We start from the raw sequence: 111,260 nt of genomic DNA on the forward strand, positions 1-111,260 counted from the left end.
GCCCCGCACCGCCCGCGCCGGCACATAGGCCGCAAGCGGCCGCGTCGCGATATAGCGCAGAATCAGCGTCCCCAGCGCCATCTGCAGATCCGGCAGGGGCAGATCCGGCAGCGCCGTTTCGTGAAAGCGCAGGAAATCCTGCCCCCAATCCGCCAGGACATAGCGCCCCCGCAGATCGGAAAGCTGCGCATCCTCCCAGGGCGAAACAAGGATCAGCTCATCCTCCATCAGCAGGTCGCAGTCGAGCCCCGCCCGCACCGCCGGGCTATAGGTCAAGGCCACCTGCAAGGTGCCCTCCGCCAGCCGCCGCATCAGCGCATCGGGCCCGTCCACCTCGCTGCGCAGGGCGATACGCGGCTCTTCTTCCAGCAACCCGTCCAGCCAGCGAAACCCCAGCCGTGACCACAGCGCGATCTCTGCCCCGATGGCCAGCGACGTGGCCGGGGTCTCTGCCCCGCCCACCTGCATCCGCGCCTGTTCCCAGCTTCGCAGGATCGACGCGGCATGACGGCGGAACTCGCGCCCCGCATGCGTCGGCGTGACACCGGTCTTGCCGCGCTGGAACAGCGGCCGGCCCAGCTGCTGCTCCAGCCGCCCGATCCGCAACGACACCGCCGATTGCGTGACATGCAGCCGGTCCGCCGCCGCGGCAAAGGATCCGGTGTCGATCACTTCCAGAAAACTGCGCAAAAGCTGCAAATCCATCCGGCATATCCCTGCCAAGGCAACCCGCGGCCGCCTGCTTCACCCATGAAAAAGCCCCTCTCCCACCGGGAAAGGGGCATCATGCCCGCCATCGGCCCTCAGTCGGCCCTGCGCCCGGCTCAGCCCCGGCGACGCGCCTTCACCGCCACCCGCGCCTCGGCCCGCACCGGGATCGCCACCAGATGCGCCCGCAGCCCGCCCCGCGGCGGCTCGTCCTCATCGGCAAGGCGCATCACGGCGATGGCGAACTGCGCCCCGGAAAAGATGATCCCGTTGAACACCACCATCATCGCCGCCGCCACGAAGCCGGACGTGGATCCCAGGATCAGATGCTGCAGCCCCGCCACATCCATCCAGACCAGCGCCCCGAGAAAGACAACCGACAGCGCAAAGCCGATCGCGATGCTCTGGATGTAAAGGCGGATCAGTTTCGGCATGTCCCATCTCCATTGCCCACAGGCCTGACGCAAAGCCTAGCCCCTTGCCGCGCCACTTCCAGCCCCAATTTGCCGCAGCCCCCGCGCGCGCCGCCGCTGGGCGGCTTTTCGCCTGAAAAAGCGTCAGAAAGCCGCAGGCTTTTCCTCGCGCGCCATGTGGTCCAGGACGGCATTCACGAATTTCGATTCCTTCCCGTCGGGGAAAAAGGCCTTGGCCACATCGACATATTCGTTGATCACCACCTTGGGCGGGGTGTCCATCTCCACCAATTCGCCCCCCGCGGCGCGGAACAGCGCGCGCAGCACCGGGTCGATCCGGTCGATGGGCCATTTCGCCACCAGCGCGCGGTCGGTCAACTGGTCGATCTTCGCCTGCCAGTTCACCGCCGCATCCACGACAGCGCGGAAATGCTTCGGATCGCCCTCGGCCATCTCGCCCTCGTCCAGTACCTCGCCAAAGCGGTGCGTCTCGAACTCGCGCACGATCCGTTCGACGGTCTGGCCGCTCACCTCCATCTGGAACAGCGCCTGCACGGCATAAAGCCGCGCGGCCGATCTCATCTGCTTCTTGTCAGGCGCGGTCATGCCCGGAATCCGATCCCCTTGGTCTGGCCGGCCCAATTGCGCGAAAGCGCGATCAGATGCAAGGCCGCCGCCGCCGCGCCGCCGCCCTTGTTCTGCCCCGCCGGATCCGCCCGCACCTCGGCCTGCGCGCGGTTCTCCACCGTCAGGATGCCATTGCCGATGCAGGCCCCCTGCAGGCCCAGCAGCGAAATCGCCCGGCTGGAATCGTTGCAGACCGTGTCGTAATGCGTCGTCTCGCCCCGGATCACGCAGCCCAGCGCGACATAGCCATCATATTTCGCCAGCCGCTCCGCCATGGCGATCGCCGTCGGCACTTCCAGCGCACCGGGCACTTCCACCACCTCGACATCCGCCCCGCATTGCGCGGCAACCGCCCGCGCCCCCGCCACCAGATTGTCGGCGATGTCCTTGTAATAGGGCGCCACCACGACCAGCAGCCGCACCGGCCTGTCAAAGACAGGCAGCGGCAGCGTGTAATGCGTCTCGGATCCCGCCATGGCTCAGGCCCCCCGGATCGGGCGCGTGCCCGCGATGGTCAGTCCATAGGCCTCCAGCCCCACCACCCGCGGCGCGGCCGAATTCGTCACCAGCGTGATCGCCGAAAGCCCCAGCGCCGAAAGCATCTGCGCCCCCAGCCCGTATTGCCGCAGCGTCTGGGGCGAATGCTCGCCCCCCTCCACCATCTTCATCGAGGTGTCGCGCAGCAGCACCACCACGCCCCGCCCCTCGGCCGCGATCAGCCGCATCGCCGCGGGCAGGTCGCTGCCATCGCCGATGCCCAGCACATCCTCCAGCGGATTGAGCGAATGCACCCGCACCAGAACCGGCGCCTCCCCTGTCAGGTCGCCCTTGGTCAGCACCACATGCTCGGCACCCTGCGTCTCGTCGGCAAAGATCCGCATCAGCCAGTCGCCGCCATGTTCCGAATGCACGGACCGGACCGCCGTCTCCTTGATCAGGTTGTCATGCCGCCGCCGATAGGCGATCAGGTCCGAAATCGTCCCGATCTTCAGCCCGTGCTTCTGGGCAAAGGTGATCAGGTCCGGCAGACGGGCCATGGTCCCGTCATCGTTCATCACCTCGCAGATCACGCCCGACGGGTTCAGCCCGGCCAGCCGGCTCACATCCACCGCCGCCTCGGTATGGCCCGCGCGCACCAGCACCCCGCCATCCCGCGCCCTCAGCGGGAAGATATGCCCCGGCGAGGCGATATCCGCCGCCCCCTTCGTCGGGTCCGTCGCCACTGCCACCGTCCGCGCGCGGTCCGCCGCGGAAATGCCGGTATCAATGCCCTCCACCGCCTCGATCGACAGCGTGAAGGCCGAGGAATGCCGCGACGAATTCTTCCGGTCCATCAGCTTCAGCCCCAGCTGATCCACCCGGTCCGCCGTCAGCGCCAGGCAGATCAGCCCGCGCCCATGGGTCGCCATGAAGTTGATGGCATTGGGCGTGCACATCTGTGCCGGGATCACCAGATCGCCCTCGTTCTCGCGGTCCTCGTGATCCACCAGGATGAACATGCGCCCGTTGCGGGCATCCTCGATGATCTCCTCGGTCGAGGAAATGGCGTCAGAGTAATCGGTGTCGGTCTTCATCATGCGCGTCAGGCCCTTGCAGCTCTCGCCCGACTCCTACTCCGCGACGCCGCCAAAGGCCAGAGCAGAGCCGCCGCGGAATGCACCGTAGCCGACAGGCGCAGCCCGCCCCCGGGCGGGCCGAATTTTCGCAGAAAATTCGCCCCCGCGCGCCCGCCGCCCCAAAGAGAGCGCCCGATCAGGCCCAGTCGCGCAGCCGCGCGACAGAGCGCGCCATCCTATCCCCCTCGAGGTTCACCCGATCCCCCGCCTTCACCCCGCCCCAGGTCGTGGCCCTCTGCGAATAGGGATGAAGTTGATTCCGATGACAGGCGCAGCCCGCCCCCGGGCGGGCCGAATTTTCGCAGAAAATTCGCCCCCGCGCGCCCGCCGCCCCAAGAAAAGCGCCCGATCAGGCCCAGTCGCGCAGCCGCGCGACATAGCGCGCCATCGTATCCACCTCGAGGTTGACCCGATCCCCCGCCTTCACCCCGCCCCAGGTCGTGGCCTTCTGCGTATGGGGGATGAAGTTGATGCCGAAATCCGTCCCCTCCACCTCGTTCACCGTCAATGAGGTGCCGTTCAGCGCGACCGATCCCTTTGGCGCGATGAATCCGGCCAGCGCATGGGGCGCGCGAAAGGTCACGCGCAGCGAATCCCCCTCGGGCCGCAGCGCCACCACCTCGGCCAGCCCGTCCACATGGCCCGAAACGATATGCCCGCCCAACTCGTCCCCCACCTTCAGCGCGCGCTCCAGGTTGATCCTCTTCCCCGGGGCCCAGTCGCCCAGATTGGTCTTCGACAGGCTTTCGGCCGAAATCTCCACATCGAACCAGTTCCGCGGCGCGCGCCCCAGCGCGATCACCGTCAGGCAGACCCCGTCACAGGCGATCGAGGCCCCGATGTCGATGCCCTCCACATCATAGGCCGTGCCGATTCGGGCCCGCAGGTCGCCGCGCCGCTCGGTTTCCAGCACTTCGCCGATATCGGTCACGATTCCGGTGAACATCCCGCCTCTCCCTTCCTGATCCGCCCCCAGACCTAGCCCCGCCACCGCCGATGGGCAATCCACCCCGCGCGCTGCCGCAATTTTGCCGCGACGATCCGACAGACTGGCCTCTGTAACGAGTAATGCCTATCCTGCTTGCCGGGGCCACTCCGCCTGCGGCGCGCAAGGGGGGCCGTCCATGGGGCGCAAGATGCGAGTATCCGCCGGCGCAAGCCGAAGCTTCCTCTTCCTGCAAGGGCCGCACGGCCCCTTCTTCCATCGCCTCGGCCGCATGCTGCGCGCCGCCGGTGCGCAGGTCCATCGCGTGGGCTTCAACCGCGGCGATCAGGCCTTCTGGCCCGACCGCGCCAGCTACACCCCCTATCACGGCACGCCCGAAGACTGGCCCGCCACGCTGGACAGCCTTCTCGCCCGCCATGCGGTGACCGACATCGTCCTCTATGGCGACACCCGCCCGATCCACGCCACCGCCGTCGCCGCCGCCCGCCAGCGCGGCCTGACGCTGCATGTCTTCGAGGAAGGCTATCTCCGCCCCTACTGGGTCACCTATGAACGCGGCGGCTCCAACGGCCATTCCCGGCTCATGCGGCTCGACGTGGCCGACATGCGCAGCGCGCTTGCGCGCTCGCCCTCCGATCAGCCCGACGCCCCCACCGCCTGGGGCGACATGCGCCAGCACATCTTCTGGGGCGCGCTCTACCATCTCTTCGTCTTCGCGGGCCGCGCCACCTATCCCGGCTTCCGCCCCCACCGCGCGCTCACCGTGGGGCAAGAGGCGAAACTCCATCTCCGCCGCTTCCTGCTGCAACCCGTCCACCGCTGGGAACGCATCCTCAAGACGGCCGCGATCCGCCATTCCGGCCATCCCTTCCATCTCGTGCTGCTGCAACTGGAACATGATGCCAGTTTCCGCACCCATTCCCCCTTCCAGTCCATGACCGAATTCCTCGCCGTGGTGATGGAAGGCTTCGCCGCAGGCGCGCCCGCGCATCACCACCTCGTCTTCAAGGCCCACCCGCTCGAGGATGGCCGCGTCCCCCTCCGGGCCGAAATCGCGCGCCTCGCCGCCCTTCACGGCGTCACCGACCGCGTCCACTATCTCCCCGGCGGCAAGCTCGGCCCCCTGCTCGATCTCGCCCGCTCCGCCATCACCGTGAACTCCACGGCTGGTCAGCAGGTGCTGTGGCGCGGCCTGCCGCTGCGCACCTTCGGCGATGCGGTCTATGCCAAGCCCGACTTCGTCTCGACCCAGCCGCTGCCGGAATTCTTCGCAGCACCCACCCGGCCCGATCTGCGCGCCTATCGCGACTATCGCCGCTATCTGCTTGAAACCTCACAGGTTCCCGGCGGCTTCTATTCCGCCCGCGGGCGCCGCGAACTCCTGCGCCATGTCACCGACATGATGCTTTCGCCCGACGATCCCTATGATGCCCTCCGCCTCGGCAACGCGGCGCATCGGCAACAGTTGCACCTCGCGGACTGATCCGCGAACTCAGTGTTTGTCAAAATCCCCAAAGCTGCTGTAACCTCATGTCAAAACTTGAGGCAAACTCCATCAAGGAGCCCGAGCAGTGAAAATGTCGGTATCTTACGGGGCCAGGGCCGTGGCCCTGGTTGTGCTTATGGGCACGGTCGCGGCTTGCGGCCTGCCGCGCAGCGGCCCGAACAAGAAGGAAATCTTCGCAGGCTCCGTCCTGCGCGAAGGCGATGCCTTCGTCGTCACGGTGAACAGTCGTGTCACCCGGGCGACCGCCGTCACGCCCTCGCTGGGCTTTTCGGGAAGCTTCCTTTCCGCCGGGCGGCTGGGATCGGATGTCATCTCCTCCGGCGACCGGCTGACCGTCACGGTCTATGAAAACGTCAAGGACGATCCGCTTCTGGGCAATTCCGGCCAGCGCCTGTCGCAACTGCAGGAACTGCAGGTGGATGGCGAAGGCTTCATCTTCATCCCCTATGCCGGGCGCATCCGCGCCGCAGGCGCCTCGCCGGAAGAGTTGCGCACCGAAATCGCCAAGAAACTCGATCCGCAGACGCCCGATCCGCAGGTGATCGTGCAGCGCGTCGCGGGCGACGGGGCCACCGTCACCATCTCGGGCGCGGCGGGCGCGCAGGGCGTCTATCCGATCGAACGGCCCACCCGCACGCTCTCTTCCATGGTGGCCCGCGCCGGGGGCGTGACGATCGACCCCGAAACCGCCATCGTCCGCGTCACCCGCCATGGGCAGACCGGCAAGGTCTGGCTGCTCGACCTTTATGAAAACCCGCGCCTCGACATCGCGCTGCGGGCCGGCGACCAGATCGTGATCGAAGAGGATACCCGCGCCTTCGTCGCCCTCGGCGCGACCGGCGCGCAGAACCGCGTGCCCTTCGAAAGCCAGAACCTTTCCGCGATCGAGGCATTGGCCATCGTCGGCGGGCTGAACACCAGCCTTGCCGATCCGACCGGCGTCTTCGTCTTCCGCAACGAACCCGCCGAGATTGCCAATTCGGTGCTGGGCCGCAACGATCTGACCGGCGCGCAGCGCATGATCTACGTGCTGGATCTGACCCAGCCCACCGGCATGTTCGAGGCGCGCGATTTCCTGATCCGCGACGGCGACACCGTCTATGTCACCGAAGCGCCCTATGTTCAGTGGCAAAAGACCATCGGCGCCCTGACCGGCACGGCGCAGGCGGCCGATTCGCTCAGCAGCGCCACCGGGGCGAACTGATCCGCCCATGGGCGGGCCGGACGACATCACCGCCGGGGCGATCCCCCGGCGGCTTCGCTTCCTGAATGGCGGCTTCCTCTCGCCCGGCCTGCGCCGCATCCTGTCTGCCGCCGGGCATGACCTGATCCCCGGCCTGCCGCGCCCGGGCGAAGGCGTCGTGGTCTGGGGCCGCTCGCCCACCGCCCCGCGCGGCGAGGCGGTAGCCGCCCGCCGTCAGGTGCCGCTGATCCGCATCGAGGATGCCTTCCTCCGCTCGCTCCGCCCCGGTCGCATGGGCGATGCGCCGCTGGGCCTTCTGATTGATCCGCTGGGGGTGCATTTCGATCCCGCGCAGCCCTCGCTTCTGGAGCGCCTCCTTGCCACCGCGCCGCTGGATGACACTGTCCTTCTGAACCGCGCGCGGGTGGGGATACAGCGGCTGATCGCGGCGGATCTGTCGAAATACAACCTCCACGATCCGGCCCTCGCCCCGCCACCGCCCGGCTATGTCCTGCTGATCGACCAGACCCGCGGCGATGCCTCTCTGCGCTGCTCGGGGGCCGATGCCGCCACCTTTCAGGACATGCTGGCCCGTGCCCGCGACGATCATCCCGCAGCGCCGATCCTGATCAAGTCCCATCCCGAAACCCGCCTTGGCCTGCGCCCGGGCCATTTCGACCCGGCGCATCTGCCCCCCGGCGTCACCCTTCACGATGCCCCCGTCTCGCCCTGGCGTCTGCTGGAAGGGGCCATCGCCGTCTATACCGTCTCCTCGCAGATGGGGTTCGAGGCGATCCTCGCCGGTCATCGCCCCCGCATCTTCGGCCAGCCCTTCTATGCCGGCTGGGGCCTGACGGCGGATGAGGTGCCCCCGCCCCGCCGCGGGCGCAACCTGACCCGCGTGCAACTCTTCGCCGCCGCCATGATCCTGGCGCCGGTCTGGTTCGATCCCCTGCGCCGCCGCCTCTGCAGCTTCGAAGAGGCCGTCGATCAGCTCGAGTCCGACGCACGCGCCTTCCGGGCCGACAGAACCGGCCATGTGGCGCTGGGGATGCGGCTGTGGAAACGCCGCCACCTGCAGGATTTCTTCGGCCGTCAGCGCCCGCTGGTCTTTGCCGCCAATGCGGACAAGGCCGCCGCCCTGGCCCGCCGCTCGGGGCGCGGGCTGATCGGCTGGGCCGGCCGCCTGCCGCCCGACCTGCCGCCCGACATCCCCCTTCTGCGGGTCGAGGACGGCTTTCTCCGCTCGCGCGGGCTGGGGGCAGATCTGATCCCCCCCCTCTCGCTGGTGACGGATGATCTGGGCATCTATTACGATCCCGGCCAGGAAAGCCGCCTTGAACGGCTGATCCTTGCCCCGCCCCCCCCCGGCGGCCTTGCCCGGGCCGAGGCGCTGATCGCCCGCATCACCGCGCTTGGCCTGACCAAATACAACCTCGCCGCCGCTCCCCTGCCCGATCTGCCGCCCGGTCACCGCATCCTTGTTCCCGGTCAGGTCGAAGACGACGCCTCCATCCGCCTTGGCGCGGGCGATATCCGCAGCAACCGCGCCCTTCTGGAACGGGTCCGCGCCGACAATCCCGATGCCGTCATCCTCTACAAGCCCCACCCCGATGTCGAGGCAGGCCTCCGCCCCGGCGCGATCCCGCCGGACGATCTCGCCCGCCTGGCCGATCTGACGCTGCACAAGGCCGATCCCCTCGCCCTCATCGCCGCCTGCGACGAGGTCTGGACGATCACCTCCACCCTCGGATTCGAGGCGCTTCTGCGCGGCAAGCCCGTCACCACGCTGGGCGCGCCCTTCTATGCCGGCTGGGGGCTGACCCGCGATCTCGGCCCCGTGCCGCAGCGCCGCCTGCGCCGCCCGGATGGCAGCCTGCAGCCACGCCCGGGCCTTGCCGGCCTTGTCCATGCCGCGCTCATCGCCTATCCGCGCTACCTCGATCCGCTGACGCGCCGCCCCTGCCCGCCCGAACTGGCGCTGGAACGCCTGGCCCAGGGCGCGCTGCCCTATCCGGGTGCGGCCAATCGCCTGCTGGCAAAGCTGCAGGGCCTTCTGGCCGGACAGGCGCATCTCTGGCGCTGACATCAATAGATATACCTGATCTGCTCCATCCAGAACCGCTCCGTCCGGCGCAGCCCCTGTGCGATCTGGTCCAACCCGGCCGCATCCAGCGTGCCGCGCCGATGCATCACTCCGGCATGGCGGCCGAACAGATCCGCGATCGTCCCGCGCAACCTGCGCCCCTTTTCCGTCAGCCGCACCCGGACAGACCGGCGGTCCACCTCCGACCGCTGGTGATGCATATAGCCCGCCTCGACCAGCTTCTTCAGGTTGTAGCTGACATTCGACCCCTGATAGAAGCCGCGGCTCTTCAACTCCCCGGCGCTGACCTCGTTCTCGCCGATGTTGAACAGCAGCAAGCCCTGCACCGGGTTCACCTCGACGATCCCCAGCCTTTCGAATTCATCCTTGATCACATCGAGCAGCAGCCTGTGCAGCCGCTCGACCAGCCCCAGCATGTCCAGATACCCGGCCTGAAAGGCCTTGTCAGAGCCGTCCAGCACCGCTTCCTGCACCGTCATCGCAACCCTCCGTCCTTGATCGACGAAGGGCAGAATCAGGGAAAAACCCCAATATCCGGTAAAGGGCGGCTCAGCCGCGCGGCACCAGCCGCGCCCGGGCAAAGGCGGCGATCTCGGCCAGCAGCGGCGCGATCTCCTGGGGCGGCTGCCCTTGCCCCAGGATCCAGGCCATCAGATCCTGGTCATTCTCGGCCAGCAGGCGGTCATAGACCGCCAGCCGCCCCTCATCCAGCCCTGCCAGATGCGCATCCGCCCAGGGGCCCAGCACCAGATCCATTTCCTTGGTCCCGCGCCGCCAGCTGCGCATCGCCATTCGCTTCAGCCGTGCCTCCGCCGATTCCGTCATGTCCGTCCCGCACCTAGATCCGCCCGCAGACGGCTTTCCAATTCGCCCATCCGCCCGACAAGCGCAAGCATCTCCACCCGCATCTGCGCCAGTTCGCCCATCACGCGCCGCGCCTCTTCGGGCAGCGGTCCGCCCACGGGCGGGGCCTCTTCCGCGCCGCCCTCGCCCGTCAGCAGCCAGCGCAGGGAAACGCCCAGCATGCCTGACATCATCTGCAACTGGTTCGCCCGCGGCTCGCGCTGATCTTCCTCCCAGGCCTCCACCAGCGGCCGCCGCACGCCCAGCCGCCGCGCCAGCCCCGCGACGCTCAGCCCCGCCGCCTCGCGCGCATGGGTCAGCCTGTCGCCAAAGGTCGCCACATCATCGGTGAACACCAGCGCCTCCTCGCGCAGCATCGCCGCACCCGTGCCATGTTCCGCCATCTTGCCTCTCCTTCTTCCGATATCGCTTGATTGCAGGGGGGGCCAACCCTAAGACCATGCACCGGAAAAGACAAACCCTTAGCCCGTTCCCGAAAAGGTGCCCGCATCATGGCCTTCCTGTCCGACACGCTCGCCCGTGTGAAACCCTCGCCCACCATCGCCGTCACCAACAAGGCGCGCGAACTGGCGGCGGCAGGGCGCGACATCATCGGCCTTGGCGCGGGCGAACCCGATTTCGACACGCCGCAGAACATCAAGGACGCCGCCAAGCGCGCGATCGACGCAGGCAAGACCAAGTACACCGCCGTCGACGGCATCCCCGAACTCAAGGCCGCGATCTGCACCAAATTCCTGCGCGAGAACGGCCTCACCTACACCCCCGCGCAGGTCACCGTCGGCACGGGCGGCAAGCAGATCCTCTACAACGCCCTCATGGCCACGCTGAACCCGGGTGACGAAGTCATCATCCCCGCCCCCTACTGGGTCAGCTATCCCGACATGGTCCTTCTCGCAGGCGGCACCCCCGTCCCCGTCGTGGCCGGGATCGAGACGCAGTTCAAGCTCACCCCCGAACAGCTCGAAGCCGCGATCACGCCCAAGACCAAATGGTTCATCTTCAACTCCCCCTCCAACCCCACCGGGGCGGGCTATACGCGGGATGAACTGAAGGCGCTGTGCGACGTCCTGATGCGCCACCCGCATGTCTGGGTGATGTCGGACGACATGTACGAACATCTCGTCTTCGACGATTTCAAGTTCTGCACCCCGGCCGAGGTGGAACCGGGCCTCTATGACCGCACCCTCACCTGCAACGGCGTGTCCAAATCCTATGCCATGACCGGCTGGCGCATCGGCTATGCCGCGGGCCCCGTGGCGCTGATCAAGGCAATGGGAACGATCCAGAGCCAGTCCACCTCCAACCCCTGCTCCGTCGCGCAATATGCGGCACTCGAGGCGCTCACCGGCCCGCAGGATTTCCTGGCCGAGAACCGCGCCCTCTTCCAGCGCCGCCGCGATCTGGTGGTCTCCATGCTGAACCAGGCCAAGGGAATCACCTGCCCCACGCCCGAAGGGGCCTTCTACGTCTATCCCGACATTTCGGGCTGCATCGGCAAGGCCACGCCCGGCGGCAAGATCATCACCAATGACGAGGTCTTCGCCGAAGCGCTTCTCGAAGAAACCGGCGTCGCCGTGGTCTTCGGGGCCGCCTTCGGACTATCGCCGAACTTCCGCGTCAGCTACGCTACCGCCGATGCGGTCCTGGCCGAGGCCTGCACCCGCATCCAGAAGTTCTGTGCCGCCCTGGTGTGACAGGGCCGAAGGGGAAAGGGATCATGCCGGACAGGATCACCGCCAACCTTCCCGCCCGCGACATGACGGCGACACAGGCGTTCTACGCCCGACTTGGCTTCGCGCCGTCCTTTCGCGATGACGGCTGGATGATCCTTGAACGCGGCCCCCTGATGCTGGAATTCTTCCCGCATCCCGAACTCGATCCCGCGACAAGCTGGTTCTCGGCCTGTCTCCGCGTCGACGATCCGGATGCCCTTCAGGCCGAATGGGGCAGCCTCGGCCTGCCCACGGACCAAACCGCCATCCCCCGCATCACCGGCTTCTTCCGGCCCGGCGCCGCGCCGCGCATGTTCGCGCTGGTCGATCCCGACGGATCGCTGCTGCGGGTGATCGACAACCGCGATGCAGGGAAGGACGACGATGCCTGCTGACCTGCCCGAATACTACTTCCGCATCCGTGACAACGGCGCTGTCGTGTTCAAGGTGGATACCGAGAACCGCCAGCGCCGCATCGAACTGGACGAGATCGCCACGATCAACATCCGCAACGGCAACATAAAGCCGCATGGCGATCATGAGCTTACCCCCGACGAACGCGCGATGATCCGGGACTGGATGGAGCGTCGCAGCCGCGATCTTGCCCGGCGCGACATCGAAGACATCCACCGCGCGATGGATCACCTGAACCTCACCGCGCAATGGGCGCAGTCACGCGCAACCGATGCCGATCTCGAAGAGGTGACCGACAGCCTGCTGCTGGCCATGCACGACCTGCGCTCCGTCCTTGTCAAACGCAAGGCGGATCGTCTGGCCCGGGCAGCCAAGGCCGCCGAGTGACGCAGGAACCGTAGGGCGGGGTTCACCCCGCCTTGCAGGGGTTCACCCCGCCTCGTAGGGGTTCACCCCGCCTTGTAGGGGTTCACCCCGCCACCTCTTCCCGCGATCCCGCCAGCGCGCTCCGCCGCCCGATACCCGACCAGAACCGCCACATCAGGCTGGCCGCCGCGATCACCAGCCCCACCACCAGCCCCAGCCAGACACCCACAGCGCCCCAGCCCAGCACGAAGGCCAGCACATAGCTGCAGGGTATGCCCACCCCCCAATAGCTCACGGCCGCCAGCCACATGGGCACGCGCGTATCCTGCACGCCGCGCAGCAGGCCCAGCGCGATCACCTGCATCGCATCGGCCAGCTGGAACAAGGCCGCCAGCGCCAGCAGCACCGTGCCGAAGGCCACGATCTGCGCGCTTTCCGGTTTCGCCATGTCCAGAAACAGCGCGATGATGGGCGCCGGAAAGGCCAGGAACAGCCCCACCATCGCCACCCCGAACCCCATCGACAGCGCAATCCCCGCGATCCCGCCCGCACGCATGCCCGGCAGATCGCCCGATCCGTCGGCATGGGCCGTGCGGATCGTCACGGCATTGGAAAGCCCCAGATGCACCATGAAGGCCAGCGCCGCCACCTCCATCGCGATCCCATGCGCCGCCAGTTCCACCGTCCCGATCCAGCCCATCATCAGGGCGCTCGCCTGAAACAGCCCGCTCTCCATCAGCCCCGTCACGCCGATGGGCCAGCCCAGCCGGAACACCCGGCCAAAGGCCACCCAATCGGCCCGCCAGAACCGCTGCCACAGCCGGAACCGGCGCAACTCCGGCAGCCACCCGGCATAAAGACCAAGGGCCAGAACGCTTGCCACCTGCACCGCCAGCGTCGCCAGCGCCGCGCCCACCACGCCCAGCTCGGGCGCGCCCCAATTGCCGAAGATGAACATCCAGTTCATCGCGACATTCAGACCGACCGATCCCAGCGTCACCCAAAGCACCACCTGCGTCCGTCCCAGCGCCGCCAGATAGCTCTTCAACGCCATGACCATCAGCGCAGGCATCATCCCCAGCCCCGCCACCCGCAGGTAATCCTGCGCCAGGGCCGCCACCTCCGGCTTCTGGCCCAGCGCCAGAAGCACCGCCTCCGACCACCAGAACAGCGGATAAGAGGCCATCCCGAACAGGATCGACAGCCACAACCCCATCCGCGCATCCCGGCGCACCTGCGTCTCATCCCCTTCGGCCAAAGCGGCGGCCACCATCGGCATCACCGCCTGTGCAAAGCCGGAGCCGAGGATGAAGATGACGAAAAAGCTCGACGCGCCCAGCACCGTGGCCGCCAGTTCGGTGACGCCATACCAGCCCATCATCACGGTATCGGCCACATGCAGCGCCATCTGCGCCAGATGGCTGCCGATCAGCGGCAGGCCCAGCACCAGAAGCGCCCGCGCATGCTGCATATGGCTCAGCGGTTGTGTCATCCGTCCCGCTTACCCGCCCCGCAGCGCAGGAACAAGCCACCACCCACGCCGCAGCGCAGCGTTTTCTGACACAGAAAACGCGCCGGAAAATGACGCATTTTCCGGGCCCTATCCGATGCACCAACAGCAAAGAGCGTTTTTTGCGTCAAAAAACGCCGCGAAATCTGCGTCAGATTTCGCCCCCCCTACAGCCCGCCGATCATCCCCAGCGCAAAGGCCGCGATCACCGCCCCGCCCGCGATCTCCACCCATGGCAGCGCGCGCCAGACCCGCGCCTCGCCAAGCCCCGCCAGGACCCCCTCGCGCGACCAGACGGCCAGCACGGCCACCGCCACGGTGACGACCGCCACGCCCAGACCCATCGCAAAGGCCCCCGCCACGCCCGCCGCGCCGATCCCCATCTGGAAGGTCAGGATCAACAGGAACAGCGCCCCCGAACAGGGCCTGACCGCCACACCCCCGATCAGCGCCAGCGTATCCCGCCAGCCCCGCGCCTGCTCCACCTGCGCCACAGTCGGCCCGTGCGCATGGCCGCAGCCGCAGTCCGGCCCGTGGTCATGGTCGTGGTGATGGTGGTGGTGATGGTGGTGGTGATGGTGGTGGTCGTGATGGTCATGGTGATGCCCATGCCCAACCCCCTCCCCACCCTGCCGCATCACCCCGCGCGCGCCCCGCCAGACCAGCCACAGCCCCAGCGCCGCAATCGCCCCCCAACTCGCCGCCGCCAGCCAGCCCTCGGCCAGCCCCACCATCCGCTCCCGCCCCCAGCCCAGCAGCAGCACCCCCGCATAGACCAGGGCCACCGCCACCCCCGCCTGCGCCAGAGACGCGGCCAAGGCCACCAAGGACAGCCGCAGCGCCGGCACCCGCCGCGCCACGCCATAACCACCGATCACGAATTTCCCATGCCCCGGCCCCGCTGCATGGACTACGCCATAACCAAAACATATGACCAGCAACCCAGCCCAGGCCGCAGGCTCCCCCGCCTTCACCGCCCGCACGGCCCCCGCAAGCGGCGCCTGCAGCGCCCGCTGCGCCTCGGCCGCCATCCGCCCCAGCGCGTCGATCCCGCCCAGCCCCCAGACCAGCGCCAGCAGAACCGCCACCCCGATCCCCGCCAGCGTCAGGCCCCGCCGCATGTGACCCGCACCTCCTGCGCAAAGACCGCCCCCACCTCGGGAAAGCCCATCTCGATATCCACATCCGCCGGGATCTCGGCCAGCGCCGCCTGCATGGCCCGCTCCGCCTCGGTCAGGTCGGGCGCCACGATCTCGGTCGTGCAGCCCTCGGCCAGCACCTCGCGGATGGTGTATTCGGTGTAATAGGTCGGATCGTAATTCTTCACCACCAGCAGCCCCGCCACCGGCACGTCAAGATCGCGGATATGGGACGAGATGATCTGCCCCCCCTCATAGCGCGCGCGCCCCTCGCGCGGCCCCGACAGACCGAGCGGCACATCGCCCGCAAAGGCATAGGTATCCCCCGGAAATCCGGGCTCCCAATTCATGTCGAACCCCTGCAGCGCCGCCGTCTCGGCCTCGGTCAGGCGTCCATCCCCATCCGGGTCCAGCCCCCGCTCGGTGATCAGCACCAGCGAGAAGAACGGGTCATAGGTCCATGTCACCCGCAGCGAAACGGCCCGCCCCTCGGCATCCCGCAGCACCTCCAGCGCGGTCTCCATGAAGACATGCGGATGCGCGCCCGCAGGCCCTGCAAGCGCCACCATCCCCGCCATCGCCAGACCCAGCCGCATCCCAACCCCAAGGCCCCGTCTCCGCGACCAGAGTTAGGCCCCGCGCCCCCGCCCTGCAACCACCCTCAGCGGCGAACCGCCGGATGCGTCGCCGCCTGCAGGATATGCCCCGCCCCGGTGATCACCTGACTCGCCCGCCCCACGATCAACGGGTCCGGCACCCCGATCACCTCCCAATCCTTCTCGGGGTAATCCACGGTGGACAGGAAATGCCGCATCGCATTCAATCGCGCCCGCTTCTTGTCATCCGACTTGACGATGACCCAGGGCGCATCCGCCGTGTCGGTATAGAAGAACATCGCCTCCTTCGCCTCGGTATAGTCGTCCCACTTGTCCAAGCTGGCCTTGTCGATGGGCGACAGCTTCCACCGCTTCAACGGGTCCGTCTCGCGCGCCTCGAAGCGCTTCCTCTGCTCCTCCCGCGTCACGGAAAACCAGTATTTGTAAAGCCTGATCCCTGACCGGACGAGCATCCGTTCCAGCTCCGGCACCTCGCGCATGAATTCAAGGTATTCGGCCGGCGAACAGAAGCCCATCACCCGCTCCACCCCCGCGCGGTTGTACCAGGACCGGTCATAGAAGACCATTTCCCCCGCCGTCGGCAGATGCGCGATATAGCGTTGAAAGAACCACTGCCCCTTCTCCACATCGCTGGGCTTGGTCAGCGCGCAGACACGCGCATAGCGCGGGTTCAGATGCTCCATGAAGCGCTTGATCGTGCCACCCTTCCCGGCCGCATCGCGCCCCTCCATCAGGATGACGAATTTCTGCCCCGTCTCCTGCGCCCAGATCTGCACCTTCAAAAGCTCGGCCTGCAAGGCTGCCTTCTCGGCCTCATAGGCCTTGCGCCCCAGCGGGCGATGATAGGGGTAGACGCCCCCCTCGAAACTCGCACGGATGCGATCTGCATCGACCCGGGGATAGTGCTGCGGCCCCTGCGAAGGCGCCTCCTCCATGCCCTCCGCCCCGTCCGTCACTGCCCCCTCATCCATTGGCATCAGGGCAACGGCGGCCCCTGCAGCCACAAGTTCCTTCACATTCCGTTCGCCATCCATCCCGAACCTCCCGCGCTGGTCAGGGATCCTGCCTGCCACCGATCCGGACGACCCGCCTTGATCCCCGTCAAGAAAGGCGGAATTTGCCCCTTATGTTGCGGATCATCCCGGTCTAGCCTCTGGGCCACGGACCATCTCTGCTCAAGGATCCCCGCATGATCACGCTCTACGGCGTCTACCGCTCCCGCGCCACGCGCCCGCTCTGGCTTTTGCACGAAACCGGAACCCCCTTCACCCATGTTCCCGTGATCCAGGCCTATCGCCTGCCCGATCCCGCAGCCCCCGGCGCGCCGGTCCACACCGCCTCGCCCGACTTCCTCAAGGTCAACCCCCAGGGCCAGATCCCGGCCATGCAGGACGGCGACCTGATCCTCACCGAAAGCCTCGCCATCGCGCTCTACCTCGCCCGCCGCTATGGCGGCCCGCTCGGGCCGCAGGACGACGCCGAAGCCGCGCTGATGGAACAATGGGCGCTCTTTGCCGCCACCGCCGTGGAAGGCCCGGCGCTGGAGATCCTGCAAGCCCCGGAGGGCGCGATGGGCGAAGGCATCGTCAAGGTGGCGGCCGAGAGGCTCCGCCGCCCCCTCGCCCGGCTGAACGCCCATCTTTCAGGGCGCGACTGGCTGGTGGGCAACCGCTTCACCGTGGCCGACATCAACACCGCCGAATGCCTGCGCTATGCCCAGGGCCATGCCGCGCTGATCGCCGAATTCCCCGATGTGAAACGCTGGATCGAGGCCGCCCAGGCCCGCCCCGCCTTCCGCGCCCTCTGGGCCGCCCGGCAGGCGGAACCGGGCTGATCCCCCCAAGGCAAGGGGGGCGCACCGCGCCCCCCTTGACCCCCCTCGGCACCCCGTTCCCGGCCGGTACCCCGGTTGCCGCCGCCTGCCTGAGCGTTTGCGCCATCGCGAAAGGCTGCCTGACCTCTCCCCTCCCCCGTCCTTCACGGGGGAGGGGCTGGGGGAGGGGGTGCCTTCGGTCAGACATATCTGCGCCAGTCATGCGCCTCGCGGAATCCCAGCACATCCCTTATCTTCCGGTTCGACAGCAGGCTCTCCTGCGGCCCCAGCTCCCGCGACAGCGGGACCTTCGGGAAGAACCGCGCCAGCAACTCCGCATTCTCCTGCGGCACCGAATTGCTGTCATTCACCGCATTGAACACCTGCCAGCCCAGACCGTCCTTCTTCAGGCACAGATCCACGATCTGCCCCAGATCGCGCGCGTCGATATAGGAAAAGGTGATCCGGCGCCGCAGCCCCGGATCATCCTTCAACGGCGGGAACACCGTCGCATATTCATGCGGCTCGATCACATTCCCGATCCGCAGCGCATAGATATCCGCCCCCGACCGCCGCTGGAAACTGCGCGCCGTCACCTCGTTCACCTTCTTGGACATGCCATAGCTGTCCATCGGGTCGATGTCGTAATCCTCCTCCAGCGGCAGAACCTTCGGGTCCACCACCCCTTCGGAGAAACAGACGCCATAGGTCGTCTCGCTCGACGCGATGATGATCTTACGGATCCCCAGCTTCACCGCCGCCTCGATGACGTTGTAGGTCCCCATGACGTTGACGCGATAGGTCTCGGTATCCGCGCACATCATCAGCCGCGGGATGGCGGCAAAATGCACCACCGCGTCAAAGGGCTTCGCCGGACCGTCCTCCAGCTCGTCATAACCCGCATGGCCCGACATCACCGAAAACATCTGCCCCGCATCGGTGATGTCGGCGATGAAATCATGCACCCCCGCATGCCCCAGAGGCACCCGGTCCACATTCACGATCCTGTGCCCCGCCGCCGCAAGGTAAGCCACCACATGCTTCCCCGCCTTCCCCGACCCGCCCGTGAACAGAACCCGCATGATCCGCCTCCATTTACCAGTTTCTTCAGCACGACTTGCCTCAAGGCACAGAACGAGCATCATTCTCTCGGAATGCAAGGGTAGTCGGCAATGTCATCTGCGATTCATACCGCGACAATTTCCGAGATGCGCGCTCCCTGGCGCGTTTTGTCAGAAGCCGACGGTCGTCCCGTCCTGATTACGAAACGGGGGGCAGCCTTCGCGTACATCGTTCCGCCGTCGCTTCTTTCCCATCCAACGGAACCGCCGAATAAGGCAATGCGCCGCTTCTTGTCTGCACAGCACATGAAAACAAAGATGGGGACAAGCAGTCCGTCCGGCCAGTAACCCCCACATCTTGCGCCCGCCCCCCCTGCGATGCTCTAATCCCGCCCCAACCGGCACCCATAAAGAATCGAGCAAGCGCATGGCCAACGACCTCCTCTCCTCCGGGGACCAAAGCTACAACGCCTCCTCCATCGAGGTGCTCGAAGGCCTCGAACCCGTCCGCAAGCGCCCCGGCATGTATATCGGCGGCACCGACGAACGCGCGCTGCACCACCTTGTCGCCGAAATCCTCGACAACTCGATGGACGAAGCCGTGGCAGGCCATGCCACGCGGATCGAGGTCGAACTCCACGCCGATCACGCCATCACCATCCGCGACAACGGCCGCGGCATCCCGATCGACCCGCACCCCAAATTCCCCGGCAAATCCGCGCTGGAAGTGATCCTCTGCACCCTCCATGCGGGCGGCAAATTCGGCGGCGACGCCTATGCCACCTCGGGCGGCCTGCACGGCGTCGGCGCGTCCGTCGTCAACGCGCTGTCCGACCACATGCGGGTCGAAGTGGCGCGCAACCGCGAACTCTTCGCACAGGAATTCTCGCGCGGCATCCCCAAAGGCCCCGTCGAAAAGGTCGGCCCCGCCCCGAACCGCCGCGGCACGTCCGTCACCTTCCACGCCGACCACGAAATCTTCGGCTCCCAAACCTTCAAACCCGCCCGCCTGCTGAAGATGGTCCGCTCCAAGGCCTATCTCTTCTCCGGTGTCGAAATCCGCTGGAAATCCGCCATCAACGATGGCGAAACCCCGCAGGAAGCCACCTTCCACTTCCCCGGCGGCCTTGCCGACTACCTCTCCGACAGCCTCGCCAAAACCTCCACCTATGCCGACCGCCCCTTCGCGGGAAAGGTCAGCTTCACCGAGAAATACAACGTCCCCGGCTCCGTCGAATGGGCGATCAACTGGACCCCGGCCCGCGACGGCTTCATCCAGTCCTATTGCAACACCGTCCCCACCCCCGAAGGCGGCACGCATGAGGGCGGCTTCTGGGCCGCCATCCTGAAAGGCATCCGCGCCTATGGCGACCTCGTGAAGAACCGCAAGGCCGAACTCATCACCCGCGACGACCTCATCGCAGGCGGCTGCGCGCTCGTCTCCTGCTTCATCCGCGAACCGCAATTCGTAGGCCAGACCAAGGACCGCCTCGCCACCGAAGAAGCCGCGAAATGGGTCGAAGGCGCGGTGCGCGACCATTTCGACAACTGGCTCGCCAATGACACGAAATCCGCAGGCGCCATCCTCGATTTCCTCATCCTGCGCGCCGAAGAACGCCTGCGCCGCCGGATGGAAAAGGAAACCGCCCGCAAATCCGCCACCAAGAAACTCCGCCTCCCCGGCAAACTCACCGACTGCACCGCCAAGAACCGCGAAGGGACCGAGCTTTTCATCGTCGAAGGCGACAGCGCCGGCGGCTCTGCCAAGGGCGCGCGCGACCGCGAAACGCAGGCGCTCCTGCCGCTGAAGGGCAAGATCCTCAACGTCCTCGGCGCGGCCTCGAACAAGCTGAACGACAACAGCGAAATCCGCGACATCTGCGAAGCGCTCGGCGTCGGCATGGGAACGAAGTTCAAGGTCGACGACCTGCGCTATGACAAGATCATCATCATGACCGACGCCGATGTCGACGGCGCGCATATCGCCTCGCTCCTGATGACCTTCTTCTTCACCCAGATGCGCCCGCTGATCGACAAGGGCCACCTCTACCTCGCCTGCCCGCCCCTGTATCGCCTCACCCAAGGCGCGCGCCGCATCTATGTGGCCTCGGATGCCGAGAAAGAGGAATGGCTGGCCAAGGGCCTCGGCGGCAAGGGCAAGATCGACGTGCAACGCTTCAAGGGTCTGGGCGAGATGGACGCCAAGGACCTGAAGGACACGACGATGGACCCGAAGTCGCGCAAACTGATCCGCGTGAGCATAGACGAGGACGCCCCGGGCGAAACCGGCGATCTGGTCGAACGCCTGATGGGCAAGAAGCCGGAACTGCGGTTCCAGTACATTCAGGAGAATGCGCGGTTTGTGGAGGAGTTGGATGTGTGAGAAGGAGCGTAGTCTGCGAAGGTATAAAGGATCCCAAAACCACGGAGTTAGTTGACTGCTTTGCTACGGGACTTTGGATTCTGAACCGCGTAAATCTTTGCATGATCCTTGAGTCTGCAAATCCACCAAAATTGTCGCCCTTAACCAAAGACCAGTATCGAGCAATCACAAGTCAGATTGTTCACGGGATTACAGTTGGATCAGCTATAGAAAAGCTCCTCGATCCGGTGTCAGCCCACTCCATTTCCGCGTCTATTCTTGCAAGATCAGTTTTTGAAAGCCTATTGAACGCCGCCTACTTGACCGTTGCCGAGGCAAGTGTGGCACGACGGGTTAACTTGCATAAGGTTTACAAGGATTATCGCGAACAGGTTCAGGTTGGAAAGATGGGCGACTTGCTTATTCGCATCGAAAGGCGCTCGAAGATCAACAAACAACATCCAATTTTAGCATCAGCTATCGAGGAATTTGATCCAGCAGGATCGGGAAAACCCAAAGCCATGCTCGGTCATGATAGACACCGAAAGATTGCCTTCATTCATGCAAATAGCAAAAATGCTGGCCTATGCTTCTTCTGTGCAGAAAAGATGGTGTATGGATTAGCATCGGATTTAGCGCACGCAGAGCAAGCGGCGATAGACTCCGTCGAACAAGACTACGGCGATTTGTGCTTCACCCTGTTATCCGCATCAATGCTATCCATCAGAGGGATCGGTATTTGCCTTGCTGGTTTGACATTGGCACCCGATCTCACCCATCTTGAAACTGCTTGCGACCTCTTCTTCCGCGCGGCTGTTCCAGAACACTTTCAATCGCAAGAATAGCGGGGGTCCCTCCTTGCACTCCAGCCGCGTAGGGCGGGGTTCACCCCGCCGTGAAGCGCCTCACCCCACCACCCCTTAACCCCACCTTAACCCTCCCCACCCCACACTCCCACCCGAACCCATAAGCCATTGACACATACGCCAATGGCGCATATCTCGCGGGGCAGGCATGTTGGTGACGGTGGTGGAGATGCCGGAATTCCTGCGGCAGGCAAAGGCGGTGATGACCGAGGCGGAACGCATCGCCCTCGTGAACACCCTCGCCGCCGATCCCGAAGCGGGCATCCCCCTCGGCGGTGGCCTCCGCAAACTCCGCATCGCGCGGGACGGCGGCGGGAAAAGCGGCGGCTTCCGATCCATCCACTTCTACGCACCCGGACGGGGCCTCCCGGTTTTCCTCCTCACCGTTTTCGCCAAGAACGACAAGGACAACCTGACCCCGACCGAAGCCCAACAGATGCAAACCTATGGCGACCGGATCGCCAAAACCTACGGGAGACTGTCATGAGCGAAGCCTTCGACCGCATCATGCAAGGCCTGAAAGAGGCCGAAGCCTACCTCAACGGCCACACCGAAGGCGCCATCACCCACCATATCGACGTCCCCACCCCCGACGTCCGCGCGATCCGGGCCAGCACCGGCCTCAGCCAGGCCGAATTCGCCCGCTCCATCGGCGTCAGCAAAGGCACGCTCCTGAACTGGGAACAGTACCGCCGCAGACCCGACGGCCCCGCCCGCGTCCTCCTCGCCCTGATCGCGAAAGACCCCGGCATCGTGCAGCGGATGCTCGGCGCTTAACCCCACCTTAACCCACCCCACCCCACACTCCCCCTTGCCGCATCACTTAATGTATGCATATAAATGTGGGACTGGGACGAGGCCAAACGCCAAGCCAACCTGACCAAGCACAGCCTCGACTTCGCCGAGGTCGCGTATTTCGATTGGTCCACGGCAACGCATGAGGCGGATGAAAGATCGGATTATGGCGAACCCCGCATCGTCACGACAGGTTATATTGGCGACAGACTCCACATCCTCGCCTGGACACCCCGCAACGGCACGATCCGCATCATCAGCTTGAGGAAGGCAAATGACCGCGAACAGAAAGCATGGCGCAGCCTCCGCGCCCCTCACTGACCGCGAAGGCGATGTGCGCGAACTCACGGCCGCCGATTTCGCACGGCAGCGTCCGACCACGGACTTCCCCGAACTCGTCAAAATCCTCCAATCCCACGGCAAACTCGGCCGCCCCCCCCTGCCCGAGGATCAGCGGAAAAAGCGTGTCACCCTCCACCTTGACCCCGACGTTCTCGCCGCGCTGAAGGCCCAAGGAAAGGGCTGGCAGACCCGCGCCAATGCCGCGCTGCGCCGTGCCCTCGGCCTCTGACCGAAACGTGATCGCGCCAACCGCCCGCCCTGCCCTACCCTTCTTTCCATGCGGCACTGGCTCCTCCCCCTTGCCTTCCTTGCCCACCCCCTCCAGGCGCAGGAGGTGGATCTGGAGCTTGTCCTTCTCGCCGATGCCTCCGGCTCCATCGACCAGTCCGAGATCGACTTTCAGCGCCAGGGTTATGCCGACGCCATCACGCACCCGGATGTGCTTCATGCCATCTCCTCCACCCTCACCGGCTCCATCGCGGTGACCTATGTGGAATGGGCCGCCAATCAGGCCGTGGTGGTGGACTGGACGATCATCGCCACCCCTGACGATGCCGAGGCCTTCGCCACCGATCTGCTGCTGCCGCCCCGCCTCGCCTCGGGTCGCAATGCCATCGGCGCGGCGCTGCTGGAAGGCAAGCGCCTGATCGAAGGCAACGGCATCACCGGCCTGCGCCGGGTGATCGATTTCTCCGGCGACAGCGCGAACAACTGGTCCGGCCCCTCCATCGCCGAGGCGCGGACCGAAGTCCTCGCCGCGGGCATCACCATCAACGCCCTGCCCATCCTGCGCCCTGACAGCCCCCAGCGCGCCGGGGGCAATCTGGAAGAGATCTATGCCAGCCAGATCATCGGCGGCCCCGGCGCCTTTCTCGTGACCGCCGATACCGGCGACAGCTTCACCGCCGCGGTGCGCCGCAAGCTGATCCTGGAAAGTGCGGGCAGCCAGCCCGGGGTGATCCCCACCTCGGCCCCGTAGCAACTGTCTTTTCAGCGTGTATGTGGCTGGTGGTCTTTGGCGTCTCGGATCATTGCATTGAGGATGTTGAGGAGCTTTCTGGCGCAAGCGGTGATGGCGACCTTGGTGGGTTTTCCTGCGTCTTTCAGGCGTTTTCGGAAGGCCTTGAGGCTGGGCTCGTATCGGCTGCCGATGAAGGCCGCGAGGTAGAGGCTGCGCCGGACATCGGCGCGCCCGCCCCAGATGTGGCGCTTGCCGCGATGCAGACCGGAGTCGCAGGCATGGGGGGCCAGGCCCGCGAGGCTTGCGATGCGCCGGTGATCCAGCTGGCCCAGTTCGGGCAGGCGGGCGATCAGGACGGTGGACAGCGCAGGGCCGATGCCCGGCACCGTGGTGAGGCGGCGCTGATCCTCGGCAAGGGCGGCATGGGCCTCGATCAGGGCGGCGATCTGCCCTTCGACGGCCTTGAGATGCGCCTGCAAGACCCGGAGCAGCCCCGCGATCTCGCGCGCGATCCAGGCGTCCGTTGCGGTGCGGGCGCGGTTCCTCTCGCGCCCGATCCCGGCCACGAGATCATCGCGACGGGCGACAAGGTCGGCCAGGCGCGCCCGCGCAGGGTCAACCGGCGGGGTCGGCGCAGGGGAAAGCGCCCGCCCCATCCGGGCCAGAACCTCGGCATCGACGCGGTCGGTCTTGGCCAGCCGCCCGGTGGCGCGGGCGAACTCACGCGCCTGGCGGGGGTTGACGCGCGCGCAGTCGACCCCGGCCGCGGCCAGCGCCGCGACGAGCGGGCGTTCATGACCGCCCGATGCTTCGCAGACCACAAGGCATCCTGCGGCGCCACGGGCGAACCGCGCCAGCGCTGGTTTCGTCATGGCGATGCGCTCATGCGTGCGGGAAGAAAGGGTGAAGGTGTCGATCCAGCCTTTGGCAATGTCGACGCCGATGACGTCTTGTGGCAAGGTCATGGGGCCTGTCCTTGATCTGCGGGATCGGTCGTTGGCGCGACCTTCAGGGCTGAAAACGGTCCACTGGACCGTTTTCTTGACGCCCTTCACAGGCAACTGTTCAGGTTAAAAGTCGGTCGGCAGGCGAGCCCCACGCTACGGAACGGACTTCCTGTCCAAGGGCGGGTCGGGGTCTCGCCTGCCACCAGCATCCTGACAGATCACAAAGAGACAAGGGCGGGGGTCTCCCCGCCTTCCCCGTAAAGAAATGAACAACCCACAGCCCGCTGCGTGCATACGCCTGTCTGCACCGGCCGTCTGCACCGCGTGTTGCACCTATTTCTGCAGCACTTTCAGGTATTCGGCCAGTTCCACCAGCCGGATCGGCGTCGGCGTCTGGATGCCATCCCCGCCGTCATAGGGCACCAGCGCCCCGTCCAGCAGGGCGCTGAATTGCGGCATCACCCGCCCGCCATCCTTGCCCCCGGTATAGCCCCAGATCTGCGCCATGACCCGCGTCGTGGGAAAGGCCCCGCCATTGCGCGCGGCCAGCCCCGTCAGATCGGCGGGCCTTGTCTCCAGCCCCGCCGCCATCTCGCCATCGCCCGCGCCGCCCGCCCCATGGCAACCCGCGCAATAGGCGGCGTAATCCGCCGCGCCGCTGGTCTGCTCTTCCTTCCCGGCCCCCGGCAGGACGCAGGCCGCCAGTCCGAAAAGCGCAATCATGCCAATGGGATATAGGAATACACGCTGCATCGGGGGTCTCCGTTCGTCTTGGTTGTCCCAACCAAAGCACGAAGCGCCGCGCCCGTCAAAGCCCCTCAGACGACGCGGCCCTGATCCAGCCGCACCACCCGGTCCATCCGCGCGGCAAGCTCCATGTTATGCGTGGCGATCAGGGCGGAAAGCCCGGTCTCGCGCACCAGATCCATCAGCGCGCCAAAGACCTGGTCCGAGGTCGCGGGGTCCAGGTTCCCCGTCGGCTCATCCGCCAGCAGAAGCTTCGGCCCGTTGGCCAGCGCGCGGCAGAAGGCCACCCTCTGCTGCTCCCCCCCCGACAATTGCGCCGGCCGATGATCCGCCCGCCCCGCCACACCGACCCGCGCCAGCAGATCCCGCGCCCGCGCCTCTGCCTCGCGCTGGCCCAGGCCGTTGGCCAGTTGCGGCAAGACGATGTTTTCCAAGGCAGAAAACTCCGGCAGCAGATGGTGGAACTGATAGATGAACCCCACATCCGCCCGCCGCGCCTCGGTCCGGCTGCGGTCGGAAAGGCCCGTCATGTCGCGCCCGCCATGGCGCACCGCGCCGCCATCGGCGGTATCCAAAAGCCCCGCGATATGCAGCAGCGTGGATTTCCCCGCCCCGCTCGGCGCGACCAGGGCCACCACCTCACCCCGCGCAACGGACAGCGTCGCCCCGCGCAGCACGATCACCTCCGAAGGCTTGCCCCGGTTGTAGCCCTTCTCGATCCCCACCAGATCCAGCGCCGCCTCACTCATAGCGCAGCGCCTCCACCGGGTTCATCCGCGCCGCCCGCCGCGCGGGAAACAGCGTCACGACAAAGGACAGGAACAGCGACAACCCCACAGCCGACAGCACATCGCCCAGCTGCAGCTTGGCAGGCAGCGCATAGATCCCCCGGATCGAGGGATCCCAGACCCCACCCCCCGCCATGTAGTTCACAAAGGAAAAGATCGGGTCGATATAGATGGCGAAAAGGCAGCCCAGCACCACGCCCGCCGCCGTGCCCACCAACCCGGTCGAGGCCCCGCAGAGAAAGAACACCCGCAGCACTGCCCCCTCGGTCAGCCCCATGGTGCGCAGGATGCCGATGTCGCGGCCCTTGTTCTTCACCAGCATGATCAGGCCCGAAATGATGTTCATCGAGGCGATCAGGACAAGGATCGACAGGATGACGAACATGATGTTGTCCTCCACATCCAGCGCCCTGAGGAAGGCCCCCGAACTGTCGCGCCAGGTCCAGAGCATCCCCTCCGGCCCCGCCGCCGCCAAGAGGGGCGCGGCCAGATCGTCCACCCGCTCGGGCTCGGCCACCATCACCTCGATCTCGTCGGCGCGGCCTTCCTTGTTGAAATAGGACTGCGCCTCGTCGAACGGCATGTAGATCCGTGTGCGATCAATGTCATAGCGCCCGGCGGTGAAGATATAGACAACCTCATAGGCATTCACCCGCGGGCTGGTGCCAAAGGCCGTCTTCACGCCCGATGGCGCGATCACGCGCAGCCGGTCGCCCAGGCCCAGGCCCAGCTCCCGCGCGATGCCCGACCCGATGGCGATACCCTCGGCAAAGCGGGCGATGTCGCCTTCCGCATTGGCCCCCAGGCCCACGCGCGGGATCGCCTCCAGATCGGCGGGACGGATGCCATAGACCTCGGCCCCGGTCGATCCCTCGCCCGCCGTCACCATGACCTGGCCCTTGATCAGCGGCGCCGCCCGCGTCACGCCCGGCACTTCGGCCAGCCGCGCGGCCAGCGCGTCGTAATCGTCAAAGCCGCGGATCAGCTGCCCGCTCTCCGTCACCCGCCCCGAGGAATAGACCGTGACATGCGCATTCGCCCCAAGGATCGTGTCCACGAATTCCGCCCGGAACCCGGCCCGCACCGAAAGCGTGGCGATCAGCGCAAAGACCGCCAGCGTGATCCCCACAAGGCTGATCCAGGTCATCACGCTGACCCCGCCCTCGGCCCGCCTTGCGCGCAGATAGCGCCAGGCGATCATCCATTCGAAACGCGAAAAGGGGGCAGTCGTCGCCATGTCCAACCTGTCCAGACGCCCCGCAGGGCCGATGCGCGCGGACCTTGTCCGCAACGCCCCGCAACGTCAAGCCACGCCCCCGTGTAGGGCGGGGTTCACCCCGCCTTGAAGGGCTTCACCCCGCCACGGCCACCGCAACGGCCGCGAAATGCAACCCCGCCGCCACGGCGACGAAGAGATGCCAGATGGCATTGTGAAACTTCAGCCCGTGCCAGCGATAGAACCCCACCCCCGCCACATAGGTCAGCCCGCCCAGCACCAGAAGCCACAGCGACACCCCCGGCAGCGCCTCGCGCGCGGGCCCCACGGCGGCCACGCCCACCCAGCCCAGCGCGATATAGGCCAGCACCGAAAGCCGGTCATACCGTCCCGGCAGGGCGATCTTCACCACCGCGCCAAGGATGGCCCCGAACCACACCACCCCCGCCAGCACCGCGGCAAAGCGCCAATCCTCGAAATGCACCACGACGGCGGTGTAGGTGCCTGCGATCATCACATAAATCGCCGAATGGTCGAACCGCCGCAGCACCCATTTCAGCGCCGAATTCGGCACCATGTTATAGGCCAGCGAAAAGCCGAACATCGCGAAATACCCGGCAGCATAAACCGCCAGAGCCGCAAACAACCCCACATCCCCCCGCCCCAGCACATGCCCCAGCAGCACCGCGAAAGCGATCACCCCCGCCAGCAGCGCCACCGCATGCACGATGCCATCGGCCAGCAACTCGCCCGTGGAAAAGGGACGTTTCTTCAGGCGCGGATGATCGGCGGGCAGGGACATGGGGCAGCTCCTGTGGGTCCGGCCGCAGGATGCGGCACGGAGCGGCCCTGTCAATCCGTCCACAGGTCGCATGACGTGGCGTCAGCGCGCCGCAGGGCCGAAGCAAAAGGAAAAGGGGGGGAGGCCCCGCCTCCCCCCCGAATTTTCGCAGAAAATTCGCCCCCCCCTCGGGCCGCTTCACCGCCCGGCGTAGATCTGCGCGATCCGGTCCACCGCCGCCTCCGGCGACATCTCCTCGCTCTCGCCCGTCCGGCGCGAGGTGACTTCCACCACCCCATTGGCCAGCCCGCGCGGGCCGACCGTGATCCGCCAGGGCAACCCGATCAGATCCATCGTGGCGAATTTCGCCCCCGCCCGCTCGTCCCGATCATCATAAAGCGCCTCAAGCCCCCGCGCAGCCAGCGCCTTGTAAAGCCCCTCGCAAGCCGCATCCGCCGCGCCGTCGCCCTGCTTCAAGTTCACGATCCCCACCGGGAAGGGCGTCACCCCCTCCGGCCAGATGATCCCCTTGTCGTCATGGCTGGCCTCGATGATCGCCCCCAACAGGCGCGACACGCCGATCCCGTGCGACCCCATCTCCACCGGAACGCGGCTGCCATCGGCGGTCACCACCGTCGCCCCCATCGCCTCGGAATACTTGGTCCCGAAATAGAAGATCTGCCCGACCTCGATGCCCCGGCCCACCTTCCGATGCGCCTCCGGCACGCCCGCGAACACCGCCTCGTCATGCGTCTCGTCCGTCCGCGCATAAAGCGTCGTGAACTCCTCGCAGACCTTCGCCACCTGCGCGCGGTCGTCATAGTCGATGTCCCGCTGCCCCAGCTTCAGCCCCGTCACGCGGTCGTCATAGAACACCTCCGACTCCCCCGTCTGCGCCAGCACGAGGAATTCATGCGTATTGTCCCCCCCGATCGGGCCGGACGCCGCGCGCATCGGAATGGCCGTCAGCCCCATCCGCTCATAGGTCCGCAGATAGCTGACCATGTGGCGATTATAGGCATGCAGCGCCGCGTCCCGGTCCACGTCGAAATTGTAGCCGTCCTTCATCAGGAACTCGCGCCCCCGCATCACGCCAAAGCGCGGCCGCATCTCGTCGCGGAACTTCCACTGGATATGATACAGCGTCAGCGGCAGGTCCTTGTAGCTGTTCACATGGCTGCGGAAGATGTCGGTGATCATCTCCTCATTCGTCGGCCCATAGAGCATCTCGCGCTTCTGCCGGTCGGTGATGCGCAGCATCTCCTGCCCGTAATCGTCATACCGCCCCGACTCCCGCCACAGGTCGGCGGGTTGCAGCGTCGGCATCAGCAGCGGGATATGCCCCGCCCGCACCTGTTCCTGATGCACGATCTCCTCGATCCGCTTCAGCACACGATAGCCCAGCGGCAGCCACGAATAGATCCCCGCCGCCTGCTGCTTGATCATCCCCGCCCGCAGCATGTAGCGGTGCGACACGATCTGCGCCTCGGCAGGGTTTTCCTTCAGGACAGGCAGGAAGTAGCGGGTCAGACGCATGGGACGGGCCTCGTGTGAAACATTTGGCACGTTCCTAGCCGTATCGCAGGGGTGAGGCAATCACCCCCGCACCTGCCCGCGCTCGGCCCTCCGCTCCGCCCGCAGCACAAGGCCCCGCCAGCGCCGCCCCGGCATTCTCGACCAACGGCGGATCGCCCGCCGCCGCAAATCCCCTCGCCGTTCCGCAACGCCCCCCTCCCGCCTCCGTCGCCCCCCTCTTCGTCTTGGCCACAAATACCCCGGGGTCCGGGGCAGCGCCCCGGCGGCCAGCCACCCCGCGCCGACCCATCCCCCTTGCGCCGCAACGCGGCAATGGTGATATGCTCTCCCCTGAACCGGAGGAATGCCATGGCCCTGCCCGCGCGGAAACAGCTTGCCTATTGGGGGATCGCGGCCGCCGTCTTCCTGATCCTGCTCTGGGCGCTCGGCAATGTCATGCTGCCCTTCCTGGTGGGCGGCGCCATCGCCTATTTCCTCGATCCCGTCGCCGACCGGCTGGAACGTGCGGGCCTCTCGCGCGTGGGTGCCACGGTCACGATCTCGCTCGTGGCGCTGCTGATCGCGGTTCTCCTGATCCTCGCCATCATCCCGACGCTGATCCAGCAATTGACCGGCCTGATCAATGCCGCGCCGGAAATCGCCCAGCGCCTTCAGGGCTTTCTTGTCGAACGCTTTCCCGAACTGTCCGACAGCACCTCGACCATGCGCCAGACGCTGGCGCAGATCGCAGGGGCCATCCAGGCAAAGGGCGGCCAGCTTGCCGAAACCCTGCTCTCCTCGGCCATGTCGCTGGTCTCGGCGGTGATCTTCATCGTCGTGGTGCCGGTCGTGGCCTTCTACATGCTGCTCGACTGGGATCACATGGTCGCCCGGATCGACAGCCTGCTTCCCCGCGACCATGCCCCAACGATCCGCAGGCTGGGGAACGAGATCAACGCCGTCCTCGCGGGTTTCGTGCGCGGGCAGCTGTCGGTCTGCGTGCTGCTGGGCAGCTTCTACGCCATCGCCCTGATGCTTGCGGGCCTGCAATTCGGCCTCGTCGTCGGGGCCATCGCCGGGGCCATCACCTTCATCCCCTATGTCGGCTCGCTGGTGGGGGGCACGCTGGCCATCGGCCTCGCCCTCTTCCAGTTCTGGGGCGACTGGGTCGCCATCGGCATCATCGCCGCCATCTTCGCCGCGGGCCAGTTCATCGAAGGCAACATCCTCACCCCCAAGCTGGTGGGAAATTCCGTGGGCCTGCATCCGGTCTGGCTGCTCTTCGCGCTTTCGGCCTTCGGGTCGGTCTTCGGCTTCGTGGGGATGCTGGTGGCCGTGCCTGTCGCCGCCTCCATCGGCGTGCTGACCCGCTTCCTCATCCAGCAATATCATTCCAGCCTTCTTTATCAGGGCTATTCCGGCCGCCCCGCCGATCCCGCGCCAAAGGACGAGGCGGCCGAGTGATCCGGCAACTCACCTTCGACCTGCCCGCCCGCACGGCCTTCCGGCGCGAGGATTTCTTCGTCTCGCCCGCCAATGCCACCGCGCTGGCCGCGCTGGATGACTGGCGCGCCTGGCCGGGCGGCAAGATGCTGCTGGTCGGGCCGAAAGGCAGCGGCAAGACCCATCTCGCCCGCCTCTGGGCGGCCGAGGCCGGGGCCGCCTGCATCCCCGCCTCCGATCTGGCCACCGCCGACCTGCCCGCGCTGTCCGCCCATGGTGCCGTCGCGGTCGAGGATGCGGAAACCTGCGCCGGTCAGGCGGGGGCCGAGGCGGCCTTCTTCCACCTCCACAACCTCGTCACGCAGGCGGGCCACCTTCTTGTCACCGCGGCACACCCCCCGCGCGACTGGGGCCTGTCCCTGCCCGATCTCGCCAGCCGCCTGCAGGCCGCCCCCGTGGCCCGGCTCGAGGCCCCCGATGACGCGCTTCTCTCGGCCGTGCTGATCAAGCTCTTTGCCGATCGCCAGATCACCGTGCCCCCCACGCTGATCCCCTATCTCGTGCAGCGCATGGAACGCTCCATCGACGCAGCCCGCGCCCTTGTCGCGCGGCTCGATGCCCATGCGCTGGCCGCGGGCCGCCCGATCACGCGCCAGCTTGCCGCCGAACTGCTCGATCCGGGCAACTGATCCCCCCGCCACAGCCTGCATCTGGACAGGGCCGCGCGGCGGTGATCATCTGTCACAAGACCGTTGCAGTCCCCCTTTACCCAGCGTGCCATGACCCAAGCAGATTTCCTGAAATCCTCCTTCCCCGACCCCGCCACCCTGCCCGAGCAGGATCGCACCGGTCCGCGCCGCTTCTTCAACCGCGAACTCTCATGGCTTGCCTTCAACTGGCGCGTCCTGGACGAAGCCTCCAACCCGCTGGTCCCGCTGCTGGAGCGGCTGCGCTTCCTGTCGATCTCGGCCACCAACCTGGATGAATTCTACACCGTCCGCGTCGCGGGCCTGCGTGCGCTGGTGCGCAACGGCAATGCCACCCTGTCCGAAGACGGGCGCAGCCCCGCCGAACAATTGGCCCTCATCCATGCCGATGCGCGCCGCCTGATGCAGACGCAGCAGGCCGCCTACAACAAGCTCCGCAAGGAGATGGAGGCTCAGGGCATCACCCTTCTCACCCGGTCGAAACTGACGGCAGGCGATCTGAAACTGCTCGAAGAGCATTTCCTGAACAAGGTCTTCCCCGTCCTCTCGCCGCTCGCCATCGACCCGGCCCATCCCTTTCCCTTCATCCCCAATACCGGCTTCTCCCTCGCGCTCGAACTGGAACGCGAAAGCGATCACCGCACGCTGCAGGCCCTCCTGCCCATCCCGCAGCAGATCGCGCGCTTCGTGGCCCTTCCCGGCAAGCCGGGCGAACACCGCTTCCTCCCGCTTGAGGAACTGCTTCTCCTCCATCTCAACATGCTCTTCCCCGGCTATACCGACCGGGGCCATTGCATCTTCCGCGTCCTGCGCGACAGCGACCTGGAGGTAGAGGACGAGGCCGAGGATCTGGTCCGCGAATTCGAAGTCGCCCTGAAACGCCGCCGCCGGGGCGAGGTGATCCGGCTGAAGATCTCGGCCGGGGCGCCGCCCGAATTGCGCAGCCTGATCATGGATGAACTGGGCGTCACCGAAGACATGGTGGTCGAGGTGCGCGGCCTTCTCGGCATCGCCGATCTGAAGGAGCTTGTCCTCTCCTCCCGCCCCGATCTGCTCTGGCCGCCCTTCCCCTCGCGCATTCCCGAACGGGTGCAGGATCACGAAGGCGATCTCTTCGCCGCGATCCGGCAGAAGGACATCCTCCTGCACCACCCCTATGAATCCTTCGATCTGGTGATCCGCTTCCTCGAACAGGCCGCGCGCGATCCCAATGTTCTGGCCATCAAGCAGACGCTCTACCGCACCTCATGGGACAGCCCCATCGTCTCCGCCCTGTGCGAGGCGGCCGAGGCCGGCAAATCCGTCACCGCCCTTGTCGAACTCAAGGCCCGCTTCGACGAGGCCGCCAATATCCGCCAGTCGCGCCGTCTGGAAAGGGCGGGCGCGCATGTCGTCTATGGCTTCATCCAGTACAAGACCCACGCCAAGATCAGCACCGTCGTCCGCCGCGAAGGCGAAAACCTCGTCACCTATACCCATTACGGCACGGGCAACTATCACCCGATCACCGCCCGCATCTATACCGACCTGTCCTTCTTCACCTGTGATGCCGCCTTGGGGCGCGACGCGACCAAGGTCTTCAACTACCTGTCGGGCTATGTGCAGCCCGAAGGTCTGGAAAACCTCGCCATCTCGCCCATCACGCTCAAGCCGCGCCTGCTTGAACTGATCCGGGCCGAGGCCGACCACGCCCGCGCCGGCCGCCCGGCCGAGATCTGGGCCAAGATGAACAGCCTGATCGACCCCGAGGTGATCGACGCCCTCTATGCCGCCAGCCAGGCCGGCGTGAAGATCAGCCTTGTCGTGCGTGGCATCTGCGGCGTCCGGCCCGGTGTCAGGGACCTGTCCGAGAATATCCGCGTCAAATCCATCGTCGGCCGCTTCCTCGAACATTCCCGCATCGTCTGCTTCGGCTCGGGCCACGGCCTGCCCTCGCAGAAGGCGCGCGTCTTCCTGTCCTCGGCCGATTGGATGGGCCGCAACCTCACCCGCCGCGTCGAAACCCTGGTCGAGGTGATGAACCCCACCGTCAAGGCCCAGATCGTCAGCCAGATCATGGCCGCCAACCTCGCGGATGAGGCGCAAAGCTGGGTGCTTCGGCCCGACGGCACCTATCACCGCGAATTGCAGCCCGCCGATGGCACCCTGTTCAACTGCCACCGCTTCTTCATGGAAAACCCCTCGCTCTCCGGGCGCGGCACGGCAGGGGCAAAGGATGTGCCCCGCCTCGCCCAGTTGCGCGACGAAGCGGTCAGCCCCTGATCCGGCCGGGCTTCCCTGACGGCAGGCCCCGCATGATCGACCTTGACCAGCGCCCCCCGTCCGGGCCACCTTTCGCGCGCATGACGAAGGACTGCCAAGATGACCGACCACGCCCCCGCCGCCGATCCCGGCAGCGATGATGATTGGGGGCCATTCGGCCGCCCCCTGTTCGACGACCCCTCCGCCCGTGCCCTGTCGCGCGTCGGCGTCGTCGATGTCGGCTCCAACTCCGTGCGGATGGTGGTCTTCGACGGCGCGGCCCGCAGCCCGGCCTATTTCTTCAACGAAAAGATCATGTGCGGCCTTGGCAAGGGCCTGCACGAAACCGGCCGGCTGAACCCCCGGGGCCGCGAAAGGGCGCTTGCCGCGCTGAAACGCTTTGCCCTTCTGGCCGAAGGCATGGGGATCAGCACTCTCACCGTCGTCGCCACCGCCGCCACCCGCGAGGCCGAGGACGGCCCGGATTTCCAGGCCGAGGTGCTGCGCGAGACCGGGCTGAAACTCTGGGTCATCGACGGCGACGAAGAGGCCCGCCTGTCTGCCCAGGGTGTCCTTCTGGGCTGGCCCGGGGCCAAGGGCATGGTCTGCGACATCGGCGGCAACTCCATGGAACTGGCGCGCATCGCCGATGGCAAGGTGGGCAAGCGCGTCTCCACCCCGCTTGGCCCCTTCCGCCTGCAACAGGTCAAGGGCGGCCCCGACAAGCGGCGCAAGCTGATCGACCGTGTGATCACCACCGCCCAGGCCCAGGTGAAATCCACAGGCGAGCGCATCTACCTTGTCGGCGGATCATGGCGCGTCATCGCCCGACTCGACATGGAACGCCGCAACTACCCGCTCACCGTCCTGCACGAATACCGCATGACGCCGGAAAGCCTGCTGGACACGCTCGACTGGATCGCAGGCTCCGATCTGGCGATCCTGCGCGCCAAGACCGGCACCTCCTCGGAACGGATGGAACTCGTTCCGCTGGCCTGCGAGGTGCTGCGCGAACTGATCCGCATCCTGAAGCCGTCCGAAATCGACGTCTCGGCCTATGGCATCCGCGAAGGCCTGCTTTATGAACAGATGCCCCCCCGCCTGCGCCAGCGCGACCCGCTGATCGAGGCCGCGCGCATGGCCGAACTGACCTCTGCCCGCATCCCCGGCTTCGGGAAAAAGCTTTACGATTTCCTGCTGCCCCTCTTCAAGGAGGCCGACAAGGAACGCCTGCGCCTGATCAAGGCCGCCTGCCTGCTGCATGATACCACATGGCGCGCCCATCCCGATTACCGCGCCGAGGTCTGCTTCGACAACGCCACCCGCGCCAACCTCGGCGGGCTGGATCATCCCGGCCGCGTCTTCCTCGGCCTCTCGCTCCTGCACCGCTACAAGAATTCCCGCTCCGGCTCGCGCCTCGAACCGCTCTTCCGCCTGCTGACCGATGCCCAGATCCAGGATGCCGAGGTGCTGGGAAAGGCCATGCGCTTTGGCGCCATGTTCTCCATCGCTGACCCGGCCGAGGCAGGCTCGCTTCGCTGGCAGGCCAAGCGGCGCGTGCTGGAACTCACCCTCACCAAACGCGGCAAGGCCCTTTTCGGCGAAGTGGCGCAGTCGCGCTTTGCCTCCCTCGCGCTGGCCATGAAGGCCACGCCCCGCATCGTGGATGCCTGATGCTGACGCTAGATCACCTCGCCATCTGCTGCACCACGCTGGCCGAAGGCGCCGCCGCCGTCGAAGCCGCCCTCGGCCTGCCGCTCGCCCCCGGCGGGCAGCACCCGCATATGGCCACGCATAACCGCCTCCTGTCGCTCGGCCCGGATCTCTATCTCGAAGTCATCGCCGCCGATCCGTCGCAACCCCGCCCCGCCTGGCCGCGCTGGTTCGATCTGGATCGTTTCGAAGGCCCGCCCCGGCTGACCAACTGGATCTGCCGCACCGAAGACCTTGATGCCGAACTCCTCCACGCACCCGATGGCACCGGCACCCCCGTCGCCCTGCAACGCGGCGATTTCCGCTGGCGCATGGCCGTTCCGGCCACGGGCATCCTGCCCTTCGACAACCGCTTCCCCGCCCTGATCCAGTGGGAGGGCTCCGCCCATCCCGCCCCCCGCCTGCCCGATCATGGCGCGCGGCTGATATCCCTTGATATCACCCACCCGCAGCCCGACGCCCTGCGCAGCGCCCTGTCGCGCCTGACCGATCCCCGCGTGACCGTCGCGAAAGGCGAAGCGGCCCTCCGCGCGACCATCGCCACCCCGCAGGGCGAAAGGCATCTCGCATGATCCGCGACGCCACCCCGGATGACGCCCCCGGCATCGCCGCCATCTGGAACCCGGTGATCCGCGACACCGCCATCACCTTCAACGCCGCCGAAAAGTCCGACATCGAAATCGCCCGCATGATCGCGGATCGCCAGCAGGCAGGCCACGCCTTCCTCGTGGCCGACGAAGGCGGCATCGCGGGCTTTGCCACCTATGCCCAGTTCCGTGGCGGCGTGGGCTACGCCCGCACCATGGAACACACGATCCTCCTCGCGCCCGCCGCCCAGGGCCGCGGCCTTGGCCGCGCCCTCCTCTCCGCCTTGGAAACCCATGCCCGCGCCGCGGGCGCCCTCTCGCTTTTCGCGGGCGTCTCGGCCGAAAACCCCGCCGGACGCGCCTTCCACGCCCGCGCGGGCTTTGCCGAGGTGGCGATCCTGCAACGGGTCGGCTTCAAGTTCGGCCGAACCATGGATCTGGTGCTGATGCAGAAGTTCCTCGCCTGACTTCGCCGCGCAACTGCACTATCATCCCCCCATGTCGATCTGGACCCGCATCGCCGAAGCCCTCTCCGCCCTCGCCCAGGGCGAACCGCTTTCCGTGGTCTTCGACAAGCTTCAGGGCAAGGTCGACAGTCGCCCCGAACTGACCGTGGGCTTCACCATCGCCGTCATCGCGCTGGGCGCCAAGATCGCCAAGGCCGATGGCCAGGTCACCCGGGACGAAGTCACAGCCTTCCGCCGCGTCTTCACCATCGACGAAGCCGAAACCGAAAACGCCGCCCGCGTCTTCAACCTCGCCCGGCAGGATGTGGCGGGCTTCGATGCCTATGCCCGCAAGATCGCCGCCATGTTCGGCACCGATCACCGCGACGTGCTGGAAGACGTGATGGAGGGGCTCTTCCTCATCGCCCTTGCCGATGGCTCCTACCACCCCGGCGAGGATGAATTCCTGCGCGAGGTGGCGCGCATCTTCGGCCTCAGCGACAGCTGCTTCCGCGCGCTGCGGGCCTCCTATGTCGAAGGCGCGCCGCGCGATCCCTATGACGCGCTGGGCATCCCCCCCGGCGCCCCGCTGGACGAGGCGCGCGCCGCCTGGAAGCGCGCGGTCCGCGAACACCATCCCGACCGGATGCTTGCCCGGGGCGTTCCGGAAGAGGCGATCAAGCTCGCCGAACGCCGCCTCATCGCCCTGAATGCCGCATGGGAAGAAATCTCCGCCAAAGAGGCGGCCTGATCCATGGCCGGGCCGGGCCTCCGCCTCGCCACCTACAATGTCGAATGGTTCAACGCGCTCTTCGATGATACCGGACGCCCGCTCGACGATGCCCTACCCTCGGCCCGCTACGGCATCACCCGCGACCGCCAGCTCGCCGCGCTGCGCCGCGTCTTCGCCGCCCTCGACGCCGATGGCATCATGGTGATCGAGGCCCCCGATACCGGCAGCCGCCGCTCCACCACCCGCGCGCTGGAACGCTTCGCCGCCAGCGCAGGGCTGCGCGCCCGCCAGGCCCTGATCGGCTTTCCCTCCGACACGGAACAGGAAATCGCCTTCCTCTACGATCCCGACAGGCTCTCGCCCCGCCACGATCCGCAGGGCGATCCCGCCCCCCGCCATGGCACGGCCGATGCGCCCCGCTTCGACAGCGCCTTCCGCTACGATCTCGATGCCGACGGGATCAGCGAAGTGATCCGCTTCTCGAAACCGCCGCTGGAACTGGCGCTCGATACGCCCATCGGTGCCCTGCGCCTGATCGGCGTGCATGCCAAATCGAAGAACCCGCACGGCGCGCGCAACGGGGCCGAAACCACCCGCATCGCCATCGACAACCGCCGCAAGCAACTGGCCCAGTGCCTCTGGCTGCGCCAGCGCATCGCCGCCCATCTTCAGGCCGGCGACAGCCTGATCGTGCTGGGCGATCTGAACGACGGCCCCGGTCTGGACGAATATGAAAGCCTGTTCGGCCATTCCGGGGTGGAAATCGTCATCGGCCTCGACGGCCCGCCCGGACAGCGCCTTTTCGATCCCCATGCTGCCATGGCCATCAGCCAGCGCATCGGCGTGGCCCCCTCCACCGCCCGCTTCTACATCGCCCCGCAGAAGCGCTGGTTCGATGCCCTGCTCGATTTCATCATGGTCTCGCCCGATCTCTGCCGCCGCAACCCCGCCTGGCGCATCTGGCACCCGCATGACGACCCTGCCCTCGCCGCCGATCCCCTTCTCGGCCCGGCCCTTCTCGATGCCTCGGACCATTTCCCCGTCACTCTCGACCTCGGCCCCGTTGAATAGCGCCAACCCATCCCCATCTAAGGCCCATGAAACACGCAGCCCCGATCCTCGCCCTCTCGCTGTCCCTCGCCTTCGCCCCTCTGCCCGCCGCCGCGCAGGAACCCCCCGCGCCCGAGGTCGGGGATGAGGGGCCAAGCCTGATGGAGCGCGGCCTCTCGCTCTTCTTCGAAGGCTTCACACAAGAGATGGAACCCGCGCTGGACGAAATGGCCAAGGCGCTGGAACAACTCGGCCCCACCATCGCCCCTGCGCTGGAAAGCCTGATGGCCATGGTCGATGACATGACCAATTACGAAATGCCCGAAATGCTGGAAAACGGCGACATCCTCATCCGCCGCAAGGCCGACGCCCCGCCGGTCGAACCGCCCGCCGAAGCCCCGGCGACACCGGGCGTCGATCTCTGACCCGCCTCTGCCGTCCCGGACCCGGGGGCAACGCCCCCCGATCTTTCGCAGAAGACTCGCCACCCCGCGCCTGTCGAACAACCCGCCAACACCTCAGCCGCGCCGGGCGTTGATCTCTGCCCCCTCCGCCGCCCCTGTCCCGGGGGCAAAGCCCCCCGATTTTTCGCAGAAAAATCGCCCCCACGCGCCGACGGGATCAAGGCCGGAACGTCGCGCATCGCGGCAACGGTCGGCCACAAGGCCCCCATCCGCCGCCCAGGCCCCGGGGGCAACGCCCCCCCGATTTTTCGCAGCAAAATCGCCCCCGCGCGCCGGCCGGATCAAGGCCGGAACGTCGCGCATCGCGGCAACGGTCGGCCACAAGGTCCCCATCCGCCGCCCGTGGCGGGGGGCACAGCCCCCCCCGCCCGATCTTTCGCAGAAAGTTCGCTCAGGCCCGCGCCGCGCGGATCAGCTCCAGGATATCCCGCGCCGCCGCCGGAATATTCGTCCCCGGCCCGAAGATCGCCTTCACCCCGGCATCCTGCAGGAACTGGTAATCCTGCTGCGGGATCACGCCCCCGCAGATCACCAGAATATCCTCCGCCCCCGCATCGCGCAGCGCCTGCACCAGCTTCGGCGCCAATGTCTTGTGCCCCGCGGCCTGGCTGGAAATCCCCACCACATGCACATCATTGTCGATGGCATCCTGCGCCGCCTCTTCCGGCGTCTGGAACAGCGGCCCCACATCCACGTCAAAGCCGATATCGGCGAAGGCCGTGGCGATCACCTTCGCCCCCCGGTCATGCCCATCCTGCCCCATCTTCACGACCAGCATCCGCGGCCGCCGCCCTTCCGCCTCGGCAAAGGCCTCCACATCCTTCTGGATCTGGGCAAAGCCCTGATCGCCCTCATAGGCCGCACCATAGACCCCGGCGAGCGTCTTCACCTCGGCCCGATGCCGCCCGAACACCTTTTCCATCGCCATGCTGATCTCTCCGACTGTGGCCCTTGCGCGCGCCGCCACCACGGCCGCCTCCAGCAGATTGCCGCCCTCGCCCGCGCGGCGGGTCAATTCCTCCAGCGCCGCCTGACAGGCGGCCTCGTCCCGCGCGGCGCGGGTGCTGTTCAGCCGCGCGATCTGCGCCTCGCGCACCGCGACATTGTCGATGTCGAGGATGTCGATCGGCTCTTCCTTGTCCTTGCGGTACTTGTTGACGCCGACGATCACCTCCTCACCCCGGTCGATCATCGCCTGCCGCCGCGCGGCCGACTCTTCGATCCGCAGCTTCGGCATGCCAGAGGCCACGGCCTTCGTCATGCCCCCCATCGCCTCGACCTCTTCCATCAAGGCCCAGGCTTCCTCGGCCAGCTGCGCCGTCAAGCTTTCCACGTAATAGGATCCCGCCAGCGGATCGACGACATGGGTGATCCCCGTCTCTTCCTGCAGGATCAGCTGCGTGTTCCGCGCGATCCGCGCGCTGAACTCCGTCGGCAAGGCAATCGCCTCGTCCAGAGCATTGGTGTGCAGCGACTGCGTCCCCCCCAGCACCGCCGCCATCGCCTCATAGGCCGTGCGGATGACGTTGTTATAGGGGTCCTGCTCCTGCAGACTGACGCCCGAGGTCTGGCAATGCGTCCGCAGCATCAGGCTGGAGGCCTTCTTCGCCCCGAACCCTTCCATGATCCGGTGCCACAGCATCCGCGCCGCGCGCAGCTTCGCGGCCTCCATGAAGAAATTCATCCCGATGGCGAAGAAGAACGACAGCCTTCCTGCGAAATCGTCCACATCCATCCCCCGCGCCAGCGCCGCGCGGACATATTCCCGCCCGTCGGCCAGCGTGAAGGCCAGCTCCTGCACGAGGTTCGCCCCCGCCTCCTGCATGTGATAGCCGGAGATGGAGATCGAGTTGAACTTCGGCATCTCCTTCGCGGTATATTCGATGATGTCCGCGATGATCCGCATGCTGGGTTCGGGCGGATAGACATAGGTGTTGCGGACCATGAACTCCTTCAGGATGTCGTTCTGGATGGTCCCCGACAGGTCCGCGCGGGAAACCCCCTGCTCCTCGCCCGTCACAATGAAATTCGCAAGGATCGGGATCACCGCCCCGTTCATCGTCATGGAAACACTGATCTTTTCCAAGGGGATGCCGTCGAACAGCACCTTCATGTCCTCGACGCTGTCGATGGCCACGCCCGCCTTGCCCACATCCCCCACCACGCGCGGATGGTCGCTGTCATAGCCGCGATGGGTGGCAAGGTCGAAGGCGACCGAAACCCCCTGCTGCCCCGCCGCCAGCGCCTTGCGGTAGAAGTTGTTCGACTCTTCCGCCGTCGAAAACCCCGCATACTGCCGGATCGTCCAGGGACGGCCCGCATACATCGTGGCCCTGACCCCCCGCGTGAAGGGTGCCACCCCCGGCAGCTCGCCCATCTGCGGCAGGCCCGCCACATCCGCCGCGGTGTAAAGCGGCTTGATCGCGATTCCTTCCAGCGTGTTCCAGGTCAGGCTTTCGGGCTCTGCCCCCTTCAGTTCCTTGGCCGCCAGCGCGCGCCACTTGGTCAGGTCTTCCGACATCTCTCTTCCTTCCCTCACCCAGCCCCCGATGCAGCATCGGGCGGCTGGCATATCCCTTGGGTTTTCAGGCCCCTGCCCTATATTCAGGGTCAAAGGGGAACCGCATGAAACTGCTTCGAACCGCGCTTGTCGCAGCCCTCCTGCCGCTATCCGCCCTCGCGCAGGAAACACCCGCCCCTGCCGGGGCCTTTGCCCCCGTCGCGGCGGCGGATGTGGTCTGGTCGGACCTCATGTATGTCAGACGCCCCGTCGTGGTCTTCGCCGACAGCCCGAACGACCCGAACTTCATCCGCCAGATGGAACTCATCGCCCGCGATCCCGGCCAGCTTGCCGAACGCGATGTCATCCTCATCACCGACACCGATCCCGCCGCCCGCACCGAGGTGCGCCAGAAACTCCGCCCCCGCGGCTTTTCGCTGGTGCTGCTGGACAAGGACCTTCGCCCCGTGATCCGCAAACCGCTCCCGTGGGAGGTGCGCGAGATCACCCATGCCATCGACAAATTCCCCCTGCGGCGGCAGGAAATCCAGCAAGGCGCAGGCCGCGGCGCGGGGGGCTGACCCCTCTCCCCGACCCTCTCCCCACCGGGGAGAGGGAGGATCGCCCCACCCGATCCGGGGCACCCCGCAGGAAACGGTGCGCCCTTCCCTCTCCCCCCGGGGGAGAGGGTCAGGGTGAGGGGGCGATGCCGCAGCGGCCCGTGCATGGCCTCACTCGAATTCCATGATGATGTCGTCCACCTTCAGGCTGGCCCCGGCGCTTGCGGCGATCTTCTTCACCACGCCGCGCCGTTCGGCCTTCAGGATGTTCTCCATCTTCATGGCCTCCACCGTCGCCAGCGCCTGGCCCTCCTGCACCTCGTCGCCCTCGGCCACGTTGATCTTCACCACCAGCCCCGGCATCGGGCAGAGCAGGAATTTCGACGTATCAGGGGGCAGCTTCTCGGGCATCAGCAGCGAAAGCGCGTGCTGACGCGGGCTGCGCACGAGGCATTTCAGATCCGCCCCGCGCACCCGCAGCCGGAACCCCATCGGCACCTTGCCCACCTTCATCACCAAAGGCGTGCCATCCACCATCAGCCGCGCCAGCGGCTGGCCCGGCGTCCAGTCGCTTTCCACCCGATGCGACGTGCCTTCGGCGAAGGTCACGGTCGATCCGCCCTTGTCGGCGGACACCGTCACCGGAAACGCCTCGCCCTGCACCGACACGACCCAGTCATCGCCCACACGGCGCTGGTGGTTGTCCATCGTTCCGGTGATCTTCGTTCGCCGGATCTCTGCCACGCGGTTCATCGCCGCCGCCGCCGCCGCCACCCGGCGCAGCATCGCCCCGTCCAGCGTCACGCCGTTGAAGCCTTCGGGATATTCCTCGGCAATGAAGGCGGTCGTGATATTGCCGCTGGTAAAGCGCGGATGCTCCATCACCGCCGAACAGAAGGGCAGGTTATGCCCGATCCCTTCCACCTCGAACGTATCCAAGGCCAGCCGCATCTCCTCGATCGCCGCCGCCCGCGTTTCGCCCCAGGTGCAGAGCTTGGCGATCATCGGGTCATAGAACATCGAAATCTCGCCGCCCTCATAGACGCCGGTATCGTTCCGCACGATCCCGCCGCCCGCCGTCTTGCCCTCGACCGGGGGCCGATAGCGCGTCAGCCGCCCGATGGAGGGCAGGAAGTTCCGATAGGGGTCTTCCGCATAAAGCCGGCTTTCCATCGCCCAGCCGTTGATCTTCAGATCACCCTGGGCAAAGGGCAGCGGCTCCCCCGCCGCCACGCGGATCATCTGTTCCACCAGATCGACCCCGGTGATCAGCTCCGTCACCGGATGCTCCACCTGCAGGCGCGTGTTCATCTCAAGGAAATAGAAATTCCGGTTGCCGTCGACGATGAATTCCACCGTCCCGGCACTGGTATAGCCCACCGCCTTGGCCAAGGCGCAGGCCTGCTCGCCCATCGCCTTGCGCGTCGCCTCATCAAGGAAAGGCGACGGCGCCTCTTCGATCACCTTCTGGTTCCGCCGCTGGATGGAACACTCCCGCTCATGCAGGTAGACGCAATTGCCATGCTTGTCGGCCAGCACCTGAATCTCGATATGGCGCGGCTGGGTCACGAATTTCTCGATGAAGATGCGGTCATCGCCAAAAGACGCCGCCGCCTCGTTCTTCGACGACTGGAACCCCTCGGCGGCTTCCTGATCGTTCCACGCGATCCGCATCCCCTTGCCGCCACCGCCCGCGCTGGCCTTGATCATCACCGGATAGCCGATCTCGCGGGAGATCTTCACCGCCTCCTCGCTGTCGGCGATCAGGCCCATATAGCCCGGAACCGTGGAAACCCCCGCCTCCTGCGCCAGCTTCTTCGAGGTGATCTTGTCCCCCATCGCCTCGATCGCCGGGCTGGGCGGGCCGATGAAGACGACGCCTTCCTTCTCCAAGGCGGCGGCGAAATCCATCCGCTCGGACAGGAAGCCATAGCCCGGATGCACCGCCTCGGCCCCCGTGGCGCGGATTGCCTCCATGATCCGGTCGATCACGATATAGGACTGGTTCGCAGGGGGCGGGCCGATATGCACCGCCTCATCCGCCATCTTGACGTGCAGCGCGTTGCGGTCGGCATCGGAATAGACGGCCACCGTCTTGATGCCCATCTTGCGCGCGGTCTTGATGACACGGCAGGCAATCTCGCCCCTATTGGCGATCAGGATCTTCTTGAACATCTCTCTCCCCTTCCACCGCGCCCGGGCCGGGGCGCGGAAATGACAAAGGCCACCGGGGCGACATGCCCCGATGGCCTTCCAACAGTTGCGTCACGCCGTCCGCAGGCGGCGATCAGATCAGTAGCGACGGCAGGGCGGCAGCCCCGGCAGACCGCAGGACGCAGCCCCGGCCAGCGCGCCAAGCGCGGCCCCTGCGACCATGTTTTCATCCATCGCATCGGCGATGGCCGCACCCGCGACAGCACCGCCAAGCCCGCGCTCGGTCGGGGTCTGCATGCAGCCCGCAAGGGTTGTGGTCGCAAGTGCGAGAATGACAAGATATTTACGCATGGCTCTTTGCCTCTTTGGGTTGTGATTGCCGCCAAGTTTACCCTGTTCAGCGCCGCAATAAAGGACAATTCGCAGGCCACGGATCGCGGTTGCGTGATATCGGCAGAAGGGCGCGCATGCCCCTTCCCGTCCGACAAGGCAAAAAAGTCCGGCCTCCCCGCAACGGGGAAAGGCCGGAACTCAAGGGAAGGGGTAGTGTCAAGGCAGAGACGGGGGCCGTAGGACAAGCACCCCGAGGGATCTTCACTCTGTGCCAGCCCATGGCCCAAGGCAAATGCCGTTTCGCCCGCGCGCGGGCGCCTTGCGAAAGCTTGCCGGAATGCGGTCGGGCTCGGCGGATGCATGCCTAGTCGTCCCCGTCCCAGTCGTCGAAATCGTCGTCAAAGCCGAAATCGGGCGCGTCCTTGGCAAAGACTTCGGGAAAGCTCGCCTCGGCCCGCTTCACGTCGATGCGCAGCAGCGCCTCATAGGAACAGGGATCGAACGGATCCTCTGCCGGCACCACCTCGCGCCCGAACAGCCAGGACAGCCGCCCCGCATCCAGATTGCCGCGCTCGAACGGCTCTTCCCCGAACTGCGCCCAGAGCGCCGCCATGAACCCCTGATCGGCCATGCGGTCGGCATGCTTGCGGTCGCGATAGCGTTCCCGCCTCACGATCTTCGCCGGCCCTTCCTTGCGGTTCTCGCGCCGGATGGTGAACTGGAAATCCGTTCCGGGCAACCGCCCCGGAAAGCCGCGATGCTTCAGCATGTCCTGCCCCTTTCGATGCCAAGGGGCGCGTCATGCCGGATCGTGCGGCCAAGGTCAAATCCGGCCGCCCGCAACCTGGCGCCAGACAGAATCGGGGCGGGCCGGGGCGCACAAGCCCCATTGGCCCGCCCGGATTTCTTACTTGTACTTGCCGGTGTAGGTCGGCTCGGTCGACACGGGGGTATCCACGTAGACGACTTCTTCTTCCTTGGCGGCGCAGGCTGCAACAAAGGCGACCATGCACAGCGCCAGAAGGGTTTTCGTGCTCTTCGACATCCTCTACTCCTATTTTCTTGGAGGGATGGCCCGGACGAATAGCCGCCGCGCCCCCCTCGATGCGAGGTATCGGCCGCTTGGGTTCGACCGCACTGCACCTTAGCCGAAATTCCGGCCCATGCACATGCAGACGAAGCCAAGTTCTCGGCCTGTGTCCCTGCTACATCAGCCAGCCCATATCCGGCAAGCCCCCTGCCACCCGCATCGGCGAACATCAGTAGATCTCCCAGATGCAGGCGCCATCCTCGATGCGGAAGGCCTCGAAATACTGCGTGGCCTCCGGGGCGGCCTCGCCAAAGGCCACCGCCACATCCGACATGGAAATGATCACCTGTTCCGGATGCGGCCCCTGCGCGGCGATGCGCGGCAGGGCAAAGCTGTCGCACAGATGCTGCATGTCGGCGCTGGCCGTGTCGAAATCCACCCCGCCCCCCGGCGCGATCCCCGGCGCAAGAAAGCGGAAACGCAGCGTCATCCCCTCCGGCCCCGGCACGTTCCAGATCACGTCCTGCAGGCTGACCGCCTGCCCCGACGGCACCGCGATCCCTGCCCCATCGCCCGGCTCCACCCGCAACACCCCGTCCTCCGCCGCCACGGGCGCGGCGGCCAGAAGGGCCAGGATCGGCATCAGGCGAAGGACAGGGCGCATCGAACGGCCTCACAACGGGATGTTGTCGTGCTTCTTCCAGGGATTGGCCTGCTTCTTCGTCCGCAGGCTGGCAAAGGCGCGCGCAACGCGGCGGCGGGTGGAATGGGGCATGATCACCTCGTCGATGAACCCCTTTTCCGCCGCAACAAAGGGATTGGCGAAGCGGTCCTCGTAATCCTTCACCCGCCCCGCGATCTTGTCCTTGTCACCCAACTCGCTGCGATAGAGGATCTCGACCGCCCCCTTCGCCCCCATCACGGCCACTTCCGCCGTGGGCCAGGCATAGTTGAAATCGCCCCGCAGATGCTTGGACGACATCACGACATAGGCCCCGCCATAGGTCTTGCGCGTCAGCACCGTCACCTTCGGCACCGTCGCCTCGCCATAGGCGAACAGCAGTTTCGCCCCGTGCTTGATGACCCCGCCATATTCCTGGCTCGTCCCCGGCAGGAAGCCCGGCACATCGACCAGCGTCAGGATCGGCACTTCGAAGGCGTCGCAGAACCGCACGAAACGCGCGGCCTTCCGGCTTGCGTCGATATCCAGACAGCCCGCCAGGACCATCGGCTGGTTCGCCACCACGCCCACGGTCTGCCCTTCCAGCCGGATGAAGCCGGTGATGATATTGCCCGCGAAATCCTTCTGGATCTCGAAGAAATCGCCCTCGTCGGCGATCTTCAGGATCAGTTCCTTCATGTCATAGGGCTGGTTCGGATTGTCCGGCACCAGCGTATCAAGGCTCATCTCCACCCGCGCGGGATCATCGAAGAAGGGCCGCACCGGCGCCTTCTCGCGGTTGTTCAGCGGCAGGAAATCGAACAGCCGCCGCGTTTCCGCGATCAGTTCGACATCATTCTCATAGGCCCCGTCCGCGACCGAGGATTTCTTCGTATGCGTCGAAGCCCCGCCCAGTTCCTCGGCGGTGACCTGCTCATTCGTCACGGTCTTCACCACATCCGGCCCGGTGACGAACATGTAGGAGCTGTCCTTCACCATGAAGATGAAGTCCGTCATCGCGGGCGAATAGACCGCACCCCCCGCGCAAGGCCCCATGATCAGCGAAATCTGCGGCACCACGCCCGAGGCAAGGATATTGCGCTGGAACACCTCGCCATAGGCCGCGAGCGAAGACACCCCTTCCTGAATCCGCGCCCCGCCGGAATCGTTCATCCCGATCACCGGCGCGCCGTTCTGGATCGCCATATCCATGATCTTGCAGATCTTCGCCGCGTGGGTTTCGGAAACCGACCCGCCCAGCACGGTGAAGTCCTGCGAAAAGACATAGACCATGCGCCCGTTGATCGTGCCCCATCCGGTCACGACACCGTCGCCGGGATGGCGCGTCTCTTCCATCCCGAAATCCGTGCAGCGGTGCTGCACGAACATGTCGAATTCCTCGAAACTGCCCTCATCCAGCAAAAGCTCGATCCGCTCCCGCGCGGTCAGCTTGCCCTTGGCATGCTGCGCCTCCACCCGGCGCGCGCCCCCGCCCGCGCGGGCCACGGCGCGGCGGTCTTCCAACTCCTGCAGGATATCCTTCATCGGTGCTCTCCCCCCGAATTTTGCCGATACATAGCGGCATGAAGCAGGGGGACCAAAGGGAGTCTCGCATATTTGCAAATTATTGGCAGACTTCCTTGCGCAAAACGCAAATCAGCAAACCCCTCGCCTTCCGCCCGTCGCGGCCCTAAAAGCGCGGTCAGAACGATCCAAGCCCTTTCATCCGTTCCCAAATCTCGCCCGGAGGGTCCGGGAGGGCAGGTCGCCCTCCCGGGGCCACCCACCCCGCGCCACGCCACGGAACCCAGAAAACCGGACCCTTGCCATCATGTCGCAGCTTCCCGTCCCCGTCATCACCATCGGCCTCCTGCTCGCCTCGAACATCTTCATGACCTTCGCCTGGTATGGGCACCTGAAATACAAGTCCGCCTCGCTGGTGCTGGTCATCCTAGCCAGCTGGCTGATCGCCCTGCCCGAATATGCGCTGCAGGTGCCTGCCAATCGCATCGGCCACGGCCATTTCTCGGCGGCCGAACTCAAGACGATCCAGGAGGTGATCACCCTCACCGTCTTCGCCGTCTTCTCGGTGCTCTATCTGAAGGAACCGCTGGGCTGGAACCACGCACTCGGCTTTGCCTTCATCGCGCTCGGGGCCTTCTTCATCTTCCACAAATGGGGCTAGCCCCCTGCCACAGCCCGCCCGCGCCCTCAGGCACACCGACCTGTGCATTCCCGCTTCTGGACAAGCCCCCCCCTGCGGGCGTAGCGCTTCGGCATGACACCCGTCCGCTTCCTTGACCGCCGCACTCCCCCGCATATCGCCACGCTCATCCTGATGGCGGGGATGTCGGCCCTGGCGATGAACATCTTCCTGCCCTCGCTGCCGGGCATGGCGAAGTGGTTCGATGCCCCCTATGCGCTGATGCAGCTTTCCGTGGCGCTCTACCTTGCGCTCTCGGCCGTGCTGCAGATCCTCATCGGCCCGATCTCCGATCGCTTCGGCCGCCGCAAGGTGCTTCTGGGCGCGATGGTCCTGTTCCTGGTCGCCACCGTGGGCACGCTGCTGGCCACCGATGCCACCACCTTCCTGATCTTCCGCATGGCGCAGGCCGTGGTGGCGGCGGGCATGGTCCTGTCGCGGGCCGTCGTGCGCGACATGGTCCCCGATGCCCAGGCCGCCTCGATGATCGGCTATGTCACCATGGGCATGTCGATCGTGCCCATGATCGGCCCCGTCATCGGCGGCGTGCTTGATGAACAATTCGGCTGGCAGGCGAATTTCGCGCTGCTGCTGATCCTCGGCGTGGTCACGCTGGTGCTGATCTGGGCCGATCTGGGCGAAACCGCGACACCCCGCAAGATCTCGCTCATGGACCAGATCCGCACCTATCCGGGCCTGCTGACCTCGCGCCGCTTCTGGGGCTATGTGGGCTGCGCCTCCTTCACCTCGGGTTCCTTCTTCGCCTATCTCGGCGGTGCGCCCTATGTGGGCAACGTGGTCTTCGGCCTCTCCTCCTCCGAAGTGGGCCTTCTCTTCGCCATCACCGCCGTGGGCTATGCGGCAGGCAATTTCGTCGCCGGGCGCTTTTCCGTCCGGATCGGGCTGAACCGCATGATCCTGGGCGGCACCATCGTCTGCGTGATCGGCATGGGTCTCCTCGCCCTCGTCACCCTCGCGGGCCTGCATTCCCCCTATGTCTTCTTCGGCTTCACCCTCGCCCTCGGCCTTGGCAACGGCATGACACTGCCCAATGCCAATGCCGGGATGCTGTCGATCAAGCCCGAACTCGCGGGCACCGCCTCGGGCCTTGGCGGGGCGATCCAGATCGGCGGCGGCGCGGCCCTGGCCGCGCTGGCCGGAACGCTCCTGACCGAAGGCGCAACCGAGATGCCGCTGATCCTGCTGATGCTCGGCTCTGCCATCCTCGCGCTCTTCTCGATCCTCGCCGTGATGCGCCGCGCCCGCCGCCTCGGGCTGGGCTGATCCCGCCGCCCGCCCGCCCCGCGCGCTTCCCCCTTGACGCGCGCGGGATTTCTTCGAAGAACTTTGCAAAATTCCGGTGGGCCACCGCACCCACGCCGCGCCGCTTTGCAAAGGATGCCGACATGGCCACGCAGAAACTCTATGCCGGTGCCAAGCTGCGCGAGATCCGCGCCCGCCTCGCCCTTACCCAGAAATCCTTTGCCGACAAGCTGGGCGTCTCGCTCCCCTATCTCAACCAGATGGAAAACAACCACCGGCCGGTTTCGGCTTCCGTGGTGCTGGCCCTGGCACAGGAATTCGGCCTCGACGTCACCGAACTGACCGTGGGCGAATCCGAACGCCTCGTCTCCGACATGCGCGAGGCGCTGGCCGACCCCGTCTTCGCGGCCACCTCGCCCCCCTTGGCCGACCTCCGCCTCGCCGCCTCCAACGCGCCCGCGCTGGCCCGCGCCTTCCTCGACCTGCACCGCGCCTACCGCCAGACCCATGAACGCCTCGCCTCGCTGGACGAAGCGCTTGGTCGCGAAGACGCCTCCCTCCGCCCCTCGCCATGGGAGGAGGTGCGCGACTTCTTCCACTACTGCGACAACTACATCGACGCCGTCGACCGCGCCGCCGAACATTTCGCCACTCCGGGTGGCGCGCCGCAGGACATCACCCGCACCGCCATCACCGCGCTGGAGCGGCGCGGCATCACCGTCACCTTCACCGACCAGCCCGAAACCCGCCGCTACGACCCCGCCACCAAGCGCCTGACGCTCTCGAACCGCACCGCAGGCCCGACCCAGCGCTTCCAGCTTCTGCTGCAAGTCGCCCTCCTGACCCAGAACGAGTTGATCGAGGCCACGCTCGACCTCGCCCGCTTCGCCACGCCCGAGGCGCGCGACATCGCCAAGATCGGCCTCGCCAACTATTTCGCCGGGGCCGCCCTCCTGCCCTACCGCGCCTTCCAGGCCGCCGCCCTGCAAACCCGGCACGATCTCGAACGGCTGGCCGATCTCTTCGGTGCCTCCATCGAACAGGTTGCCCACCGCCTCTCCACCCTCCAACGCCCAGGCGCGAAAGGCATCCCCTTCTTCTTCGTTCGCGTGGATCAGGCAGGCACCATCACCAAACGCCACTCCGCCACCCGCCTGCAATTCGCCCGCTTCGGCGGCGCCTGCCCGCTCTGGAACGTCCACCGCGCCTTCGAATCCCCCGGCCAGTTCCTCCGCCAACTTGCCGAAACGCCCGACGGGGTGAAATACCTCTGCCTCTCGCGCGACGTGTCCAAACCCGGCGGGGCCTTCCTCGCCCCCGTCAAACGCTACGCCATAGGCCTCGGCTGCGAAGTCCAGCACGCCCCGCAACTCGTCTATGCCGACGGGCTGGACCTGAAGGGCCATTTCGAACCCATCGGCATCTCCTGCCGCATCTGCGAACGCCCCGCCTGCCACCAGCGCTCCGTCCCACCCCTCGAACGCCGCCTGAAGGTCGACCCCGACCGCCGCGGCCTCCTGCCCTACGAGATCGCGGAATGACAGAAGGCCCCGGCGAGTACCGGGGCCTTCCTTCCTCTGCCAACCCTCTCAGGCCGCGATCTGCTTCCAGATCGCATCCTTCAGCTTCATCCGCTTCTGGCGCAACTCCGCCTCATGTTCCGGCGTGGTCGGCTCCACCAGCGTCTCGGCCCGATGCACCGCGCGGTTCACCTCGTGATAGTCCTCGACCATCTTCGCGAAATGCGCATCCGCCGCCTTCAGCGCATGTATCGCCTCGGCCTTCTCGGGGAAATCCTCATACAGGTCATGGGGCGTGTTCGACATGTGCATTCTCCTTCGCGTCGTCATGACCTGACGCTAAAGGGCGCGGTCCAGCCCCGCCTTGACCTCAATCAAACTAACGCGACGCCCGCCGGAAACCCGCCGCCCGCGCCTCCGCCTCGGAACAGAACCACTGCTCCCCCTTGCGCGGATTGATCCGCGTCGCGGCATAATCCGCCTGTCCCGGCAGGTGATAGATGCGCCTGCCGCCCGCCCCGACATTCCCCTTGATCGCGCAATCCGCATCCGGCACCGCCTGTGCCTCTTCCGCCTGTCGATAGTCCTCCGGCGCCACCCAATCCGCCGCCCACAGGCCCACGCCTTCGGCCCGCGCCGCCGCCTCGGCATTCGTATAGCGCGACGAATAGCGCAGATAGGCCACCGCCATCCCCCGCCGCACCATCAATGCGCCGACATCCTCGCCCCCCGCCGCGCAGACGGCGACCGCCCGCCCATAGCGATCCACATCCTGCACCGCGCAAGACAGCCGCTTGCGCCCGACGATCCCGGCCAGTTCTTCCCGCGCCGCACGACCGCATGCCCAGCGCCGCCCGCCCCTCTCGCAGGGCTGGTCCAGTTCCGGCGCATCCACGCCGAAAAGCCGCACCTTCACCCCCGCCACCTCCAGCGTGTCGCCATCCACCGCCCGCGCCCGCCCCTCCACCGTCGCGGCAAGCAAGGGAAGCGGCAAGGCCAGCAGGACAAGAACGAGAAGGGAACGAAGTGTTAACGCCATACCCCGATTTCCCCCGCAGAGGGGGCGAAATCAAGGCAAACATTAATAATTCCTTAACTGGTTAAGAACGCAGCCGGAACATCACCGCTGCGCCACGCGCCAGTTCGGGTTGATCCAGGGCTCGGCATTCGACCGCGGCAGGGGCGTCCGGCCCAGCAGATGATCCGCCGCCTTCTCGCCCACCATGATCGACGGCGCATTCAGGTTGCCGTTCGTCACCTGCGGGAAGATGGAACTGTCGGCCACCCGCAGCCCTTCCACCCCGATCACGCGGCATTCGGGATCGACCACCGCCATCGGATCGTCCCGCCGCCCCATCCGCGCCGTGCCGCAGGGGTGATAGGCGCTTTCCACATGCGCGCGGATGAAATCATCCAGCTGGTCATCCGTCTGCACCCCAGCCCCCGGCTGGATCTCGTGCTTCACATAGCCCGCCATCGCCTCCTGCCCAAAGATCTCGCGCGTCAGACGGATGCAGGTGCGGAAATCCTCCCAGTCGCTGGGATGCGACATGTAGTTGAACAGGATCTTCGGCGCGTCCTTCGGATCGCCCGACCGCAGCGTCACCGCCCCCCGCGATTTTGATCGCATCGGCCCGACATGGGCCTGGAACCCATGCCCTTCGGCCGCCGCCTTTCCGTCATAGCGCACGGCGATGGGCAGGAAATGATACTGGATATCCGGATATTCCACCCCCGGCTTCGACCGGATGAAAGCGCAGGCCTCGAACTGGTTCGAGGCACCCAACCCCTTCTTGGTGAACAGCCACTGCGCCCCGATCACCGCCTTCCCCCAGAGGTTCCAGTATTTATACAGCGTCACGGGCTTCTTCGAGGCAAACTGCAGGTAAAGCTCCAGATGGTCCTGCAGATTGGCCCCCACGCCGGGACGATCCGCCACCACCTCCACCCCATGCGCCCGCAGATGCGCCGCATCCCCGATCCCCGACAGCATCAGGATCTTCGGCGTGTTGATGGACGACGCCGCCACCACCACCTCGCGCGCGGCACGGATCACCTCGATCTGACCGCCCCGCTCCACCTCGACCCCGACCGCGCGGCCATTCTCGATCACCACCCGCCGCGCAAAGGCGCGCACGACCTCCACATTCCCCTTCTTCACCGCAGGCTTGAGGTAAGCATTCGCCGCCGACCAGCGCACGCCATTGTGGATCGTGGCCTCCATCGGCCCGAACCCCTCTTGCTGCTGGCCGTTGTAATCGCGCGTCACGGGATACCCCGCCTGCTCCCCCGCCTTGATGAAGGCATCGAACAAGGGGTTCTCCCGCGGTCCCCGCGACACATGCAAAGGCCCGTTCGCCCCCCGCCACGACGGATCGCCCCCGTCGCGCGCCCCGTGCCAGCTTTCCATCCGCTGGAAATAGGGCAGCACATCCGCATAGGCCCAGCCCTGCGCCCCCATCTCGGCCCAGGTATCGAAATCCCGCGCATGGCCCCGCACATAGACCATCCCGTTGATGCTGGACGACCCGCCGATCACCTTGCCCCTCGGCGTGGCCAGCACGCGGCCGCCCAGATGCGGCTCCGGCTCGGTCTGAAAGCCCCAATCGTACCGCGCCATGTTCATCGGATAGGACAGCGCCGCCGGCATCTGGATGAACGGCCCCGCATCCGTGCCGCCATGTTCGATGACGGTGACCTTCGCCCCGCCCTCGCCCAGCCGCCAGGCCATTGCCGAACCGGCAGAGCCTGCCCCGATGATCACGAAATCCGCCGTCATGTCCCCGACCTTCCTCAATTCTTCCGCGCCGCATGCGCAAGGCATTCGGCAAAGCGGTCAAAGGCGATGTTCCCGCCCGATGCGATGACCAGAACCACCTTGCCCGCCACGGGCACCTGCCCCTCCAGCACCGCCGCCAGCGCCACCGCCCCCGATGGTTCCAGCACCAGTTTCAGCGCCTCGAAGGCGCGCATCATCGCGCGCAAGACCGCGCCATCCTCGACCGCCAGCCCCTCCACCCCCGCCGCCCGGCAGGCGGCAAAGGTCGCCTCGCCCGGCATCGGGGCCTGCAGCGCGTCACAGACCGTCGGCCCCCCCGGGGCGGCGACCCTGTCGCCCGCCCGCAGCGACCGGCCCATGCCGTCATGCCCCCGTGGTTCGGCCCCCCATATTTCCGCATCGGGATGGGCCGCGCGCAGCGCCAGCGACACGCCGCCCATCAGCCCACCCCCGCCCACGGGCGAGACCACCACATCCGGCACCGCCCCGGCCGCGCGCATCTGCGCCAGCGCCTCCAGCCCCGCCGTGCCCTGCCCCGCGATCACCTCGGGATCGTCAAAGGGATGCAGCAGCGTCAGCCCGCGCAATCCCGCCACTTCCCGCGCCAGCGCCGCCGCCGCCACCTCGCGCGGGGCATCCCCATGATACGACAGCACCACCTCTGCCCCCAGCGCCTCGGTCGCGCGCCGCTTCGCCTCGGGCGCGTCCGACGGCATCACGATGGTCACCGGCACCCCCAGATCCTGCCCCGCCGCCGCCAGACCCTGCGCGAAATTGCCCGAGGAGAAGGCCACCACGCCCCGCCCCCGTTCCTCCTCTGTCAGTTGCATCAGCCGCCACATGGCCCCGCGCAGCTTGAACGAACCCGTCCGCTGCAAGCCCTCGGCCTTCACGAAAAGCCGCGCCGCGCCGCACTCGCGCGCCAGCCCCTCCGCCTCCAGCAGCGGCGTCAGCCGCACCCTGTCGCGCAGCGCCGCATGGGCGGCGGCAATCCGTTCCGGCCCGGGCAGATCAATAGGGCGCATCGACCGGCCCCATGCCGACATAGACCGACTTCACTTGCGTGTAATGCTCCACCGCCGCGCGCCCGTTCTCGCGCCCCACACCCGACATCTTGGATCCCCCGAAGGGCCCCTCGACCGGCGTCAGGTTATAGGCATTGATCCAGCACGTCCCCGCCTCCAGCCGCGCGATCACCCGATGCGCCCGCGTCAGGTCCGCCGTGAACACCCCCGCCGCCAGCCCGAATTCGGTATCATTCGCCCGCGCGACAACCTCTTCCTCGGTCTCGAAATCCAGCACGGCCATGACGGGGCCGAACACCTCTTCCCGGGCAATCGTCATGCCATCCGTCACATCGGCGAACACCGTGGGCTGCACATAGAACCCCGTATTCGGCGCCGCCCGCCCGCCGCCGCAGACCAGCCGCGCGCCCTCGGCCTTCGCCGTCGCGATATAGCCCAGCACCTTTTCCAACTGCGCCGCACTCACCAGCGGCCCCATCTGCGTGGCCTCGTCCAGCGGATCGCCCAGAACGATCCCCGCCGTCCGCGCCGCCAGCCGTTCAAGGAACCGCGCCTTGATCCCCTTCTGCACGAAGACCCGCGTCCCGTTGGAACAGACCTGCCCGGCGGAATAGAAATTCCCCAGCATCGCCGCCCCCACCGCATCCTCGACGCTCGCATCGTCAAAGACCACCAGCGGCGACTTCCCCCCCAGTTCCATCGTCACGGCCTTCACGCCATCCGCCGCCGCGGCATAGACCTTGCGCCCCGTCGGCACCGACCCCGTCAGCGACACCTTCGCAACCCGGGGATCCGTGACCAGCGACGCCCCCACCGCCCCCCGCCCCTGCACCACGTTGAACAGCCCCGCCGGAAGCCCCGCCTCGACGAAAATCTCCGCCAGCATCAAGGCGCCCAGAGGCGTCACCTCCGACGGCTTGAACACCATCGCATTGCCAAGGCTCAGCGCGGGGGCCGCCTTCCAGCAGGCGATCTGGCTGGGATAATTCCACGCGCCGATGCCCACACAAACCCCCAAAGGCTCGCGGATCGTATAGACGAAATCCCGCCCCAAGGGCACCGTCTCGCCCGTCACCGTGGGGGCCAGCCCCGCGAACCATTCCAAGCTGTCCGCCCCGCTCGGCCAATCCGCAACGATGGTTTCCTGAATCGGCTTGCCCGTATCCAGCGTCTCCAGCCGCGCCAGCTCATCCCCCCGGTCGCGGATCATATCCGCCGCCCGCCGCAGGATGCGCGACCGCTCCACCGGCTTCATCGCCGCCCACTCCGCCTGCGCCCGTTTGGCCGAGGCAAGCGCCGCCTCCACCACCGCCGCCGTCGCCTCATGCACGACCGCGATCACCTCGCCCGTCGCGGGATAGATCACCTCGATCGGCGCACCCGCCTTGTCCTCGACATAGGCCCCGTCGACGAAATGGCTGGCCTTCGGTTGCGCCTTCATGCGGTCTTTCCCTTCAGTTGAGCGTTCAGATAATCCAGCGCCGTCTGCACCGCCGCCGCCGCATCCGGCGGCCCCGACTTCAACACCTCGCGGATGTAAAGCCCGTCGATCAGCGCCCCCAGCCCCTCGGCCACCTCGCCCGCCCGCGCGCCCGCCAGGGGCCGCAGACAGGCCATCAGGTTCGACCGCAGCCGCCCCTGATAGATCGCCAGCAGCCGCTTCGCCTCGGGTACCGTCTGGGCCAGCACGTAGAAATTCAGCCAGGCCCCCACCACCTCGCGCCGGAAATTCCCCGCGCTGAAGCTTGCCGCCAGAATCGCCCTCAGCCGCGCCTCCGGCCCCTCGGCCACGGCCAGCGCCCCCCGCACCTCGGCCCCATACAGCGTCAGGACATGCCGCATCGCCGCCAGGAAGATCTCTTCCTTCGACCCGAAATAATGGTGCGCCAGAGCGCTCGACATGCCCGCGCGCTTGGCGATCTGGCTTACCGTGACATCCAGCGATCCCACGCGCCCGATCTCGCTGATCGTCGCTTTGACCAGCGCCGCCTTTCGGATAGGCTCCATTCCAAGCTTCGGCATATCGGTGAGGTCCCAAGAAAAAACTTGCCAAACCGAGTAAGCGTGAAGTCTATTGACTCGTCAATCAACAAAAACCGACCGGGAGATCGCAACCATGTTCAAACACCTCCTTCTCGCCACGACGGCAAGCCTCGCGCTGGCCGGGGCCGCCGCCGCCGAAGGCTGCGACAAGATCGTCTTCTCGGATGTGGGCTGGACCGACATCACCGCCACCACCGCCGCCACCACCCTCGTCCTCGAGGCGCTGGGATATGAAACCGAAACCAAGGTCCTCTCGGTTCCCGTCACCTATACCGGCCTTGCCGGCGGCGATATCGACGTCTTCCTCGGCAACTGGATGCCAACGATGGAGGCCGACATCGCCCCCTACCGCGAGGCGGGCACCGTCGAAACCGTGCGCACCAACCTGGAAGGCGCGAAATACACCCTTGCCACGAACGAGGCGGGCGCCGCCCTCGGCATCGCCGATTTCAAGGACATCGCCGCCCACAAGGATGCCCTCGAAGGCCAGATCTACGGCATCGAACCGGGCAATGACGGCAACCGCCTGATCATGGACATGATCGCCTCCGGCCCCTTCGGCCTGGACGGGTTCGAAATCGTGGAAAGCTCCGAACAGGGCATGCTGGCCGAAGTCGCCAAGAAGACCGATGCGGGCGAGCCGATCATCTTCCTCGGCTGGGAACCCCACCCGATGAACGCCAATTTCAAGATGACCTATCTCACCGGCGGCGACGATTTCTTCGGTCCCAACCTCGGCGGGGCGGTGGTCGATACCAATACCCGCGCGGGCTATGTGGCCGAATGCCCCAATACCGGCAAACTGCTGCAGAACCTGTCCTTCTCGCTCGCCATGGAGAACGAGATCATGGGCGCGATCCTGAATGACGGCACCGATCCGCGCGATGCCGCCAAGGCCTGGCTCGCCGCCAACCCCACCGCCTGGGAAGCCTGGCTCGACGGCGTGACGACCAAGGATGGCGGCGATGCCAAGGCTGCCGTCGCGGCCGCGCTGCAATAAGCCACCTGCGCCCTGCGGCACCCCCCGGGGGCTTTGCGCCCCCGGACCCCCGCAGGGTATTTTCACCAAGATGAAGGGGCAGGACCGCGGATGGAGTGGCTGACCGATTACAAGATCCCGGTAGGCCGGGCGGCGAAGACTGTCTTCGACTGGATGAATGCCAATCTGGGGCCGCTTTTCGATCTGATCTCGCGGGTGATGGAAGCGATGATCGACGGGATCCTGTGGATCCTCCAGACGCCGCATCCGCTGATCATCATCGCGGCCTTCCTGGCCCTGACATGGTATCTGCAACGGTCCTGGAAGGTCTGCCTCGGGGCGCTCATCGGCTTTCTCTTCATCCTCAATCAGGGCTATTGGGAAGAAACCACAGGAAGCCTGACCCTGATCCTTGCCGCCTGTGTCGTCTGCATGGGCCTTGGCGTGCCCATCGGCATCGCCGCCGCCCATCGCCCGCGCCTCTATCAGGCCATGGTGCCGGTGCTGGACCTGATGCAGACCCTGCCCACCTTCGTCTATCTGATCCCGGCCATCGTCTTCTTCGGCCTGGGCATGGTGCCCGGCCTGATCGCCACGGTGATCTTCGTCCTGCCCGCGCCCATCCGGCTTACGCATCTGGGCATCTCCACCGCGCCACAGGCTTTGCTCGAGGCCGCCACCGCCTTCGGCGCCACCCCGCGCCAGCGCCTGTGGAAGGTGGAACTGCCCTGGGCGCTGCCGCAGATCATGGCCGGGCTGAACCGGACCATCATGCTGTCGCTGTCCATGGTCGTCATCGCCGCCCTTGTCGGCGCGAACGGCCTTGGCGTGCCGGTGATCCGGGCGCTGAACTCGGTCAACACCGCGCTCGGCTTCGAATCCGGCTTCATCATCGTCGTCGTCGCCATCCTTCTTGACCGCATGCTCCGGGTGACCCGCAAATGACCGCGCGCAACGCTGTTGAATTCGACCGCGTCTCCATCGTCTTCGGCGACAATCCCGACCGCGCCCTTCCCCTCATGGACGAAGGCAAATCCCGCGCCGAGGTTCAAACGGCATGCGGGCAGGTTCTGGGCGTCCACGATTGCACCCTGTCGGTGGCGGAAGGCGAGATCCTCGTCCTCATGGGCCTGTCCGGTTCGGGCAAATCCACGCTCCTGCGCGGGGTCAACGCGCTCAACCCCGTGGTCCGGGGCGAGGTGCGCGTCTGGGATGGCGAGCGCATGACCTCTGTCACCAAGGCCACCCCGGAAACCCTGCGCAAGCTGCGCCTGTCGCGCATCGCCATGGTGTTCCAGCAATTCGGCCTTCTGCCCTGGCGCACGGTGCGGGAAAATGTCGGCCTCGGCCTCGAACTCGCTGGCATCCCGCCCGAAGGCCGCAAGGCCAAGGTGGATGAACAGCTTGCGCTGGTGAACCTCACCCAATGGGCCGACCGCAAGGTGGGCGAACTTTCCGGCGGCATGCAGCAGCGCGTGGGCCTTGCCCGCGCCTTCGTCACCGATGCGCCCATCCTTCTGATGGACGAACCCTTCTCCGCCCTCGATCCGCTGATCCGCGCGCGGCTGCAGGACGAACTCCTCGACCTTCAGGCAAAACTCCAGCGCACCATCATCTTCGTCTCCCACGATCTCGATGAGGCGTTCAAGATCGGCAACCGCATCGCCCTGATGGAGGGGGGCCGCATCGTGCAATGCGGCACCGCACGCGAGATCATCGCCAACCCGGTTTCCGATTACGTCGCCGATTTCGTGGCGCATATGAACCCGCTGGGCGTGCTGACGGCGCGGGATGTCATGGCCCGGGGGGCCAGCGCCACAGGCCAGGCCATCGACGCGGAAACCCCGGTCAAGACGGTGATGGAAATGCTGCGCGACGGCGCGACAGAGCTTTCGGTGATCGAACAGGGCCAGCCCATCGGCGCCATCCGCGCCGCCGATGTCATGGCCCGGCTGATTGATCCGCGCGGGGCCTGATCCCGCGCGGGCTCACTCAAGCACGCGTTCGAAATCCACCAGGCCGAAATCGCCCGACAGATCGCGCAGCGACATCCGCCCGTCGTCGATATAGTCCATCCCCCAGCAGGCATCCGCCGCCGGATCGTCGCCATAGCGATACAGGCTGATCACCATGCCCTGATGGACAGTGCCATCCGCGCAGGACTCCCCTACCGACATCATGAAACGATCCTGCTCTTCCTCCATCAGCATCTCGGTCCAGTCCATCCCGTAGATGCCGATGGTAAAGGGGTTTGCCTCGCCCACCGGATGCCAGTCGCCCTGCATCGCCTGCAGATTGCCCTCATAAAGGTCATCCGCCACCCGCTCTACCGCCTCCAGGCGCAGCGCGGCGGAACTGTCACCGATATCGGACAGGCTGCCCCGCACCGCCACCGCCGCCAGCATCGGCAGATCGGCCAGCAGTTCGGCCCCCTGATCGCTGCCCACGAACAGATCGAACCCCGCCGCGTTCAGGAAACAACCCTCTTCCCCGCAGGCGATGAAATAGCCCCGCCCCTCAAAGGGCTCCTCTGCAAGGGCAGGCAGCGGGGCCAGCCCCGCCAGACCAAGAACAACCATCGAAAGACGCACCACATCCCCCTGCGCGGACCGAAACACGCGCCCTGCCTAGCAGAGCGCGCGCGGCCTGTCGCCTATCCGAAAGTGGTTAGGCCTTCGCCGCCTTGGGCTTGGCCGCGGCTTTCGGTTTGGCGGCGGCTTTCGGCTTGGCCGCGACTTTCGGTTTGGCCGCAGCCTTGGGTTTCGCCGCAGCCTTGGGCTTGGCAGCGGCCTTCGGCTTCGCCGCCTTCTTGCCCCCCGCCTTGCCCGCCTTTTCCACGATCAGCGCCAGCGCCTCTTCCAGCGTCACCGCCTCCGGCTCCATGCCCTTTGGCAGGGTCGCATTCACCTTGGCCCATTTCACGTAAGGCCCGTATTTGCCGGGCATCACCTGAACCTCGCCGCCATCGGGATGCTCGCCCAGCACCCGCAGCGGCCCCGCCGGCGCAGCCGTCCCACGCCCCCGCGTCGCCTTCTGTGCCAGCACCTCCACTGCGCGGTTCATCCCGATGGTGAAAACCTCTTCCACATCGGGGACATTCGCATAGACCGACCCATGCTTCACATAAGGACCAAACCGCCCGATCCCCGCCTCCACCAGCACGCCATCCGCCGGATGCGGCCCGATGGGACGCGGCAGGTTCAAGAGTTGCAGCGCCCGCTCCAGATCCATCGATTCAGGGCTCCAGCCCTTGGGCAGGCTGGCGCGCGGCGGCTTGGGATTGGCCTCGCTCGCCTCGCCCTTCTGCACATAGGGCCCGAACCGCCCCGCCCGCAGGCTGATGGGCTGGCCCTCGGGATCATGGCCCAGCACCTTGCCATCCACCCCGGCCATGCCGCCCTCATCCCCGCCACCGATGGGCCGCGTATAGCGGCATTCGGGATAGTTCCCGCAGCCGATGAAGGCCCCGCCTGACCGCGCCGTCTTCAGATGCAGCCGCCCATCGCCGCAAACCGGGCAGGACCGCGGATCAGACCCATCCGCCCGCGCGGGGTAAAGATGCGGGCCAAGGAATTCGTCGATCTTCTCCAGCACCTCGCCGATGCGCAGATCGGCGGTTTCCGCAATCGCCGCGCTGAAATCCCGCCAGAACCGCGCCAGCACTTCCTTGTAATCCCGCTCCCCGGCCGAGACATCGTCAAGCTGCGTCTCAAGATCGGCGGTGAAGTCGAAATCGACATAGCGGCGGAAATAATTGGTGAGGAACGCCGTCACCAGCCGCCCCTTGTCCTCGGGGATCAGGCGGTTCTTGTCCTTGCGCACATATTCGCGGTCCTGGATCGTGCCGATGATGCTTGCATATGTGGATGGCCGCCCGATCCCCAGCTCTTCCATCCGCTTGACCAGCGTCGCCTCGGTATAGCGCGGCGGGGGCTGGGTGAAATGCTGCTCCGGGCTGACCCCGCGCTTCTCCACGCCCTCGCCCTGCATCACCTGCGGCAGACGGCCCTCATCCTCGCCATCGTCATCCCGGCCCTCGTCATAGACAGCAAGGAAGCCGTCGAACAGCACCACCTGCCCATTGGCCCGCAGCATCACCTCGCCATCGGCGCTGCCCACATCGACCGCCGTCCGCTCCAGCCGCGCCGCGGCCATCTGGCTGGCAATCGTGCGCTTCCAGATCAGCTCATACAGCTTCTTCTGATCCGCCTCGACCAGACGCAGCTTTTCCGGCCCTGCCGACATGTCGGTGGGCCGGATGCATTCATGCGCTTCCTGCGCGTTCTTGGCCTTGTTCTTGTACATGCGCGGGGAGTCCGGCACGTAATTCGCACCAAAGCGCCGCTTGATCTCATCCCGCGCGGCCATCACCGCCTCGGGCGCTATGTCGATGCCGTCGGTCCGCATATAGGTGATGTGGCCTGCCTCATAGAGCCGCTGCGCGGCACTCATGCAGGCCTTGGCGCCCATGCCGTATTTCCGGCTCGCCTCCTGCTGCAGGGTCGATGTCATGAAGGGCGGCCAGGGGTTCCGCGTGGCAGGCTTCGCCTCCACCGCCTTCACCGTCAATGTTCGGGAAGTGACAGCCTTCACCGCCAACTCCGCCGCCTCAGCCGTCGGAATGTCGAATTTTGAAAGCTTCTTGCCGCCCAGAACGGTCAGCTGCGCCTCGAATTCCTGCCCGCGCGGCGTCACCAGAACGGCCTTCACCGTCCAGTATTCCTGCGCGCGGAAGGCCTCGATCTCCATCTCGCGCTCGACGATCAGCCGCAGGCAGACGGATTGCACCCGCCCCGCCGACTTCGCCCCCGGCAGCTTGCGCCACAGCACGGGCGACAGGGTGAAGCCCACCAGATAATCCAGCGCGCGGCGCGCCAGATAGGCCTCCACCAGCGCCTCATCCACCTCGCGCGGTTCCTTCATCGCGCGGGTCACCGCATCCTTGGTGATCGCATTGAACGTCACCCGCGCGACGGTCTTGCCCTTCTTGATGGACGAGGCCAGCGCCTCTTTCAGGTGCCAGGAAATCGCCTCGCCCTCGCGGTCGGGGTCGGTGGCAAGGATCAGCGTGTCATCGGATTTCAACGCCTCGGCAATGGCGCGGACATGCTTTTTCGATTCGCTCGCCACCTCCCATTCCATGCGGAAATCCTGCTCGGGATCGACGGATCCATCCTTGGCGGGCAGGTCGCGCACATGGCCGTAAGAGGCCAGAACCGTGAAATCCGGGCCCAGATACTTGTTGATGGTCTTCGCCTTGGCGGGGCTTTCCACAACGACGACAGCCATCAAAGATCCTTCCAATACGCCCGGGGCAACAGCGCGGCAACATGTGGGCGAACCGCTGCCCTTGTCAATGCAGCCGGATGCCCCGCCCTGCCCCGACCTTCCGCGCGGGCCGCACCACCCCTCCATCGCCCCCGGCAATCTGCCCCGATTCCCGCCTCGATGAACGCCCCCGACCCTCGATGAACGCCCCCGACCAGCACCCCCAACCGTTTGCCGGATAGCGCCCGGAACTGGCCCCGACCAGGTGCCAGGGCCGGGTTCAACGGACCAATCCCCCTCGCAGTCTACCCGGTCAGACCCGGCTCCCGCCCCAAACAGGCCCCAAGGGCAGGTCCGACAGACCGATCCCACCCGCAGCCTCGACGGACGGGCCCCGCCCTCAGGCCCCCATCATTCCCCAAGGAAAGGCCCTTCAGACCCATCCCAGCACAACCTCGACGGACAGTCCCTGCCCTCAGGCCCCTATCATTCCCCCAAGGAAAGGCCCAACAGACCCATCCCCGCACAGCCTCGACAGACAGTCCCCGCCCTCAGGCCCCCATCAAGCCCCGAGGGCAGCCCCAACAGACCCATTCCGCGAACAGCCTCGACCCGCCCCGCATCCTGCCCCTGCCTCGCGTATCCTGCCGCCGCTCCCCGCCCATGGCATCGCGCCCCGATCCAACCCATCCCGCCGACAACGCGCCGCGCCCCGAACGCCCCGCGTCCTTCCATTTGCCACGACTGCGCCGCATCGCCCTCGGCCCAAACCCGCCACGCTCAGAGAGTGGTTGGCAGCACGCCCCCCGGCATCGCGAAGGCCCAAAGGCAGGGCACAGCTGTCGCACGGCCTGCGCCCCGAACCGCCATCCCGACCCTGCCGAGCGCCGCGCGCGCAGCCTTCATCGGCGACCGCAGGCCGGCCCCGCCCGCGCGCCCAGGGCCGATCAGGCCCGCGAGAGCATCCCTCCGGCCTGCCGGAACACCTGCCCCTCCATCTCCAGCGCCACAAGTTCGCGCGCCACCGCCTCGGCCGGCAGGTCCAGATCGCGGATCAACTGGTCCTCCGCCACCGGGCTTGGCCCCAGCCGGGCCAGGATCTGGCCATGCAGCGCCGCCATCTCGACCAAAGGCCGCCGCTCCGGCATCGGTCCCGGCACCACGCCTGCCACCGGCCCCGGCGCAGGGTCTTCCTCCGCGGCGATCGTTCCGGCCGCCACCTGCCGCGGCGCGCCGGGCGATGCCCCCAGCGCCTCCAGCACGTCGTCTGCCCCGCGCACCAGCACCGCACCATCCCGGATCAGCATGTTGCACCCTGCCGCCCGCGCGTCAAAGGGATGGCCCGGCACCGCCAGCACCTCGCGCCCCAGATCCAGCGCATCCCGCGCCGTGATCAGCGACCCCGACCGCGCCGCCGCCTCCACCACCACAACCGCCCGCGACAGCCCCGCGATGATCCGGTTGCGCAGCGGGAAATGCCGCGCCTGCGGCACAAGTCCCATCGGCTGTTCCGACAGCAGGCAACCCCCTTCGGCGATCCGCGCGGCGAGGCTGGCATGTTCCTCGGGATAGATCACATCCACCCCACCCGCCATCACCGCCACCGTTCCCGTGGCCAGCGCCGCGCCATGCGCCTCGGCGTCGATCCCGCGCGCCAGGCCGGAAACAACCACCTGCCCCGCAGCCCCCAGCGCCGCCGACAGGCGCCGCGCCATCCGCACGCCCAGGGACGATGCATTGCGCGCCCCCACCATCGCCACCATCGGCCGCGCCAGCCAGGCCGGATCGCCCCGCAGCCACAGCAGCGGCGGCGCATCCGGCATCTCCATCAGCCCCGCCGGATAGTCCGGCCCGCCCGGCACCAGCATCCGCGCCCCTGCCTTCCGGGCCTGCGCCATCTCGTGCCGCGCCACCTCGGGGGGGCAGGGCACATAGCCCTCCACCCCGGCAGCGCGCGCCACCTCGGGCAGGGCCGCAAGCGCGGCCGCCGCCGATCCATGCTCGGCCACCAGCCGGTGATAGGTCACCGCCCCCACCCGCCGCGACCGGATCAGCCGCAGCCGATCCACCGGATCGTCGTCCTGGAAATCCCGCATCTGGCCAACCTTCTGCCGCCCTGTCCCGCCAGTCTGGCCCTGATTCCTTAAGGCCGGGTGAATCCCCTCTGCCCCTGCGACGGATTCCCGCCGCCCCGCGTCGCCTTCGTCATTGAAGAGCGGCGCGAAGTTTGATCAAATGAGGCGGAAATTCGGGTCCAGGCCGGACCCCGCAGGATGGAGCCCAATCATGCAGAATGCCGAAGTCGCCCGTCGCCGGGATGAAGCCATCTCCCGCGGTGTGGGCATGATGACCCAGATCTACGCCGACCGCGCCAAGAACGCGGAAATCTGGGATATCGAAGGCAACCGCTACATCGACTTCGCCGCGGGCATCGCCGTGGTGAACACGGGCCACTGCCACCCCAAGGTCATGGCCGCCGTGACCGAACAGATGTCGCGCTTCACCCATACCTGCCATCAAGTGCTGCCTTACGAGAACTACATCCGCCTTGCCGAACGCCTGAACGCCGCCGTTCCGGGCGATTTCGCGAAAAAGACGATCTTCGTCACCACCGGGGCCGAGGCCTGCGAGAACGCGATCAAGATCGCCCGCATCGCCACGGGCCGGAACGCCGTCATCGCCTTCGGCGGCGGCTTCCACGGGCGCACCTTCATGGGGATGAGCCTTACCGGCAAGGTCGAACCCTACAAGAAAGGCTTCGGCGCGATGATGCCCGATGTCTTCCACGTTCCCTTCCCGATGGGCCCGCACGGGATTTCGACCGAGGATTCGATGAAGGGCATCGAAAAGCTCTTCAAGGCCGATCTCGACCCCGCCCGCGTCGCCGCCATCATCTTCGAACCCGTGCAGGGCGAAGGCGGCTTCTACGAGGCGCCGACCGATCTTGTGAAAGCCATCCGCGCGCTTTGTGACAAGCACGGCATCGTCATGATCGCGGATGAGGTGCAGACCGGCTTTGCCCGCACCGGCAACCTCTTTGCCATGCAGATGCACGGCGTCGCTGCGGACCTGACGACCATGGCCAAGGGCCTTGCCGGCGGCCTGCCGCTGGCGGCCGTCACGGGCAAGGCGGAACTCATGGACGCCGCCAATCCCGGCGGCCTCGGCGGTACCTATGCGGGCAACCCGCTGGGGATCGCCGCCTCCCACGCCGTGCTGGACGTGATCGAGGAAGAACAGCTCTGCGCCCGCGCCAACGAACTGGGCTCGCGCCTGAAGCAGCGGCTGGAGGCGATCCGCTCCACCACCCCGGAAATCATCGACATCCGCGGCCCCGGCTTCATGGTCGCCGTCGAATTCGCCAATCCGGGCAACAAGGAACCCGATGCAGGCTTCACCGGCCGCGTGCGGACAGAGGCGCTGAAGCGCGGCCTGATCCTGCTCACCTGCGGCGTCTATGGCAACGTGATCCGCTTCCTTGCGCCGATCACCATCCCCGACGCGCATTTCGCCGAGGCGATGGACATCCTCGAAGACGCCGTCGCGGCGGCCCGTCAGGGCTGAGATCGCAACGGGGGGGCATCCGCCCCCCCGCACCCCCCGGGGCCTGCGGCCCCATCCACAGGGGCAAGCATCGGACAAGGGCCGTTTCTTCTGGAACGGCCCTTTCCCTTGCGCTAATCGCTCCGGCATGACCGGGGCATTCGCACAGATGGATCAGGGTATCGTCCTTCGGGGCGCCTCTCTCGTCATCCGTGGCACGCCCATCCTGTCAGACCTGACGCTTGCCCTGACGGAACCCCGCATCGGCATCGTCGGGCAGAACGGATCGGGCAAGACCACCCTCCTGCGGCTGATGGCGGGCCTTGTCGCGCCCTCCTCCGGCAGCGTCATGGTGGATGGCATCGACCCCGCCCGCGACCGCAAGGGGATGCTTTCCCGCCTTGGCATCCTCTTCCAGAACCCCGACCAGCAGATCCTCTTCCCCACCGTGGCCGAGGAACTGGCCTTCGGCCTGCGCCAGCAAGGCCACAGGGATGCCGAAACCCGCGCCCGCGCCGCGCTGGCGGCGGAAGGCCGCGCCGACTGGGCCGACCTCCCCGTCTCCACCCTGTCGCAGGGGCAGCGCCAATGGCTCTGCCTGCAGGCGATCCTCCTGATGGCCCCCCGTACCATCCTGCTCGACGAACCCTTCGCCGCGCTCGACCTGCCCACCGCCGCGCGCCTGACGCGCCGCCTCGCCACCCTGCCCCAGCGCCTCATCACCATCAGCCACAACCCCGCCGCCGTCGCCACCTGCGACCGCATCCTCTGGCTCGACAGTGGCCGCATCCGCGCCGATGGCCCGCCCGGTGCCGTCCTCCCCGCCTTCACCGCCGAAATGGCCCGATTGGGAGAGGCCGATGCTGACCCTCACCTCCCCCGTTGAAACACCCCTCCACCGCTGGCCCGCCGGCCTGAAACTCGCCCTGCTCTGCGCAGCGACCGTCCTCCTCTTCCGGCTGACCACCCCGCTCCCCCTTGCGGCAATCGCCACGGCCCTCGCCGCCCTGCACCTCCTCCTCGGGCGCAGCATCGCGGCCACCGCCCTGCGCCAGTTGCGCCCGCTCTGGCCCTTCCTCGCCCTCCTCGCCCTCTGGCATGGGCTGACCGGAGACCTCGCCCAGGGCGCCACCATCGCGCTCCGCCTGATCACGGCCATGGCCCTTGCCAACCTCGTCACCATGACGACCCGGCTCTCCGACATGCTGGCCGCGCTCGACCGCCTGACCGCCCCCCTCGCCCGCGCGGGCCTTCCCACCCGCCGCTTGACGCTGGCCCTCGCCCTCGCGCTCCGCTTCATCCCCGTGCTTTCAGACCGGATCGACACGATCCGCGCCGCATGGACCGCCCGCAGCCCGCGCCGCCCGGGCTGGCGCATCCTCATCCCCGCCGCCCTGGCAGCCCTCGACGAGGCGGACCATGTCGCCGAATCCTTGCGCGCCAGGGGAGGGGCGGGCTAAACCCCGCCACCCGGAACAGGAGCCCAGGATGGAACGCAACCTCTCCCACATCGCCCTCTTCGCCGCCCTCATCGCGGTGCTGGGCTTCGTCCCCCAGATCATGCTGCCCTTCGGCGTGCCGATCACCGCGCAAAGCCTTGGCATCATGCTCTGCGGCACGGTGCTGGGCGCGAAACGCGGCGCGCTGGCGGTGCTGCTGTTCCTCCTCCTCGTGGCCATCGGCCTGCCGCTTCTGTCGGGCGGGCGCGGCGGCCTCGGCGTCTTCGCCTCTCCGACCGCGGGCTTCCTGATCGGCTTTCCCGTCGCAGCCTTCGTCGCGGGCCTTGTCACCGAAAAGGCCCCGATGGCGGTCGGTTGGGCGGCGGGCCTCGGCTCCTTCCTTGGCGGCGTGATCACGCTCTATGCCTTCGGCATTCCGGGCCTCGCGCTGATGCTCGACAAATCCCTGCCGGAGGCCGCGCTGATGATCACGGCCTTCCTTCCCGGCGACATGATCAAGGTGGCGCTGGCGGGCCTTGTCACCCACAGCCTCGCCCGGATGCGCCCGGGCGCCCTCTTGTCACGCAACTGACCCAAGGCCGACGCGTTTTTTCGCGAAACCACCTCTCCCCAAAACGCAAGCGGCCCCGCAAGCGGGGCCGCCCAACCAGATTTTTCGCAGAAAAATCGTTCCTTTACCGCACCTTCAGCGTTGCCAGCCCGATCAGCGCCAGGATCAGCGAGATGATCCAGAACCGGATCACGATCTGCGGCTCGGCCCAGCCCTTCTTCTCGAAATGGTGGTGGATCGGCGCCATCAGGAACACCCGCTTCCCCGTGCGCTTGAAATAGGCCACCTGGATGATCACGCTCATCGCCTCCACCACGAAAAGCCCGCCCACGATGGCCAGCACGATCTCGTGCTTGGTGCAGACGGCAATCGCCCCCAGGGCCCCGCCCAGCGCCAGTGACCCGGTATCGCCCATGAACACCGCCGCAGGCGGGGCGTTGTACCACAGAAAACCCATGCCCCCCCCGAACAGCGCCGCGCAGAAGATCAGCAACTCCCCCGTGCCGGGCACGAAATGCACCCCCAGATACTCGGTGTAATTCGCATTCCCCACCACATAGGCGATCACGCCGAAAGTCCCCGCCGCGATCATCACCGGCATGATGGCCAGACCGTCCAGCCCGTCCGTCAGGTTCACCGCATTCGCTGCCCCCACGATCACCACCATCCCGAAGGGGATGAAGAACCACCACAGGTTCAGAAGCAGGTCCTTGAAGAAGGGAAAGGCCAGTTGATGCGTCAGGGGCCCGGGATGAAAGCTCGACGCCGCATAAGAGGCCAGCGCCGCGATCACCAGCCCCGCGCCGAACCGCACGCGCCCCGGCACGCCCCGCGTGTTCTGCTTCGTGACCTTGGCATAGTCATCGGCAAAGCCGATCAGGCCAAAGGCCAGCGTCACCAAGAGAACGATCCAGACATAGGGGTTGTCCCAGCGCGCCCAAAGCAGCGTCGACACCATCAGCGCCGACAGGATCAGAAGGCCCCCCATCGTGGGCGTGCCCGCCTTGGCGAAATGGCTCTGCGGCCCGTCATCGCGAATGGGCTGGCCCTTCTTCTGCTTGCGCCGCAGGAAATCGATCAGCGGCCGCCCGAAGACAAAGCCGAAGATCAGCGCCGTCAGGAAAGCCCCCCCCGCCCGCACCGTCTGATAGCGGAACAGGTTGAAGAAATCCCCCCCGTCGGAAAAGGCGGTCAGCCAATAGAACATTACTCATTCCCCTCGGTCTTTGGTGGCACCGCCTGCCCCAGTTTGCGCAGGCCGTCAACGACAAGGCTCACCTTCGAACCTTTGGAGCCCTTCACCAGCACGATATCCCCCGCATCCACGATCGACCGCGCCCGCCCCGCCAGTTCGGCGGCCGTCTCCACCCAGTCGCCGCGCTGGCCGCGCGGCAGCGCCTGCCACAGCGCCCGCATCCGCGGCCCCACGCAATGGATCACCGTCACCGCCTCCAGCCCGGGATGGCGCGCGATGGCTGCGTGCAACTCACCCTCCGTCGGGCCAAGTTCCAGCATGTCGCCCAGCACCGCGATCCGCCGCCCGGCGGCCAGCCGCCCGATCCCGTTCTCCGGCTCTGCCGCGATCAGCACATCCAGCGCCGCCGCCATGCTGGCGGGATTGGCGTTGAAGGCATCGTCGAACAGGTCGAACCCCATCTCTTCCAGCGGGTCCATCAGGATCCGCTCGCGCGTGCCGCGGCCACGCGGCGGCGACCAGCGCCCGATATCGCAGGCCGCAATCGCCGCATCGCAACCCAGCGCCTCGGCCACCGCCAGCGCGCCCAGCGCATTGGCCGCGAAATGCCGCCCCGGCGACAGCACCTTGAAGAGAAGCGGCGCCCCGCCCCGCTCGGCCCGCACCACCGTCGCCCCATCGGTCAGATCGGCCGACAGCATGCGCCACTCCGCGCCCGCCGCCGCCCCGAACATCACCGCCCGCGCGCCCACCGCCGCCGCCTTCGCCCGCAGGATCGGTGTCGTGTCGATATCGGCATTCAGCACCGCCACGCCGCCCTTGCGCAGCCCGTCAAGGATCGAGGCCTTCTCCCGCGCGATCCCCTCCACGCTCTCGAAGGCCTCCAGATGCGCGGGGGCCACCGTGGTGATCATCGCCACATCCAGATCGGCCATCCGCGCCAGAGGCGCGATCTCGCCGGGATGGTTCATCCCGATCTCGATCACCGCGAATTCCGTCTCTTCCGGCATCCGCGCCAGCGTCAGCGGCACGCCCCAGTGGTTGTTGTAACTCGCCTCGGCGGCATGCACCCGCCCCTGCCCGCCCAGCACGGCGCGCAGCATCTCCTTCGTCGATGTCTTGCCCACCGAACCGGTGATCCCCACCACGCGCGCCTTCGTCCGCGCCCGCGCCGCCCGGCCCAGCCCTTCCAGCGCAGCCAGCACATCCGGCACGATCAGCAGTGGCGCATCCGCGGGCACCCCCTCCGGAACGCGGGATACCAAAGCCGCCGCGGCCCCCTTCTCCAAAGCCGCCGCCACGAAATCATGCCCGTCGCGTACATCCTTCAGCGCGACGAACAGATCCCCCGGCCGGATCGTTCGCGTGTCGATGGACACGCCGGATGCCGCCCAGTCCCGCGTCACCCGCCCGCCCGTGGCCGCCGCAGCCGCCGCTGATGTCCACAACACCATCAGATCACCCCATCCAGCGCCGCAACCGCGATGCTTGCCTGTTCCACATCGTCAAAGGGATAGATGTCGCCCTTGATGATCTGCCCCGTCTCATGCCCCTTGCCCGCGATCAGCAGCGCATCCCCCGGCCCCAGCGCATCGACACCGCGCAGGATGGCCTCGGCCCGGTCGCCAACCTCATTCGCCTCGGGGCAGGCTTGCAGTATTTCTGCACGAATGGCCCCCGGCTCCTCGGATCTCGGGTTGTCGTCTGTCACAAAAAGAACATCCGCGAAGTCCCGCGCCGCCGCCCCCATCAGGGGGCGCTTGCTCCGGTCCCGGTCACCGCCCGCGCCAAAGACCACCACGATCCGCCCCATCACATGCGGCCGCAGCGCCTTCAGCGCCGTGGCAATCGCATCCGGCGTATGGGCGTAATCGACAAAGACCGCCGCGCCATTGGCCCGCGTCGCGGCCAGTTGCATCCGCCCCCGCACCCCCGTCAGCCGCCCCAGCACACCCATCACCGCCGCCGGCTCCTCGCCCGCCGCGATCACCAGCCCTGCCGCCAAAGCCACATTCTCCGCCTGAAACCCGCCAATCAGCGCGAGCTTCACCTGATGCGCCTGCACGCCCTGCCAGACGAAACGCACCTCCTGACCCGTGGCCTCCGCCCGTTGCCCCGTGATCCGCAGATCACAGCCCTCGCCATGCCCCACGGTCAGCACCCGCTGCCCCCGCGCCCGCGCCACATCGGCCATCCGCGCGCCATGGGGGTCGTTCAGGTTCACCACCGCCACCCCGTCATCCGGCAGCACCCGCCCGAACAATTCGGCCTTGGCGGCGAAATAGGCCTCCATCGTGCCGTGATAATCCAGATGATCCTGCGTGAAATTGGTGAAGCCCGCCGCCACCAGCCGCACCCCATCCATCCGCCGCTGGTCCAACCCGTGCGACGAGGCCTCCATCGCCGCATGGGTCACCCCGGCCGCCGCCGCCTGCGCCAGCATCGCATGCAGGGTGATCGCATCCGGCGTGGTATGCGAAGACGGCGCGCTCCACGCCCCCTCCACCCCGGTCGTGCCGATATTGATCGCCTCATGGCCCAGCGCGGCCCAGATCTGGCGGGTAAAGGTCGCGACGGATGTCTTCCCGTTCGTCCCCGTCACCGCCACCATCACGTCAGGCTGCGCCCCGAACCACAAAGCCGCCGCCCCGGACAGGGCCGCCCGCGCATCCTCGGCCACCACAAGCACGGCCCCCGATCCCGCCAAAGCCTCCGCCGCGATCCGCGCGCCTTCCGCATCGGTCAGCACCGCCGCCGCCCCCATCCGCAAGGCGGGGCCGATGAATTCAGCCCCATGCACCCGCGCGCCCGGCAGCGCCGCGAACAGGAACCCGTCGCGCACCGCCCGGCTGTCCACCGTGATGCCCGTCAGTTCAGGGTCACCCCCGCCCCGCCCCGTCAGGCCGAGTTCCGACAGTTTCCTTACCCCGGCCATTCCGCACCCTCGCCTCAGTTCGAGACGGCTGTTAGCCCATCCACCGGCGGGGGTTCAACCACCGGCCGCAGCCCCAGGAGCGGCGCCGCCCGGCGGATGATCTCGCCCGCCACCGGCACCGCCGTCCAGCCCGCCGTGCGGCGCGGCTCGCTGCCCGATGTCTCCACCGGCTCGTCCAGCGTCACCACCAGCACATATTTCGGGTCATCCGCCGGGAAGAGGCTGGCGAAGGTGTTCACCACCTTGTCCTCGTCATAGCCCCCCGTGCGGCTGGGCTTCTCTGCCGTGCCGGTCTTGCCCGCCACCTGATAGCCCGGCACATCGCCCAGCGTCGCCGTGCCATGCTCCACCACCCCGCGCAGCATCCGGACCGAGGCCGCCGCCGTTTCCGCCGTCATCACGCGCGGCCCGTTCTGCGCCACGCCCCCATGCAGCAGCGTGGGCGTCACCTTCACCCCGCCATTGGCAATCGCGGCATAGGCCACCGCCAGATGCATCGGGCTTGCCGAAATGCCATGCCCATAGCTCGTGGTGATCGTGGTGATGTCCGGCCAGCGCTTGGGAACGATGGGCTTGGCCCCCGGCGCCTCCACCAGTTCGATCACCGTCGGATCAAAGAACCCAAGCGACTGGAAGAAGGCCGCCTGCCGCTCTGCCCCCACCATCAGCGCGATATTCGCCGTCCCCACATTCGAGGATTTGACGATCACATTCTCAACCGAAAGCAGCGGCCCGTAATTCTTGTTCTGGAATTCCTTGATCGTGAACTTGCCCCAGCGACGCGGCGCATTGGCATCGACCATTGTCTCGGGCGAGACAAGGCCAAGGTTCATCGCATTGGCCACGGTAAAGATCTTGAAGGTGGATCCCAGCTCGTACACCCCCTGCACGGCGCGGTTGAACAGCGGGCTGTCGCCCGGATCGCCCTTCACCAGCGGGTTGGGCCGGTCATTCGGATCGAAGGCAGGCAGGCTCGCCAGCGACAGGATCTCGCCCGTCTTCACATCCATCAGGATCGCCGCCGCGCCCTTGGCATTCAGCATGGTCATGCCGGTGCCAAGGATCTCCTCCACCGCCGCCTGCAGCGTCAGGTCCAGCGACAGTTCCAGCGGCGTCCCCGCCTGCGCCGGGTCGCGCAGCCGCGCATCCAGCGCCTTCTCGATCCCTGCCGTGCCGATCACCTCGGCACTCGAAACCCCCTCGGCCCCGAAGCTCGCCCCGCCCAGCACATGCGCGGCCAGTTGCCCATTGGGATAAAGCCGCATCTCGCGCGGCCCGAACAGCAGGCCGGGATCGCCGATCTCATGCACGCGCTGCATCTGCTCGGGGCTCATCACCCGGCGGATCCACAGGAAGGTGCGCCCGTCCGTCAGCCGCCGCTCCATCGCCACCGGGTCGATCTCGGGGAAGATCTTCGCCAGTTCCCGCGCCACCCGCCCCGGATCGACCATGTCGCGCGGCTGAGCGTAAAGGGCATAGGTCTGCATGTTGGTCGCCAGAATGCGCCCGTTGCGGTCGGTGATATCCGCCCGCGTCGCCAGGATCTGCGCCCCCGCCGCCGCCGAACGCGGCTCCACCGGCTCGGTCGCCGCCAGAAGGCCCATCCGCGCCCCGATGGTGGAAAAGGCCGCAAGGAAGCCCAGGCTCAGGAACAAAAGCCGCACCTCGGCCCGCGCCCGGCCCCGGTCGCGGATCTCCTCATGGCGCAGGCGCAGGTTCTCGCGCTCGATCGTGTCGGGATTCTCGCCCTTCTGGCGGGCCGAAAGAATGCGGGCAAGCGGGCGAAGGGGCGTGCGGATCATGGGAATTGTCCGTCGACAGGGCTCGGGGCCAGTTCGGTTGCGGTTTGTCCGGTCACCTCGACCGGGTCGGTGATGGCCGGAAAGGCCCCGTCGCCCGGCAGGATCATGGGCGCGGGATAGCTGATCTGCGCCGCCGCGCCGAATTGCGTGGGCTCCAGCGGCAACAGACCCAGCCGGTCGAAATTCACCGTCGCCAGTTCACGCAGCCGCTCGGGCCGGTTCAGATAGGCCCATTCCGCCCGCTGCAGCGCCAGCGCCTCGCGCAGGCCCGCGATCTCGTCCTGCAGCCGCCCCATCTCGCGCAGCGCCGCCTGGGTGGCGTAATTCTCGCGATAGGCCCAGAAGGCCAGCCCCATCACGGCAAGGAAGGACAGGACGAAAAATACCGGGCGCATCAGCGGCGTCCTTTCTTCGGCTGGAACTGCGGCAGGCCCAGCGCCGCAGGCGCGATGCGGGCCGCCGGAACGGATGTGCGCCGCGCCACGCGCAGCTTGGCGCTTCGGGAACGGGGATTCTCGGCCAGTTCGGCCGCATCCGGCCCCACCGCCTTTTTCGTGATCATCTCGAACCGCGCCGCCTGATCGGCCCGCGCGGGGGCATAGCGGTTGGCATTGGCCTCGGCCCCGCTGGCGATCTGGAAGAACCGCTTCACGATCCGGTCCTCCAGGCTGTGAAACGTCACCACCGCCAGCCGCCCGCCGGGCTTCAGCGCCCGCTCGGCGGCCTGCAACCCTTCGGCCAACTCGTCGAATTCCGTATTCACCGCGATGCGGATCGCCTGAAAGCTCCGCGTCGCCGGATGGCTCTGCCCCGGCTTCGGGCGCGGCAGGCATTTCGCCACGATCTCGGCCAGCCGCAGCGTGGAGGTGATCGGCTCCACCGCCCGCGCCTCCACGATCGCCCGCGCGATCCGGCGCGAGGCCCGCTCCTCGCCGTAATGGTAAAGGATATCCGCCAGCACGCCCTCATCGGCGCCATTCACCAGATCGGCGGCGCTTTCGCCCTCCTGGCTCATCCGCATGTCCAGCGGCCCGTCCTTCTGGAAGGAAAACCCCCGCTCCGCCCGGTCCAGCTGCATCGAGGACACGCCCAGATCCAGCACCACCCCGTCCAGCGCGCCGCCCGCATGAACATCCAGCTCGGAAAACCGCCCCGCGACCAGCCGCAGCCTGTCGCCATACACCCCCGCCCAGGCCGCCGCCATCTGCAGCGCCAGCGGGTCGCGATCGACGCCCGTCACCCGCGCGGCCCCCGCCTCCAGCAATCCCCGCGCATAGCCGCCCGCGCCGAATGTGCCATCCAGCCAGTCGCCCTCCACCGGGGCGACAGCCGCCAGAAGCGGGCGCAACAGCACCGGCACATGGGGATTGCGACCGATCTCCTGATCGCTGTGGGCCAAGGCTCAGACCTCCGGCACGTCGCCGCCCAGAAGCGACAGGATGTCCATATCGGCGGGCAATGCCGCCAGTTCCTCTTCCGCCGCGCGCCGGATCTCGGCCTCGTAGGTTTCGGATTTCCAGATCTGGAATGTGTCCAGCGCCCCGGCCATCACGGCCTCGGTCGCATCGGCCGATTGCAGGCCGGTCTTCTCGCGCACCTTGGGCGGCAGCACGATCCGGCCATCGTCATCAATCTCGACCGTCACCGAAAGGGTGATCATGTTGCGTTCCAGCACGCGCCGCTGCATCGACCCAAGCGGCAACCGCCGGATCATCGCCTCAAGGCGCTGCGCCCCCGCAACCGTATAGCATTCCGCGTATTTCCGGCGTTCATCCCCGTAGACGATCACGATGCGCTTGCGGGTGCTGTCCGGGTCTCCGGCCTCCAGGACACGGCGAAAGGCCGCCGGGATCGACACCCGCGCCTTACCGTCCACCTTCTGGGTGAACTCGCCTCTGAACGCCTCCGACATGGGCCTTCCGGCCTCCTCACATGCAGCTCTTGCCCTGCTCCGTCAGGCCCCTGCCCGGGGAACCCGGGCCCTGAAACGGAAACGGCGGATCGAGCTGCTGCCACTGCCCGATCCGCCGCCTGTCCCATCGCTGGGCGTCCAGCTACGCGCGCCACCTGGGGGAGATGTCTGCTCGCTCGCGCGCCGGATCTCTGGTTTCGATGAAGGCGGGTGCCTGTATGAAGCCTGCTTTCGCCTGTTCGGGGTCTTGTGCCGCCCCTGCTTTCGTCTTGCCCGCTTTCATCGTCGTGAGGAATGAATGCCATGGGATTTTGCCCCATGCAACGGGAAATTTTGGGATGAACCGGGCACATCTTGTTCCAGCACCCCCCGCAACACAGCATTTTGTGGCACCCTTTACCATGGTTTTCCCACAATTATGCAAGGCAGACTCACACGATCACAAGATGTAGTGATCCCCTGTGAATGGCGCTTTTTCCCACCCTCTCCCAAGTTTTTTTCGGACAGGCCCGGATTGCACCCCGGATCGGGCGCGCAAAGCCCCGCCAGACCGCTTCCGCAGCCCCGGAATGGGGCTCCAACCCCCATTCCCCCACCTTTTCCCATGATCTGATTCGCCGCCGCGGGGCGATCCCGCCCCGTCCCATGCGATCCCGGAACGCCCGCTCCCGCGGGCCTAGCGCCCGAACAGCAGGCGCAGATAGCGCTCCAGATGATCCAGTGCCTCGCGCGCAGGGGCCGCATCCCCCGCCCCCTTGGCCAGGATGATGCCGCCCTGCACCGCCACCTGGAACTGCCGCGCCAGCCCCTCGGCCGTCACCCCCGCCACCGGATGCGCCGCCAGCGCCTCGCGCAGATGGCCCAGCACATGCGCGGCTCCCGATTGCAGGCTCTCCTGCGCCGCCGCCGTGATCGCGGCGCTCTGGGCATAGACCTCCTGCACCGTCGTCCCGGCCACGCAGGTGATCTCGGGCAGCGGCTGGTCCAGCAGATCCCGCCGCAGGTCGATATAGGCGAAGACCCGGTCCAGCGGATCGGGCAGCGCATTATAGGGATGGGCCGCGAACATCGCGCCCGTCATCGCCGACCAGTCCTGCACCAGCGCCACGCCCAGCGCCTCCTTCGAGGCGAAATGGTGAAAGAAGGCCCCCTTCGTCACCCCCGCCTCGGCGCAGATCTCATCCACCGTCGCGGCGGCAAAGCCCTTCAGCCGGACCAGCCGCCGCGCCGCCTCGATCAGCCGCGCCCGCGCCGCACCCCGGGGGGCGCGGCTCATGCAAGGCTCCGGCTGGCAAAGGAAAGGATCATTCCGCCTTGTCCCAGAGCGCCGCATCCGGTGTCAACACCGCCCAGAGCAGGCCGAACGGATCGCGCAACAGCCCCCAGTCATCGCCCCAGAACTGCCGCTCATAGGGCGCCACCACCTCGCAGCCCGCAGCCAGCGCCCGCGCCCACCAGGCCCGCCCGTCCGGCACCACAAGCTGCAGATGCCCCCGCGCAATGGCCGCCCCCGCCCGGACCGATGACATCTCCATATGATCGGTCAGCATCAGCGCCCCGCCATTGATGGCCAGCTGCATATGCATGAACTTCCCCGGATCGTCCGCCATCGGCATCCGCCCGATATCCTCGGCCCCGAAGGCGCGGGCATAGAACTCTGCCGCCTCGCCACAACGTCCGTCCATCGCCAGATAGGGGATCACCCCCTGCATCAGCCGGTCATCGGGCCGATAGCGCGGCCCCGTCTCGTCCTGCGTCCCCTCTTGCATCCTCTCGCCCTCCCTCATGCCGCCGCCGCCAGAACGGCGGCCAGGTCGATCTTGCCCATGCCCATCACCGCCGCCAGCGCGCGCCCGGCCCGCGCCCTGTCGGGATCGGCCATCATCCGCGCCGCCTCGGCCGGGATCACCTGCCAGGACAGCCCGTAGCGATCCTTCAGCCAGCCGCAGGGGCCATGGCTGCCGCCGCCTTCCGCCAGCGCCTCCCACAGCCGGTCCGTCTCGGCCTGATCGGGCGTCTCCACCATCACCGACACGCATTCCGAAAGCGGGAACATCGGCCCCGCATCCAGCAACTGATAGGGCACCCCCGCCAGGCGCAGATCAATCACCGCGAAATGCATGTTGCCCTCCGGTCCGCCCTGATCGCTGGAAAAGACCCCCTCGATCCGGCTGTCGGGGATCAGGCTGCAATAGAAGGCCGCCGCCTCCTCGCCCCGCCCGTTGAACCACAGCACGGTGCGGATCCCGTGCCCTCCCTTTTCCTCTGTCATGCCGATTCCTCCCTGATGGCCCTCAAACATACCAACTGGTCGGTATTTTTTCAAACGCTGAATCGCCCCGCCCACTTCCCCCTGAAACGGGCAAGGGGCGGCGCGCCCCCGCGCGCCCGCCCCTTCCATCCTCTGACAGTCGATTTTACGGCCCGGCGCCGCCGCGTCCGGCTCAGTTCCCCGGCGGCTGGCACAGGGGGTTGCCCTGCTGGTCAAAGGCCACGACGACGCATTCGCGGCCGTCCGAAAGGATCAGCACGGACCCTATGGCGATCGTCGCCGCCCTTCCGCCACGGCTCTTTTTCCGCTCGATCTCCTGCGGCGCGATGAAGGGCGCCAGATCGACGCCGGGGGGAAGGTCCATGCTCATCCTGCTGCCTTTCCGGCCAGGGACGCACCACCGCGCCCCAGATCAATATGGGAAGGCGCAGCCCGCCCCGCCAGTCCCAGCCCCCGCATCAGCGCACCCTTAACCATCAATCAGCCACCTCGCCTGCCGGAATTTGTATGCACAACCTGCTGCACTGCCGTGCTGCACTGCCGCGCTGAACGGCCAATTCCGGCCAAACCCTTCCGCTGATTGGGGATTTACGCCACACCTCCGGCAATCAACCCCGCCGCCAACCGCGCATAAGCCGCCGCCTCGGGGGCCTCTGTCGCGGCAATCGGCACCCCCGAATCCCCCGCCTCGCGCACCGAAAGCGCCAGCGGCAATTCCCCCAGGAAAGGCAGGCCCAGCTTTGCCGCCTCGGCCTTCACCCCGCCATGGCCAAAGATCTGCGTCTCATGCCCGCAATTGGGGCAGCAGAAGGTCGACATGTTCTCGATCAGCCCCAGCACCGGCACCTTCAGCTTGCTGAACATGTCCAGCGCCTTGCGCGCATCCAGAAGCGCCACATCCTGCGGCGTGGACACCACCAGCGCCCCCGTCAACTGCGTCCGCTGCGCCAGCGACAGCTGGATATCCCCCGTCCCCGGCGGCAGGTCGATGATCAGCACATCCAGCTTGCCCCAGGCCACCTGCCCCAGCAATTGCTGCAAGGCCCCCATGATCATCGGCCCCCGCCAGATGACCGCCTCATCCTCCTTCAGCATCAGCCCGATCGACATCATGGTCACGCCATGTGCCTGCAAAGGCTCGATGATCTTGCCATCCGGGCTGGCGGGCCGCTTGTTCACCCCCATCATCCGGGGCTGGCTCGGACCATAGATATCGGCATCCAGAAGCCCCACCCGCCGCCCCTGCCGCGCCAGCGCCACGGCAAGGTTCGACGAGACGGTGGATTTCCCCACGCCCCCCTTTCCGCTCGCCACCGCGATGATCCGGTCCACGCCCGAAACCTTCTGCGGCCCGCCCTGCTGCGGCGTCGGATGCTGCCCGATCTTCAGGCTGGGCGCGGGCGGCTTCGCCGCCGGCCCATGCGCCGTCATCACCACCTGCACCGTCTCAACCCCCGGCAAGGCGCGCAGCGCCGCCTCCGCCGCCGCCTGCACCGGCCCCAGCGCGCGTGCCGCCTCGGGGCTTTCGGCCTCGATGACAAAACGCACCGCGCCGCCCTCCACCGCCAACGCGCGAATCAGGTCGCGCGAGACAAGATCCCCCCCACCGGGCAGGACAACGCCGGAAAGCGCCCGCAGGATTTCATCTTTCGTAACCGCCATCTGTTCTTCTCCTGCACAAGGTTTCGGCAAACCTCATCATCTTTTCGGCACTCGGCAAGGCCATGTTGACCATTTGCTCAGGTTTTCATCGAAACCCATGAAATCAATGACGTTTTCGTGACATTCAGCCATGCATTTGCTGCATGGCAGCATTGCGGACCCCGGCTATTGTGCAGTTGCAGCATTTGCCCCATGTTTCCGGTAACAGCGCGACAGAACGTTGTGACGATAGATGGTGTAACAAACCGAGGCTGATCGAAATGGCTTATGTGAACTCTTCCCGCGCCGCGTCCTTCTCGCTGGCAGACCGCATCTCGGGCTTCCTTGCCCTGACGAAAGCGTCGCTTGCCCGCCGCGCCGTGTTCAACCAGACCGTCCGCGAACTCAACACGCTGACGGAGCGCGAGCTTGCCGATCTCGGCATCGCCCGCGCCGACATCCGTGCCGTGGCCCACGAGGCCGCCTACGGCAAGTAAGTTTCTTGCTGAACCCCACCTCCTCCCGGGGTTCATGGCAAAAGCGGCGGTGCTTCTCCTCCTCCCTGGCACCGCCGCCCTTTGATCCGGAAGCCGCGCTCCTGCGTAGACTTCCCTGACAGATCCGAAGTCCCCCTCCTCCTCCCTGGGGACATGCGGAAAAGCGGCGGCCCCCTCCTCCTCCCTGGGGTCGCCGCACAAGATACGGGGCTCACAAGCCCCGACCGAAGTACGAAGGGCCCCCTCCTCCTCCCTGGGGTCCGTCGGACCAGCGGCGGCCCCCTCCTCCTCCCTGGGGTCGCCGCACCCCGAATTCGCGCCCGGCCTCTCCTCCTCCCTGGCCGGGTCGAAGCGGCGCCTGGCCTTTCCTCCTCCCTGGCCGGGTCCCATGATGACGGCGGCGCCTTCCTCCCTCTGGCGTCGCCGTTTTTCATTTGCGCAAGCCAGCTTGCATCCCGCCGCCACCCCGCCGATAGTCCGCGCCGAACCGTTCCAACCGGCAGGCCCGATGCGCCCTTCCCTCCTCTCCGCCGCCCTGGTGGCCGCCCTCGTGGGCTACGGCTCCACCATCGCCCTCATCCTCGCCGCCGCCGCCGCCCTCGGCGCCACGCCCGACCAGACGGCCAGCTGGATCATGGCCGTCTGCTTCGCCAAGGCCGCAGGCTCCGCCATCCTCTCCACCTGGCACCGCGTCCCGGTGGTGCTGGCCTGGTCCACCCCCGGCGCGGCGCTCATCGCCGCGACCGAAGGCTATGGCATGGCCGAGGGCGTGGCCGCCTTCCTCCTCGCAGCGCTCCTCATCGCGGCGACGGGCCTCGTCAAACCCCTCGGCACCCTCGTGGCCAGGATCCCCGACGGCATCGCCGCCGCCATGCTGGCAGGCGTCCTCCTTCCCTTCGTCCTGAAAGGCGCAGGCGCGGCGCAATCCGCGCCGCTGCTCGTCGCCCCGATGGTGGGCCTCTTCGCCCTCGTCCGGCTCAGGAATCCGGCCATGGCCGTCCTCGCCGCCCTCGCCGCAGGCCTTGCCACCGCCTTCACCACCGGCGCGGCAAGCCTGCCCGACCTGCCCCCGATCCCGCCCAGCCCCACCTTCATCGCGCCCGAATTCCACTGGTCCGCGCTGATCGGCCTCGGCCTGCCGCTCTACCTCGTCACCATGGCCTCCCAGAACCTGCCCGGCTTCGCCACCATGCGCGCCGCAGGCTACGAACCGCCCGTCGCCCCGGCCCTTACCGTGACCGGCGGCATCAGCGCCCTCGCCGCCCTCTTCGGCGCGCATACAGTGAACATGGCCGCCATCACCGCCGCCATCTGCATGGGCGATGACGTGCATCCCGATCGCGACCAGCGCTGGAAGGTCGGTCTCGCCTATGCCGGCTTCTGGGTGATCCTCGGCCTGACAGGCCCCGTCGTCATCGCGGTCCTGAACGCCCTGCCCCCCGCCCTGATGACGGCGCTCGTGGCGCTGGCCCTGCTCGGCCCGCTGATGGGGGCACTGACGGGGGCCTTCGCGGCGCCGGACCAGCGCTTTGCCGCCACCATCACCCTTGCCGTGACGGGCGCGGGCGTGGCCTTCGCAGGCATCGGCGCGGCCTTCTGGGGATTGCTGGCCGGACTGGCCATCTGGGGGCTGGAGCGTCTGGCCCGCAAAAGCGTTTCCTGACACAGGAAACGCGCCGATTTCTGGCGCAGAAATCGGAAACGCACCGGCAGGAACCCGTTTTCTGCGCGCAGAAAACGCCGCGACTTCTGCGTCAGAAATCGCTTCTCAGAACGGCACCTCATCGGCGTCATCCGCGTCCACCACGAAACCCGCCACCACCTTCTTGATCCCGGCCTTCGAGAAATCGATCTCCAGCTTGTCCCCCTCGATGCCGATCACGATCCCATAGCCGAACTTGCGGTGGAACACGCGATCCCCCTCGCTGTGCGAGGAAAGCGCCGTCGCGTCGATCACCATGCCGCGGGCCTCGCGCGGCTGGGCCATGCCGCGGGTCTGGGCCCGGTCCTGCATCCGCCGCCAGCCCGGCGAATTGTAGACATCCGCCTTCGACACCCGCTCTTCCATCGCCGATACCGCCACCGGCGCCGCCGCCCCGAAACCGCCGCCATACAGCCCCGGCGGGGTCAGCACCTCGACATGGGCGGGGGGCAGTTCATCAATGAACCGGCTGGGCATCTGGCTCTGCCATTGGCCATAGACCCGCCGGTTCGACGCGAAGGAGATGGTGCAAAGCTCCTCGGCCCGCGTGATCCCCACATAGGCCAGCCGCCGCTCCTCCTCCAACCCCTTCAGCCCGCTTTCGTCCATGCTGCGCTGGCTGGGGAACAGGCCGTCCTCCCAGCCGGGCAGGAAGACCACCGGAAACTCCAACCCCTTCGCCGCATGCAGCGTCATGATCGAAACCTTCTCGCCCGCCTCCTCGGTCTCGTTGTCCATGATCAGCGCGACATGTTCGAGGAAGCCTTGCAGATTGTCGAACTGCTCCAGGGCCTTGACCAGTTCCTTCAGGTTCTCCAGCCGCCCCGGCGCCTCGGGCGTCTTGTCGTTCTGCCACATCTCCGTATAGCCGGATTCCTCGAGTATCATCTCGGCCAGCCGCACGTGATCCATCGCCGGGGCCACCGCGCCGATGGGCTCCAGCACATCGTCATCCCCCGCCACCCGCACGGCATCCAGCGTCAGCGCATGCCAGCGATCAATCCCCTCGACGAACGCCCGCAACTGCCCCGCACCCTTGCCGCCGATGCCACCGCTGGCCACAAGCTCCCGCGCGCCTTCATGCAAGCTTACCCCCGCCATCCGCGCCGCCCGCTGGATATCGGCCTGCGCCTTGTCGCCAAGGCCCCGCTTGGGGACATTCACCACGCGTTCAAAGGCCAGATCATCCTCGGGGGAAACCGCCAGCCGGAAATAGGCCATCGCATCGCGGATCTCCTGCCGCTCATAGAAGCGTGGCCCCCCGATCACGCGGTAGGGCAGGCCGATGGTCAGGAACCGGTCCTCGAAAGCCCGCATCTGGTGGCTCGCCCGCACAAGGATCGCCTGCCCGTCCAGCCCCACGGGATCCATCCCCCGCGTGCCGCGCTGCAGGGCCTCGATCTCCTCGCCGATCCAGCGCGCCTCATCCTCGCCGTCCCAATGGCCGATCAGGCGGACCTTGTGGCCCTCCTGCACTTCCGTCCACAGCGTCTTGCCCAGCCGCCCCGCATTCCCCGCAATCACCCCACTCGCAGCCGCCAGGATATGCGGGGTAGAGCGGTAATTCTGCTCCAGCCGCACCACATGCGCGCCGGGAAAATCCTTTTCGAACCGCAGGATATTGCCCACCTCGGCACCGCGCCAGCCATAGATCGACTGGTCGTCATCCCCCACGCAGCAGATGTTGCGATGCGCCTGCGCCAGAAGGCGCAACCAGAGATACTGGCAGACATTGGTGTCCTGATACTCATCCACCAGAATATAGCGGAACCACCGCTGATACTGCGCCAGAACATCCGGATGGCTCTGGAAGATCGTCACGCAATGCAGCAGCAGATCGCCGAAATCGCAGGCGTTCAGCGTGCGCAGCCGCTCCTGATACTGGGCGTAAAGCTCTGTCCCGCGATTGGCATAGCCCCCGGCTTCCGATGACGGTACCCGCTCCGGCACCAGCGCGCGGTTCTTCCAGCCGTCGATCATCCCCGCCAGCATCCGCGCGGGCCAGCGCTTTTCGTCGATATTCGCGGCGACGATCAGCTGTTTCAGAAGCCTGACCTGATCATCCGTATCCAGAATGGTGAAGTTCGACTTCAGCCCCACCAGTTCCGCATGCCGCCGCAGGATCTTCACGCTCAAGGAATGGAAGGTGCCCATCCAGGGCATCCCCTCCGCCACCTCACCCAGCATCCGGCCCACGCGCAGCTTCATTTCCCGCGCGGCCTTGTTGGTAAAGGTCACGGCCAGCACCTCATTCGGCCGTGCCTTGCTCATGCGCAACAGATGCACGATCCGCGCCGTCAGCGCCTTGGTCTTCCCCGTCCCCGCCCCCGCCAGCATCAGCACCGGGCCATCCAGCGCCTCCACCGCCGCGCGCTGCGCGGGGTTCAGGTCGTCCAGATAGGGCGCAGGCCGCGCCGCCATCATGGCCCGCTGCGACAGCGGCACCGCCGCCACCCCTGCCCCCTGATCGTCATCCCAAGCGTTCATGCGCGAAACCCTAGCGCCATCGGCGGCAAAGGAAAAGGTTCCGCAAATGTTCCCGCGCACTTTTTCCCCCGCCAGCCACATTCCCCCCGCCACCTGCGCGCTTTGCACCCGCAAAGTCTCGGCTGCATATTTCGCAAAATTTGCAATTCATGCCGCCTATCGCACTTGCGCTGCAATGCAGCGGGCCTAGAGTGACCCGGCACGCACCTGCCGCACGCAGAAAAAAAGCCCGCCTGACCCCGGCCTGACCCGCCGACACCGGAGAGACCGATGCCTGAGTTCCGCAAGATCCTCGTCGCCAATCGCGGCGAGATCGCCATCCGCGTCATGCGCGCCGCCAACGAGATGGGCAAGAAAACCGTCGCCGTCTTCGCCGAGGAAGACAAGCTCTCCCTCCACCGCTTCAAGGCGGATGAGGCCTATCGCATCGGCGAAGGCCTCTCGCCCGTCGGTGCCTATCTGTCGATCCCGGAAATCATCCGCGTGGCCAAGATGGCGGGCGCCGATGCCATCCATCCCGGCTATGGCCTCCTTTCCGAAAACCCCGATTTCGTCGAAGCCTGCGACAATGCGGGCATCACCTTCATCGGCCCCCGCGCCGAAACCATGCGCGCCCTTGGCGACAAGGCCTCTGCCCGCCGCGTGGCGATCGAGGCGGGCGTGCCCGTCATCCCCGCCACCGAAGTGCTGGGCGAGGATATGGCCCTGATCAAGAAACAGGCCAAGGAAATCGGCTATCCCCTGATGCTCAAGGCGTCATGGGGCGGCGGCGGTCGCGGCATGCGCCCGATCCTTGGCGAGGACGAGCTTGAAGCCAAGGTGCGAGAGGGGCGCCGCGAGGCTGAGGCCGCTTTCGGCAATGGCGAAGGCTATCTGGAAAAGATGATCCAGCGCGCCCGCCATGTCGAAGTGCAGATCCTCGGCGACAAGCAGGGGAACGTCTGGCACCTGTGGGAGCGCGACTGCACCGTTCAGCGCCGCAACCAGAAGGTCGTCGAACGCGCCCCCGCCCCCTACCTCACGCAGGCCCAGCGCGAGGAAGTCTGCGAAATGGCGCGCAAGATCACCGCGCATGTGGATTACGAATGCGCGGGCACCGTCGAATTCCTGATGGATATGGACGAGGGCAAGTTCTACTTCATCGAAGTGAACCCCCGCGTGCAGGTCGAACATACCGTGACCGAAGAGGTGACGGGTATCGACATCGTGCAGGCCCAGATCCTGATCGAGGAAGGCAAATCGCTGGCCGAGGCCACGGGCGTCGCCTCTCAGGCCGATGTCAAACTGAACGGGCACGCCCTGCAATGCCGCGTGACGACCGAAGACCCGCTGAACAACTTCATCCCCGATTACGGCCGCCTGACCGCCTACCGCTCGGCCACCGGCAACGGCATCCGCCTTGATGGCGGCACGGCCTATGCGGGCGGGGTGATCACCCGCTATTACGACTCGCTGCTGGTCAAGGTCACGGCCCATGCCCAGACCCCGGAAAAGGCGATCGCCCGCATGGACCGCGCGCTGCGCGAATTCCGCATCCGGGGGGTGGCGACGAATATCGAATTCGTCATCAACCTCTTGAAACACAAGACCTTCCTCGACGACACCTACACGACCAAGTTCATCGACACCACGCCCGAGCTTTTCGCCTTCAAGAAACGCCGCGACCGGGCGACCAAGATCCTCACCTATATCGCCGACATCACGGTGAACGGGCATCCCGAAACCGCAGGCCGCCCCAAACCCCCGGCCGAGGCGAAGATGCCCAAGGCCCCCAGGCTCCTGACCGAAACCCCGGCGACAGGCACCCGCAACCTGCTGGAACAGAAGGGCCCGCAGGCCGTGGCCGATTGGATGAAGGCCCAGACCAAGGTCCTCATCACCGATACCACCATGCGCGACGGGCACCAGTCGCTCCTGGCGACGCGGATGCGCTCCATCGACATGGTCCGCGCCGCGCCCGCCTATGCCGCCAACCTGCCGCAACTGTTCAGCGTCGAATGCTGGGGCGGCGCCACCTTCGACGTGGCCTACCGCTTCCTGCAGGAATGCCCGTGGCAGCGCCTGCGCGACCTGCGCGCCGCCATGCCCAACCTGATGACGCAGATGCTCCTGCGCGCCTCGAACGGCGTGGGCTATACCAACTATCCCGACAACGTCGTCCGCGCCTTCGTCCTGCAGGCGGCAGAGACCGGCGTCGACGTGTTCCGCGTCTTCGACAGCCTCAACTGGGTCGAAAACATGCGCGTCGCGATGGATGCTGTGCTGGAAGCGAACAAGCTCTGCGAAGGCACGATCTGCTATACCGGCGACCTGCTCGACCCCGCGCGATCCAAATATGACCTGAAATACTATCTCGACCGCGCGCGCGAACTGAAATCCGCAGGCGCCCATGTGCTGGGCCTGAAGGACATGGCGGGGCTTCTGAAACCCGCCTCGGCCCGCATCCTCGTCAAGGCGCTGAAACAGGAGGTGGGCCTGCCCGTGCATTTCCACACCCATGATACCTCGGGTGCGGCGGCGGCCACGATCCTTGCCGCCTGCGACGCGGGGGTCGATGCCGTGGATGCGGCGATGGACGCCTTCTCCGGCGGCACCTCGCAGCCCTGCCTCGGCTCCATCGTCGAGGCGCTGCGCCATACCGACCGCGACACCGGCCTCGACATCAAGGCGATCCGCGACATCTCGAACTACTGGGAACATGTCCGCGTGCAATATGCCGCCTTCGAATCCGGCCTGCCCGCCCCGGCATCCGAGGTCTACCTTCACGAAATGCCCGGCGGCCAGTTCACCAACCTCAAGGCGCAGGCCCGCTCGCTGGGGCTTGAGGAGCGGTGGCCCGAAGTGGCCCAGGCCTATGCCGATGCCAACCAGATGTTCGGCGACATCGTCAAGGTCACCCCTTCCTCCAAGGTCGTGGGCGACATGGCGCTGATGATGGTGGCCCAGGGCCTGACCCGCGCGCAGGTCGAAGACCCCGCCCATGACGTGGCCTTCCCCGACTCGGTGGTCGACATGCTGAAAGGCAATCTCGGCCAACCCCATGGCGGCTGGCCTGACGCCATCCTGAAAAAGGTGCTCAAGGGCGAAAAACCCCTGACCGACCGCCCCGGCAAGACCCTGCCGCCGGTCGATCTGGAAGACACCCGCAGGAAGCTGGAAGCCGAACTCGGCGGCAAGGCCGTGGATGACGAGGATCTGAACGGCTACCTCATGTATCCCAAGGTCTTTCTCGATTACATGGGCCGCCACCGCCTCTATGGCCCCGTCCGCACCCTGCCCACCAAGACCTTCTTCTACGGCATGGAACCGGGCGAAGAGATCACGGCTGAGATCGACCCCGGCAAGAACTTGGAAATCCGGCTTCAGGCCGTGGGCGAGACGACCGAGGATGGCGAAGTCCGCGTCTTCTTCGAACTGAACGGCCAGCCCCGCGTGATCCGCGTGCCGAACCGCGCGGTCAAGGCCAAGACGGCTGCGCGCCCCAAGGCCGCCGAGGGCAACCCCGCCCATATCGGCGCGCCGATGCCCGGCTCCATCGCCTCTGTCGCGGTCACCGTCGGCCAGAAGATCCGCGCCGGCGACCTTCTGCTGACGATCGAGGCGATGAAGATGGAAACCGGCCTCCACGCCGACCGCGAGGCCACGGTCAAGGCGCTGCATGTCCATGCAGGCAGCCAGATCGAGGCGAAGGACCTGCTGATCGAACTGGAATGATACCGCCCCGCCCCTCCGGTTCTTTCCGGTGGGGCGGGCCGCGTCTTGCGATCAGAATTCCCCCAGCACCACCGTCGCCCCCCGCATCAGGCCGAACTCGGCCTGCGGCACGACCCCCAACCGCAGGACCTTGCCCCGCAAGCTGCCTTCCCAGGCCGCCGGAACGCCACGATCCGAAAGGTCGATGGGCTTCACGCCGGACAATTCCCCCGCAACGGTCCGCGCAAAGGCGATGGCCGGTTCCGGCTTCAACCGCGAAGCCGCCACGACGCAGCGCGTGGCGATCTGGCTGTTGCCCTGCGTCGCGGCGATGGCCCTGAAACCATTGCGGGAAAAGATCCTCAGGCCCTGCTCATTGCCCTCGTATCGCCAGCCATCCGCCTTCAGCTGCGCCTGGATGGCCTTCACATCGGGGAAATGCGCCATGCAGGCCCCAAAGGCGGATTTGGCCGCCTCCCAATTCTCGTCCGCGCGGGCAGGCCCGGCCTGAACCGCCACAAGCGCAACCACGGCGGCCATTCCGGCGACAGCGCGCAAGACCCGCCGCATCGCTTCCCGCCCCCAAAGTCCCCCCCTGCACGCTTGCGCCTGCATCCTCACCCCTCCAACTCGTTACCCATGTCACCCGTCACCGCGGCCCCGCCCCAACATCCCGGGGCTGTCACGGCATCGCGCTCCGCAACCCTAGGCCGCTACCCCGCCCGTCTCAATGCCGGATCGGACAAAAACGCGCCCCGCCCGAACTTTCCCCTTGAACCCCGCGCGCGGCTTTTATAGATCACCCCTCGTCCAACCGGCGCGGGCGTAGCTCAGGGGTAGAGCATAACCTTGCCAAGGTTAGGGTCGTGAGTTCGAATCTCATCGCCCGCTCCAGTCGGACCTGCCGAATGGCCGCCCCCGGGCGGCCATTTGCTTTTGATCCCCCCGGGCAGAAACGCCCCCCCCTGGTACCCGCGGCCGGACTCGAACCGGCATGGCCTTTCGGCCTAGGGATTTTAAGTCCCCTGTGTCTACCATTCCACCACGCGGGCCGGGGGATGCCCGCCTTGCTAGCAAGCCCGCAGTCCGAGGGAAAGCCCGCCCATCCCGGATTCTCCCTTTGCGTGGCCCGCCATCGGCCCTATCCTTCCCGCAGGTTAAGGAAGGTTTTCAAATGACCCGCCACTTCCCGCTGCTTCTGGGCGCCATGCTCGCCCTTGCCGCCCCGATCCCTGTCCCTGCACAAGAGGCGGCGGCCTCCCCACCGGAACTGCCCCTCACCGCCCGGGGCAATGAACCCTTCTGGTCCATCCTCGCCACGCCCGAAGGGATTTCCCTCACGGAACCCGAAGGCAAGGGCACCGTTCAGACCCTGCCCTTCACCCGGACAACCGAGGGCGGCAGCCTTGTCCTGACAACGACCGACTTCACCCTCCGCATCGCCCCGGCGCTCTGCCATGACGACATGTCGGGGATGCCCTATCCCTTCACCGCCACGCTCACCCGCACAGGCGCCACGCTGAACGGCTGCGCGGGCGATCCCGCCGCACTGCTGGCAGGCGACTGGACCGTGACCCAACTCGACACAGGCCCCCTTCCCGCCGGGGTCAACGTCACCCTGTCCTTCAGCGAAGGGCGCGTGGCGGGCAATTCCGGCTGCAACCGCCTGTCCGGCGGCTATGCCCTGACGGGCGAGGGCCTTTCCTTCACCGCCATCGCCACCACCCGCATGGCCTGCCCCGCCCCGCAGATGGAAACCGAGCAATCGGTGCTTGCCGCCCTTGCCAGCATCACCCGCTTCGACTTCACCGCTGACGGCCACCTGCTGCTGCAATCGGACGAGGGCATCACAGCCCTCACCGCCCGCCGCTGACCCGCCTGCCGCAGCGCGGCAATTGACACCGCCCGTCCCCCGGTTCCATATGACGCCCGAGAGTTTGCGGGGAGAAAACACGCATGAAGAAGGTCTTTCCCAGCGCCCAGGCCGCGCTGGAGGGCGTGCTGTTTGACGGCATGACCATCGCCTCGGGGGGCTTCGGCCTTTGCGGGATTCCGGAACTCCTGATCGCTGCGATCCGGCAGGCAGGCACGAAGAACCTCACCGTCGCCTCGAACAATGCAGGCGTCGATGGTTTCGGACTTGGTGTCCTGCTGGAAAGCCGCCAGGTGAAGAAGATGATCTCCTCCTATGTGGGCGAGAATGCCGAATTCATGCGGCAATATCTTTCGGGCGAACTCGAACTGGAATTCAATCCCCAGGGCACCCTTGCCGAACGCATGCGCGCGGGCGGCGCGGGCATTCCCGGTTTCTACACCCGCACCGGCGTGGGCACCGTCATCGCCGAAGGCAAGGAACACAAGGATTTCGACGGCAAGACCTATATCCTCGAACGCGCCATCGTCGCGGACCTGTCCATCGTGAAGGCCTGGAAGGCCGATCCCTCGGGCAACCTCGTCTTCCGCAAGACGGCGCGCAACTTCAACCCGCCCGCCGCCACCTGCGGCAGGATCTGCGTGGCGGAAGTCGAAGAGATCGTGCCGCTGGGAAGCCTCGACCCCGACGCGATCCACCTGCCCGGCATCTATGTCCACCGCATCGTGAAGGGCGAACATGAAAAGCGCATCGAACAGCGCACCGTCCGCAAGAAGGAGTCCGTCTGATGTGGGACCGCAACCAGATGGCCGCCCGTGCGGCGCAGGAACTTCAGGACGGCTGGTATGTGAACCTCGGCATCGGCATCCCGACGCTGGTGGCGAACTACATTCCCCAGGGCGTGAACGTGACGCTGCAATCGGAAAACGGCATGCTCGGCATGGGCCCCTTCCCCTATGAGGGCGAGGAAGACCCCGACCTGATCAATGCCGGCAAGCAGACCATCACCGAACTGCCGCAGACCGCCTTCTTCGACTCTGCCACCTCCTTCGCGATGATCCGCGGCGGCAAGATCGCCATGGCCATCCTCGGCGCGATGGAAGTGGCCGAAAACGGCGATCTGGCGAACTGGATGATCCCCGGCAAGCTCGTCAAGGGCATGGGCGGCGCGATGGACCTTGTCGCAGGGGTGGGCCGCGTGGTGGTCGTGATGGACCACACCAGCAAGCACGGCGAATCCAAGGTGCTGAAACGCTGCACCCTGCCGCTCACCGGCCAGGGCGTGGTCAACCGCATCATCACCAATCTGGGCGTTCTCGATGTCGTGCCAGGGGGCCTCAGGATCATCGAACTGGCCGATGGCGTGACGGAAGCGGAGCTGCGTTCCGCCACAGAGGCGACACTGGTGAACTGATGTCGGCGGACGGAGAATTTTCACTGAAAATTCTCCGTCCCGCCCTTCACGAAAAATCTTTCTTCAAAGATTTTTCGTGTGCCACCCCAAAATTTTCCATAGAAAATTTTGGGGTTGAGGAGGTCCATCATGGCAGAACATGACATCCGGCGCGAACAGGGGTCTTCCAAAGGCCGCTACGTCATTCGCCAGAATGGCGAAGAGGCGGAACTCACCTATTCCATAACCTCACCCACGCTGATCATCGCCGATCATACTGGCGTGCCTGACAGTTTCCGAGGCACTGGCGCGGGCCTCGCCCTGGTCACCCGCATGGTCGAGGATGCGCGGCGCGAAGGCTTCCGCATCATGCCGCTCTGCCCTTTCGTGAACGCACAGCGCAAGAAGCATCCCGAATGGGCAGACGCCTTCGCGGTCTGACCCATCCACCGTCAGGGCGGGGGCCACCCCGCCTGCGGCTCAGTTGCTGGCCGAAATGATCCGGAAGACACAGGGATCGCTCACCACTTCCGGCGGCGTCATGCACAGGCCCTGCGCCACCTGCCAGGCCGCCAGAACCTTCGGCACATAGTCCCGCGTCTCGGCATAGGGCGGCACACCGCGATTGGCGCGGATCGCGCCTTCGCCTGCGTTATAGGCCGCGATCACCATGATCGGGTCGCGGTCGAAATGCTTCATCAGCCAGTCCAGATAGGCCACGCCGCCCTTGATGTTCTGTTCCGGGTCCAGCGCATCGGCCACGCCGAAACGCTCCGCCGTCGCCGGGATCAGCTGCATCAGCCCCTGCGCCCCGGCTGAACTGACGGCATCGCTGCGCCCCGCGCTTTCCGTGGCCATCACCGCAAGCGCCAGCGCGGGCGACACCTCGGTCCCCACCGTGGCCCGCAGCAACGCCGTGCCATAGGCATCCGCCAGTTCCTGCATGTGCTGCATCCTCGGCGCGCGAACCGCCGCCCCGTCCGGCCCCTGCGTCAGCGCCGCCAGCGCCGCGGGAAAGCGGCCCGAGACGTCGTCGATCCCCACCGGCACCGCGTCCCAGAACCAGCCATAGGTCGCCGCAGGCTGCGGCGCGGGTCCCTGCGCGGGGCGGTCCGGGCCCTCGCCCGCCGTCACCGGCGGCAGCACCGGCACTTCATGCGGGGGCCGCGTCCCCGGCAGCGCTGCGAGAATCCGCGCCTGTTCCGCGGGGTCGATCTGCACCAATCCCGTCACGCCGGGCCGGCCTTCGCCCACCTTGATCCGCTTGAAGGTGAAATCCTGAACGGGTGCCGCCCCCTCGCCCGACACGGGCTGGGGGCTGCCGAACGCGAAAAGCGCGCCAAAAGCGCCGATGATTGCTGCCCGGAATCGCATCTCTGCCGGATGCCTTTCCTGTCTGTGCCTGCCTCTTGCAGGGCGCAGTATCCCTCAAAATCGGCCTTCACGCCACTGCCACCGGCAAGAAACGTGGCAAAAACGCCCAAATCTCCAGCCGAAAGGCCGGAATCCCAGCCGAAAGTATGGGTCGAAAAAATAAGTTCATATCAAATTCAATTGTTTAGCGGGAAACCCGCGAAAAAGTGACATGTTGCCGAAAATGCCCATTCCATACCCAACTGCCGCCACGATTCAGGGGCCATATACACCCATACCGAACGGCAGGCGGAACGAAACACTACGATCCGACAAACCCCGGCGCGGTTGTGAGCAAGACCTGAAACGTAAACATTCCAAGGGAATACCACCATGAAACTGCTGAACATCTTCAAGTCCTTCAAGAACGACGAGTCGGGCGCCGTGACCGTTGACTGGGTCGTGCTGACCGGCGCCGTCGTGGGCCTGGGCATCATCATCGCCAACACCATGGGCTCCTCGATCCAGACCGCTGCCGACAACGTCGGCTCGGACGTGATCACGAACTCGAACAACTGATCATCCGATCAGATGTGACGATCACAGCGCGGCCAGGCCAAAAGCCTGGCCGCAGCTACGAAGGGCGACTGAACGATTACCGGGTTGGCAGCGTGCTTGTGGATCCGCAACCGCCCACCTTTAGGAGCGCGGAAATGACCGAAACCAAGGCAGACCAGACCGCTGAAACCCCCTTCCTTCGCGATGAGGATGGTGCCGTAACCGTGGATTGGGTGGTTCTCGCCGCCGCGGTCATGCTGCTCTCCATCCCCGTCCTGACGACGATCAAGGGCTCGACGGAAACCGCCGCCGGCGATGTGGCGTCGGACATGATCGCCGCGACGGATTGACGATCTCCCGCCAGGGCCCCCTTCCGGGCCCCGGACGCAATCAGGGCCGCCCCCGGTGGCGCGCCATCAGACGAGGCAAGAGACAATGCGCATGATCTTCGGATTGGTCCTGCTCGCCGGCATGGCGCTGGCGGGTTTTGCCGTCTACATGGCCCAGGGCTACATCAACCAGACGGAATCCGCCCTGGTCGAAGAACGCGCCTTCCGCAAGAAGGTTGGCGAACTGGTCGAGGTCTATGTCGTCAGCAAGCCGCTGAAATACGGCGATCCGCTGGCCCCGGAAGACGTGAAGAAGATCTACTGGCAGAAGAGTGCCCTCCCCGAAGGCACCTTCAACGACGAGGCGATCCTCTTCCCTCCGAACGAGGAACGCCCCCGCTACGTGCTGCGTCCGATGGAGACGCATGAACCCATTCTCGCCGTCAAGATCACCGAACCGGGGCAGCCCGCGGGCCTGACCGGCGCACTCGATCCCGGCATGCGCGCCTTCGCGATCAAGGTGGATGCCACCTCCGGCGTGTCGGGCTTCGTCTATCCGGGCAACTATGTCGATGTCTACTGGACAGGCAGCGACGGCAGCCGCGAAATCACCCGCCTGATCGAAAGCAGCGTCAACGTGATCGCCATCGACCAGTCGGCCGCAGGGGCCACCACCGGCGGCGCCGTTGTCGCACAAACGGTGACGGTCCAGGTCTCGCAGGAACAGGTCGCCCGCCTGGCCCAGGCCCAGGCCACCGGTCGCCTTGCCCTCTCGCTTGTCGGCTCTCCCGGCGAAGGCGATATCGGCAAGGTCGAGGTGGACAGCGCCTCGCTCCTCGGGATCACCCCCGAAGAAGTGGTCGAGGTCGAGGCTGAAAAGGTCTGCACGATCCGCAACCGCAAGGGCGGCGAGGTGGTCGAAATCCCGATCCCCTGCACCAACTGATCGTTAACTTATCGTACTGGCGCGACTTCCAACCCGCGGGCGCAACCACCGGATATGGTGTTTGCGCCCGTTCGATTCCGCCACGATTTGCGTCAACTGCATCCCTGTTGCCAGTTATCCACATAAGGAAAGGCACGTAAGGCAATGATTCTTGCAAAAAAACGCCAGCTCGGGCATCTTGGGTGATGGAGCGGGCAGACAAGACCCGCGTTCAGAGGTGTGATCGAAAGGGCAGGTCACCGATGCAGATGCGTTTGCTGATGGCAGCGGGTGCGATGGGCTTTGCCCTCGCCGCGCTTCCCGCGATGCCGGTTTCGGCAGAAGTCTTGAAGGTTGTCCGGGGCACCGCCGCGCAGGCGCTCGAGGTGCCGATGAACCGCGCCGTCGTGCTGGAAAGCGATGTTCCCTTCGCCGAACTTTCGATCGCCAATCCCGGGATCGCCGATATCTCCACCCTGTCGGACCGTTCGATCTATGTGCTGGGCAAGACGCCCGGGCGCACCACGCTGACGCTCTTCACCGCCGAGGGCGAGCTGATCACCAATGTCGAGGTGCAGGTCACCACCGACATCGCCGAATTCAAGGAACGGCTGAACCAGATCCTGCCGGGCGAAAAGATCGAGGTGCGCACCGCCAATGATGGCATCGTGCTGTCGGGCACCGTTTCCTCGGCCCAGAAACTGGCGCGCGCGCTGGATCTGGCCGAACGCTATGCCGCGGGCCGGGTGTCGAACCTGATGTCCGTGGGCGGCACGCAGCAGGTGATGCTCAAGGTGCGCTTCGCGGAAATGCAGCGCTCCGTCACCAAGAACCTCTCTTCCTCGCTGGCCATCTCGGGCACCAATGATGCCGTGGAAACCGGCACCTGGCTGACCGGCTCCAACGGCCTTGGCAACCCCATCACCGTGCGCGAAAACGTCGTCGGCGCGGGGCTTCTGGGCTTTACCACCGGCTCGCTCCAGATCGGCATCCTGCTCGAGGCGCTGGAGTCGAAGGGCGTCGTGCGCACCCTGGCCGAACCCAACCTCACCGCCCTTTCGGGGCAAGAGGCAAAGTTCCTCGCCGGGGGCGAATACCCGATCCCCGTCTCGGATGACGGCACAATCACCGTTGAATACAAGCCCTTCGGCGTCGAGATGAAATTCACCCCCACCGTGGTGGATGGTGACCTGATCAACCTGCAACTGCAGGCGGCCGTCTCCTCCATCGACGGGACCGTGACGCAGGAAAGCGACGGCATCCAGCTTGCCGCCTTCAAGCGCCGCGAAACCTCGACCACCGTGGAAATGCGCGATGGCGAAAGCTTTGCCATCGCGGGCCTTCTGCAGGACGACTTCCGCGATCTGAACGGCCAGGTTCCGTGGCTGGGCGATATCCCGGTTCTGGGCACCCTCTTCCGTTCCGCCGAATACCAGCAGTCGCAAAGCGAACTCGTCATCATCGTGACGCCCCACCTTGTCTCCCCCACTCGGGGCGAGGCGCTGGCTCTGCCCACGGATCGCGTCAAGCTTCCCACCGAACGCGAACTCTTCCTCTTCGGCGAAGTCGGCAAGGCCGCCAGCGGCAGCGCCGCGGGCGAGGTTGCCCGGCAGGATTTCACCGGCTCCTACGGCTATGTGATGGAATAGGGGACTGGCCATGAAAACCGCGACCCTTGCCTTCTCCGCCCTGTCGCTGCTGGCGCTGGCTGCCTGCAGCGATCAGATCATCGGCGCCTCTGTCGATGAAGGCGGCTTTGGCAATCCCACGATGAACAACTATCTGGTCCAGACCGGCCAGATCAATCCGGTGCAGATGCTGGGCGAACGCTTCGCCCGCGAGGTGCCCACCACCATCACCTTCCCCTTCAACAGCGCCCAGCTCACGCCCGAGGCGCGCGCCGCGCTCGACGTGCAGGCCAATTTCATCCGCCAGTTCCCCGAAGTGCGCTTCTCGGTCTATGGCCATACCGATCTGGTCGGCTCCAATGCCTATAACAAGCGGCTGGGTCAGCGCCGGGCCGAGGCGGTCGTTGCCTATTTCGCCGCCCGCGGCATCGCCCGCGCGCGGCTCAAGGCGCTGGTTTCCTTCGGCGAAACGCGCCCCGTCATCGCCACCCCCGGCCCCGAGGAACAGAACCGCCGCACCGTGACCGAGGTGTCGGGCTTCCTCGCCCGCCATCCCACGATCCTCGACGGCAAATATGCCGAGGTGATCTACCGCGAATACATCAAGAGCGCGGTCCCCGCCCCTTCCGTCGTTGCAGCACCACCCGCAGGCGGTGCCCCGGGCGGCGCGGCAGCCCCGGCCCCCTGACAGGCCGCGGCACCGACACGGCTTTTCCGGGGCGGGGTCGCAGCAATGCGCCCCGCCCCAGACCTTTCCAGCCGTCCCGCCAAATGGACCGCTGGCCGCGACACTCTCGGCCTTGCCCGGTTAAAGTCGCCAGATTTCAAACAATCACGCCTTTCTAGCCCAAGAATCGCCACCATTGCCCCCCAGCTTTTGCCGTGACTGGGAACAATCTCACGGCAAGGGTGCCGTGCGGGGATGACCGGTGGCGCGCTGCCCGCTCCTTGTTCGGAACGGGCCAGGGCCGCCATCGCCACTTCCCGACTAGAAGGACGAACAGGCGATGAGCACTGCTGCCAACATGATGCCCGATCCGGCGCCGATTCTGGCCTGCACCATCTCGCGGGATATCCAGAATTTCGATCTGCTGATCGACGACATGGAACTCGAACTCGGCGAAGCCTGGGGCGACCTCACCTTCGAGGATGCCCGCGAATTCCTCGCCCAACCCGATGCCGCCAGCCTCGAATTCGTGGCCATCGCCGTCAATGGCGAGGATGAGGGCGATCTGTCCGGCATCACCGAGGTGATCCGCGCCGCCACCCAGCGCCATATCAAGGTGATCCTCATCGCCGACCAGATCAGCCCCGCCGGGCTGCATCAGCTGCTTCGCCTGGGGGCCGATGATTTCGTGCCCTATCCCCTGCCCGACGGCGCGCTGAAAGAGGCGATCGAACGCATCCGCAAGTCCGGCCAGGCCCAGCCTGCCCCGGCCCAGGCCACCGCTGCCCCGGCGGCCACCGTCACCCATCTGCATCCGGTTCCCGACGCGGCCCCCCCGGCCCCCAGCTTCAAGGCCAAGGGCGATCGCGATGGCGTCGTGCTGCCCGTCCATGGCCTTTCGGGCGGCTCGGGTGCCTCCACCTTCGCGGCCAACCTCGCCTGGGAACTCGCCACCATCGACAAGGCCGAAGCCCCGCGCGTCTGCCTGCTGGATTTCGATTTCCAATATGGCTCGGTCGCCACCTATCTCGACCTGCCGCGCAAGGAAGCCGTGTTCGAACTGCTCTCCGACACGGCCGCCGCCGACAGCGATGCCTTCCTCGATGCCATGCTGACCTATGAGGAAAAGCTCCACGTCCTCACCGCGCCGGCCGACATGCTGCCGCTGGATATCGTGGCGCCCGAGGACATCGCCCGAATCATCGACATGGCGCAGACGAATTTCGATTTCGTCATCATCGACATGCCCAAGACCATCGTCGCCTGGACGGAAACCGTCCTCAGCCGCGCGCATGTCTATTTCGCGATGATGGATCTCGACCTGCGCTCCGCGCAGAACGTGCTGCGCCTTGTCCGGGCGCTGAAGGCGGAAACGCTGCCGCATGAAAAACTCCGCTACGTCCTCAACCGCGCCCCGAAATTCACCGACCTCTCTGCCAAGAGCCGGGTGAAGCGCATGTCCGAAAGCCTCGACATCCGGCTCGAGGTGCAGATCCCGGACGGCGGGCCGCAGGTGACCCAGGCGAATGACCACGGTCATCCCCTGGCCACCAGCGCGCCGAAGAATGCGGTGCGCAAGGAAATCCAGAAACTCGCCAAATCGCTGCACGACCTGAACCGCGCCGTCGAAACCGGCCGCAAGTAAACGTCACCTGATCGGACTGCCTGGCCTGGGGGGCCTCTTCGATGTTTTCTCGTTTCAAGAAACCTGACGGACCGGAATCCAAACCTGCCCTGCGTCCCTTGACGCCGGCCACACCCGCGGCTGCCGCGCCCGCCGCGCCCACCGCTTCGGGCCTTGCCGCCAGCGCCGCCCCGCCCAAGGCGGTGGCCCCGCCGCCCAAGGCCATGCTGGGCGGCCGCGCCTCTTCGGTGCCTGCCACGCCCGAAGCCGCCGCCGCGGAAAAGGAGAAGAAGCGCAAGGAACGGCTGATGGAGCTGAAGGTGGAGCTTCACAAGAAGCTCCTCGAAAGCCTCAAGCTCGGCGCGCTGGAACATGCGACCGAGGCCAACCTCCGCTCGGAAATCGCCGACATCACCTCCGAGGCGCTCTCGGAAATGTCGGTCGCGCTGAACAAGGACGACCGCGCCACCCTCAACCAGGAACTCTATGACGAAGTCATGGGTCTCGGCCCGCTGGAGCCGCTACTGAAGGATGAATCCGTCTCCGACATCCTCGTCAACGGCCCCAACCGCATCTTCGTGGAACGCGGCGGGAAACTTACGCTCACCGACGTCACCTTCAAGGACGAACGCCACCTTCTGCGGATCATCGACAAGATCGTCTCCGCCGTGGGCCGCCGCGTCGATGAATCGAACCCCTATTGCGACGCCCGCCTTGCCGACGGGTCGCGCTTCAACTGCATGGTGCCCCCCGTTGCGGTGGATGGCTCGCTCGTCTCGATCCGGAAATTCAAGAAGGAAAAGCTGGGCGTGGCCGATCTCGTCCGCTTCGGCGCCTTCACCGAGGAAATGGCCGCCTACCTCCAGGCCGCCGTTTCCACCCGGCTCAACATCATCGTCTCGGGCGGGACGGGCTCGGGGAAAACCACCACGCTCAACGCGCTGTCCTCCTTCATCGACAACACCGAACGCGTGCTGACGATCGAAGACACCGCCGAACTCCAGCTCCAGCAGGTCCATGTCGGCCGCATGGAAAGCCGCCCCCCCAACGTCGAAGGCAAGGGCGCCGTCACCCAGCGCGACTGCTTGCGCAACGCGCTGCGGATGCGCCCTGACCGCATCATCGTGGGCGAAACCCGCGGCGAGGAAGTCATCGACATGCTGCAGGCCATGAACACCGGCCATGACGGCTCCATGACCACGATCCACGCCAACAACGCCCGCGACGGCATCTCGCGCCTTGAAAACATGGTGGCCATGGCGGGCATCGAAATGCCGCTCAAGGCGGTGCGCTCGCAGATCGCCTCCGCCGTCAACCTGATCGTGCAGGCCAGCCGCCTGCAGGATGGCTCGCGCCGCATGGTCTCCATCACCGAAATCACCGGGATGGAGGGCGAGGTGATCTCGATGCAGGAAGTCTTCCGTTACGAACGCCTCGGCGTCGAACCCTCGGGCAAGATCATCGGCCGCTTCAACGCGACCGGCGTGCGCTCGCACTATTCCGACCGCTTCCGCCAGTGGGGCTATGACCTGCCCGCCTCCATCTACGAACCCATCATCTGATCAGGCCCGTCCATCATGGAATTCAGTGCAGCCCCCGTCATCTACATCCTGATCTTCGTGGCCGTCGTGGTCCTGGTCGAGGGCCTGTATCTGACCGTCTTCGGCAAGTCGATCAGCCTCAATTCCCGCGTCAGCCGCCGCCTTGCGCTTCTGGAAAAGAACCAGAACCGCGAACAGGTGCTGGAACAGCTCCGCAAGGAAATGTCCCAGCACATGAATGCAAAGGGCATCCCGCTCTACAAGATCCTCGCCTCCAAGGCGCAAAAGGCCAATATCGCCTTCTCGCCCCAGCAACTCATCGGGATCATGGGCCTGCTCGCGGCCTTCGCCTATGTCGGCCTGACCCTCGGCACCGCGGCCGAAACCACCGTGCGCATCGGCCTTTCCGTCGTCATGGGCGTGGGCGGCGTCTATGTCTGGGTTTCGCGCAAGGCGAAAAAGCGCATGTCGCTCCTGGAAGAACAGCTTCCCGACGCGGTGGAACTCATGGTCCGGTCGCTGCGCGTGGGCCATCCCTTCTCGGCCGCCGTCGCCATCGTCTCGAAAGAGGTGGCCGATCCGCTCGGCACCGAATTCGGCCTGATCGCGGACGAGGCCACCTATGGCCGCGACATCTCCGAAAGCCTGCGCGCCTTCGCCAACCGGATGGACAACCAGGATCTCCACTTCCTCGCCGTGGCCGTCTCGATCCAGCAGCAGTCGGGCGGCAACCTTGCCGAAATCCTTGACGGTCTGGCCAAGGTGATCCGCGCCCGGTTCAAGCTCTTCCGCCGCGTCCGCGCCATCACGGCCGAGGCGAAATGGTCCGGCATGTTCCTTTCCGGCTTCCCCATCGCGGCGCTTCTGATGATCCAGATGCTCAAGCCCGACTATTATGACGGGGTCAAGGAAACCGACATGTTCGTTCCCGCCGCCCTCGGCGTCGCGGCCTTCCTCGTCGTCAACGTGATCTTCATGAAGATCATGGTCAACATCAAGGTCTGACCCCCATGCTTACCGCCGTGAACGATTTCATCGTCGCCCGCATGGGTGAGACCGGCCCGCTTCTGGTGATCGGCGGCCTTGGCCTGATGCTGATCCTTGTCACCCTGCCCTTCCTTCTGAAGAAAGAGCCGGAACCCTTCGACAAGCTCAAGCAGCAGACCCGCCCGCAGGCCCGCAGCGCTGCCGCCGACTCGCGCGAAGGCGCCCTGCGCCGCGCCTCCGACCGCAACGACAAGCTCAACAAGTTCGCCCATTTCCTGGAACCCCAGGACAAGGAACAGATGTCCGCCGCGCGGCTCAAGATGATGCGCGCGGGCTATCGCGGCAAGAACTCGGTCCGCATGTTCCATGCGATGCAGTTCCTGCTGGGCTTCGGCCTGCTGCTTGTCGGCATGGTCTACACCTTCTTCGTCAGCCGCACCCAGGCGCTCGACATGCAGGATATCGCGCTGTCGGTCCTGATGCCGGCGGCGGCGGGCTATTACCTGCCCACCTACTGGGTGCAGCGCCGCCTGCAGACCCGCCAGATCGCCATCACCGAAGGCTTTCCCGATGCGCTCGACATGATGCTTGTCTGCGTCGAGGCGGGCCAGTCGCTCGATCAGTCCATCGCCCGCGTGGCCAAGGAAATCGGCGGTGCCTATCCCGAACTGGCCGAGGAATTCGAAATCGTCAGCCAGGAAGTCCGCGCCGGCAAGGAACGCGTCGCCGTCATGCGCGACATGGCCGAACGCGTCGGCCTGCCCGACATCACCTCCTTCGTCACCACGATGATCCAGTCCGCCACCTTCGGCACCTCGATCGCCGAGGCCCTGCGCGTCTATTCGAACGAAATGCGTGACAAGCGCGTGATGCGCGCCGAAGAAAAGGCAAACACCTTGCCCACGAAGCTGACCCTCGGCACAATGCTCTTTACCGTGCCGCCCTTGATGGTGATCCTGATCGGGCCATCCATCCACGGCGTGATGAAGGCATTCGGAGGCTGAGGCCAGGGTGAACCCGAAGTGAGATTGCGCATATCCGGGGCCTGTCTGGCCCTCGCCCTTCTGGCCGCCTGTCAATCAGGCGGCCTTGGCGCATCCGATGGGCGCACCCCGCCCGGCGTGGACAGCCGCGCCGAAGGCGAGGATGGGCTGATCGTCGGCCACCGCCTGATGGAGGCGGGCGAATACGAACTCGCGCTCAAGGCCTATATGCGCGCGGCGGGCGAGGTGGGGGTGAATTCCGATGTCCTCTCCGCCATCGGATCGGCCAACCTGCGGCTGGGCCGTCTGGGCCAGGCCGAACAGATCCTGCGCCAGGCCCTGAAGGAAGATCCCACCTTCGTGCCCGCGCTGAACAATCTGGGCGTCGTCCTTATGGAACAGGGCAAACCGGCCGAGGCGCGGGTGATCTTCCAGCAGGCCTATGCCCTCGACAGTGGCCAATCGGACTCCATCCGCGAAAATCTGCGCCTCGCTATCGCGCAAAGCGCGCCAAGCGTGTATGATGGACCGCAAGAAGAACCGAATTTCTCCCTCGTGCGGCGGGGTCAGGGCCAGTTCGTCCTGCTCTCGCAGCTCTAGGGCCAAGGGATCGAGCAGCAAAAGGACGCAGCAACATGCGCCACCCCGTCTTTGTCGCCCTGTGCCTCACCGGCACGGTGGCACTCTCCGCCTGTCAGAAATCCTCGGATGCCGAGGTGCAGCGCGCCATCCAAAGCGTCAATGTCATCGACGAGACGAACCTCAACGACATCATGCTCACCGTGGGCGACCCGAACGAGGCGGTGGCCTATTTCACCAAGGCCGTCTCGGGCCAGCCCGACCGTGTCGATCTCAAGCGCGGCCTTGGCAAATCGCTGATCCGCGCCAACCGCGCGCCCGAGGCGGTGACCGTCTGGTCCAACATCGCCAATTCCCCCGAAGGCACGCCCGATGATCGCGTGGCCCTTGCCGATGCGCTGATCCGCACCAACGAATGGGACAAGGCCGCCGCCGAACTGAACCGCATTCCCCCCACCCACGAAACCTTCGAACGCTACCGGCTCGAGGCGATGGTCGCCGACAGCCGCAAGGACTGGAAGAAGGCCGACAGCTTCTATGAAATCGCCGCCGGGATGACGACGAAACCCGCGGGCGTCTACAACAACTGGGGCTTCTCCAAGCTCAGCCGTGAGGATTTCTCGGGGGCCGAACGGCTTTTCACCCAGGCGCTGACCTTCGATCCCACCCTCTTCACCGCCAAGAACAACCTCGTCATGGCCCGCGGCGCGCAGCGCAAATACGATCTGCCCGTGGTCCAGATGAACCAGACGGAAAAGGCGGAACTGATCTATACCCTCGCGCTCACCGCCATCAAGAAGGGCGATGTCGCCGTGGGCAAGGCGCTCTTGCAGGATGCCATCTCCACCCATCCCCAGCATTTCGAGGCCGCCGTCCGCAGCCTTGCCGCGCTCGAGGCCTGATCCCCGATGCGCGTGGAAGACCTGCCCTCGCTCTGGTCCGCCCTTTGGTTCATCCTGCCCGTCCTCGCCATCGGCCTCTGGGTCGCCTGGTCGGACATGAAGTTCATGAAGATCCCCAACACCGCCGTTCTGGCGCTGGCGGCGGTCTTCCTCGTCATCGGCCCCATCGCCCTGCCCTTCGACAGCTATCTCTGGGGTCTGGCACTGGGGGCGATCACGCTGGTGGCGGGCTTCATCGCCTCCAGCCTGCGCATTGTCGGGGCGGGGGATGCGAAATTCGCCGCCGCCATGGCCCCCTTCTTCGCGGAATCGAGCCCGGCCCTGATCTTCACCCTCTATGCCGGCTGCCTGCTGGCCGCCTTCGGCGCGCATCGCGGCATGCGCCTTGTCACGCCCTTCCGCAGCGCCACCGCCGACTGGGCCAGCTGGACGCATCGCAAGTTTCCCATGGGGCTGGCGCTGTCGGGCACGATTGTCTTCTATTTTCTGCTGGGCCTCCTCAGATCTGCCTGAATTTCTCCATGAATGACGGCTAATCCGGTCGCCAAGATGGATCCCAGCCCGACCGGAGATTTGCAGGCATGAACGCCCCGTCCGCTTCGCTTTCCGCCCTGCCGACAGAGCCCGCCGCCGGCGTGACCCCGCCGCCGCAGCCCCGCAGCCTTGCCGAAACCGGCCTGTCGCCCGTGCTGCTGCGCGACCTGCTGCTCAAGACCATGTTCCGGATGAACCTGGAATATGTCTCCGACATCTCGCGCGTCATCGCCCTGCCGCTGACCCTCGTTCAGGAAATGATCGACGCCGCCCGCGGCCAGCGCTTCATCGAGGCGACGGGCACGCTCCACGCCACCTCGGGCAGCGAGATGGGCTATCAGCTGACCGATGCCGGCAAGGCCCGCGCGCTGGATGCGCTGTCGCAATCCGAATATTACGGCGCGGCGCCCGTCCCGCTCGACAAATACAAGGATCAGGTGAAACGCCAGTCGGTCCGCAACATCACCCTGACCCGGCAGGAACTGCTCAAGGGCATGGGCCACCTGATCCTGCCGCCCGACCTGATCGACAATCTCGGCCCCGCCGTCTCGTCGGGCCGGTCCATCCTGATGTATGGCCCGCCCGGCAACGGGAAATCCTCCATCTCGAACGGCATCCGCGATGCCTTGGGCGACAAGATCTATGTCCCCCGCGCCATCGAATATTCCGGCCAGATCATCACGGTCTATGACCCGATCGTCCATTCCGCCGCCGAAGAACAGACCGACGACCCGAACTCCCTGCGCCGCGCCGGCAACCGCTTCGACGCCCGCTACGTGCGCTGCGAACGCCCCACCGTGATCACGGGCGGCGAACTCACGCTCGACATGCTCGACCTGAAATACAACCCCACCGCCCGTACCTACAACGCCTCCCTGCAGCTCAAGGCCACCGGCGGCATCTTCATCATCGACGACCTTGGTCGCCAATCCGAACCGCCGCAGAAGATCGTCAACCGCTGGATCGTGCCGCTGGAAGAAAGCCGCGACATCCTTGCCCTGCAATCGGGCGAGAAATTCACGGTGCCCTTCGACACGCTGGTGATCTTTTCCACCAACTTCCACCCGAACGAGATCTTCGACGGCGCGGCCCTGCGGCGGATCTTCTTCAAGATCAAGATCGACGGCCCCAATCAGGAAAACTTCCTGAAGATCTTCGCGCTGGTCGCCCGCAAGAAGAAGATGCCGCTGGACGAAAAGGCGCTCGTCCATCTCCTGAAGGTCAAATACCCCACCATCAACAACAACTACGCCAACTACCAGCCGGTCTTCCTGATCGACCAGATGATCGCCATCTGCGAATTCGAGGGCATCCCCTATCAGATGACCCCCGACCTGATCGACCGCGCCTGGGCCAACATGTTCGTCCGCGACGAGAAGATCGCCAAGTAATCGGACGCCTTGCGCTGGTTGCGGCTGCGGGACCGGGGGTTTCACACCCCCGGACCCCCGTGGGATATTTTCAAACAGATGAAGCAGGCTCAGCCAAAGTGCCGGATGCCCGCCTCCGTCACGATCACATCCAGCCGCTGATCATATTGGTCGATTGGCACCTCGGGCAGTTCCTGTGCGGCAAAGGCAAAGCCCACCGCCAGCACCGGATGGCGCGCGCGCAGGCCCGCCAGCGTGCGGTCATAGAACCCCCCGCCATAGCCCAGCCGATAGCCCCGCGCATCAAAGCCCACAAGCGGCACGATCACCACCTCCGGCTCCACCCAGGCGCCCTCGGCCGGGATCAGCGCCCCGAATTCCCCCGCCACCATGGCACAGCCGGGCGACCATTCGCGGAACTTCAGCGCCTGCCCTGCCCCCAGGATCACCGGCACGCCCACCGGCCCGGGATGCGCCGCCATCGCCGCCGTCGGGTCGATCTCCGTCCGCATCGCCATGTATCCGGCCAGCGCCTTGCCCCGATAGGGCGCCAGCACATCCGCCAGCAGTTCCGCCGCCTGCCCCTGCCCCCGCGCGAAGGCCTCTTTCCGGGCCGCGAAGGCCGCCTTCCGGGCCGCGGCCTTTGCTTCGTCGATCGTCATAGCAACACCAGCGTTGCCAGCCCCAGAAAGGCTAGGAATCCCATCACATCCGTCAGCGTCGTGACGAAGGTGCCCGAGGCCAGCGCCGGATCCAGCCCCATCCGTTCCAGCGTCAGCGGCACCAGCACACCGCCCAGCGCCGCCACGATCTGGTTCACGATCATCGCCATGGCCAGCACCCCGCCGATCCAGGGATCGCCAAAGATCGCCCATCCCGCCAGCCCGAGGATCGCCGCCAGCGCCATACCGTTGATCGCCCCCGCCGCCAGTTCCCGCAGCACCACCCGCCGCGCATTGGCCGCCGTCAGATCCCGCGTCGCCAGGGCCCGCACCGCCACGGCCAGCGATTGCGTCCCCGCGATCCCCCCGGTGGAGGCCACGATGGGCATCAGGGCCGCCAGCGCCACGATGGCCGTGATCGTCGCCTCGAAGCGCGAGATGACAAAGGCCGACAGCGACGCCGTGAAGAGGTTCACCACCAGCCAGGGCAGCCGCTGCCGCACCGTGGCAAAGGGGCCGTCCAGCACGCTCGCTTCCTCGCCCACGCCTGCCAACAGCAGCATGTCCTCCTCATGCCCCTCATCCAGGACATTCATCGCATCGTCGATGGTGATCACCCCCACCAGCCGCCCCCCCGCATCCACCACCGGGCAGGAAATCAGGTGATACTGGTTGAAGATATAGGCGACCTCCTCCTCGTCCTCGTCCGCCTCCACCGTGCGGAAACTCTCCTCCGCCAGATCCTTCAGCGCCGCCTCCCGCCGCGCCGACAGGATCCGCCCCAGCGTGACATAGCCCAGGGGTTTCATCCGCGGATCTACAAGGATCACGTGATAGAACTGGTCCGGCAGCACCTCTTCCCCGCGCAGGAAATCAATCGCCTCTCCCACCGTCCAATGTTCGGGGGCCACCACCACCTCGCGCTGCATCAGGCGGCCCGCCGATCCTTCCGGATAGGCCATCGCCTGTTCCACTGCGACCCGGTCCGCCATATCCAGCGCATCGAGGATCCGCCCCTGCGCCGGGGAATCCAGATCCTCGAGGATGTCCACGACATCATCGGTGTCCAGATCGCGCACCGCCTCGGCCACCACCTCGGCGGGCAGGCTCCCGATCACCTCCTCGCGGATCGTCTCGTCGATCTCGGACAGCAGATCGCCGTCGATCTCGCCGGAATAAAGCGCAAGGAAGGCCAGCCGCTCGCTGGCGTCGATCTGTTCCAGAAAGTCCGCGATGTCGGCGGCATGCAGCGGCTCCACCAGGCCCAGCACCAGCGCCCGGTCGCCTGCCTCCACCGCCGCGCGGATCGCCTCCACGCGGTCATCGTCCAGTTCGATCTCTTCGACCGCTGCCTCGTGATCCGCCATGTCGCTCCCTGCCCGATTACCCCCAGCCTATCGAAAGCTGTTTCTGCGAAACAGGGGGCACGGGGAAATTTACCCATGCGCCAAAAGACCCTAGGCTTGCAAGAGAGGCATGCCGCGCCGGATGCGGCCGAAACCGGGGGCAAGACATGGCCGATCTCCTCTTGGGACAGGTGCTGTCCTTCACCGCCGACCCGTTCGAGACGGGCGCGTCCGCGGCCCATCACGAAGCCCATGGCGCCGTGCTGGTGGATGGGGGCCGCATCATCGCCACCGGCCCCGCCGAAACGCTCCGCGCCCGCCACCCGCAGGCGCGCATCTACGACTACGGGCAATGCCTCATCACCGCCGGCTTCATCGACGCCCATGTCCATTATCCCCAGACCGCCATCATCGCCTCATGGGGCAAGCGGCTGATCGACTGGCTCAACAGCTACACCTTCCCCGAAGAGATGCGCTTTGCCGATCCCGCCTATGCGGAAATCATCGCCAACCGCTACCTCGACCTCGCCACCGCCCATGGCACCACCACCCTCTGCACCTATGCCACCATCCACCCCACGTCGGTGGACGCCATCTTCACCGCCGCACAGGCCCGCGGGATGCGCCTCTATGCCGGCAAGACCTGCATGGATCGCAACGCCCCCGAAGGCCTCCGCGACACCGCCCAATCCGCCTATGACGACAGCAAGGCACTGCTGGAAAAATGGCATGGGGTGGACCGTCTCTCCTATGTCATCACCCCCCGCTTCTCGCCCACCTCCACCCCCGAACAACTCGCGGCCCTGGGCGCGCTCTGGCGCGAATATCCCGATTGCCTGATGCAGACCCACCTTTCGGAACAGACGGATGAGATCGACTGGGTCCGCTCGCTCTTCCCGCAAGCCCGCGACTATCTGGATACCTACGAATCGCAGGGCCTACTCCGCGAAGGGGCCGTCTACGGCCATGCCATCCACCTGACAGACCGCGAACGCGCCCGCCTGACCGAGGCCGGGGCCAGCCTCGTCCATTGCCCCACCTCCAACACCTTCATCGGCTCAGGGCTTTTCGACATGTCCCTCGTCCGCCAGCTCCGCGTGGGCCTCGCCACCGATACCGGCGGTGGCTCCTCCTTCTCCATGCTGCACACCATGGCCGCCGCCTATGAAATCGCCCAATTGCGCGGCCAGGCCCTGCACCCTTCGCAACTGCTCTGGCTCGCAACCGTCGGCTCCGCCCGCGCGCTGCGCGCCGAAGACCGCATCGGCAACATCGCCCCCGGCATGGAGGCCGACCTGACGATCCTCGACCTCGCCTCGACTCCCGCCATCGCGCAGGCCACAACCCGCGCCGAAACCATCTGGGAATCGCTCTTCCCCACCATCATGATGGGCGACGACCGCGCCATCCGCACGGTCTGGATCGGCGGCAAACCCCTGCGCTGACCGCGCCCCTTTCCCTTCATCTTGGCAAAAATACCCTCAGGGGGTGAATTGGCGCGGCACGCGCCAAGAGGGGGCGGAACGCCCCTTTCCCCTGCCACACCCAGCCCGACATCGCAGGCAAGGTCCCGATCTCCCTCCCCCGCCTTCGGGGGAGGGTCGGGGAGGGGGTCACCCGGCAGGGATATCCCAAAGGCCGCGCTACCGCCCCGCCATCGCCGGATAGGCAAGGCGATAGGCCAGTGCCACGCCCCCCGCCCCGCCGATCACATTGCCAAGGCTCACCCAGACCAGGTTCCCCAGCGCCGCCAGAGGCGGAACCGCCCCCCCGGCCAGCCCACCCAGCGGCAGAAGGAACATGTTGGCCACCGAATGTTCCAGCCCAAGCGCAACGAAACCCGTGACCGGCCACAGCACCGCCAGCACCCGATCCGTCACCGACCGCGCCGCGAAACTCAGCCAGACCGCCAGACAGACCAGCGCATTGCACAGCGCCCCGCGCAGCACCGCCTCCAGCGGCGAAAGCGCGGCCTTCCCCTCCGCCGCCCGCGCCGCCACCGCCCCCATCGGCCCCTCGGCCAGCCCCGACAGCCCGAAGACAACTGCCAGACCCGCCGCCCCGATCAGGTTGCCCAGCCAGACGATCCCCCAGTTCCGCAGCAGCGCGCCCATCGTGATGCGCCGGTCCACCGCCGCCATCACCATCAGGGCATTCCCGGTGAACAATTCCGCCCCGCCCACGACCACAAGGATCAGGCCCAGCGCAAAGACCGCGCCGCCCAACACCCTCGCAGGCCCGAAACCGGGGTCCATACCAGCCATCGCCACGCACCAGGCCGCCGCGCCAAAACCGATGAAGCAGCCTGCCAGCACCGCCAGAACCAGCATCCGCCCCGCAGGCAGGGCAGCCTTCGCCACCCCGGCCCCCTCGATCAACGCGGCGATCTCGGCCGGTCTGTAGGCATCACCCTGCATCGCATCCCCCCGCAATCCACAAGGCAGACTGACGCGCCCGCTGCCGCCGCGCCTTGCGTCAGATCAATCGCAGGGAAAGGCCCTATTCGGCCAGTTCCCAGCCATCGGGATAGAAATCATGGGCCAATGCGATCTCGGTCGCCAGGCGCTCCTTGTCCCAGATCGCCTCGGGCGTCACCGGGATCGGGCCGAAGGCCGCGATGAGCGTCTCTCCATCCCCCACCCGACGCGTCCTGAAGCCCCGCGCCTTCAGCGCCTTCTCGAAGGCGGACCAG

At 66.5% G+C, this 111,260-nt stretch carries 110 protein-coding genes and 2 tRNA genes (2 of these 112 cut by a window edge); 56 read left to right on the top strand and 56 right to left on the bottom strand.

Translation table 11 applies throughout. The features are described 5' to 3' along the window. From G5V65_RS08870 to G5V65_RS08895, 6 genes are all read right to left on the bottom strand, one after another. Nucleotides 1–705, bottom strand: the 5' portion of a protein-coding gene (locus G5V65_RS08870; RefSeq protein WP_165049104.1) for a LysR family transcriptional regulator. Its footprint begins 177 nt before the window's first position; 705 of the gene's 882 nt are visible here — the first part of the coding sequence; its start codon is at nt 703–705; the stop codon falls past the left edge of the window. A gap of 119 nt (nt 706–824) precedes the next feature. Continuing rightward, nucleotides 825–1,142, bottom strand: coding sequence for a hypothetical protein (locus tag G5V65_RS08875; RefSeq protein ID WP_165049106.1), 318 nt, complete (start codon nt 1,140–1,142; stop codon nt 825–827). Between the two features lie 123 nt (nt 1,143–1,265). Further along, nucleotides 1,266–1,727, bottom strand: a complete 462-nt coding sequence (nusB, locus tag G5V65_RS08880; RefSeq protein WP_241250505.1) for a transcription antitermination factor NusB — start codon at nt 1,725–1,727, stop codon at nt 1,266–1,268. Next, complete coding sequence (locus G5V65_RS08885; protein WP_165049108.1) at nt 1,724–2,224, bottom strand: 6,7-dimethyl-8-ribityllumazine synthase; 501 nt, start codon at nt 2,222–2,224, stop codon at nt 1,724–1,726. The genes nusB and G5V65_RS08885 overlap by 4 nt, the downstream gene beginning before the upstream one ends. Before the next feature lie 3 nt (nt 2,225–2,227). Further along, entirely contained in the window at nt 2,228–3,325 is a 1,098-nt protein-coding gene (ribB, locus tag G5V65_RS08890) for a 3,4-dihydroxy-2-butanone-4-phosphate synthase (protein WP_165049110.1), read from the bottom strand. Between the two features lie 388 nt (nt 3,326–3,713). Continuing rightward, a complete protein-coding gene (locus G5V65_RS08895; protein ID WP_165049112.1) occupies nt 3,714–4,310 on the bottom strand; it encodes a riboflavin synthase in 597 nt (198 codons plus the stop codon). Nucleotides 4,311–4,500: 190 nt separating this feature from the next. Between G5V65_RS08895 and G5V65_RS08900 the strand changes: the two genes are divergently transcribed. From G5V65_RS08900 to G5V65_RS08910, 3 genes are all read left to right on the top strand, one after another. Further along, entirely contained in the window at nt 4,501–5,793 is a 1,293-nt protein-coding gene (locus G5V65_RS08900) for a capsule biosynthesis protein (protein ID WP_165049115.1), read from the top strand. A gap of 94 nt (nt 5,794–5,887) precedes the next feature. Beyond that, nucleotides 5,888–7,021: a polysaccharide biosynthesis/export family protein gene (locus G5V65_RS08905; RefSeq protein WP_241250506.1), complete on the top strand. Its 1,134-nt coding sequence runs from the start codon at nt 5,888–5,890 to the stop codon at nt 7,019–7,021. 7 nt (nt 7,022–7,028) lie between these two features. After that, entirely contained in the window at nt 7,029–9,086 is a 2,058-nt protein-coding gene (locus G5V65_RS08910) for a capsular polysaccharide biosynthesis protein (protein ID WP_165049117.1), read from the top strand. 2 nt (nt 9,087–9,088) lie between these two features. On the opposite strand, the gene G5V65_RS08915 is transcribed toward G5V65_RS08910, so the two are convergent. The 3 genes from G5V65_RS08915 to G5V65_RS08925 all read right to left on the bottom strand — a co-directional run bounded on the left by G5V65_RS08915 (nt 9,089) and on the right by G5V65_RS08925 (nt 10,354). Further along, on the bottom strand, nt 9,089–9,586 hold the full coding sequence (locus tag G5V65_RS08915; RefSeq protein ID WP_165049119.1) for a MarR family winged helix-turn-helix transcriptional regulator: 498 nt from the start codon (nt 9,584–9,586) through the stop codon (nt 9,089–9,091). A gap of 70 nt (nt 9,587–9,656) precedes the next feature. Beyond that, entirely contained in the window at nt 9,657–9,932 is a 276-nt protein-coding gene (locus tag G5V65_RS08920; protein ID WP_165049121.1) for an FAD assembly factor SdhE, read from the bottom strand. Then, complete coding sequence (locus G5V65_RS08925; protein ID WP_241250507.1) at nt 9,929–10,354, bottom strand: helix-turn-helix domain-containing protein; 426 nt, start codon at nt 10,352–10,354, stop codon at nt 9,929–9,931. Before G5V65_RS08925 ends, G5V65_RS08920 begins: the two co-directional genes overlap by 4 nt. A gap of 108 nt (nt 10,355–10,462) precedes the next feature. Between G5V65_RS08925 and G5V65_RS08930 the strand changes: the two genes are divergently transcribed. Genes G5V65_RS08930 through G5V65_RS08940 form a run of 3 tightly spaced genes read left to right on the top strand, consistent with a single transcriptional unit; the run spans nt 10,463 to nt 12,484 of the window. Next, nucleotides 10,463–11,665 (top strand): pyridoxal phosphate-dependent aminotransferase, encoded by a 1,203-nt coding sequence (locus G5V65_RS08930; RefSeq protein ID WP_165049123.1) that lies wholly within the window; start codon nt 10,463–10,465, stop codon nt 11,663–11,665. A gap of 23 nt (nt 11,666–11,688) precedes the next feature. After that, complete coding sequence (locus G5V65_RS08935) at nt 11,689–12,078, top strand: bleomycin resistance protein (RefSeq protein ID WP_165049125.1); 390 nt, start codon at nt 11,689–11,691, stop codon at nt 12,076–12,078. Next, nucleotides 12,068–12,484 (top strand): hypothetical protein, encoded by a 417-nt coding sequence (locus tag G5V65_RS08940; protein WP_165049127.1) that lies wholly within the window; start codon nt 12,068–12,070, stop codon nt 12,482–12,484. Before G5V65_RS08935 ends, G5V65_RS08940 begins: the two co-directional genes overlap by 11 nt. An 82-nt stretch (nt 12,485–12,566) precedes the next feature. Here the strand turns inward: G5V65_RS08940 and G5V65_RS08945 are convergent, their stop codons facing one another. The 4 genes from G5V65_RS08945 to ppk2 all read right to left on the bottom strand — a co-directional run bounded on the left by G5V65_RS08945 (nt 12,567) and on the right by ppk2 (nt 16,706). Beyond that, on the bottom strand, nt 12,567–13,955 hold the full coding sequence (locus tag G5V65_RS08945) for an MATE family efflux transporter (protein ID WP_165049129.1): 1,389 nt from the start codon (nt 13,953–13,955) through the stop codon (nt 12,567–12,569). A gap of 185 nt (nt 13,956–14,140) precedes the next feature. Then, a complete protein-coding gene (locus tag G5V65_RS08950) occupies nt 14,141–15,094 on the bottom strand; it encodes a nickel/cobalt transporter (protein WP_165049131.1) in 954 nt (317 codons plus the stop codon). Then, nucleotides 15,079–15,708: a DUF1007 family protein gene (locus tag G5V65_RS08955; protein WP_165049133.1), complete on the bottom strand. Its 630-nt coding sequence runs from the start codon at nt 15,706–15,708 to the stop codon at nt 15,079–15,081. The genes G5V65_RS08950 and G5V65_RS08955 overlap by 16 nt, the downstream gene beginning before the upstream one ends. A gap of 65 nt (nt 15,709–15,773) precedes the next feature. Further along, complete coding sequence (ppk2, locus tag G5V65_RS08960; protein WP_206526739.1) at nt 15,774–16,706, bottom strand: polyphosphate kinase 2; 933 nt, start codon at nt 16,704–16,706, stop codon at nt 15,774–15,776. A 212-nt stretch (nt 16,707–16,918) separates the two neighbouring features. On the opposite strand from ppk2, the gene G5V65_RS08965 reads away from it, so the two are divergent. Then, nucleotides 16,919–17,563, top strand: a complete 645-nt coding sequence (locus G5V65_RS08965) for a glutathione S-transferase family protein (protein WP_165049137.1) — start codon at nt 16,919–16,921, stop codon at nt 17,561–17,563. Between the two features lie 179 nt (nt 17,564–17,742). Here G5V65_RS08965 and G5V65_RS08970 read toward each other — a convergent pair whose 3' ends face one another. After that, on the bottom strand, nt 17,743–18,624 hold the full coding sequence (locus G5V65_RS08970; protein ID WP_165049140.1) for an NAD-dependent epimerase/dehydratase family protein: 882 nt from the start codon (nt 18,622–18,624) through the stop codon (nt 17,743–17,745). 406 nt (nt 18,625–19,030) lie between these two features. On the opposite strand from G5V65_RS08970, the gene parE reads away from it, so the two are divergent. The 7 genes from parE to G5V65_RS09005 all read left to right on the top strand — a co-directional run bounded on the left by parE (nt 19,031) and on the right by G5V65_RS09005 (nt 23,947). After that, entirely contained in the window at nt 19,031–20,986 is a 1,956-nt protein-coding gene (gene parE / locus G5V65_RS08975; RefSeq protein WP_165049142.1) for a DNA topoisomerase IV subunit B, read from the top strand. 101 nt (nt 20,987–21,087) lie between these two features. After that, nucleotides 21,088–21,810 carry a DUF5677 domain-containing protein gene (locus G5V65_RS08980; protein ID WP_165049144.1) on the top strand — a complete coding sequence of 241 codons (723 nt, stop codon included), beginning with the start codon at nt 21,088–21,090 and terminating at the stop codon, nt 21,808–21,810. 169 nt (nt 21,811–21,979) lie between these two features. After that, on the top strand, nt 21,980–22,318 hold the full coding sequence (locus tag G5V65_RS08985) for a type II toxin-antitoxin system RelE/ParE family toxin (RefSeq protein WP_165049146.1): 339 nt from the start codon (nt 21,980–21,982) through the stop codon (nt 22,316–22,318). Then, nucleotides 22,315–22,608: a helix-turn-helix domain-containing protein gene (locus G5V65_RS08990; RefSeq protein ID WP_165049148.1), complete on the top strand. Its 294-nt coding sequence runs from the start codon at nt 22,315–22,317 to the stop codon at nt 22,606–22,608. The genes G5V65_RS08985 and G5V65_RS08990 overlap by 4 nt, the downstream gene beginning before the upstream one ends. A gap of 63 nt (nt 22,609–22,671) precedes the next feature. Next, the gene (locus G5V65_RS08995; protein ID WP_165049150.1) at nt 22,672–22,947 is read left to right on the top strand and encodes a BrnT family toxin; all 276 of its coding nucleotides are present in this window, start codon (nt 22,672–22,674) and stop codon (nt 22,945–22,947) included. After that, the gene (locus G5V65_RS09000; protein ID WP_165049152.1) at nt 22,901–23,197 is read left to right on the top strand and encodes a BrnA antitoxin family protein; all 297 of its coding nucleotides are present in this window, start codon (nt 22,901–22,903) and stop codon (nt 23,195–23,197) included. Before G5V65_RS08995 ends, G5V65_RS09000 begins: the two co-directional genes overlap by 47 nt. A gap of 48 nt (nt 23,198–23,245) precedes the next feature. Then, entirely contained in the window at nt 23,246–23,947 is a 702-nt protein-coding gene (locus G5V65_RS09005) for a DUF1194 domain-containing protein (RefSeq protein WP_165049154.1), read from the top strand. Between the two features lie 11 nt (nt 23,948–23,958). Here the strand turns inward: G5V65_RS09005 and G5V65_RS09010 are convergent, their stop codons facing one another. From G5V65_RS09010 to proS, 6 genes are all read right to left on the bottom strand, one after another. Further along, nucleotides 23,959–24,888, bottom strand: a complete 930-nt coding sequence (locus G5V65_RS09010; protein WP_165049345.1) for an IS110 family transposase — start codon at nt 24,886–24,888, stop codon at nt 23,959–23,961. A 321-nt stretch (nt 24,889–25,209) separates the two neighbouring features. Continuing rightward, entirely contained in the window at nt 25,210–25,629 is a 420-nt protein-coding gene (locus G5V65_RS09015) for a c-type cytochrome (protein ID WP_206526732.1), read from the bottom strand. Nucleotides 25,630–25,694: 65 nt separating this feature from the next. Continuing rightward, a complete protein-coding gene (locus tag G5V65_RS09020) occupies nt 25,695–26,372 on the bottom strand; it encodes an ABC transporter ATP-binding protein (protein WP_165049156.1) in 678 nt (225 codons plus the stop codon). Next, complete coding sequence (locus G5V65_RS09025; RefSeq protein ID WP_165049158.1) at nt 26,365–27,648, bottom strand: lipoprotein-releasing ABC transporter permease subunit; 1,284 nt, start codon at nt 27,646–27,648, stop codon at nt 26,365–26,367. Before G5V65_RS09025 ends, G5V65_RS09020 begins: the two co-directional genes overlap by 8 nt. A 115-nt stretch (nt 27,649–27,763) precedes the next feature. Beyond that, a complete protein-coding gene (gene trhA / locus G5V65_RS09030; RefSeq protein WP_165049160.1) occupies nt 27,764–28,429 on the bottom strand; it encodes a PAQR family membrane homeostasis protein TrhA in 666 nt (221 codons plus the stop codon). Between the two features lie 177 nt (nt 28,430–28,606). Then, a complete protein-coding gene (gene proS, locus G5V65_RS09035; protein WP_165049163.1) occupies nt 28,607–29,944 on the bottom strand; it encodes a proline--tRNA ligase in 1,338 nt (445 codons plus the stop codon). 348 nt (nt 29,945–30,292) lie between these two features. On the opposite strand from proS, the gene G5V65_RS09040 reads away from it, so the two are divergent. The 9 genes from G5V65_RS09040 to G5V65_RS09080 all read left to right on the top strand — a co-directional run bounded on the left by G5V65_RS09040 (nt 30,293) and on the right by G5V65_RS09080 (nt 39,268). Continuing rightward, complete coding sequence (locus tag G5V65_RS09040; RefSeq protein WP_165049165.1) at nt 30,293–31,387, top strand: AI-2E family transporter; 1,095 nt, start codon at nt 30,293–30,295, stop codon at nt 31,385–31,387. Next, nucleotides 31,384–32,055: a DnaA ATPase domain-containing protein gene (locus G5V65_RS09045; RefSeq protein WP_165049167.1), complete on the top strand. Its 672-nt coding sequence runs from the start codon at nt 31,384–31,386 to the stop codon at nt 32,053–32,055. The genes G5V65_RS09040 and G5V65_RS09045 overlap by 4 nt, the downstream gene beginning before the upstream one ends. A gap of 90 nt (nt 32,056–32,145) precedes the next feature. Next, nucleotides 32,146–34,335 (top strand): RNA degradosome polyphosphate kinase, encoded by a 2,190-nt coding sequence (locus G5V65_RS09050; RefSeq protein ID WP_165049169.1) that lies wholly within the window; start codon nt 32,146–32,148, stop codon nt 34,333–34,335. A gap of 99 nt (nt 34,336–34,434) precedes the next feature. Further along, the gene (locus G5V65_RS09055; protein ID WP_165049171.1) at nt 34,435–35,988 is read left to right on the top strand and encodes a Ppx/GppA family phosphatase; all 1,554 of its coding nucleotides are present in this window, start codon (nt 34,435–34,437) and stop codon (nt 35,986–35,988) included. Beyond that, a complete protein-coding gene (locus G5V65_RS09060) occupies nt 35,988–36,599 on the top strand; it encodes a VOC family protein (protein ID WP_165049173.1) in 612 nt (203 codons plus the stop codon). Before G5V65_RS09055 ends, G5V65_RS09060 begins: the two co-directional genes overlap by 1 nt. Continuing rightward, nucleotides 36,596–37,081 (top strand): GNAT family N-acetyltransferase, encoded by a 486-nt coding sequence (locus G5V65_RS09065; RefSeq protein ID WP_165049175.1) that lies wholly within the window; start codon nt 36,596–36,598, stop codon nt 37,079–37,081. The genes G5V65_RS09060 and G5V65_RS09065 overlap by 4 nt, the downstream gene beginning before the upstream one ends. A gap of 31 nt (nt 37,082–37,112) precedes the next feature. Beyond that, nucleotides 37,113–37,811: a molecular chaperone DjiA gene (locus tag G5V65_RS09070; protein ID WP_165049177.1), complete on the top strand. Its 699-nt coding sequence runs from the start codon at nt 37,113–37,115 to the stop codon at nt 37,809–37,811. A 3-nt stretch (nt 37,812–37,814) separates the two neighbouring features. After that, nucleotides 37,815–38,864 (top strand): endonuclease/exonuclease/phosphatase family protein, encoded by a 1,050-nt coding sequence (locus tag G5V65_RS09075; protein WP_165049179.1) that lies wholly within the window; start codon nt 37,815–37,817, stop codon nt 38,862–38,864. A gap of 26 nt (nt 38,865–38,890) precedes the next feature. Continuing rightward, nucleotides 38,891–39,268 carry an AAA+ family ATPase gene (locus G5V65_RS09080; RefSeq protein ID WP_165049181.1) on the top strand — a complete coding sequence of 126 codons (378 nt, stop codon included), beginning with the start codon at nt 38,891–38,893 and terminating at the stop codon, nt 39,266–39,268. A 430-nt stretch (nt 39,269–39,698) separates the two neighbouring features. Here the strand turns inward: G5V65_RS09080 and scpA are convergent, their stop codons facing one another. Continuing rightward, nucleotides 39,699–41,828: a methylmalonyl-CoA mutase gene (scpA, locus tag G5V65_RS09085; RefSeq protein ID WP_165049183.1), complete on the bottom strand. Its 2,130-nt coding sequence runs from the start codon at nt 41,826–41,828 to the stop codon at nt 39,699–39,701. 104 nt (nt 41,829–41,932) lie between these two features. On the opposite strand from scpA, the gene G5V65_RS09090 reads away from it, so the two are divergent. Further along, entirely contained in the window at nt 41,933–42,388 is a 456-nt protein-coding gene (locus G5V65_RS09090; protein ID WP_165049185.1) for a DUF4174 domain-containing protein, read from the top strand. 150 nt (nt 42,389–42,538) lie between these two features. Here G5V65_RS09090 and G5V65_RS09095 read toward each other — a convergent pair whose 3' ends face one another. The 6 genes from G5V65_RS09095 to G5V65_RS09120 all read right to left on the bottom strand — a co-directional run bounded on the left by G5V65_RS09095 (nt 42,539) and on the right by G5V65_RS09120 (nt 48,090). After that, complete coding sequence (locus G5V65_RS09095; protein ID WP_165049188.1) at nt 42,539–44,542, bottom strand: acetyl-CoA carboxylase biotin carboxylase subunit; 2,004 nt, start codon at nt 44,540–44,542, stop codon at nt 42,539–42,541. 117 nt (nt 44,543–44,659) lie between these two features. Continuing rightward, complete coding sequence (locus G5V65_RS09100) at nt 44,660–44,872, bottom strand: hypothetical protein (RefSeq protein WP_165049190.1); 213 nt, start codon at nt 44,870–44,872, stop codon at nt 44,660–44,662. Between the two features lie 346 nt (nt 44,873–45,218). Then, entirely contained in the window at nt 45,219–45,623 is a 405-nt protein-coding gene (locus tag G5V65_RS09105) for a hypothetical protein (RefSeq protein ID WP_165049192.1), read from the bottom strand. 138 nt (nt 45,624–45,761) lie between these two features. Further along, nucleotides 45,762–45,899, bottom strand: coding sequence for a hypothetical protein (locus G5V65_RS09110; protein WP_165049195.1), 138 nt, complete (start codon nt 45,897–45,899; stop codon nt 45,762–45,764). A 214-nt stretch (nt 45,900–46,113) separates the two neighbouring features. Beyond that, nucleotides 46,114–46,548 (bottom strand): DUF6497 family protein, encoded by a 435-nt coding sequence (locus G5V65_RS09115; RefSeq protein ID WP_241250508.1) that lies wholly within the window; start codon nt 46,546–46,548, stop codon nt 46,114–46,116. Between the two features lie 9 nt (nt 46,549–46,557). After that, nucleotides 46,558–48,090: an acyl-CoA carboxylase subunit beta gene (locus tag G5V65_RS09120; protein WP_165049197.1), complete on the bottom strand. Its 1,533-nt coding sequence runs from the start codon at nt 48,088–48,090 to the stop codon at nt 46,558–46,560. Between the two features lie 286 nt (nt 48,091–48,376). Between G5V65_RS09120 and G5V65_RS09125 the strand changes: the two genes are divergently transcribed. The 3 genes from G5V65_RS09125 (at nt 48,377) to G5V65_RS09135 (ending at nt 51,552) form a co-directional block, all read left to right on the top strand. Then, on the top strand, nt 48,377–48,730 hold the full coding sequence (locus G5V65_RS09125) for a DMT family protein (RefSeq protein WP_165049199.1): 354 nt from the start codon (nt 48,377–48,379) through the stop codon (nt 48,728–48,730). A 93-nt stretch (nt 48,731–48,823) separates the two neighbouring features. Further along, complete coding sequence (locus tag G5V65_RS09130; RefSeq protein ID WP_165049202.1) at nt 48,824–50,032, top strand: multidrug effflux MFS transporter; 1,209 nt, start codon at nt 48,824–48,826, stop codon at nt 50,030–50,032. A 122-nt stretch (nt 50,033–50,154) separates the two neighbouring features. After that, complete coding sequence (locus tag G5V65_RS09135; RefSeq protein WP_165049204.1) at nt 50,155–51,552, top strand: helix-turn-helix domain-containing protein; 1,398 nt, start codon at nt 50,155–50,157, stop codon at nt 51,550–51,552. A gap of 48 nt (nt 51,553–51,600) precedes the next feature. Here the strand turns inward: G5V65_RS09135 and G5V65_RS09140 are convergent, their stop codons facing one another. The 6 genes from G5V65_RS09140 to betI form a co-directional block, all read right to left on the bottom strand. Continuing rightward, the gene (locus G5V65_RS09140; RefSeq protein WP_165049206.1) at nt 51,601–51,837 is read right to left on the bottom strand and encodes a YdcH family protein; all 237 of its coding nucleotides are present in this window, start codon (nt 51,835–51,837) and stop codon (nt 51,601–51,603) included. Between the two features lie 73 nt (nt 51,838–51,910). Beyond that, nucleotides 51,911–52,570 (bottom strand): thermonuclease family protein, encoded by a 660-nt coding sequence (locus tag G5V65_RS09145; RefSeq protein WP_165049208.1) that lies wholly within the window; start codon nt 52,568–52,570, stop codon nt 51,911–51,913. An 81-nt stretch (nt 52,571–52,651) separates the two neighbouring features. Next, nucleotides 52,652–54,310 carry a choline dehydrogenase gene (gene betA / locus G5V65_RS09150; RefSeq protein ID WP_165049210.1) on the bottom strand — a complete coding sequence of 553 codons (1,659 nt, stop codon included), beginning with the start codon at nt 54,308–54,310 and terminating at the stop codon, nt 52,652–52,654. A gap of 14 nt (nt 54,311–54,324) precedes the next feature. Next, complete coding sequence (locus G5V65_RS09155; protein ID WP_165049211.1) at nt 54,325–55,335, bottom strand: threonine ammonia-lyase; 1,011 nt, start codon at nt 55,333–55,335, stop codon at nt 54,325–54,327. After that, nucleotides 55,322–56,776: a betaine-aldehyde dehydrogenase gene (betB, locus tag G5V65_RS09160; protein ID WP_165049212.1), complete on the bottom strand. Its 1,455-nt coding sequence runs from the start codon at nt 56,774–56,776 to the stop codon at nt 55,322–55,324. The genes G5V65_RS09155 and betB overlap by 14 nt, the downstream gene beginning before the upstream one ends. After that, nucleotides 56,773–57,357, bottom strand: a complete 585-nt coding sequence (gene betI, locus G5V65_RS09165; RefSeq protein WP_206526733.1) for a transcriptional regulator BetI — start codon at nt 57,355–57,357, stop codon at nt 56,773–56,775. The genes betB and betI overlap by 4 nt, the downstream gene beginning before the upstream one ends. A 94-nt stretch (nt 57,358–57,451) precedes the next feature. Here betI and choX point away from each other — a divergent pair, with 94 nt between their 5' ends. From choX to choV, 3 genes are all read left to right on the top strand, one after another. After that, nucleotides 57,452–58,378, top strand: a complete 927-nt coding sequence (gene choX, locus G5V65_RS09170; protein WP_165049216.1) for a choline ABC transporter substrate-binding protein — start codon at nt 57,452–57,454, stop codon at nt 58,376–58,378. Between the two features lie 90 nt (nt 58,379–58,468). Then, nucleotides 58,469–59,302 carry a choline ABC transporter permease subunit gene (choW, locus tag G5V65_RS09175; protein ID WP_165049218.1) on the top strand — a complete coding sequence of 278 codons (834 nt, stop codon included), beginning with the start codon at nt 58,469–58,471 and terminating at the stop codon, nt 59,300–59,302. Next, complete coding sequence (choV, locus tag G5V65_RS09180) at nt 59,299–60,333, top strand: choline ABC transporter ATP-binding protein (RefSeq protein WP_165049220.1); 1,035 nt, start codon at nt 59,299–59,301, stop codon at nt 60,331–60,333. Before choW ends, choV begins: the two co-directional genes overlap by 4 nt. Before the next feature lie 12 nt (nt 60,334–60,345). Here choV and G5V65_RS09185 read toward each other — a convergent pair whose 3' ends face one another. The 3 genes from G5V65_RS09185 to dprA all read right to left on the bottom strand — a co-directional run bounded on the left by G5V65_RS09185 (nt 60,346) and on the right by dprA (nt 65,721). Then, the gene (locus tag G5V65_RS09185; RefSeq protein WP_165049222.1) at nt 60,346–60,948 is read right to left on the bottom strand and encodes a hypothetical protein; all 603 of its coding nucleotides are present in this window, start codon (nt 60,946–60,948) and stop codon (nt 60,346–60,348) included. 76 nt (nt 60,949–61,024) lie between these two features. Further along, complete coding sequence (gene topA / locus G5V65_RS09190; RefSeq protein ID WP_165049224.1) at nt 61,025–63,646, bottom strand: type I DNA topoisomerase; 2,622 nt, start codon at nt 63,644–63,646, stop codon at nt 61,025–61,027. Nucleotides 63,647–64,572: 926 nt separating this feature from the next. Next, a complete protein-coding gene (gene dprA / locus G5V65_RS09195) occupies nt 64,573–65,721 on the bottom strand; it encodes a DNA-processing protein DprA (RefSeq protein ID WP_165049226.1) in 1,149 nt (382 codons plus the stop codon). Nucleotides 65,722–65,911: 190 nt separating this feature from the next. Between dprA and G5V65_RS09200 the strand changes: the two genes are divergently transcribed. The 4 genes from G5V65_RS09200 (at nt 65,912) to G5V65_RS09215 (ending at nt 69,199) form a co-directional block, all read left to right on the top strand. Then, nucleotides 65,912–67,189 carry a 4-aminobutyrate--2-oxoglutarate transaminase gene (locus G5V65_RS09200; RefSeq protein WP_165049229.1) on the top strand — a complete coding sequence of 426 codons (1,278 nt, stop codon included), beginning with the start codon at nt 65,912–65,914 and terminating at the stop codon, nt 67,187–67,189. A gap of 148 nt (nt 67,190–67,337) precedes the next feature. Beyond that, nucleotides 67,338–68,054, top strand: coding sequence for an energy-coupling factor ABC transporter ATP-binding protein (locus tag G5V65_RS09205; RefSeq protein WP_394352235.1), 717 nt, complete (start codon nt 67,338–67,340; stop codon nt 68,052–68,054). Next, nucleotides 68,029–68,628 (top strand): CbiQ family ECF transporter T component, encoded by a 600-nt coding sequence (locus G5V65_RS09210; protein ID WP_165049233.1) that lies wholly within the window; start codon nt 68,029–68,031, stop codon nt 68,626–68,628. The genes G5V65_RS09205 and G5V65_RS09210 overlap by 26 nt, the downstream gene beginning before the upstream one ends. A gap of 28 nt (nt 68,629–68,656) precedes the next feature. Further along, a complete protein-coding gene (locus tag G5V65_RS09215; protein WP_165049235.1) occupies nt 68,657–69,199 on the top strand; it encodes a biotin transporter BioY in 543 nt (180 codons plus the stop codon). Between the two features lie 103 nt (nt 69,200–69,302). Here the strand turns inward: G5V65_RS09215 and mraY are convergent, their stop codons facing one another. The 12 genes from mraY to G5V65_RS09275 all read right to left on the bottom strand — a co-directional run bounded on the left by mraY (nt 69,303) and on the right by G5V65_RS09275 (nt 80,956). Beyond that, nucleotides 69,303–70,385, bottom strand: a complete 1,083-nt coding sequence (gene mraY / locus G5V65_RS09220; RefSeq protein ID WP_165049237.1) for a phospho-N-acetylmuramoyl-pentapeptide-transferase — start codon at nt 70,383–70,385, stop codon at nt 69,303–69,305. Continuing rightward, nucleotides 70,385–71,830 (bottom strand): UDP-N-acetylmuramoyl-tripeptide--D-alanyl-D-alanine ligase, encoded by a 1,446-nt coding sequence (locus G5V65_RS09225; RefSeq protein WP_165049349.1) that lies wholly within the window; start codon nt 71,828–71,830, stop codon nt 70,385–70,387. Before G5V65_RS09225 ends, mraY begins: the two co-directional genes overlap by 1 nt. Further along, nucleotides 71,827–73,308, bottom strand: a complete 1,482-nt coding sequence (locus G5V65_RS09230; RefSeq protein WP_165049240.1) for a UDP-N-acetylmuramoyl-L-alanyl-D-glutamate--2,6-diaminopimelate ligase — start codon at nt 73,306–73,308, stop codon at nt 71,827–71,829. Before G5V65_RS09230 ends, G5V65_RS09225 begins: the two co-directional genes overlap by 4 nt. A 14-nt stretch (nt 73,309–73,322) precedes the next feature. Continuing rightward, complete coding sequence (locus tag G5V65_RS09235; protein WP_165049242.1) at nt 73,323–75,110, bottom strand: peptidoglycan D,D-transpeptidase FtsI family protein; 1,788 nt, start codon at nt 75,108–75,110, stop codon at nt 73,323–73,325. Then, on the bottom strand, nt 75,107–75,505 hold the full coding sequence (ftsL, locus tag G5V65_RS09240) for a cell division protein FtsL (protein ID WP_165049244.1): 399 nt from the start codon (nt 75,503–75,505) through the stop codon (nt 75,107–75,109). The genes G5V65_RS09235 and ftsL overlap by 4 nt, the downstream gene beginning before the upstream one ends. Next, nucleotides 75,505–76,509, bottom strand: coding sequence for a 16S rRNA (cytosine(1402)-N(4))-methyltransferase RsmH (rsmH, locus tag G5V65_RS09245; protein ID WP_165049246.1), 1,005 nt, complete (start codon nt 76,507–76,509; stop codon nt 75,505–75,507). The genes ftsL and rsmH overlap by 1 nt, the downstream gene beginning before the upstream one ends. Before the next feature lie 3 nt (nt 76,510–76,512). Continuing rightward, nucleotides 76,513–77,022 (bottom strand): division/cell wall cluster transcriptional repressor MraZ, encoded by a 510-nt coding sequence (gene mraZ / locus G5V65_RS09250; RefSeq protein WP_165049248.1) that lies wholly within the window; start codon nt 77,020–77,022, stop codon nt 76,513–76,515. A 676-nt stretch (nt 77,023–77,698) separates the two neighbouring features. Then, nucleotides 77,699–78,298 (bottom strand): TetR/AcrR family transcriptional regulator, encoded by a 600-nt coding sequence (locus G5V65_RS09255; protein ID WP_165049251.1) that lies wholly within the window; start codon nt 78,296–78,298, stop codon nt 77,699–77,701. A 28-nt stretch (nt 78,299–78,326) separates the two neighbouring features. Next, the gene (locus tag G5V65_RS09260; RefSeq protein ID WP_206526734.1) at nt 78,327–78,791 is read right to left on the bottom strand and encodes a VOC family protein; all 465 of its coding nucleotides are present in this window, start codon (nt 78,789–78,791) and stop codon (nt 78,327–78,329) included. Nucleotides 78,792–78,805: 14 nt separating this feature from the next. After that, nucleotides 78,806–79,294 carry a VOC family protein gene (locus tag G5V65_RS09265; protein ID WP_165049253.1) on the bottom strand — a complete coding sequence of 163 codons (489 nt, stop codon included), beginning with the start codon at nt 79,292–79,294 and terminating at the stop codon, nt 78,806–78,808. A gap of 172 nt (nt 79,295–79,466) precedes the next feature. After that, complete coding sequence (locus G5V65_RS09270) at nt 79,467–79,658, bottom strand: hypothetical protein (protein ID WP_165049255.1); 192 nt, start codon at nt 79,656–79,658, stop codon at nt 79,467–79,469. A gap of 224 nt (nt 79,659–79,882) precedes the next feature. Continuing rightward, entirely contained in the window at nt 79,883–80,956 is a 1,074-nt protein-coding gene (locus G5V65_RS09275) for an Mrp/NBP35 family ATP-binding protein (RefSeq protein ID WP_165049257.1), read from the bottom strand. A gap of 260 nt (nt 80,957–81,216) precedes the next feature. Here G5V65_RS09275 and G5V65_RS09280 point away from each other — a divergent pair, with 260 nt between their 5' ends. Continuing rightward, nucleotides 81,217–81,432, top strand: coding sequence for a DUF1127 domain-containing protein (locus G5V65_RS09280; RefSeq protein WP_165049259.1), 216 nt, complete (start codon nt 81,217–81,219; stop codon nt 81,430–81,432). Nucleotides 81,433–81,940: 508 nt separating this feature from the next. Further along, nucleotides 81,941–83,095, top strand: a complete 1,155-nt coding sequence (locus tag G5V65_RS09285) for a benzoate/H(+) symporter BenE family transporter (protein ID WP_165049262.1) — start codon at nt 81,941–81,943, stop codon at nt 83,093–83,095. Between the two features lie 105 nt (nt 83,096–83,200). Here the strand turns inward: G5V65_RS09285 and G5V65_RS09290 are convergent, their stop codons facing one another. Next, entirely contained in the window at nt 83,201–85,621 is a 2,421-nt protein-coding gene (locus tag G5V65_RS09290; RefSeq protein WP_165049264.1) for an ATP-dependent helicase, read from the bottom strand. A gap of 270 nt (nt 85,622–85,891) precedes the next feature. On the opposite strand from G5V65_RS09290, the gene G5V65_RS09295 reads away from it, so the two are divergent. After that, the gene (locus G5V65_RS09295) at nt 85,892–89,335 is read left to right on the top strand and encodes a pyruvate carboxylase (RefSeq protein WP_165049266.1); all 3,444 of its coding nucleotides are present in this window, start codon (nt 85,892–85,894) and stop codon (nt 89,333–89,335) included. A 51-nt stretch (nt 89,336–89,386) separates the two neighbouring features. On the opposite strand, the gene G5V65_RS09300 is transcribed toward G5V65_RS09295, so the two are convergent. Further along, nucleotides 89,387–89,854 carry a hypothetical protein gene (locus G5V65_RS09300; protein WP_165049268.1) on the bottom strand — a complete coding sequence of 156 codons (468 nt, stop codon included), beginning with the start codon at nt 89,852–89,854 and terminating at the stop codon, nt 89,387–89,389. Nucleotides 89,855–90,133: 279 nt separating this feature from the next. Here G5V65_RS09300 and G5V65_RS09305 point away from each other — a divergent pair. Further along, nucleotides 90,134–90,208, top strand: a tRNA-Gly gene (locus tag G5V65_RS09305). A 72-nt stretch (nt 90,209–90,280) separates the two neighbouring features. Here G5V65_RS09305 and G5V65_RS09310 read toward each other — a convergent pair. Next, nucleotides 90,281–90,366, bottom strand: a tRNA-Leu gene (locus G5V65_RS09310). Nucleotides 90,367–90,488: 122 nt separating this feature from the next. Between G5V65_RS09310 and G5V65_RS09315 the strand changes: the two genes are divergently transcribed. From G5V65_RS09315 to G5V65_RS09330, 4 genes are all read left to right on the top strand, one after another. Then, the gene (locus G5V65_RS09315) at nt 90,489–91,187 is read left to right on the top strand and encodes an META domain-containing protein (protein WP_165049271.1); all 699 of its coding nucleotides are present in this window, start codon (nt 90,489–90,491) and stop codon (nt 91,185–91,187) included. 83 nt (nt 91,188–91,270) lie between these two features. Beyond that, a complete protein-coding gene (locus G5V65_RS09320) occupies nt 91,271–91,975 on the top strand; it encodes a CoA transferase subunit A (RefSeq protein WP_165049273.1) in 705 nt (234 codons plus the stop codon). Next, nucleotides 91,972–92,601 (top strand): CoA transferase subunit B, encoded by a 630-nt coding sequence (locus tag G5V65_RS09325; RefSeq protein WP_165049351.1) that lies wholly within the window; start codon nt 91,972–91,974, stop codon nt 92,599–92,601. The genes G5V65_RS09320 and G5V65_RS09325 overlap by 4 nt, the downstream gene beginning before the upstream one ends. Before the next feature lie 129 nt (nt 92,602–92,730). After that, a complete protein-coding gene (locus G5V65_RS09330) occupies nt 92,731–93,021 on the top strand; it encodes a GNAT family N-acetyltransferase (protein WP_165049275.1) in 291 nt (96 codons plus the stop codon). Between the two features lie 39 nt (nt 93,022–93,060). Here G5V65_RS09330 and G5V65_RS09335 read toward each other — a convergent pair whose 3' ends face one another. Then, complete coding sequence (locus tag G5V65_RS09335; RefSeq protein ID WP_165049277.1) at nt 93,061–93,954, bottom strand: lytic transglycosylase domain-containing protein; 894 nt, start codon at nt 93,952–93,954, stop codon at nt 93,061–93,063. 372 nt (nt 93,955–94,326) lie between these two features. Between G5V65_RS09335 and G5V65_RS09340 the strand changes: the two genes are divergently transcribed. The 13 genes from G5V65_RS09340 (at nt 94,327) to G5V65_RS09400 (ending at nt 106,581) form a co-directional block, all read left to right on the top strand. Further along, nucleotides 94,327–94,512 (top strand): Flp family type IVb pilin, encoded by a 186-nt coding sequence (locus G5V65_RS09340; protein WP_165049278.1) that lies wholly within the window; start codon nt 94,327–94,329, stop codon nt 94,510–94,512. 134 nt (nt 94,513–94,646) lie between these two features. Beyond that, entirely contained in the window at nt 94,647–94,841 is a 195-nt protein-coding gene (locus G5V65_RS09345; protein WP_165049281.1) for a Flp family type IVb pilin, read from the top strand. Between the two features lie 85 nt (nt 94,842–94,926). Then, on the top strand, nt 94,927–95,766 hold the full coding sequence (gene cpaB / locus G5V65_RS09350; protein WP_165049283.1) for a Flp pilus assembly protein CpaB: 840 nt from the start codon (nt 94,927–94,929) through the stop codon (nt 95,764–95,766). 242 nt (nt 95,767–96,008) lie between these two features. Further along, complete coding sequence (locus G5V65_RS09355; protein ID WP_165049286.1) at nt 96,009–97,394, top strand: type II and III secretion system protein family protein; 1,386 nt, start codon at nt 96,009–96,011, stop codon at nt 97,392–97,394. Nucleotides 97,395–97,404: 10 nt separating this feature from the next. Then, nucleotides 97,405–98,061: an OmpA family protein gene (locus G5V65_RS09360; protein WP_165049288.1), complete on the top strand. Its 657-nt coding sequence runs from the start codon at nt 97,405–97,407 to the stop codon at nt 98,059–98,061. Between the two features lie 319 nt (nt 98,062–98,380). Then, nucleotides 98,381–99,685 carry an AAA family ATPase gene (locus G5V65_RS09365; protein WP_165049290.1) on the top strand — a complete coding sequence of 435 codons (1,305 nt, stop codon included), beginning with the start codon at nt 98,381–98,383 and terminating at the stop codon, nt 99,683–99,685. A gap of 41 nt (nt 99,686–99,726) precedes the next feature. Then, a complete protein-coding gene (locus tag G5V65_RS09370; RefSeq protein WP_165049292.1) occupies nt 99,727–101,226 on the top strand; it encodes a CpaF family protein in 1,500 nt (499 codons plus the stop codon). A 15-nt stretch (nt 101,227–101,241) separates the two neighbouring features. After that, the gene (locus G5V65_RS09375; RefSeq protein ID WP_165049295.1) at nt 101,242–102,210 is read left to right on the top strand and encodes a type II secretion system F family protein; all 969 of its coding nucleotides are present in this window, start codon (nt 101,242–101,244) and stop codon (nt 102,208–102,210) included. Between the two features lie 5 nt (nt 102,211–102,215). Next, nucleotides 102,216–103,196 (top strand): type II secretion system F family protein, encoded by a 981-nt coding sequence (locus G5V65_RS09380; protein WP_165049297.1) that lies wholly within the window; start codon nt 102,216–102,218, stop codon nt 103,194–103,196. Nucleotides 103,197–103,220: 24 nt separating this feature from the next. Next, nucleotides 103,221–103,775 (top strand): tetratricopeptide repeat protein, encoded by a 555-nt coding sequence (locus tag G5V65_RS09385; protein ID WP_241250514.1) that lies wholly within the window; start codon nt 103,221–103,223, stop codon nt 103,773–103,775. Nucleotides 103,776–103,810: 35 nt separating this feature from the next. Continuing rightward, nucleotides 103,811–104,656, top strand: coding sequence for a tetratricopeptide repeat protein (locus G5V65_RS09390; protein ID WP_165049299.1), 846 nt, complete (start codon nt 103,811–103,813; stop codon nt 104,654–104,656). Between the two features lie 6 nt (nt 104,657–104,662). Further along, nucleotides 104,663–105,169, top strand: a complete 507-nt coding sequence (locus tag G5V65_RS09395) for a prepilin peptidase (protein ID WP_165049301.1) — start codon at nt 104,663–104,665, stop codon at nt 105,167–105,169. A gap of 68 nt (nt 105,170–105,237) precedes the next feature. After that, entirely contained in the window at nt 105,238–106,581 is a 1,344-nt protein-coding gene (locus G5V65_RS09400) for an ATPase (protein ID WP_165049302.1), read from the top strand. 89 nt (nt 106,582–106,670) lie between these two features. On the opposite strand, the gene G5V65_RS09405 is transcribed toward G5V65_RS09400, so the two are convergent. Next, the gene (locus G5V65_RS09405; RefSeq protein WP_165049304.1) at nt 106,671–107,222 is read right to left on the bottom strand and encodes a 5-formyltetrahydrofolate cyclo-ligase; all 552 of its coding nucleotides are present in this window, start codon (nt 107,220–107,222) and stop codon (nt 106,671–106,673) included. Further along, a complete protein-coding gene (gene mgtE / locus G5V65_RS09410; RefSeq protein WP_165049306.1) occupies nt 107,219–108,589 on the bottom strand; it encodes a magnesium transporter in 1,371 nt (456 codons plus the stop codon). Before mgtE ends, G5V65_RS09405 begins: the two co-directional genes overlap by 4 nt. Nucleotides 108,590–108,735: 146 nt before the next feature. On the opposite strand from mgtE, the gene guaD reads away from it, so the two are divergent. Further along, complete coding sequence (gene guaD / locus G5V65_RS09415; RefSeq protein ID WP_165049308.1) at nt 108,736–110,013, top strand: guanine deaminase; 1,278 nt, start codon at nt 108,736–108,738, stop codon at nt 110,011–110,013. Nucleotides 110,014–110,211: 198 nt separating this feature from the next. On the opposite strand, the gene G5V65_RS09420 is transcribed toward guaD, so the two are convergent. Together G5V65_RS09420 and G5V65_RS09425 are read right to left on the bottom strand one after the other, a co-directional pair. Further along, nucleotides 110,212–110,985, bottom strand: coding sequence for a formate/nitrite transporter family protein (locus G5V65_RS09420; protein WP_165049311.1), 774 nt, complete (start codon nt 110,983–110,985; stop codon nt 110,212–110,214). A gap of 82 nt (nt 110,986–111,067) precedes the next feature. Next, nucleotides 111,068–111,260 carry the 3' portion of a hypothetical protein gene (locus tag G5V65_RS09425; protein WP_165049313.1) on the bottom strand. 119 nt of this gene lie beyond the right edge of the window, so 193 of the gene's 312 nt are visible here — the last part of the coding sequence; its start codon lies beyond the right edge, outside the window — the gene reads right to left on this strand; the stop codon is at nt 111,068–111,070.

It is taken from the genome of Paragemmobacter kunshanensis (genome assembly GCF_011059185.1).
GTDB classification, from domain to species: domain Bacteria; phylum Pseudomonadota; class Alphaproteobacteria; order Rhodobacterales; family Rhodobacteraceae; genus Paragemmobacter; species Paragemmobacter kunshanensis.

Bases quoted from the DNA above. Each gene is read 5' to 3' on its own strand.
- G5V65_RS08950 (WP_165049131.1), bottom strand. From the start codon at position 15,094: ATGCGGCGGGGCCTGACGCTGGCGGGGATCGGGGTGGCGGTTCTGCTG.
- G5V65_RS09335 (WP_165049277.1), bottom strand. From the start codon at position 93,954: ATGCGATTCCGGGCAGCAATCATCGGCGCTTTTGGCGCGCTTTTCGCG.
- G5V65_RS09375 (WP_165049295.1), top strand. From the start codon at position 101,242: ATGGAATTCAGTGCAGCCCCCGTCATCTACATCCTGATCTTCGTGGCC.
- G5V65_RS09365 (WP_165049290.1), top strand. From the start codon at position 98,381: ATGAGCACTGCTGCCAACATGATGCCCGATCCGGCGCCGATTCTGGCC.
- G5V65_RS09025 (WP_165049158.1), bottom strand. From the start codon at position 27,648: ATGGCGACGACTGCCCCCTTTTCGCGTTTCGAATGGATGATCGCCTGG.
- G5V65_RS08915 (WP_165049119.1), bottom strand. From the start codon at position 9,586: ATGACGGTGCAGGAAGCGGTGCTGGACGGCTCTGACAAGGCCTTTCAG.
- G5V65_RS09065 (WP_165049175.1), top strand. From the start codon at position 36,596: ATGATCCGCGACGCCACCCCGGATGACGCCCCCGGCATCGCCGCCATC.
- ftsL (WP_165049244.1), bottom strand. From the start codon at position 75,505: ATGCGCCCGGTATTTTTCGTCCTGTCCTTCCTTGCCGTGATGGGGCTG.
- G5V65_RS09060 (WP_165049173.1), top strand. From the start codon at position 35,988: ATGCTGACGCTAGATCACCTCGCCATCTGCTGCACCACGCTGGCCGAA.
- ribB (WP_165049110.1), bottom strand. From the start codon at position 3,325: ATGATGAAGACCGACACCGATTACTCTGACGCCATTTCCTCGACCGAG.
- G5V65_RS08905 (WP_241250506.1), top strand. From the start codon at position 5,888: ATGTCGGTATCTTACGGGGCCAGGGCCGTGGCCCTGGTTGTGCTTATG.
- mraY (WP_165049237.1), bottom strand. From the start codon at position 70,385: ATGTTCTATTGGCTGACCGCCTTTTCCGACGGGGGGGATTTCTTCAAC.
- G5V65_RS08955 (WP_165049133.1), bottom strand. From the start codon at position 15,708: ATGCGGCTGGGTCTGGCGATGGCGGGGATGGTGGCGCTTGCAGGGCCT.
- G5V65_RS09090 (WP_165049185.1), top strand. From the start codon at position 41,933: ATGAAACTGCTTCGAACCGCGCTTGTCGCAGCCCTCCTGCCGCTATCC.
- G5V65_RS09075 (WP_165049179.1), top strand. From the start codon at position 37,815: ATGGCCGGGCCGGGCCTCCGCCTCGCCACCTACAATGTCGAATGGTTC.
- G5V65_RS08895 (WP_165049112.1), bottom strand. From the start codon at position 4,310: ATGTTCACCGGAATCGTGACCGATATCGGCGAAGTGCTGGAAACCGAG.
- G5V65_RS08945 (WP_165049129.1), bottom strand. From the start codon at position 13,955: ATGACACAACCGCTGAGCCATATGCAGCATGCGCGGGCGCTTCTGGTG.
- G5V65_RS09260 (WP_206526734.1), bottom strand. From the start codon at position 78,791: ATGCAAGAGGGGACGCAGGACGAGACGGGGCCGCGCTATCGGCCCGAT.
- dprA (WP_165049226.1), bottom strand. From the start codon at position 65,721: ATGCGGGATTTCCAGGACGACGATCCGGTGGATCGGCTGCGGCTGATC.
- G5V65_RS09290 (WP_165049264.1), bottom strand. From the start codon at position 85,621: ATGAACGCTTGGGATGACGATCAGGGGGCAGGGGTGGCGGCGGTGCCG.
- G5V65_RS09200 (WP_165049229.1), top strand. From the start codon at position 65,912: ATGCAGAATGCCGAAGTCGCCCGTCGCCGGGATGAAGCCATCTCCCGC.
- G5V65_RS09080 (WP_165049181.1), top strand. From the start codon at position 38,891: ATGAAACACGCAGCCCCGATCCTCGCCCTCTCGCTGTCCCTCGCCTTC.
- G5V65_RS09070 (WP_165049177.1), top strand. From the start codon at position 37,113: ATGTCGATCTGGACCCGCATCGCCGAAGCCCTCTCCGCCCTCGCCCAG.
- G5V65_RS08920 (WP_165049121.1), bottom strand. From the start codon at position 9,932: ATGACGGAATCGGCGGAGGCACGGCTGAAGCGAATGGCGATGCGCAGC.
- G5V65_RS09275 (WP_165049257.1), bottom strand. From the start codon at position 80,956: ATGGCGGTTACGAAAGATGAAATCCTGCGGGCGCTTTCCGGCGTTGTC.
- G5V65_RS09345 (WP_165049281.1), top strand. From the start codon at position 94,647: ATGACCGAAACCAAGGCAGACCAGACCGCTGAAACCCCCTTCCTTCGC.
- G5V65_RS09300 (WP_165049268.1), bottom strand. From the start codon at position 89,854: ATGGCCGCCGTGGTTGCGCTTGTGGCGGTTCAGGCCGGGCCTGCCCGC.
- ppk2 (WP_206526739.1), bottom strand. From the start codon at position 16,706: ATGCCAATGGATGAGGGGGCAGTGACGGACGGGGCGGAGGGCATGGAG.
- G5V65_RS08930 (WP_165049123.1), top strand. From the start codon at position 10,463: ATGGCCTTCCTGTCCGACACGCTCGCCCGTGTGAAACCCTCGCCCACC.
- cpaB (WP_165049283.1), top strand. From the start codon at position 94,927: ATGCGCATGATCTTCGGATTGGTCCTGCTCGCCGGCATGGCGCTGGCG.
- G5V65_RS09095 (WP_165049188.1), bottom strand. From the start codon at position 44,542: ATGTTCAAGAAGATCCTGATCGCCAATAGGGGCGAGATTGCCTGCCGT.
- mgtE (WP_165049306.1), bottom strand. From the start codon at position 108,589: ATGGCGGATCACGAGGCAGCGGTCGAAGAGATCGAACTGGACGATGAC.
- betI (WP_206526733.1), bottom strand. From the start codon at position 57,357: ATGCCGAAGCTTGGAATGGAGCCTATCCGAAAGGCGGCGCTGGTCAAA.
- G5V65_RS08940 (WP_165049127.1), top strand. From the start codon at position 12,068: ATGCCTGCTGACCTGCCCGAATACTACTTCCGCATCCGTGACAACGGC.
- G5V65_RS09140 (WP_165049206.1), bottom strand. From the start codon at position 51,837: ATGTCGAACACGCCCCATGACCTGTATGAGGATTTCCCCGAGAAGGCC.
- choV (WP_165049220.1), top strand. From the start codon at position 59,299: ATGACCGCGCGCAACGCTGTTGAATTCGACCGCGTCTCCATCGTCTTC.
- nusB (WP_241250505.1), bottom strand. From the start codon at position 1,727: ATGACCGCGCCTGACAAGAAGCAGATGAGATCGGCCGCGCGGCTTTAT.
- G5V65_RS08985 (WP_165049146.1), top strand. From the start codon at position 21,980: ATGTTGGTGACGGTGGTGGAGATGCCGGAATTCCTGCGGCAGGCAAAG.
- G5V65_RS09270 (WP_165049255.1), bottom strand. From the start codon at position 79,658: ATGGACCTTCCCCCCGGCGTCGATCTGGCGCCCTTCATCGCGCCGCAG.
- G5V65_RS09100 (WP_165049190.1), bottom strand. From the start codon at position 44,872: ATGCGTAAATATCTTGTCATTCTCGCACTTGCGACCACAACCCTTGCG.
- G5V65_RS09340 (WP_165049278.1), top strand. From the start codon at position 94,327: ATGAAACTGCTGAACATCTTCAAGTCCTTCAAGAACGACGAGTCGGGC.
- G5V65_RS09280 (WP_165049259.1), top strand. From the start codon at position 81,217: ATGGCTTATGTGAACTCTTCCCGCGCCGCGTCCTTCTCGCTGGCAGAC.
- G5V65_RS09265 (WP_165049253.1), bottom strand. From the start codon at position 79,294: ATGACAGAGGAAAAGGGAGGGCACGGGATCCGCACCGTGCTGTGGTTC.
- G5V65_RS09405 (WP_165049304.1), bottom strand. From the start codon at position 107,222: ATGACGATCGACGAAGCAAAGGCCGCGGCCCGGAAGGCGGCCTTCGCG.
- parE (WP_165049142.1), top strand. From the start codon at position 19,031: ATGGCCAACGACCTCCTCTCCTCCGGGGACCAAAGCTACAACGCCTCC.
- guaD (WP_165049308.1), top strand. From the start codon at position 108,736: ATGGCCGATCTCCTCTTGGGACAGGTGCTGTCCTTCACCGCCGACCCG.
- G5V65_RS09000 (WP_165049152.1), top strand. From the start codon at position 22,901: ATGACCGCGAACAGAAAGCATGGCGCAGCCTCCGCGCCCCTCACTGAC.
- G5V65_RS09295 (WP_165049266.1), top strand. From the start codon at position 85,892: ATGCCTGAGTTCCGCAAGATCCTCGTCGCCAATCGCGGCGAGATCGCC.
- G5V65_RS08990 (WP_165049148.1), top strand. From the start codon at position 22,315: ATGAGCGAAGCCTTCGACCGCATCATGCAAGGCCTGAAAGAGGCCGAA.
- G5V65_RS09125 (WP_165049199.1), top strand. From the start codon at position 48,377: ATGTCGCAGCTTCCCGTCCCCGTCATCACCATCGGCCTCCTGCTCGCC.
- G5V65_RS09400 (WP_165049302.1), top strand. From the start codon at position 105,238: ATGAACGCCCCGTCCGCTTCGCTTTCCGCCCTGCCGACAGAGCCCGCC.
- G5V65_RS09390 (WP_165049299.1), top strand. From the start codon at position 103,811: ATGCGCCACCCCGTCTTTGTCGCCCTGTGCCTCACCGGCACGGTGGCA.
- G5V65_RS09015 (WP_206526732.1), bottom strand. From the start codon at position 25,629: ATGCAGCGTGTATTCCTATATCCCATTGGCATGATTGCGCTTTTCGGA.
- G5V65_RS08900 (WP_165049115.1), top strand. From the start codon at position 4,501: ATGCGAGTATCCGCCGGCGCAAGCCGAAGCTTCCTCTTCCTGCAAGGG.
- trhA (WP_165049160.1), bottom strand. From the start codon at position 28,429: ATGTCCCTGCCCGCCGATCATCCGCGCCTGAAGAAACGTCCCTTTTCC.
- G5V65_RS09395 (WP_165049301.1), top strand. From the start codon at position 104,663: ATGCGCGTGGAAGACCTGCCCTCGCTCTGGTCCGCCCTTTGGTTCATC.
- G5V65_RS08875 (WP_165049106.1), bottom strand. From the start codon at position 1,142: ATGCCGAAACTGATCCGCCTTTACATCCAGAGCATCGCGATCGGCTTT.
- G5V65_RS08885 (WP_165049108.1), bottom strand. From the start codon at position 2,224: ATGGCGGGATCCGAGACGCATTACACGCTGCCGCTGCCTGTCTTTGAC.
- G5V65_RS09420 (WP_165049311.1), bottom strand. From the start codon at position 110,985: ATGCAGGGTGATGCCTACAGACCGGCCGAGATCGCCGCGTTGATCGAG.
- G5V65_RS09155 (WP_165049211.1), bottom strand. From the start codon at position 55,335: ATGCGCCCTATTGATCTGCCCGGGCCGGAACGGATTGCCGCCGCCCAT.
- G5V65_RS09120 (WP_165049197.1), bottom strand. From the start codon at position 48,090: ATGAAGGATATCCTGCAGGAGTTGGAAGACCGCCGCGCCGTGGCCCGC.
- G5V65_RS08980 (WP_165049144.1), top strand. From the start codon at position 21,088: ATGATCCTTGAGTCTGCAAATCCACCAAAATTGTCGCCCTTAACCAAA.
- G5V65_RS09040 (WP_165049165.1), top strand. From the start codon at position 30,293: ATGGCCCTGCCCGCGCGGAAACAGCTTGCCTATTGGGGGATCGCGGCC.
- G5V65_RS09110 (WP_165049195.1), bottom strand. From the start codon at position 45,899: ATGTCGAAGAGCACGAAAACCCTTCTGGCGCTGTGCATGGTCGCCTTT.
- topA (WP_165049224.1), bottom strand. From the start codon at position 63,646: ATGGCTGTCGTCGTTGTGGAAAGCCCCGCCAAGGCGAAGACCATCAAC.
- G5V65_RS09360 (WP_165049288.1), top strand. From the start codon at position 97,405: ATGAAAACCGCGACCCTTGCCTTCTCCGCCCTGTCGCTGCTGGCGCTG.
- choW (WP_165049218.1), top strand. From the start codon at position 58,469: ATGGAGTGGCTGACCGATTACAAGATCCCGGTAGGCCGGGCGGCGAAG.
- G5V65_RS09210 (WP_165049233.1), top strand. From the start codon at position 68,029: ATGCTGACCCTCACCTCCCCCGTTGAAACACCCCTCCACCGCTGGCCC.
- G5V65_RS09130 (WP_165049202.1), top strand. From the start codon at position 48,824: ATGACACCCGTCCGCTTCCTTGACCGCCGCACTCCCCCGCATATCGCC.
- G5V65_RS08970 (WP_165049140.1), bottom strand. From the start codon at position 18,624: ATGCGGGTTCTGTTCACGGGCGGGTCGGGGAAGGCGGGGAAGCATGTG.
- scpA (WP_165049183.1), bottom strand. From the start codon at position 41,828: ATGTCGGAAGACCTGACCAAGTGGCGCGCGCTGGCGGCCAAGGAACTG.
- G5V65_RS09320 (WP_165049273.1), top strand. From the start codon at position 91,271: ATGAAGAAGGTCTTTCCCAGCGCCCAGGCCGCGCTGGAGGGCGTGCTG.
- G5V65_RS09255 (WP_165049251.1), bottom strand. From the start codon at position 78,298: ATGAGCCGCGCCCCCCGGGGTGCGGCGCGGGCGCGGCTGATCGAGGCG.
- G5V65_RS09235 (WP_165049242.1), bottom strand. From the start codon at position 75,110: ATGATCCGCACGCCCCTTCGCCCGCTTGCCCGCATTCTTTCGGCCCGC.
- proS (WP_165049163.1), bottom strand. From the start codon at position 29,944: ATGCGTCTGACCCGCTACTTCCTGCCTGTCCTGAAGGAAAACCCTGCC.
- choX (WP_165049216.1), top strand. From the start codon at position 57,452: ATGTTCAAACACCTCCTTCTCGCCACGACGGCAAGCCTCGCGCTGGCC.
- G5V65_RS09330 (WP_165049275.1), top strand. From the start codon at position 92,731: ATGGCAGAACATGACATCCGGCGCGAACAGGGGTCTTCCAAAGGCCGC.
- G5V65_RS09285 (WP_165049262.1), top strand. From the start codon at position 81,941: ATGCGCCCTTCCCTCCTCTCCGCCGCCCTGGTGGCCGCCCTCGTGGGC.
- G5V65_RS09370 (WP_165049292.1), top strand. From the start codon at position 99,727: ATGTTTTCTCGTTTCAAGAAACCTGACGGACCGGAATCCAAACCTGCC.
- G5V65_RS09055 (WP_165049171.1), top strand. From the start codon at position 34,435: ATGACCGACCACGCCCCCGCCGCCGATCCCGGCAGCGATGATGATTGG.
- G5V65_RS09050 (WP_165049169.1), top strand. From the start codon at position 32,146: ATGACCCAAGCAGATTTCCTGAAATCCTCCTTCCCCGACCCCGCCACC.
- betA (WP_165049210.1), bottom strand. From the start codon at position 54,310: ATGACGGCGGATTTCGTGATCATCGGGGCAGGCTCTGCCGGTTCGGCA.
- G5V65_RS09315 (WP_165049271.1), top strand. From the start codon at position 90,489: ATGACCCGCCACTTCCCGCTGCTTCTGGGCGCCATGCTCGCCCTTGCC.
- G5V65_RS09380 (WP_165049297.1), top strand. From the start codon at position 102,216: ATGCTTACCGCCGTGAACGATTTCATCGTCGCCCGCATGGGTGAGACC.
- G5V65_RS09135 (WP_165049204.1), top strand. From the start codon at position 50,155: ATGGCCACGCAGAAACTCTATGCCGGTGCCAAGCTGCGCGAGATCCGC.
- G5V65_RS09115 (WP_241250508.1), bottom strand. From the start codon at position 46,548: ATGCGCCCTGTCCTTCGCCTGATGCCGATCCTGGCCCTTCTGGCCGCC.
- G5V65_RS09105 (WP_165049192.1), bottom strand. From the start codon at position 45,623: ATGCTGAAGCATCGCGGCTTTCCGGGGCGGTTGCCCGGAACGGATTTC.
- G5V65_RS09215 (WP_165049235.1), top strand. From the start codon at position 68,657: ATGGAACGCAACCTCTCCCACATCGCCCTCTTCGCCGCCCTCATCGCG.
- G5V65_RS09230 (WP_165049240.1), bottom strand. From the start codon at position 73,308: ATGGCCGGGGTAAGGAAACTGTCGGAACTCGGCCTGACGGGGCGGGGC.
- G5V65_RS08935 (WP_165049125.1), top strand. From the start codon at position 11,689: ATGCCGGACAGGATCACCGCCAACCTTCCCGCCCGCGACATGACGGCG.
- G5V65_RS08965 (WP_165049137.1), top strand. From the start codon at position 16,919: ATGATCACGCTCTACGGCGTCTACCGCTCCCGCGCCACGCGCCCGCTC.
- G5V65_RS09355 (WP_165049286.1), top strand. From the start codon at position 96,009: ATGCAGATGCGTTTGCTGATGGCAGCGGGTGCGATGGGCTTTGCCCTC.
- mraZ (WP_165049248.1), bottom strand. From the start codon at position 77,022: ATGTCGGAGGCGTTCAGAGGCGAGTTCACCCAGAAGGTGGACGGTAAG.
- G5V65_RS08925 (WP_241250507.1), bottom strand. From the start codon at position 10,354: ATGGCGGAACATGGCACGGGTGCGGCGATGCTGCGCGAGGAGGCGCTG.
- G5V65_RS09145 (WP_165049208.1), bottom strand. From the start codon at position 52,570: ATGGCGTTAACACTTCGTTCCCTTCTCGTTCTTGTCCTGCTGGCCTTG.
- betB (WP_165049212.1), bottom strand. From the start codon at position 56,776: ATGAAGGCGCAACCGAAGGCCAGCCATTTCGTCGACGGGGCCTATGTC.
- G5V65_RS08910 (WP_165049117.1), top strand. From the start codon at position 7,029: ATGGGCGGGCCGGACGACATCACCGCCGGGGCGATCCCCCGGCGGCTT.
- G5V65_RS09005 (WP_165049154.1), top strand. From the start codon at position 23,246: ATGCGGCACTGGCTCCTCCCCCTTGCCTTCCTTGCCCACCCCCTCCAG.
- G5V65_RS09205 (WP_394352235.1), top strand. From the start codon at position 67,338: ATGGATCAGGGTATCGTCCTTCGGGGCGCCTCTCTCGTCATCCGTGGC.
- G5V65_RS08995 (WP_165049150.1), top strand. From the start codon at position 22,672: ATGTGGGACTGGGACGAGGCCAAACGCCAAGCCAACCTGACCAAGCAC.
- G5V65_RS09020 (WP_165049156.1), bottom strand. From the start codon at position 26,372: ATGAGTGAGGCGGCGCTGGATCTGGTGGGGATCGAGAAGGGCTACAAC.